Origin of the sequence: Kitasatospora phosalacinea (assembly GCF_000717185.1) — a bacterium.
Taxonomy (GTDB): domain Bacteria; phylum Actinomycetota; class Actinomycetes; order Streptomycetales; family Streptomycetaceae; genus Kitasatospora; species Kitasatospora phosalacinea_A.
Window position 1 is genome coordinate 1 of the sequence record NZ_JNYE01000007.1, and the last position, 107,790, is coordinate 107,790.

A 107,790-nucleotide genomic window follows, 5' to 3' on the forward strand; every position below is an offset into this window, starting at 1 on the left:
GCGGTCGCGAGGGAGTCCAGGTCAGGCATCACAACCGACCTTTGGACTCCCTCGCTTCATCTCATGCGTGCCAGCAAGCCCTTCGCATCAATCATCTAGGCGTCGGCGGTCTGGGCGGCCGCGGTCTAGGCGTCGGTGGGGGTCGGCCCGGTCCAGTCCAGGGTCGGCGGCAGCACGCCCTCCAGGGTGAGCAGCCAGCGCTTGGTCTCCACCCCGTGCCAGGCCCCGCCGAACCCGCCGAGGCCGTCCGCGGCCACCACCCGGTGGCAGGGCACCAGCAGCGGCAGCGGGTTCGCCCCCATCATCTGCCCCACCGTCCGGGCCGGTACCCCCGGCTCGGACGGGTCGGTGAACACCCCGCTGCGGGAGGCGAGTTCGCCGTAGGTGACGGTCCGGCCCCAGGCGACGGTCTCCCACAGGCAGCGCAGCACGGCGAGTTGGGGCCCGGTGGCCCGGGACCAGTCGATCGGCAGCCCCAACTCCCGCCGCGCACCGGCGAAGTACTCGCCGACCCGGCTCCGCACCGCCCCGGCCCGGCGCTCGTCGGTGCACTCCGGCACCGGCGTGTCGCAGAGGTAGCTGGCGGCGGCCACGCCCCGGTCCGTCACCCCGAACCGCATCGGGCCGCTCGGCAGCGGGGTCGGGACGGTCACCCAGGAGAGCTGCATGCGGCCACTCTAGGCGGGCGCGGGGCCGGGCCGGGGGCCGGGGGAACGGCGGGTTCCGTCCCGCCCGCCCGTCTGTCTGTCCGTCCGTCCGTCCGTCCGTCCGTATCTATCCGTCCGTCTGTCCGTCCGCCTAGAGGTGGTCGCGGAGGTAGCCCGCGAGGGTGCGCGACCAGGTGGCGAGTTCGGCCCGGTCGGGGGCCTCGCCGCTGCCCATCGCGGCGAGCTGCTCGGTGGAGAGGCGGCCGCTGGCGGCCATCGCGGAGAGGCCGGCCAGCAGGCCCGAGAGGCGTTCGGCGTCGTCGTGGCTGAGCATCACCAGGGTGTCGGTGTGGCCGAGGGTCATGGAACCGGGCATCGCGTCCTCCTCGATCGGTCCTCCGTCCACCGTACGACCGCCGGGGCGAGGTCGCGCGGGGGTGCTCCTCGCCCGTTCGGCCCACCCCGATGGCCGGGGCCCGGGCGGTCGTCGGACGGTCGGAGCAGGTGTGTCCGCCGGGTGACAGGGAGCGCAGATGCCAGCACAGGCCGCCGGTACGTCCCAGCCGCCCAGCCTGCGCGAGCTGCTGCGCAGCCCCGGCTACGGGCGGTTGCTGCTGGTGTCGGCACTGGTCGGGGTACCGGTCTCGCTGGCGGCGTTCGGCTTCGTCAGCCTGGAGCACGAACTGCAGCACTGGGTGTGGGAGACGCTGCCGCAGGAACTGGACTACGCGCGGGCACCGTGGTGGTGGCCGCTGCCCGCGCTGGCGCTGGCCGGTCTGCTGCTGGCGCCGATCGTGACCCGGCTGCCCGGGCGGGGCGGGCACATCCCCGTGCACGGGCTGGGCGGGCCGCCGACGCTGCCGGTGGAGGTGCCGTCGGTGGTGCTGGCGGCGCTGGCCGCGCTGCCGCTGGGCGCGGTGCTCGGCCCGGAGGCGCCGCTGATGGCGCTCGGCAGCGGGCTCGCGCTGCTGACGGTGAGCGCGGCGAAGCGGGCGTCCAGTCCGATGCTCGCGCCGATGCTCGGGGCGGCCGGGTCGACCGCGGCGATCGCCACGATCTTCGGCAGCCCGCTGGTCGCGGCGGTGATGATGATCGAGGCCGCGGGCCTGGGCGGGGCGCAGCTGACGCTGCTGCTGCTGCCGTGCCTGCTGTCCTCGGGGGTGGGCGCGCTGGTGTTCACCGGCTTCGGGCACTGGACCGGCCTGTCGATCGGCGCGCTGAGCCTGCCCTCGGTGCCGAAGGCCCAGCTGCCGGACGCCGGGGACTTCCTGTGGGGGATCCCGCTGGCGGTGGCGATCGCGCTGGTGATGGTGGCCGGGCAGACGGTGGGCCACCGCTTCGCCGCGTTCACGGCGCAGCGGACGGCCGTCCGCACGGTGCTGTGCGCGGTGCTGGTGGGCGCCTGCATCACCGGGTACGCGCTGGTGACCGGGCGCTCGCCGGAGGAGGCGGCGTTGTCGGGGCAGGCCACGCTGGGGGCGCTGGCCGCCGATCCGACCAGTTGGCCGGTGGGGGCGCTGCTGGCGCTGGTGCTGTTCAAGGGGCTGGGCTGGGGGGTGGCCCTCGGGTCGCTGCGCGGCGGCCCGATCTTCCCGGCGGTGCTGCTGGGCGCGGCGCTCGGGGTGGCGGCGGGCGGCCTGCCGGGGTTCGGCATCGCGGCGGGGCTGGCGGCGGGGATCGCGGCGAGCAGCGCGGCGGTCACCCGGCTGCCGGTGACCAGCACGGTGCTGGCGTCCGTGCTGCTGGGCGGCCAGGCCGCGAACTCGACGCCGCTGCTGATCGTCGCGGCGGTGGTGGCGTCGGTGACCGCGGCGCTGGTGCACCGGGTGGCCGAGCCGTCCCCGGCCGCGGCGGCGCCGGAGCCCGCGGGGGCGTGAGGACGTCCGGGCTGCCGCGACGGCGCCGGAGCCTGCGGGGGCGTGAGGACGCCCGGGCTGCCGCGACGCCGGAGCCCGCGGGGGCGTGAGGACGCCCGGGCTGCCGCGACGCCCGGCCCGGTCAGCGTCCGCAGGTGCGGCACGGCGGGCGGGTGGCGCGGCCGTACCCGAGGGCGGCGGCGCCGAGGCCCAGGCCCCACAGCCAGTAGGCGGGCATCGCGACCCACAGGAAGACAGCGGCAGGTCGCCCGGGTGCGGCACCGGATGGAGCGTCTCGCCGACCAGCTGGCCGATGCCGACGCCGAAGTACACCAGCAGCCCGGCGGAGATCGCCGCGGCCGGGCCCAGCAGCAGCCCGCGCGGCACCCGGCGGCCGCCCAGCAGCGGCACCCGGCGCGGGACGTCCCGCCCCCAGCGGTGCACCAGGGACAGCGGCAGCACGGTGCCGGCCAGCACGAACCCGGTCTCGAACACCGCGAGCGACACCGTTCCGGACGCCCCCAGCGGCCCCGGATCGCCGAACCCCAGCCCGTACTGGGCGAGGATCCGCACCCAGCACGCCCCGACCGCCCCGTACGCCGCCCCGCGGGCCCAGCCCGGCGTACGGGTGCGGGCGGCCGGGTCGTACGGGCCTCCGGTGCGGCCGCAGCGGGGGCAGTCGCCGCGCAGCCGCCGCCGGTGGTCAAGCGCGGCGAAGGCCAGCAGGACGGCGGTCGCCGCGCACCCGGCCCGGCTGAGGAAGCCGGCCGCCGACCGCGGCAGGTGCAGGCCGGGCAGCAGCCCGCCCACCACGTCCAGCAGCAGGAACGGGCAGCCCACCAGCAGCGCGGCAGCCACCGCCGCGGCCGCGGCGCACCACCCCGGCCGGTGACGACGGGCCCGCCCCAACCCGTACGCGAGCAGCGCGGCGGCCGCGCACAGCCCCACCGCCCCCCACCGCGGCACGACCAGCAGATCGGTGCCGAGCCGCCCGAACGACGGCGCACCGCCCAGCGCCCACCAGCCCTGCAGCGCCCCGCACCCGAGGGCGGCGGCGAGCGCGGCGGAGGCCGTGCGGGAGGTGCGGGGCGGCGCGGCGCGGTCGGTCATGGCGTCCACGCTAGGGAGCGGCGGGCGGGCGGGCGTCGGCCGCGCGGAGGACGGTTCGGCTCGACAGCAAGGTGATTGACGGGGCGTCAGGTCATCCGGCGGGAGGAGGACGGGGTCAGCTGCGCTCGATCACCACGTCGGGCGGGAGACGGTCGGCGTTGAGGAGTTCCGCCGTTTCCGGGACCGCGATCGTCAGCCCGGAGAAGCCCTCCAGGTGTTCCGCGTCGAGGTGCGTGCAGTACGGGAGGTGCAGGTACTGCACGTTCGGGAAGGCCGCGCGCACCCGCGCGAAGCCCGCCAGGGAGGGGTTCTCGATCGTCAGCCGTTCGACCGTCGGCAGTTCGGCCATCGGCTCCGAGGCGACGGGGAACCGCAGGCTGGCGAGCTTCGGGAGCTTGCGGAGCTCCGCCCAGTCGGCCCTTCCCAACCGGTTGCTCACCTGCACGTGGGAGAGGTCCGCCAGCCGCTCGATCCCCTCCAGCCCGATCAGGCCCGACACGCCCACACTGGTCACCGAGGCAGGGATCGGGAGGTCGCGGACCGACCACCCCGGCTCGTCGGCGACCGCCTCGAATTCGCGCAGACCGTGCAGCCCGCCCAGGAAGTCGAGCGGCAGGTCATGGCGCAGACCGATCCTCAGGCGCTCCAAGCGGACCGACCGGATCCCGGACAGGTCCCGCAGCGAAGGGCATTCGAAGAACCCGAACGACGACAGGGCGCGGCACTCCCCCAGGAACTCCAGGTCCTCGATCAGCCCGTTGCCGAGGAGGAATATCTCCCGGCGCCCGGACAGGCCCGGGATCTCCGCCAACTGGGCCGAGGTGTAGTCGCCCGAGACGTAGAGGTGATTGAGCGTCTCCACCGCGGGAGCCGCCCTCATCTGCTCCAGCGTGCTGACCATCAGTCCCACCGGGGCCTTGCAGTGGGCCAGGATCTCCCGGGAGTACTCCTCGGCGTCGACTCCCCGGACGACGTCCCCGTTGGTGAGCACCTCCCAGAGCTTCGTGCCCCGTGACTCCCGGAACCGCTTCAGGAGCGGCACCGCGGCATCCCCACCCACCCGCAGCACGGTGCGCGCCACGAATGCCTGCTCCGGGTCGCTCATCCCCTCCGGGCCCGGCAGCAGGTCGAGGACGAACCGGCCGCACGCCACCAACTCCTCGACCTGCCGGTCACTGCGCGGCGGCAGCAGCACCTCCACCCGCTCCGCGACCGCCTCGCGCACCGCCGGGTCCAGCTCCGTCGCGTACATCAGGCAGGCCGCCGCGAGCAGGTGCAGCCTGGTCCGGTGCTTGGCGGTGCGGTCGCCGCGGGTCACCAGCTTCCTGATGATCCGGGCCCGTTCCTCGGCCCTGGCGTGGCCGACGGCCATCCGCAGGACGTCCTCCCAGGTGCTGTCGGTGGACTGCCTGTCGAGCAGGCCGAAGTCGCGGGCCTCGACGGCGGCCTTGGCGCCCAGGTAGTCCTGGAAGGTGCGGTGGACGAAGTCGACGGTGTCCTCGGTGGGGCGGCGGAGGAGGCCGGTGCGGGCGAGGAGGTGGCGGAGGATCTGCGGGGCGGTGCCCTGGGCGGCGACCTGGGGCATGGCGGGGAGGGCGTCGGCGACGACCTGTTCGGCGTCCTCGCGGTCGACCTCGATGTAGGCGTTGCGGAGCATCCAGTGGGCGAGGCGCTGCAGCAGGGCGGTGCTCTGGGCCTCGGTGAGGCGGATGCCCTCGGGGCCGAGGATGTCGCGTTCCTCGTCGCGGCGGACCATCAGCATGGAGAGGGCGGCGGCGTAGAGGGACATCCGGTCGCCGGGGAGGTGGCCGTGGCGGTCGCGGTTGAGGGCGCAGACCAGGGCGCACAGCAGTGGGGTGGTGGCGAGTTGGGCCAGGTCGGGCTGGGCGCGGACGGCGTCCTTGAGCTGCTCCTCGAGGGTGGTGAGGGCCGTGACCTCCTCGGGTGCGGCGTCGGCCCTGGTCGCGTCGGCGCGGGCGGCGTCGTGCCAGCGGGTGACGAAGACGCCGACGTCGCGGGAGCTCATCGGGCGGACGGTGAGTTCGCGGAAGTCCTCTCCGGCGAGCCAGCCCTCGTCGACGGCGGTGGGGCGGGTGGTGGTGGCGTAGAAGGCGCGGGGGTAGGCGGCGAGCAGGTCGGTGAGCCAGCGCTTGGTGCCGGCGCGGGCGGCTTCGGCGACCTCGTCGATGCCGTCGAGCAGGACCATGGCGCGGCCCCGGGCCATCACGGTGTCGGCCCAGCCGGGGGGCTGGGCGGCGGCGAGGGGGCTGCCGAGGACGCCGAGGAACTGGTCGGGTCGGGGCAGCTCCCGGTGGCGGACCAGGGTGCGCAGCGGCAGCAGGAAGGGGACGCTGCCCGCGAGCGGGGCGAGTTCGGCGGGCAGCCGGTCCTCGGCGGTGGTGACGGCGAGCCACTGCAGCAGGGTGGTCTTCCCGCTGCCCGCACCGCCGCGGACCAGGACGCGTCGGCTGCCGGCGAGCGCCTGCTCGGCCCGTTGGACGCGGATCGCGGGGACGTCGAGGCGGCCGGTGCCGTCGTGGCGTCCGGTGGCGCCGTGCCAGCCGCCGGGGTGCTCGCGGTGGCCGGTCCCGGCGAGTTCGAGGCTGAGGTAGGCGGTGTCCAGCGGCCACTTGGAGCGTTCGGGGCGGCGCAGGTCGAGGCCGATGATGTCGAGGCGGCGGTGCCGTTCGGCCACGTAGGCGACGTACCTGCTCTCGAACTCCCGGTGCTCGGGCGGCACTTCGACCGGCCCGGCGGGGGCGCCCGGCCGGGCCGCCCGGCGGCGGAGGTCGAGCAGCGGCGGGGCGGGGGCGCGCAGCGTCCGGGCCAGGACGCGGACCGTGCGCTCGGACGGGAGCTTGTGCCCGTTGAGGGCCTGGCTGACGGTGGTCCGCCCCAACCCGGAGCGGACGGCCAGCGCCTCGACGCCGTCGATCCGCCGGTCCGCCATCAACTGCCGCAACCGGGAGGCGAGTTCTTCGCCAGCCGCCCGACCGTCCGGCTCTTCCGGCCCCTCTGCTCCCGCCACCGCCACCGCCACCGCTCCCGCCCGCGAACCCGATCCGTTCAGTTTCGTACGGCCGAACGCCGGTGAACGCGGAATCGGCCAGATTCGGCTCCGTCCAAGCACCACGGCCCCCGTGCCCGGAGGAGATCCCGCATGAACCCGACGTCCGTCCTGCTCGCCCTGCTGCTGCTCACGCTCCTGGCCGGGGTGGTCCTGCCCGCGGTCTGGTCCCGCCGCCCGGAGCGCCGCTCGGCGGCCCGCGGCGTGCTCCGGATGCTGCTGACCGCCCTGCGCCGGGACGGCGACCGCTGACCGGACCGACCGGCCCTCCCGCACGACGACCGAGGGCCGGGCCCCGGGGAGAACCCCGGGGCCCGGCCCTCGTCGCACGTCTTGCGGCCTTGCTCGCTGAGCCCCCTGTCGGGTTCGAACCGACGACCCCCGCTTTACAAGGATTGGCGTGCGGCACCAGTTCTGACCTGGACCTTGCTACTCCTGACTCTGAGATAGCTGTCGCCCCGCGAGAGCCCATGATTGTCCGCCGCGTACCGCCTGTTCTGGCATGCCTGTGGCACGGCCCGTGGCACAGATAGATCACCGAGCACGGCACTACCGATGCTGTCCGCCTGGCCTGGCGCAAGCTGGAGCGGCAGGGCAGCCGCCCCAGACAGCAAAGGGCGCTGAACTCAGCCTGCCACTGCTGTACTCGTCAGAAGTGCAAAGATCAACCCACCAACTGTACCTTCACCGATTCCGGCAGCTACAGAGCGAACAGATTCCCACCAGCCCCGATTGGGACCCTTCTTCATAGCGCTCATAGCGCCTCCCTTCACTCGCGCCCCATCGGACGCAACATCATGCAAGGGAAGACGGCAACAAAACGCGACGAACACAAGCAGCAACAGCCCCAGCAGTGCCGGGCTCAGTTCAGCGCCGCGCATAGTCTCCCACAGACGCAAGATCCCCTTGCCTACAGGCTGGTGGGGGCCTGAGCGGGTGGTCCCCTCCTCGATCGGGCAGCTTCGCCGCACCCGGGTTCTCCAGGGGCCGCCAAGGCTCACGTCCGTGACGCTTGCGCTTGGCCTTGGCGGCCCCTGGAGGTTCCGGGTACGCCCTTGGGTGTCCGGTCGGGGAGGGGGCCGTCCCGCGCCCCACACCGTTCACCACGACGAAGGTGCACCTTCGATCCCGGCAGCTTCCCCCTCCGAGGAGGGCCGGGGTTTGGGGCAGAGCCCCAAGGGCTTCACCGCGGACTCGCTACAGCCGCGCGCCCGGCGGAGCCGGGCCGGGAGCGGGGCGAAGACAGGAGCGTCCGGCCCGGCGGTGAGCCGGGGCGCGCGCGGCGAGCGGTAGCGAGCCGCCTTGAACCCGTAGAGAAGGTTTTTACTCACTCACGCCCGGGCGTCAGCTCGCTCCGCGAGATCGCGAAGCTCCGGCGTCGCCGACCGGCCTGCGACCAACAGCAGCTCACGAATCGTGGCTCGTGCCGTGACGTGGGTATGGATCAGGTCCGGCGACAGCTCCTCCGCCTGGAGCAAGGCGCTCAGGGCTTCACCGAGTTGCCGACGCTGCGTGTAGGCCCGGCCGAGGTCGAGAAGGAGCCGTGCCTGCCGCTCGGCCGACAACCCCGACGCGTCGATCCGCGTGCCAATGTCGAGCGCTTCGCCCGCGTCGCCGAGGTCGACCGCGATGGAGACAGTCTGAATCTCGACGTTGGTGGGGCCGAACTCCAGGTTGAAGTCGTTGCGGTCCTCGCCCAACCTGTGAGCGATCTTCCTAGCACGGTCGAGCTCTTGACGGGCCCGCGACCGGTCGCCGGAGCGCGCGTTGGACAGCGCCAGCACCAAGTGCAAGGAGCCCGTGACGGACAGAGCCTCGGGGGTCGGTTCGCCCTCCCTGAGGTGCTGTTCAAGCGCGTGGAGAGCAGTCGTGGCCGAGTGGTCCGCCTGGTCGTAGTGCTTCAACCGCACGAATGCCTGCGCGAGCCGGAAGACGCCCGCGAAGACCTCCAGGGGCTGGCCGGACTCTTCGGCGGCACGGATCGAACGGTCCGCGGCGATCCAGGCGGCATCGCCCTCGTCCTGGCGCACGAAGGCCGCAGACAAAGCCTGGTAGGTCCGGCTGAGCTGGCCCCACAACTGGGGACGCTGATTGGTCGGCGCCGTCCGGGCAGCGCGCTCGATCCTCGGCAGCAGCGAACCGAGAGCCTTGCTCAACTCGGCGAACTGGTTGCTGTGGGTCATCTCCCATACCCGGTCAACCGCGGCTTGTAGTTCCGCGACAGTCACAGGCGCCTCGGTGGGCTCCGCCGTCAGCAGCACCTCGGGCACCGGGTGACCCGAGATCAGCAGGCGGGCCTGGTCCAAGTCGTTCGACTCCTCCGTCGGCGGCACAGAAACAGTGGCGACAGGCGCCGGTGCATCCGGGCGGAGGACTTGGAGCGACACGCCTAGGCCGTCAGCGAGCATGCGGAGGACATCGAGCCGGTTCACCGGCTGAATGCCGCGCTCGACCTGCGAGAGCCAACTCGCCGTCCTGCCGATCTCGGCAGCAAGCTGCTTCTGCGTCAACCCGCGGGCCTCACGCAGCTCGGCCACCCGCACCCCGAAGGCGCGTCGCTCCTCGGGCGTCATGCCGACACCGGCCCCTTCCCTGCCGTGGCGGACAGGAACGTCACGTCTACGCCGGACAGGTACTGCTCGCGCTGGGCGAGGAAGTGCTTGGTGTGGGGCTGCTGCTCGTGCTGATCGAAGGCGTCACGGTCCGCGTAAAGCTCGTAGAACACGCGGACGTTCGGCTCGTCCGGGACCGCGTGGACGACATAGGCGAGCGTCCCGGGCTCCAGAGCCTTGATGCCCGCGAGCGTGTGCTCGACCAGCTCGTCGAAGGCCACCGCGGCTTCGTCGTCTCGAAGCTCGAAGCGGACCACCAGACCGAATCCGTTGATCACGTTCTCTCCTCCATCTGTGGGTGCTCCCACACTTCAGCGCCAGAGTTGTGGCACTTGCCACAAGGCTCGCAGAAGTTCTGCTACACAGCTACTCGCAGAACTTCTTGACTCACAGAAAAACTGCGTCTACCTTCATAGAGAAGCTGCTACTCGACGCACGGGCGTCGGAGCTGACTCAAGGAGTAGGCCCATGGCCACTTTCAAGATCGACCTCTCGACCGCGTTCGTGTTCGTGGTCATCCCCCCGGCGCTCAAGCTGGTGAGCAAGCAGACCGGCGAGGTGGCGATCGACCGGGAGACCGGCGCGCGGCTGCTGACGGTGGGGCTGACGATCGCCGACGATGGCGAGGCGAACCTCTACACCGTGACCGTGCCGGAGACCGGCGTCTCCGAGGGCCTGGCGGTCGGCATGCCGGTGGCGGTGACCGGGCTCAAGGCGCGGGACTGGGAGAACGAGTTCAACGGCCAGAAGCGGCACGGGATCTCGTTCCGCGCGATGGCGATCACGTCCCTCGCTCCGGCTCCCGCGAAGGTCTGAGCGCCGTGTCCGAGCTGCTGACGCTGGCCGAGGTGGGCGGCCCGCTGGCCGCTGTCACCGGCGGTGCGGCGTACGCGCGGGCCAAGGCCCCGGCCCTCTACTGGTCGGCGATCGGCCTGCCGGTCACCGCGGTCCGGTTCTCCGCCACCTACGGCAGCACGATGGACGCCTGCGGCCTGACGGTCCAGCCGTCCCGGCTCCGGGTGCTGATCACCCGGGCGACCACCCGGCGGGAGATCCGCCCCGTTCCGCCGAGGATCCGGCGGGTTCAGCCGACGTCGACGGGCCTGCGGGTCCGCCTGCGGCTGGCCCCCGGACAGGAACCGGCGGACGTGGTGGCTTCGGCGGAACGGCTGCGGCACGCCTGGGGCGTGCACGCCGTGCACGTCTCGGTGGTGAAGCCCGGTGTGGTCGAGCTACGGATGACCGGCTTCGACGTGCTCCGCAAGGTGCGGATGCCGCGTCGCCTGCCGACCGGTGAGCTGACGGTTCCGGTGGCCCTGCGGGAGGATGGCACGGCCTTCGTCCGGGACTACCGCGCGGTGCCGCACTGCCTGACCCTGGGTGCGACGCTGACCGGCAAGTCGGTGTACCAGCGCAACCTGGTCACCGAGCTCGCCCGGCTGAACGTGGCGCTCGTCGGGATCGACTGCAAGTTCGGTGTCGAGCTGGCCCCGTTCGCGCCCCGCCTGTCGGCTCTGGCCACGGACCCCGGGCAGGCTGGTGCCCTACTGGACAAGCTCGTTGCCGAGATGGAGGCGCGCTACGACCTGATCCGCAGCCACCAGGGGATTCCCGGGTCGGTGGCGGACGATGAGATCACGTCGGACATCTGGGGTCTGCCCCCACAGCTCCGGCCCGTCCCGCTGGTCCTCGTCGTGGACGAGATCGCCGAGCTGTTCCTCGTCGCCACCCGCAAGGACGAGGAACGGCGCGACCACTTGGTCACCCAGTTGATCCGGCTCGCCCAACTCGGCCGCGCTGCCGGGATGTTCGTGGAAGCCTGCGGCCAGCGCTTCGGCTCCGAGCTGGGCAAGGGTGCCACCATGCTGCGGGCCCAGCTCACCGGCCGCGTGGTGCACCGGGTCAACGACAAGGCCACGGCCGACATGGGACTCGGTGACGTCTCGCCCGAGGCTGCGCTCGCCGCTACGCAGATCGCTCCGGAGATGCCCGGTGTCGCGGTGGCTGGTGACTCCTCCGGCGGCTGGTCCCGCATCCGCACCCCGTACCTGTCCCTCGCGGACGCCGCCCGGGTCTGCCGGGAGACCGCCCACCTCACGCCCGAACTGCCCGCCCTGGCCGCGTTCCGCCCGTACGTCCCGCCGGTGAACATCCCGGCCGACGGGCCGTCGCTGGTCAAGCCCCGCTCCGTCACCGGCTGACCTCTGCACCCACGGTCGGCGCGACCGCACGCGCGCCACGTCCCTACCCCGCCATGCCCGATTCCGGAAGGACCGTCCCCATGGCTCCCAGGAAGACCAGCCCCACGAAGGCCGCCCAGGCCAACGACCGACTGCCCTGCCCGCGCTGCCAGGGCACCGGCTGGGTCACCGAGTCGGTCTATGCGGGTCGCACACGCCGCGAGGTCGGCGAGACGGACGCGATCTGCTCCCGCTGCCTGTCCACCGGGATCGACCCCACCCCGGACCGCTACTAGACCGCCGCGCCGGGTGGCCGACTGCTCCCCGTCCCGCCCGGCCGCGGCCCAACCCCCGGAAGGAGGACCTACCGATGCGACTGCCCCGCGTGGACGCCGTACTCGTCCAAGCCGCCATCGCTGGTGCCTTGTCCTTCGCCCACCTCCACGACCTCGCCCAGGCCGCCGGACAACACGGCTGGAAGGCGTGGGCCTACCCCATCTCGGTGGACCTGCTCCTGGTCGCCGCCTGGCACCGCATGCGCGTCCTGCGGTCCACCAGCTCCCCCGCCCCGGCCGCCTGGACGTGGTTCGCCATCGCCCTGGCTGCCTCGCTCGGGGCCAACGTCGCCACCGCCGGGCTGCTCGACCTCGGCCACGTCCCGGCCTGGCTCCGGATCCTCGTCGCCGGTTGGCCCGCCCTCGCCTTCTTCGGCGGCACCCTCCTCGCCCACGGCGCCACCGGCACCACGCAGTCGGCCGAGCCCGAGGTGGAGGAGGAACTCCCGCTCTACGAAGCCGAGATCGCGGCTCCACCCGCCGCGGTGCCCGCCCCGAAGCCGGAACCGGTCGAAGCACCGGAAGCGGTGCCCGCGCTCCCCGCCACCCCACTGCCGACTCAGGCCGTGCCCGTTCCGGCTGCCCTGGTCGAGCACGCCCGCAAGATCGCCGACGACCACCGCGCCCGCACCGGCACGCCGATCGACCCGGACACCCTCCGCGTCCGCCTCGGCATCCCGCCGCACTTCGCCGACGCCATCACCGCCCAACTCGCCTGACAGGAAGGGAGATCAGCGTGTCCCGCCCGATCCGTCCCCGCAACACGATCCGCATCGGCCCCGTCCAGGTCGCCACCTACTACGACGGCCGCGGCCGCGAGAAGCACACCGCCGCCTGCACCGCCCCGCGCTGCGGCTTCTCCGCCGACTACGACTCCCGCCCCGCCGCCGAGATCGCCGCCCGCACCCACCGCTGCACCGTCCGCTGACAGGAGACCCGCCTTGAACGTCACCCTGCCCCTGGTCGTCGTCCTCGGCGCCGGTGCGTGGACCGCCGTGAAGCTCCTCGGCATCCGCCTGTGGGTCGCCGCCCTCATCGCCCTCTTCGGCTTCTACCTCGCCGGGACCTTCCTGGCCCCGGTGATCGACGAGACCACCCGCTCCGGCGTCAACGCCGTCACCCAGAAGTGAACGGACGGTCCACCGTGCCCACCGCCGTCTTCACGCCCGGCCCGCTGGTCCTCACCCCGGACGCCTCCGGCCTGATCGCGGAGATAGAGGCGTACCTCGCCACCTTCCCCGCCCCGGCCCGGGTCCTCGCCCCGTACGTCTGCCCGCTCGGCAGCACCGTGCAGCCCTGGAACTTCGGCTTCCCGCTGCTCCGTCCGACGCTCCTCGACCGGATCGCCCACCGCCCGGCCCGGCCGACCCCGGTCTCCGTCGCCGATCACCTGCGGCTGGCCTCCCGCTACATCAACGCCTTCGGCTGGGTGCAGGGCGCCCTGTGGGACTCCACCGGCCGCGTCTGCCTCCTCGGCGCCCAGGCCGCCGTCCTCGCCCACGGTTACGGCACCCCGGACACCGTCCGCCGCGCCCGCAACCAGGTGATGGAGGTCCTGCACACCACCGGACGGCCCGTCGCCTCCCCGGACGCCTTCAACGACGCCCCCGGCACCCGCCAGGCCGACGTGCACCACCTGCTCGACCGGGCCTCCACCCGCGCCCTGTCCCTCGGCATCTGACCGGTCTCCGGGGTGGTTGCAAGCCTCCAAGCCATCCCACCGCCCCGGAGACCTCGACCCGCTCCGGAAGGACCGCCATGCACCTCGCCCCGCTCCTCGCCGCCGGTGTGCCCCTGCTCGGCTGGACCACCCACAGCACCGTCCTGACCCGCCGCCTCGCCACCGCCCGCCGCGACCCCCTCACCGGACTCCTGACCCGCGACGGCTTCACCACCCGCGCCGAACGCCTCATCCGCCGCCACCCCGAGCGCACCACCGTCCTGCTGATCGACCTGGACGACTTCAAGGCCGTCAACGACACCCACGGCCACGCCGCCGGAGACGCCGTCCTCACGGCTACGGCCAAGCGCCTGGCCACCTGGTGCGGCACCGACGGCATCGCCGCCCGCCTCGGCGGAGACGAGTTCGCCGCCGTCGTCCTCGACGCCGAACACCGCGTCCCCAACCTCCGCGACCTGCTCCACCACCCCGTCCCGTACGGCACCGAGCTGCTGGACGTCGGCGCATCCGTCGGCACCTCGCACCCGGCGACCCTCCTGCTCACCGAGGCCCTGTCGGCGGCCGACCGCCAGATGTACGCCGCCAAGCCCGGTGCCCGCACCGCGCGCCGCCGCTGACACAAGGCCGGTGCCCGGCACGGCAGCAAGCCTCCAAGCATCCCGCCGCGCCGGGCACCTCAACCCTCCCCGAACCGAAGTCCGCGAAGGAGAGCACCATCATGCCCCAGCACACCCGTCCGGCACGCCTGATCTGCCCGAACTGCGACGGCTTCGCCAGTGCCGCCATCGCCACCGGCATGCGCCTGACCGACGGCTCCCGCGCCACCGTCCCGGTGAACTGCCCGGCCTGCCACGGCACCGGCACCACCGCGGCTCCCGCCCGGCGCACCCTCACCACCACCCGGCGCTGACCGCCGTGGGCGCCCAGTTCGACTGGTCCGACAAGCGGCACTGGTCCCCGCGCGCCGAACCCTGCGGCATCTGCGACAAGCCGACCAACCTCCGCTCCGACCGCGGCAAGCCCGCTCACAAGGTCTGCGCGGAGACCTGGACCGACCAGCACGCGAAGCCCACCGACAAGTCCTGACCGCACGGCCCGGAGCCGATTCCCCCGGCTCCGGGCCCGCTGCACCGGAGGTGATCCACCTGCCCGCCCTCACGCCCCCGCCGATCGCCGACCTGGCCGCCTTAGCCTCCTTTGGCACCATGCCCGCCCTGATGCGGCAGCTCGCCGGGCTCGGTGGCTGCGGACGGCCCATCCGCCTCGACGGCCACCGCACCGAGGTCCACAGCGGCACCGGCGAGATCCTGCACCACCTCGACTCGGCCACCCTCGCCGCTGGCAACCTGCTCGTGCGCTGCAACAACCGCCGCACCACCCGCTGTCCCGCCTGCGCGGAGACCTACCGGCGCGACACCTACCACCTGATCACCGCCGGGCTCACCGGCGGCAAGGGAATCCCGGCCGCGGTCACCGCGCACCCGCGCGTCTTCGCCACCTTCACCGCCCCCGGCTTCGGCGCCGTCCACAACCGGCCCTCCACCGGCCGGTGCCGCTGTGGCGCCCAGCACCCGGACGATGCAGCCGAGTTGGGTACGCCGATCAACCCGGACACCTACGACTACCGGTCGGCTGTCCTCTGGAACGCGCACGCCGGGAAGCTCTGGGCCCGCTTCTCGATCTACCTGCGGCGCGAAGTCGCCAAGCGCGCGGGCCTGTCGCAGCGGGAGTTCCGCGAGTACGCCCGGATCTCCTTCGCCAAGGTCGCCGAGTACCAGAAGCGCGGCGCCGTCCACTTCCACGCCGTGATCCGGCTCGACGGCCCCGAGGGCGGCAGCACTCCGCCCCCGGCCTGGGCCACCCCGGACCTCCTGGCGGACGCCATCCGAGCCGCCGCCGGTGCCGCCGAGATCCCCGGCCCCGTCCTCGACGGCACGGCCCACACCTTCGCCTTCGGCAAGCAGCTCGACATCCGCACCATCAAGTCCGCCGACTTCGCCGCCGGTTCCGCGCTCACCGAACGCGCCGTCGCCGCCTACATCGCGAAGTACGCCACCAAGGGCGCCGAGAGTGCGACCGGCACCCTCGACCGGCCAGTGAAGTTCCTCGCCGAACTCGCGGGCCTGGACATCTCCGAGCACGCCCGCCGCCTGATCCGCACCTGCTGGACGCTCGGAGCCCGGCCCGAACTGGAGGGTCTCCGCCTCCGGGCCTGGGCGCACATGCTCGGCTTCCGCGGCCACTTCTCCACCAAGACCCGCCGCTACTCGACCACCCTCGGCGCCCTACGCGACGCCCGCGCCGCCTGGCGCCGTGCCCAGGCCACCGGCACCGAACTGCCTGCGTTCACGGGCACCGCGGCTCCGGCCGACGAGCCGACCGTCCTCGTCCTCGCCCACTGGACCTTCGCCGGTGTCGGACTCGCCCCCGGCGAACGCTGGCTCGCCGACGCCCTGACCCCCGCCCCCGGAACGGAAGGAGAACCCACCCATGGCTGAACAGCTCCTCACGGTCGAGAAGGTCGCCCGGCTCCTCGGGACCTGGGAGACCAGCGGCGAGCGGTTCCCCCGCCGCCTCATCGCCGAGCGCCGCATCGCGTTCGTCAAGATCGGCCGTCATGTCCGAATCCCCGAGTCCGCGGTCACCGCCTACATCGCCGCGCGCACCGTCCAGCCGATCACCGCGCGCCGCGCCGGGCAGAGGCGGGCTGCCTGATGGCCAACAGCAAGAACAACCGGCGCCGCTTCGGCTCGGTCCGCCGACTGCCCTCCGGCCGCTGGCAGATCCGGTACCCGGACCCGGTCACCGGGCAGCTCCGCCCCGGCGAGAAGACGTACGACACCAAGACCGACGCCGAGGTCGCGCTCAGTGTGCTCGAAGCGGCCATCGTGGAAGACCGCTGGACCGATCCGGATGCCGGGAAAGTCAAGTTCGGCGAGTTCGCGGACAAGTGGCTCAAGGAGCGCAAGCTCGAAGCCACCACCCGCGAACGCTACGAAGGGGTGCTCCGCCTGCACATCAAGCCTGCCCTCGGCGGCCGGTTCGTCTCGGAGATCACCCCGGCCCGCGTCCGATCCTGGCGAACCGGCCTGCTGGAGAGCGGAGTTGGTGAGCCGACCGTGGTCAAGGCGTACCAGATGCTCCGCGCCATCATGGCCACCGCGGTGGACGACGAGATGATCAAGCGGAACCCGTGCCGGATCAAGGGCGCCGACACCTACGACGTGCCGGAGCGGCCCACCCTCTCCGTCCCCGAGGTGTACGCCGTCGCCGACGCGATCCAGCCGCAGTGGCGCGCCCTCGTGCTGCTGACCGCGTTCACCACGCTGCGGCTCGGTGAGCTGGCCGCCCTCCGCCGACGGCACGTCGACCTGGACGAGCGGCTCCTCTGGGTCCGGCGCAACCAGGCCGAGCTGAGCGACGGCACCCTGATCGACAAGGCGCCCAAGAGCAAGGCCGGATACCGCCCGGTGGCCTTCCCCGCGGACATCGTCCCCGTCCTCGCGCACCACCTCGACCAGCACGCCGCCAAGGGCCCGGACGGGCACTTCTTCGTCGGTCCCCGCGGTGGACGACTCCGCCGCAGCAACTTCCGTGACGACTGGATCGCCGCCAAGTCCGCGGCCGGTATCTCCCCGGAGGCGCACTTCCACGACCTCCGGCACACCGGCAACAACCTCGCCGCCCGGAGCGGCGCGAGCACCCGCGAGCTGATGACGCGCATGGGCCACAGCACCACTCGGGCCGCGCTGATCTACCAGCACATGAACAGCGGGCGGGACCGGGAGATCGCCGACCGCATGGGCGAGGCGGTCCGCCGGGAACTCGGCGAGCAGGATCCTCCGGGGGCATCTGGCACGTCGGTGGCACGGCCGGACTGACCGCCCGCACACCCCGAACAACGACCAAGGGCCAGGCTGCCGGGAAAACCCCGGTGACCTGGCCCTCATCGCGTGTCTTGCGGCCTTGCTGGCGGAGCCCCCTGTCGGGTTCGAACCGACGACCCCCGCTTTACAAGAGCGGTGCTCTGGCCAGCTGAGCTAAGGAGGCGTGGTGACCGTCCGCGGGATCCACGGCGGTACCAGTGGGCAGTGTACCGGGCGGGGGCTCGGGGGTGCGGGTGGTTGTGGGGGTGATCGGGAGGGCTGCCGGAGGGGGTGTGACCGGATCGATGCGAACTCGGGGGCAGTGGAGGGCTGACAAAACGATGAACTGCCAGGTAGCGTCACGGGGAGCCGTACCCGACAGCAGTGGTCCAGACCGGTCGGGGGCGGTGGAAAACATCCGCCTTTACTCGGATCGTCCGGCACGTTCCTGCCGGTGAAGGAGAGAAGCACCATGGCTTCCGTGACGTACGACAAGGCCACCCGTGTGTACCCGGGTGCCGACAAGCCCTCCGTCGACCAGCTCGACCTGGAGATCGCGGACGGCGAGTTCCTCGTCCTGGTCGGCCCCTCCGGCTGTGGCAAGTCGACCTCGCTGCGCATGCTGGCCGGCCTGGAGGACGTGAACGAGGGCGCCATCCGCATCGGCGACCGCGACGTGACCCACCTGCCGCCGAAGGACCGGGACATCGCGATGGTGTTCCAGAACTACGCGCTGTACCCGCACATGACCGTCGCCGAGAACATGGGCTTCGCCCTGAAGATCGCCGGCGTGAACAAGGCCGAGATCCGCACCAAGGTCGAAGAGGCCGCGAAGATCCTCGACCTGTCCCAGTACCTGGACCGCAAGCCGAAGGCGCTCTCCGGCGGTCAGCGCCAGCGCGTCGCGATGGGCCGCGCGATCGTCCGCCAGCCGCAGGTCTTCCTCATGGACGAGCCGCTGTCGAACCTCGACGCCAAGCTCCGCGTCTCGACCCGCACCCAGATCGCCTCGCTGCAGCGCCGCCTGGGCATCACCACCGTCTACGTCACCCACGACCAGACCGAGGCCATGACCATGGGTGACCGCGTCGCGGTCCTCAAGGACGGTCTGCTCCAGCAGGTCGACGCCCCGCGCGCCATGTACGACCGCCCGGGCAACCTGTTCGTGGCCGGCTTCATCGGCTCCCCGGCGATGAACCTGATCGAGGTTCCGCTGGTCGACGGCGGCGTGAAGTTCGGCGGCTCGATCATCAACATCGCCCGCGAGGACCTGGCCAAGGCCGGCGACGCGAAGAACGTCGTGGTCGGCATCCGCCCCGAGCACTTCCAGGTCGTCCCGGCCGGTGGCCTCGAGGGCGTCGCGGTCACCGTCAACGTGGTCGAGGAGCTCGGCGCCGACGGCTTCGTGTACGGCACCACCCAGGTGTCCGGCGAGGACAAGGACATCGTGGTCCGCGTGCACAGCCGCGAGATCCCGCAGCGCGGCGAGACCATCCACGTCGTGCCGGTCGGCAACGAGCCGCACGTCTTCACCACCGAGAAGGACGGCGGCGTGCGCCTGAGCCGCTGACCCCGGCACCGGAGGGGCGCCGCACCTGACGGCGGCGCCCGTCCCACCGCTCTTCCACGGAACCCCCTGCCCACGGCGGTCGGCAGGGGGTTCCGGCGTTCTCCGGGTGCGTTCCGTCAACCCAGTGGAGGTACAAAACGGGACACCCGTCACCCGATGGGGTAACGTGGCGCGCCCGCTCCGCCACGCAGCGCTACTCTCCTGTGCGTGAAACAGCTCGTGCGCCGCATCGCCCAGACCGTTGCCCTCACCCTGCCGGTGATCCTGGTGACCACCGGCACGCTCGCCGTCACCCGCGTCCCGTGGGCCCCGCCGACGGGGCTCGACCAGCAGGTGGTCGCGGCCTCCAGCGGCGACGGCGCCATCGGTCGCACCTCCACCGTCCCCAGCACCGAGGGCATGGCCCCGCAGGACGCCCTCCGGGTGGACCTGATGGAGGAGTTGAAGAACCACAACCCGGGGACGGCGCTCGACCTGCTGGAGCGCACCATGCGCGAGAAGCCCTCGCTGACCCCGTACTGCAGCCAGCTGGCCGGTGAACTCGGCCGCGCCGCGGTGAAGAAGTACCAGGGCGACGTGCAGCGCGCCCGCTCCTTCGCCCGCCCGGTCTGCGACGGCTCGTTCGCCGCCGGCGTGGTCAACTGAGCACCTGCCGACCGCGCGTCCACCAGCTGAGCGCCCGCCGACCGAGCGCCCACCGGTCGGCCTCCCCCGGCCCACGGGCCCACTGACGCGCCGGACGAGGCCGTGAGGCCGTGAGGCCGTGAGGAGCCCCGGGCCCGCGGCGACGCGGCTCCCGGCGACGCGGCCCCCGCGGGCCCGTTCCCGAGCGGACGGGCCCGCTATCGTGGCGCGCATGACAGCAGACACCACCGGCACCGCCCCCGGCGCCACCGCCCCCGCCGTCACCCAGGCGGTGATCCTGGCGGGTGGTCAGGGCTCGCGGCTGCGGCCGTACACCGACGACCGGCCCAAGCCGCTGGTGGAGATCCCCGGCACCGGACGGCCGATCATCGGGCACCAGTTGGAGTGGCTGGCCGCCGAGGGCGTCACCGACGTGGTGATCTCCTGCGGGCACCTGGCCGAGGTGCTGCAGGAGTGGCTGGAGCAGGCCGACCTGCCGCTCCGGACCAGGACCGTGGTGGAGGCCGAACCGCTGGGCCGCGGCGGCGGGTTGAAGTACGCGGCGGCCGCCCTGCCCCGCCCCGGCGAGCCCTGGTACGCCACCAACGGCGACATCTGGACCAGGTTCAGCCTGCGCGAGATGGCCGCCTTCCACCACGAGCGGGCCGCCGTGGCGACCCTGGCGCTGGCCCGGCCGCGGATCCCGTGGGGCGCGGTGGAGACCGACCGGTTCGGCAACGTGCTGGACTTCATCGAGGCCCCGCCGTCCCCGTTCCTGATCAACGCGGGCCTGTACGTCTTCGCGCCGGGCTTCCACGAGCTGCTGCCCGAGGTCGGCGACCACGAGCGCACCACCTTCCCGCAGCTCGCCCGCGACCGCCGCCTGGCCGGGTACCAGCTGCCGCAGGGCTGCTACTGGCGGGCCATCGACACCGCCAAGGACCTCACCGAGGCCGCCAAGGAGCTTGCCGCGACCCGGAAGTAGCCGCGGCGCAGGGCCACCGGGCGAAAGGGCGCGGAAGGGCCCCAGGAACGCCGGAAAGGCCCCAGGAACGGCCGTAGGGCCCCTCCCCCGACGCGGGGAGGGGCCCTACCGGCTTCCGCGGCGGCCGTCAGGCGGTGCCCGCGGGCTGCTGCGGGCTCATGCCGAGCTCCAGCAGCGGCGGCCCGCTGCCCAGCAGCCCGCCGATCACGCCGTGCGAGGGCTGCGCGGTGCGCGGGGTGCCCGTGGGGGCGCCGCCGCTGCCGGTGCCGCCGGCCGAACCGCCGTTGGTGGCGCCGCCCGTGCCGGAGGTGCCGGAGCCGCCCCGCGTGGGGGGCGGGGTGCTGCTCGTCGAACTGCCCCCGTTCTGCTTCGACTTGGTGCCGCTGCGGCTGGGCGAGGGCGAGGGCGTCGAGGAGGCCGGGGCCTTGCTCGGGCCGCTGCTGGGGCTGGGCGAGGGCTTCGGCGAGGGCGCGGACGGCGACGGGCTGCTGCTGGGCCAGATCGGGGAGCCGTAGTCGGTGGGCGGCTTGGCGGGCGCCTTGGTGTCGCCGGTGCGGACCGCCGCGCCGAGCAGCGAGCCGGACAGCAGGGTCAGGCCGACCACGACCGCGGTGACCACGCCGCGGCGGCGCAGCATCCGCCGCCGGACGGCGCCGGACGCGGCGGGCCCGTGCCGCCGGAACGCCTCCAGGGCGATCCGGCCGTCCAGCGAGGCGAACGGGGCTCCGGCGATCAACAGCGGGCTCCAGGCCGCGAGGAAGATCAGGTCGGGGGTGTCGTAGACCGGCACCGCCTTCCAGCTCACGGTGAACAGCAGCGCCGCGGACAGCGCCATCGCGGTGCCCGCCGCGAGCCGCTGCCACAGGCCCAGGACGGACAGCACGCCGACCACGATCTCCAGGAAGGAGACCGCGAGCCCGGCGCCGACCGGGTGGGCCATCGCGAAGTCCAGCAGCGGCTGGGCGACCTTCCAGGGGTGCAGCGAGGACAGCCAGCGCATCATCGAGCCGCGCTCGCCGCCGTCGAAGTACACCGGGTCGCACAGCTTGCTGAACCCGGCGTACACCGACAGCGAGCCGAGCAGGACGCGCAGCGGCAGCAGCACCAGGCCGAGGTCGACCCGGCGGCCCGGGTACCAGGCGTGCTTGGAGCCCTCGCTGAGCGACGGCACCTCGGGCAGTTCGCCCTCGGGCTGCCAGCTGCGTCCGGCGCCGATCCGGACCGACTCGTCCAGCAGGTCGGGGACGCCGACGTGCGGGGTCTCGTCCGGGGCACCGGCCTGCCCGCCGGTCGGCCCGTACTGCCGCGGGACGGCCTGGAGCTGCTGGGTGTCGTCGTCGCCGTAGCCCTTGGCGGGGGCGGGCACGGTGGTCAGCCGGACGGCTTCCAGCAGCTGGGTCGCGGCGGTGTCGCCGGGCCCGGCCTGGCCGCTCCAGGCGGTGACCACCCGGGCCCGGCGGCGGGGTGCCGCGCCGGTGACCGAGGCGGCGGTGATCCCGGCCAGCGCGGGCACCGACGACGCGGGCACCACGACCTGCGGGGTGACCGTCGGGCGGACGCCGCTCTGCAGGCCGTACGGGTCACCGAAGGCGGCACCGGCCGGGGCGTCGATCATCGGGGCCACCGGGGCGGAGAGCCTGACCCGGAAGCTGGCCTGGGTGCTGCTGAGCCTCGACGGGTCGGACGGCACACGGACCGTGTTGAGGACCGGTCCGTCGTCTATCCCCGCGGGGCGCTGCCCGAGGCGCAGAGGTGTTCTGGTGTCCACACCCCTCTAACCGAGTGACGGGCCCCGAGGACACTCTCCCGGGTGGATTCCGGGAGAGGATTTGAAGTGATCATGGGAAAACCGATCGGGCCCGACCGGACCCGACCGGTTCCCCCACGAAAACGACCCGGTGCCGGGCCGTCAGCGCTTGGCGCGCAGCCGGGAGGCCTCGTACAGCACCACGCCGGCGGCCACACCGGCGTTCAGCGACTCGGTCTGGCCGGGCATCGGGATCCGCACCAGCAGGTCGCAGGTCTCCGACACCAGCCGGGACAGGCCCTTGCCCTCGGAGCCGGCCACGATCACCACGGGGCCGGTCAGCGCGTCCAGGTCGCCGATCTCGGCCTCGCCGTCGGCGGCCAGGCCGACGACCATCAGGCCGGCCTTCTGGTACGCCTCCAGCGCGCGGGTCAGGTTGGTGGCGCGCGCCACGGGCAGGCGCGCCGCCGCACCGGAGGAGGTCTTCCAGGCACCGGCGGTCATGCCGGCCGCCCGGCGCTCCGGGATCACCACGCCGTGCGCGCCGAACGCGGCGGCCGAACGGACGACCGCGCCGAGGTTGCGCGAGTCGGTGACGCCGTCCAGCGCGACGATCAGCGCGTCCTGCCCCGAATCGGCGGCACCCTCCAGCAGGTCGTCCGGGTGCGCGTACTCGTACGGCGGGACCTGCAGCACCAGGCCCTGGTGGTTGAGGCCGCCGGTCATCTGGTCCAGCTGCGGGCGCGGGGCCTCCATCAGCGGGACGCCGCGCTCGTTGGCCGCCTGGAAGGCGTCCCGGACGCGGTCGTCGGTGTCGATGAACTGCTGCACGTACAGCGCGGTCGCCGGGACGCCGCCCTGCAGCGCCTCGACCACCGAGTTGCGGCCCACCACCAGTTCGGCCGCGCCCGCGCCGCCGCGGCCGCTGCGCGAACCGGCGCCGGAGCGGCGCATGCCCGCGCGGGACTTGGCGTCGCGCTCGCGCTTGAGCGCGGCGTTGGCGGCGCGCTGCTTGGGGTGCCCCTTGCGGGCCTCGCCGGGCGGGGTCGGGCCCTTGCCCTGGAGCGCCTTCCGGCTGTGGCCGCCGGTACCGACACTCGCGCCCTTCTTCGATCCGGCGTTGCGTCGGTTCCTGCGCTGGCTGTTGCCGGCCATGGCTGTACTTCCTGTCTCTGCGTCTGCTTCGTGCGTCGGGGCCGCACCCCTACAAAGGTACGGCCCCTGCGCGCCCCGGGGGGCTACTGGTTGTTACGGGTTGATCGTCCAGCGCGGGCCGGACGGGGTGTCCTCGATCGCCAGCCCGGCCGCGCCGAGCTGGTCGCGGATCGCGTCGGCGGTCGCGAAGTCCTTGCGGGTGCGGGCGGCCTGGCGCTGGTCGAGGACCAGCCGGACCAGCGAGTCCACCACGCCGGTGAGCTCCTCGCCCTGGCCGCCGCCGTCGGCCCACTGCTCGTCCAGCGGGTCGAGGCCGAGCACGCCGAGCATCGCCCGGACCTCGGCGAGCCGGGCCGCGGTCGACTCCTTGTCGTCCGCGCCGAGCGCGCTGTTGCCCTGCCGGACGGCGGTGTGCACCACGGCGAGCGCCTGCGGGACGCCCAGGTCGTCGTCCATCGCCTCGGCGAAGGCCGGCGGCACCTCGGGCGCCGCGTCGACCGGGCCGCAGCGCTCCACGGCCCGCTCGATGAAGCCCTCGATCCGGGCGAACCCGGTCTCGGCCTCGCGCAGCGACTCCTCGCTGTACTCGATCATCGAGCGGTAGTGCGGCCCGGCCAGGTAGTAGCGCAGCACGATCGGGCGCCAGCGCTTGACCATCTCGGAGACCAGCACCGAGTTGCCCAGCGACTTGGACATCTTCTCGCCCGCCAGCGTCACCCAGGCGTTGTGCACCCAGAAGTTGGCGAACTCGTCGCCGTACGCCTTCGACTGGGCGATCTCGTTCTCGTGGTGCGGGAAGATCAGGTCGAGCCCGCCGCCGTGCACGTCGAAGGCGCGGCCGAGGTACTTGTGCGCCATCGCCGAGCACTCCAGGTGCCAGCCCGGACGGCCGCGGCCCCAGGGCGTCTCCCAGCTCGGCTCGCCGGGCTTGGCGGCCTTCCACATCGCGAAGTCGCGCGGGTCGCGCTTGCCGGTCTCGTTGTCGCCGGAGGGCTGCCGCAGGTTCTCCAGCTCCTGGTTGGAGAGCTCCAGGTAACCCGGGAAGGTGGTGACCGCGAAGTACACGTTCCCGTCGGCGGCGTACGCGTGGCCGCGCTCGATCAGGCCGCGCATCATCTCGATCATCTCGGGCACGTGGCCGGTGGCGCGCGGCTCGGCGCTCGGCGGCAGGCACCCGAGGACGGTGTAACCCTCGTTGAAGGCACGCTCGTTGGCGTACGCGATCTTCCACCACTCGGTGGACTGCTCGCGCCCCTTGGCGATCACCTTGTCGTCGATGTCGGTGACGTTGCGGACGAACGTGACGTCGTACCCGCGGTAGCGGAACCACCGCTGCATCACGTCGAAGTTCAGGCCGGAGCGGATGTGCCCGATGTGCGGCGGCGCCTGGACCGTGGCACCGCACAGGTAGATCGAGACACAGCCCGGCACCAGCGGGACGAAGTCGCGTACCTGGCGGGTCATGGTGTCGTACAGGCGAAGGCTCACAGCGACCAGGGTAGTGGGCGGCGGGGGGTGCCCCGCCACCTTCCGGCCCCTTTGGCGTGCCCTCGTTCAGCCGATGTTGCCGACGATCTTGCGCGGGCTGAGCCGGACCACCACCCGGACGTCGTCGGGCCCGTCGAAGCCGTAGTCCTCGCCCCGGTACTTGTGGGACAGCTCGTCGATCAGCTCCCGGCCGCCCTCGGTGGTCATCGCGACCTCGCCGCGCGCCTCGAAGTAGGTGTACGGGTCGTCCGCCGGGTTGACCAGCAGGCTGATCCGCGGGTCGCGGACCAGGTTGAGGTGCTTGCGGCGGCCCTGCACGGTGGAGAACAGGATGTCGTCCCCGTCCCGCTTCACCCAGACCACGGACGACTGCGGGCTGCCGTCGGGCTGCACCGTGGAGACCACGGCGTAGCTCTTCGCGTCCAGCAGTTCCTTCACCTTGTCGACGAGTTCGACGGCCATGTCTCCTCCTGTGTCCGGTTCCTGAGCGTTCGTCAGGATCTGGGCCAGGCTAGGCGGCGGGCCGTTCGTAGACCAGCGCCGTGGCGATCGCGGCGAGTCCCTCCGCGCGGCCGGTCAGGCCGAGGCCGTCGGTGGTGGTGCCGGAGACCGACACCGGGGCGCCGACCGCCGCCGACAGTGCGGCCTGGGCCTCGGCCCGGCGCTTGCCGACCTTCGGGCGGACGCCGATCACCTGGACGGCGACGTTGCCGATCTCGAAACCGGCCTCCCGGACCAGCCGGGCCGCCTCGGCCAGCAGCGCCACCCCGGCCGCGCCCGCCCACTCGGGGCGGGAGGTGCCGAAGTGCGCGCCCAGGTCGCCGATCCCGGCGGCGGAGAACAGCGCGTCGCAGGCGGCGTGCGCGGCCACGTCGGCGTCCGAGTGCCCGGCCAGGCCGGTCTCGCCGGGCCAGTCCAGACCGGCCACCCGCAGCGGGCGGCCCTCCTCGAAGGCGTGCACGTCGGTGCCGATGCCGACGCGGGGGAGGACCGGGCGGTCGTTCGGGCGGTCAGTAGCCATCGGTGGCCCTCCGGCGGGCGAGCACGGCCTCGGCGAGCACGAGGTCCAGCGGACGGGTCACCTTGAACGCCTCCTCGTGGCCGGGCACCACGACCACCCGGCCGCCGAAGCGCTCGATCAGCCCGGCGTCGTCGGTCACCTCGGCGCCCTCGGCGAGCGCCCGCTCGTGCGCGGCGACCAGGGCGGGCAGGTCGAAGCCCTGCGGGGTCTGCACGGCGCGCAGGGTGGAGCGGTCGGGCGTGTCCAGCACCGGCTCCGGGCCGGACGGCTGCGGTTCGACCCGCTTGACGGTGTCGGCCAGCGGCACCGCGGGCACCACCGCCGCCGCCCCGGCGCGGACGGCGGCGGCCACCGCGTCCACCACCTCGACCGGCACCAGCGGGCGGGCCGCGTCGTGCACCAGCACCACCCGGGTGCCCGCGGGGACGGCGGCCAGGCCCAGCCGCACCGACTCCTGCCGGCTGGCGCCGCCCGGCACCACCCGGACGTCCTTGCCGTCCAGGCCGTGGCTGTCCAGCAGCGAGACCACCCCGGCCACGCCGTCCGGCGGGGCGCACACCACCACCAGGCCGACCGCCCGGCTGCGGGCCAGCGCCCGGACGGCGTGCACCAGCAGCGGCACGCCGCCGAGTTCGCGCAGCGCCTTGGGGGCGCCGGGGCCGAGTCGCTCGCCGCGTCCGGCGGCCGGGACGACCGCTGCCGCGAGCTGTGCTGAGGCGTTCAGGTTTGGCTCCTCGGTAGTGATGGGTATGGCCCGTGCCGAGCGCGGATGACGCGAGCGGGCAGGCCCCCTTCCTGACTGCACGTTAGTGGAACCGCGCCCGACGCACCGCCGTGCCACCGACCCCTTCCGGGCATGGCGAAGCGCCCGAGGTGCCGTTGGGGGCACCACCGGGCGCTGCGTCACACCTGGTTCAACCCCGCTGCGGAGGTTGGGAGATCAGGCTGGGAGGTCAGGACGTGCAGCCGTCTCGACCGCTCAGGAGGCGAGGACCTCGTCGAGCAGCGTCTCGGCCTTGTCCTCGTTGGTGTTCTCGGCGAGCGCCAGTTCGCTCACCAGGATCTGCCGGGCCTTGGCCAGCATCCGCTTCTCGCCGGCGGACAGGCCGCGCTCGCGCTCGCGGCGCCACAGGTCGCGGACGACCTCTGCGACCTTGATCACATCGCCGGACGCGAGCTTCTCGAGGTTCGCCTTGTACCGGCGAGACCAGTTGGTGGGCTCTTCGGTGTACGGTGCCCGGAGCACCTCGAAGACGCGGTCCAGGCCTTCCTGGCCCACCACGTCGCGGACGCCGACGAACTCGGCGTTCTCCGCGGGAACGCGAAGCGTCAGATCTCCCTGCTGCACCTTCAGCACCAGGTAGGTCTTGTCCACACCTTTGATCTGGCGAGTTTCGATGGCCTCGATCAGCGCAGCCCCGTGATGGGGGTAGACCACCGTGTCGCCAACCTTGAACGTCATGTGACAGGACCCCTTCCGTGGCTTTCCAGAATAACACGCTTTTCGGCTGACTCGAAGGGCGTTTTCGCAGGTCAGGGCGGGTTCCAGGGCTTGACAACCACCCCCGTCGCATGCTGCGACCGGTGTTCGATCCGGGCTTCCCGCAGGTCGGAGGCGGTCTGACCGCGGCACGAAACCTCTGGTCACCGCCCCGAAACCATGATTGGATCTTGAGTTTTTGCCCCCGACGCGCCGGACGCCCCGGATCGTGATCGGACCGCGACACGGGGCCACCCCGTGAGAGGCGGATATGTGTGGTCGGTAGTCTGGCCCTCGACCACCGACCGTGATCCGTTTTCCGCTGGATCGTCCCCCATCAAGGAGAAGTCGCCGCCGTGAGCCGGAGCCTTCGACGCGGCGCTGCAGCCGCCCTCGTCCTCGCCGCGATCGTCCCGCTGGCCGCCTGTGCCGCGGGCAACGACGCGAGCACGCTGGAGATCAAGCCGGACAACGCGGCGACGGCGATCGGCACCGACGTCAAGCTCAACAACATCGTCGTGGTCACCCCCAAGGGCACCGCCGGCGAGTACTCCGGCGCGGCCGCCCTCACGGTGAACATCGCCAACACCGGCGGCGAGGCCGAGGTGCTGACCTCGGTGAAGATCGGCGACAGCGCCGCCGCGCTGACCGACGAGAGCGGCGCCGCCGTCCAGGGCATCACCCTCGCGCCCGGCCAGTCCGTGCTGCTCGGCGCCGAGGGCGGCCCGACCGCCTCGGTGCCCGGCTCGGAGCTGTCGGTCGGCGGCTACGCCAGGACCACCTTCACCTTCAAGAACGCCGGCGAGGTCTCCGCCGACGCCAACGTGCAGCCCGCCGAGGGCTACTACGAGGACTTCGGCCCGCAGGCCGCCGCCCCGTCCCCGTCCGCCTCGGCCCCGGTCTCCCCCGCCGCCTCCGCCTCGGCCGGTGCCAGCGGCTCGCCGTCGGCCGGCGCCACCGCGAGCGGCTCGGCGAGCGCCCCGGCCGTCCCGTCCGGTTCGGCCTCGGCCCAGCAGTAGTCCGCGGTCACGCAGGAGGGCCCCGCCGCGGCGGGGCCCTCCTGCTGTGCGCGCCGCCGGGCCTACGGCTCGAACTTGTAGCCCAGGCCGCGGACGGTGACCAGGTAGCGCGGGGCGCCCGGGTCGGGCTCGATCTTCGCCCGCAGGCGCTTGACGTGGACGTCCAGGGTCTTGGTGTCGCCGACGTAGTCCGCGCCCCAGACCCGGTCGATCAGCTGCATCCGGGTGAGCACCCGGCCCGCGTTGCGCAGCAGCATCTCCAGCAGGTCGAACTCCTTGAGCGGCAGGTCGACCTTGGCGCCGTCCACCGTCACCACGTGCCGGTCGACGTCCATCCGGACCGGCCCGGCCTCCAGCGCGCCCGGGGCGGCCGCGCCGTCGCCGCCGCCGTCCTCGCCGCGGCGGCGGAGCACCGCGCGGATCCGGGCGACCAGCTCGCGGGTGGAGTACGGCTTGGTGACGTAGTCGTCGGCCCCTATCTCCAGGCCGACCACCTTGTCGATCTCGCTGTCCTTGGCGGTGACCATGATCACCGGGACGTTGGAGCGGACCCGCAGCTGGCGGCAGACCTCCGTGCCGGGCAGGCCCGGCAGCATCAGGTCGAGCAGGACGAGGTCGGCTCCGTTGCGCTCGAACTGCTCCAGCGCGTCGGGCCCGGTGGCGGCGACCGCCACCTCGAAGCCCTCCTTGCGGAGCATGTACGACAGGGCGTCGCTGAACGACTCCTCGTCCTCGACCACCAGTACACGGGTCACGATCGGGCCTCCGGGGCAGGAAGTGTGGTTGCTGCGTGGGTTTCGGGTCCCCCGGCCGGTGCCTGCCCGGCGGGGAGCCGCAGAGTGAAGGTGGAGCCCTGGCCCTCGACGCTCCACACCGACACGGTGCCGCGGTGCGAGGCGGCGACGTGCTTGACGATGGACAGGCCGAGGCCGGTGCCGCCCGTCAGGCGGGAGCGGGCGGGGTCCACCCGGTAGAAGCGTTCGAAGATCCGCTCGCGGTCCTTCTCCGAGATGCCGATGCCCTGGTCGGTCACCGAGATCTCGATCAGCTCGCCGTCCGCCTCGCCCAGCGCCGCGGCGCTGGAGATCCGGCGGGTGGCGAGGGCGACCCTGGTGCGCGGCGGGCTGTAGTTCACCGCGTTCTCCACCAGGTTGCCGAGTGCGGCGGCCAGCTGGCCGCGGTTGCCGACCAGGTACAGGTCGGTGGTGCCGCCCGCCGCGATGACGATCTGCTTGGCCGCGGCGGTCTGCCGGCAGCGGTCGATCGCCTCGGCGATCAGCTCGTCCACCGCGACCGGCTCCGGGTCGACCTTGAGCTGGTCGTCCTGGACCCGGGAGAGGTCGATGATCTCCTGCACCAGGCTGGCCAGCCGGGTGGCCTCCACCTGCATCCGGCCGGCGAAGCGCTGCACCGCCTCCGGGTCGTCGGAGGCGTCCGCGACGGCCTCGGACAGCAGCGAGAGCGCGCCGACCGGGGTCTTCAGCTCGTGCGAGACGTTCGCCACGAAGTCGCGGCGGATCGCCTCGATCCGGCGGCGCTCGGTGCGGTCCTCGACCAGCACCAGCACCAGCCGGGAGCCCAGCGGGGCGACCCGGACCGAGACCGCCAGCGGCTCGGCGGTGCGGGCCGAGGTGCCGGGGCGGGTCAGCTCCAGCTCGATCTGCCGGATCTCGCCGTCCCGCCGGGTGGAGCGGGCCAGCGACAGCATCTGGTCCACGGCCACCTTGCCGCCGCGCACCAGGCCCATCGCGTAGGCCGCCGAGGAGGCCTTGACCACCTCGTCGCCCTCGCCGAGCACGATCGCGCAGGAGCGCAGCACCGAGAGCACGGTGTCCACGCCCGGGGGGAGGGCGGGCTCCTGGTCCAGCTCCGCCGGTCCGCCGGTCCCGCTCGTCCTGCTCGTCCTGCCGCTCCTGCCGCTCCTGTCGCGGGCCTGCTCGCGCTCGCTCCAGCGGAAGGCGATGGAGGCGGTGAGACCGACACCGAGCCCGGCGATGGCGCAGGCAGCGGCGGCGGCCACGTTCACGTCCATGCCAGCCAGCGTAAATGGTGTCCGGGCGCGCTCCGTAAGGGTGCGATCAAGGCATCGGCCTGGCGTTGCCGAGAATTCACCTCCACGATCCCGCCGGTTCACCGCAGCGGCCGTGGGAGGTCGCCCGAACGGCCCAGTCTGGGCCGGGCAAGCCCGTGCGGGCGGTGACGCGGCTACCATTCGCGCCACCAGCAGCGGCCGCCCGCACCCCCGCCCTCCGGCGGGCCGGTCCGGGGCGTCCGGTCGGCACCGCCACCGACACCGGTACTGGAGGAGAAGAGCGCATGCGCGACGCGTACCACGAGGAACTCGACTCGATCAGCGACAGCCTGGTCGAGATGGCACGCCTGGTCGGCTCGGCGATGGGCCGGGCCACCACCGCCCTGCTGGACGCGGACCTCGAACTGGCGGAGAGCGTGATCGCCGCCGACGAGAAGGTCAACGGACTGCACCACGACCTGGAGAACCGCGCCATCGACCTGCTGGCCCGCCAGCAGCCGGTCGCCACCGACCTGCGCATCGTGGTCACCTCGCTGCGGATGAGCGCCGACCTGGAGCGCTGCGGCGACCTGGCCCGGCACGTCGCCAAGGTCGCCCGGCTGCGCTACCCGGAGACCGCCGTCCCGAACGACCTGCACCCGATCGTGCTGGAGATGGGGCAGCTCGCCCAGCGCCTGGTCGCCAAGGCCGGCCTGGTGATCGCCACCAAGGACGTCGACAAGGCGCTGGAGCTGGAGGCGGACGACGACGCGATCGACGCCCTGCACCGCGAGCTATTCTCGCACCTGCTGGACGACCGCTGGCACCACGGCATCGAGACCGCGGTGGACGTCACCCTGGTCGGCCGCTACTACGAGCGCTTCGCCGACCACGCGGTCTCGGTCGCCAAGCGCGTGGTGTACCTGGTCACCGGCGAGCACGTGGACGACTTCGTGGCCACCGCGGAGCCGGCCGAGTAGGACCTCCCGCTTCCGGCGAGGGGGCGCACGGGGGCCGAACGGCCAGCCCCCGCGCGCCCGTTGACGTGCCGTCGGCCGCCGGGTTCACTCGAAGGGACGGGCGCTCCCTTCGGGCTGCCCGGCTCCGCCCGGACGAGGAGGCAGCGCGTTGAAGACGACCGGCACCCCGAACACTCCCCCGCCCGCCCCGACCGCCCCGGTCGCGGCCCGGCTGCTGCCGGTCCTCGCCGCGGGCTGCGGCTGCGGCCCGGGCTGCGGCTGCGGCTGCCAGTCCGGCTCGCCCTGCCAGTGCGGCGGCGCGACCGGCGGTTGCTGCGGCGGCCACTGAGGCCCCGCGCGCGAACGGCCGGACGGCCGGGCACCCCCTCTGGAAGGGTGCCCGGCCGTCCGGCCTTCCTCCTGGTGTCAGGAGAAGTTGACGTCCATGCACTGGTAGAACGCGTTGCCGGTGTCCGCGATGTCCCAGACCGCCAGGATCACCTGGTGGCCGGTCAGGTCGCCGGGCAGCGTCGCGGTGTGGCTGAGCGAGGCCGGGGGCAGCTTGCCGCCCATCGGCACGGTCAGCAGCGGGGTCAGGTTCAGGTTCGACCTGGTGATCTTGGTGGTGGCGTCGTAGCCCGGCTTGGTGATGAAGTACCGGAACGACGTGGTGGCGTGCCGCGCGCTGATGCTCCAGGTCAGCGTCAGCTGCTGCCCCGCCGTCACCTTGGTGGCCGGCCAGGCCCCGGAGCGCGGGTTGTCGAGCGGCGCCCAGCGGGCGTCGCCGCCGGCGCACAGCGTGCCGTCGGCGGGGCCCCGGCTCGGGAAGCCCTTGGGCCCCTCGACGCTCATCGGCTCCCACTGGATCTGCCCGCAGTTCTTCACCACGCCCGCCCCGCACAGTCCGGCGCGGCTGGGCGGCGTGGTGATGTACCCGTGCGAGCTGGCCGGGATGGCGGTGGCCAGGACCGCGGCGGCGGCGGCGATGCCGACCGCCAGGATGTTGCGCTTGCGCATGGTGCTCCTCCGTGGGGGTGGATGGAGTGCGCGAACACGGGCACGCGGAAGCGGTCGCGTGGGGGGCGACCAATATTGTCATGCCCGCGCCGACAGTGCCCCCACGCTAGGAGCCGCGCCTTCCCCCCGTCAATGGTCTGAACCATTCTCATCCCTGAACCAAGCTTTGCCACCCCCTGGTTGACGCCGCGTCAGGAAACGGAACAGCCCCCTGGGCCGGGGCGTCGTTGCGCCGGGCAGGGGGCTGAGAGGTGGGGCGAGGGCGAGCGGGTACTACTTCTTGCCCTGGGTTTGAACTGCCGACTTTTGCGCGCTGCTCACCCCGCTCTGACCAGGCGTCATGCCGTCACCCCCTGTCATCGTTGGCCATTCGTTGGCACCATCGGACGGCCCACAGACGGCCCGGCAGCACTATCGGGCGTGAAGGCTGTAAGCACTTCGTGGCAGTACAAGGACAACCGCTGGAGAGTGGGCAACAACGGCAGCAGCTGCGGGAGCGTGAAGTGAAGCCGAGCAAACCCGATGAAGCCGATTGTCTCCACAGAGCCCCACAGCTGCGCTCTGACCCGAGCCACCTCCGCTCCAACCGCAAGCCGGTGGTCCGCCCGGCTTAGGTCGATCACCTCAGCATCTGGATCGGGATCGCCCAGCCGCCCCGGGGCAAAGATGTGCTCGCCGTCGATTACCTCAATCCACGGCGGAAGCGTAAGTCGAGTAGGGATTGAACTAAATCCGCTTACCGCAGGGTCAATATCAACGATATTTCGATGCTTATCATGATTGGAAAGTTTTGCCAGCTGCTCAGCCTGGTGCACATACTCTCCAGGCCAGCTATCGGCACGCCCATTCACACCTTTACACGGTTGAAATTCATGCACCTGACCCCAGACCTGCGACCCCAGATAGTCCGGCTTCGTGCAGGACAAGCCGTTCGTCTTGCAGACGCGAAACTTCACACGCAAAGGGTCTCTTGGCGGGCCTTGTAGCTGGGCGAGCTGCCACATGAGGTGGTCCAGTGAGGTGCGGAGATTATTGATTACATCTCCGGCTCGCAGACTGAGCTCTTCGACAATCTCCTGAATATCAGGCACACGGGAGATTCGCACGACGTGAAATCCCGCGACAGGGTCGAAATGGGCAGCCAGGGGAGTAGACTCCGCAAGGCCCCTATCCTGCGCTTCCACATAAGCCGCTAGCGCTTCGAACTGCGCGCAGGCGTGTCGATACTTGGCCCATGCGGACCTCAGGTCTACCTCTACCATTGAACCCGCCCTGGCTACCCAATCTCAAGCAAGATGTTGAAGAATAGCGCCCACGCGAGCTGGCTGGCGAGCGTTTTATGAAAGTCGGCAGAACGCCACGGCCGCATCGTCTCCGGACTTGAACCGGGGCCAGCGTCGACCGTCCGGGTCAGTAGCTTCGACCTCCCGAACCGCAGAGATCAGCCCGCTGGCGTCGCGCTCCCAAAGGATGCCGAACACGTCTGCCCACGTCGCCACCTGGTAGTCGGTGACCAGCCGGGCGGCCCCGTCCGACATGACCGCCACCGCCTGGACGCCGGCCAGCGACACGGACCCGGTCAGAGCGTGTCCAGCAGCGTCGCCGCTTCCGGCGGCCACCCAGTAGCCCCCGGGGGCGTTCCGGGTGAGTCGCTGAGCCTCCACCATGCGGCGGACGCTCTCCGCATGCTCCGGTGTTCCGGTGGCGAAGCGCTGCGTCTCCGCCCGAAGCTCCGGGACGACGGTGTCCACCCGGAGGTCGGTCTTCACCGTGTACTCGTCGCCCCGCTCGAAGACGATCGGCGAGTCGGCGAGCACCAGGTAGTCCAGCGTCGCCGCACCAGCCCGGACGATCGAGACCGTTGCTGAGGGCGTGCCGGGGTTGGCCAAGTCACACTCAGGGTGGAGCCCGGCCACCTGGTCGAGGGCTCGGGCCAGCCCATCGGCCAGCGGCCGGCCGGAGTCGGCCAGCGCGCCGACCAAGTGGCCGCCAAGCTGGGCGACGTACCAGGGCACGCCGTGCCGACAGCCGGTGTCGAGCCCGGCGGTGCTCAGCCCGTCCAGGACGACGGCGAGCGACGTCGTGGCACCCACCCAGTCCTCGTTGGGATTCGGGCCGCCGGGGGCGGTAGCGATGGAGACGCGCATGTCAGCCCTCGTGTCGGTAGATCGGGGTGATACGGGTGCTCTCCAGGACGTCCAGCGTCTCCGGGTCGTACCGGCAGGAGATGAGCGTGGAGAAGCGCTTCGTCCGGACGTCGCGGTACAGCTCGCCCAGGTGGTTCTCCAGGTAGTGCACCACTCCGTTCGCGCCGATCGAGTGGATGCCCGCGATGTACAGGAAGGTGCCCTTGCCGTCGAGGCGGGGCAGCCTGGCCAGGTAGCCGACGTCCCCGGCCGTCCCGCCTTCGTCGAGCGGAGAGCGGTGCTCGGTCTCCGTACGCAGGTCCACCAGGTGCCAGGCCCGGTCCTTGCGGAAGCGCAGGTTGTCGTCACCTTCGAGCACCTGGGCGATGATCGGGGACAGCCTCGGCCCGCAGACCACCACCAGGTGTTCCCGGTTGAGGTTCACGATCCCGGACGGCGGAACTACCTCGTAGTCGGAGTCGAGCTTCAGACCCGCGAACAGCTTCCGCAGATGCTCGTAGTTCTTCAGGTCTTCCCTGGTCACGACCTCGCTGGGGTTCTGATCGGGAGACTTCCCCGCCTCATACTTCCCACCAAGGGCAACGGTCATCGGCCCCAAGCCGAAGAAGGCCCGCTCCGGCGCCGGGCCAGCCGACGCGAGCTGCCCAACACGCCCACGGCTCACGCCGAGCAGGGCGGCGATCTCGGTCTGCGACATGCCCGATGCGGACGCTTCCTCGATCGCCTCGCGCCGGACGCGAGACAGCTCCACCACCCGGTTCTGGTAGTCGGCCATCAGGGCGATCGCCGCCTTGGCCCGTTCGATCGGGACCGCCACGCCGGCCACTCGCTCAAGCTCCTCGTGCATCTTGATCCCTTCACCGCTTAGGGGGGCGAAGCAAGAGTATCGCAAGGGGGACTTGACGGGCAGTTGCCGCCTGCCTACCTTGGGTGCCAGAAGGAAGCGCAAGCCCCCCTAAGCACCAAGGGTGGGGCAAGTTAGTGCGCCTCTGAGCTGCGTAAATGTGATGGAGCGACGCCCAATCCGCCAAGAAAGACCGTCGCTCCAACCCCTCGAAGGGAGTTCCATCATGCACGGAACGCTGGTCACCGAGCCACTGACCATGGGGTCGATCCGTTCGCAGGTGAACGTGTTCGGCGAGCCGGAGGCCGAGGAGCAGGAGCCGCGTGTGGCGGTGCAGATGACCTTGCACCTGTCGTTCGCGGAGATCCTGGGCCGTCTGCTGTTCACCCCGGGTGCGCTGCTGATGCGCGAGGACCTGGAGAGCGGCAGCGAGGCGAAGATCGTGGAGTGCCTGTGGTTCGCCATGGCCCAGACCGGCCTGGACGCGGCGGAGGACTTCGCCCACCTGGCGCTGGACGTCTACGAGGGGCGTCGGCGCGGTGAGCTGCACGACTTCGCGGTGCGTCTGGGCGCGGCGGTGACGCGGATCTTCGGGGTGAGTGCCCCGGAGCCGCCGGCGTCGGCTGCGGTGTTCGTCCCGGCTCTGTCGCTGGTGCGCGGCGTGAAGGCGGTGGCGGTGTGAGTACGGCGACGCTGACGGCGGGCAATGCCCGTCTGCGGGCCGCGCTGGTGGCCTCCGGGCTGACGGTGGACGCGCTGGCCGAAGCGATCCGGATGGACCCGCGCACGGTGGAGCGGTGGATGAACGAGCCGGGCCGCATGCCCCACGCCCGGCACGCCATGGCGGCGGCGAAGCTGCTGCACGCCGACCCCTACGAGCTGTGGCCCACCCTGGGCTCCCGCCGCCGGGCGCAGGCCGAGCCCCAAGAGGAGGTGCTGTCCTGGTACCCGAACCGCAGCGCGGTCCCGGCCGCCCTGTGGAGCCAGCTCCTCGACAAGGCCGCCGACCGGATCGACATCACCGTCTCGTGCGGACTGTTCCTGGGGGACGTGGTGCCGGACCTGGTGGCCGTCCTGGCCCGCCGGGCCCGCGCCGGGGTGCGGGTGCGCCTGGCGCTGCCCGACCCGACCGGCGCCGCCACCCAGCACGAGGCCACGCGGCTGCTGCTGATCGAGGACCTGTTCGCCGTCCTTCAGGACGTGCCCGGGGTGCGGCTGTTCCGTCACCACGGGGTGGCCAACGACGTGATCCGCGCCGACGACGACCTGTTGGTGTCGCCGAAGGTGGACGGCGCCCCGGCCGCCGCCTGCCCCGTGCTTCACCTCCACCGGCTGGAGCGGGCCCCGTTCACCGGCACGTTCCTGCTGGGCCTGGACCACGTCTTCGCCACCGCCCTGCCCCGCGACCACCGCTGGACCCTCACCCCCGGCCACACCCGCCCCTGACCTGCTCACGGGCGCTCACCGGGCGCTCACCGAAGCCGGGTTGAAGCCCGCCGGGGTGCCGCTGAAACGGGGAGCGGTGGACCTGAAACCGGGCCCGCCGTCGCCGAAGCGGACACCCCCGGCACGGGCGCTCACGGCCCGCTCACCGAAGCGGCCCAAGCCGCCGCCGAAGCGCCGGGGGCCGTTCCTGAAACGCCGGGGGTTGCCGCCGAAGCGGGCGCGGCCGGACCTGAAACGGCCACCCTCCCGCCGGGATTCACGGGGCGCTCACGGCCCGCTCACCGGAGCGCGGTCGAAGCTCCGGGAGCCGTGGCCGAAGCTCCGGGGGCTGCCGCTGAAACGCACGCCGCCGGGCCTGAAACGGCCCCGAAGCCCCCACTCCTTAAGAGCGCTTCTCCGCCCCGCTCCGCACAAGCGGCTGGCCGGGGCAGAGCGGCCCGCCGACCCGACCGGCGGGGTGGGGAAGCGCTCTTAAGGAGGGGGCAGCCCGGCCCGGTGAGCACCCGTGAACACGCCCGACCAACCACCCGACCGATCCGACCACCGCACCCGATCCCGACGCCCGCACAGCCCCGACTCCGGCCCTGCTCCGCCGCCCGTCCGATCGGCCCGTGAGCGGGTGGTGAGCGGCCGTGAGCGCTCGTGAGGATCGGCCGATCGCGGCAGGTGGGACACCGACCGACCACCCGACCCCGGAGACGACATGCGACCACCGCAGGACCTCCTCCCGGCCCCCGACACCACCCGACCAACCCCCAGCGGTAACCCGTTCTACGACCCGACCGACACCGCCGACCGCCCCACCCGGCCCGGCCCCGTCCCCGACCCCGAGGTGTTCTGCGGCTGGGTCGGCGAGACCGTGCGCGCCCTCGACGCGACCACGGAGGCCGATCCGGTCGGCATCCTGGTCAACCTGCTCTCCGCCGGCGGGGCCGTGATCGGCCCGGGGCCGTTCCTGTGGATCGGCAACGACCGCCACCCCGCCCTGATCTGGGCGCTGACCGTCGGCGCCACGGCGGCGGGCAGGAAGGGTGCGGCGTCGAACACGGTGCGCCGCCTGTTCAAGGCCGCCGTCCCGGCGTTCGTCGCCGACAACACCCCCACCGGCCTCTCCTCCGGCGAGGGCCTGATCGAGGCCGTGCGCGACGGGGAGACCGATCCGAAGACCGGCAAGGAGACGGCGGGGGTGGTGGACAAGCGGCTGTGGGTGGTGGAGTCGGAGTACGGCATCACCATGGCCCGCGCCCGCCGCGAGGGCTCCTCGCTGGGCGGGGTGCTGCGGCAGGCGTGGAACGGCGAGGACCTCGGCGTGATGAACCGCGAGGCCCTGCGCGCCACCGCCCCCCACATCGCCCTCATCGGCCACATCAGCCCCCGGGAGCTGCGCGCCAAGATGCAGGACTCCGAGATGGCCGGAGGCACCTACAACCGCTTCCTGCCGGTGTTCGTGCACCGCAACCTCTTGCTGCCCGACGCCACCGGCGCGCCGGAGGCCCTGGTGAACAACCTCGCCGCCGCCTGGCGCACCGTCCTGGACGACGCCCGCCGCGTCGGCGAAGTCCAACTCACAGACCAGGCAGCGGAGTTGTGGCGTAGCGAGGTGTACCCGGCGCTGTCCGGCGAGGAGGACGGGGACGGCCCGCTGGCGGAGTTCACCGCCCGCGCCGCCCCGTACACCAAGCGCACCGCCATGGTCTACGCCCTCCTCGACCACCGCGACACCATCGGCGAAGACCACCTCCGGGCCGCGTGGGCGCTCATCCGCTACGCCCGCGCTAGCGCCGCCCACATCTTGGGGCCCGCCGCGAACACCACCGGCGATCCGGACCTGGACAAGCTCGCCAGGGCCGTGCGCGAGGCCGGGGCGGCCGGGCTGAGCGGGGACGAGGTGTACCGGCTGTTCAAGCGCCGCACCGCCCCCTGGCGGGCCGAACTGACCTCCCGGCTGTGCGAGTTGCCCGGCTACGCGGCCGCGCAGGTGCCCGGCGACGGACGCCACCGCACCGTCTACCTCTTCGCACCCCCGGGGTGAAAAGGGTGGAAAGGTTGGAAAGCCCCCTGACCTGCGAAAACACCGGGTGCCAGGGGTGGTGGAAAGGGGTGCCAAGCCCCCGGCCCCAGCAGGCCGACCCCCCTTTCCACCCCTTTCCACCCACCTTTCCACCAGACAAAACCCCAGGTCAGCACCCTTAACAACCTTTCCACCCTTTCCACCCCGCCCCGAACGGAGAACCCCGCCATGCCCACCGCCACCGCCACGAACCGCCCCGCCGGCCGACCCCGACCGTCCAGAACACCGGCCACGACCCCCCGCGCCCGCTCCCCACCACGCTTCGGCAAGACCCCCGGAATCCTCGCTAGAGCTAGCATCCGGCCCCGCTAGACCTAGCGACCCCGCTAGCGAGCCAAACCAGCCCTGAGCAGCTCTCTAGCGTCTAGCGTGGCCCGGCCCCGAACCCCGGGAAGCGGCCCACGGGCCCTTCCAGCACCCCCGGCGCCCGCCGCGCTAGAGCAGCCGCCGCTCCCCGAACAGCAAGAAGAGCACCCGGGGCGCGCCGTGCTCCTCTTGCCCTTCCAGACCCCTCCGCCTGTCACCTGTCACCCCACCTCTTAAGAGGGGGTGCCAAGGCCGCCCGGAGCCTGAACCCCCGCTGTGACCTGCGGATTACAGGTGACAGACAGGTGACAGGCGACAGGTGACAGACAGGCCGGATGACAGGCCCGCACCACCCCGCCCGGCACCCGAACCACCCCTGTCCTGTCGCCTGTCGCCACCCCCGCAAAGGGGCCCCGTCCGCCTGCCGCACAGCCCCCGTCCCCCTCCCGACCTGCGAACGACAGGCGACAAGACAGGCGACAGGACAGGCCGCGCGACAGGACAGGCGACAGGCAACACGACAGGCCCGCAGAAGAAGCCAACCCCCGCCTCGGGGGGAGCGGTTGGCCTCTTCACCACGGCCGACCGCCAGCCGTACCCAACCTCACCACCACAACCACCGTCCGGCCCCGGCCCGCACCAACCGCGACCACCATCACGGAAAGTCACCGCCAAGCGAAGCAGGGACCACACCGTCTGACGCGTCAGACACCTTCTGACGGCTGACACCCAAATCCCTAGGTAACGCGTGCGCGCGACCCCCGTCAGACGCGTCTGACGCCCCGTCTGACACCCCTCTCTGACGCCTCTGACGCCCCTCCGAAGCAGCTCTCTGACACCCCGCCGGAGGGCGTTCTGACGCCCCTGACGCCAGCACTCCCGTCACCCGCAGTAACCCGGGACGGTCCCCAATCCGCCAGACAGACGGCCGCCCCCAACATCACCTCGAAGGAGATCCGCCCCATGACCAGCCGTCAGCGGCCCAGTGCCGCGCGACCGCTCAGCCTGGCCCCGTCCCAGGCCGCACCACCCGCCCTGCCGCAGCGCTACCTCAGCCCGGAGGACGTCGCCGCCCTGTTCGGCGTACCGCTGGAGACCGTCTACCAGTGGCGCCGCAAGCGCACCGGCCCGCCCGGGTTCCGCGTCGGCCGGCACCTGCGCTACGACCCCAACGCGGTTGCCCAGTGGGTGGCCGACCAGACCGGAGAGGCGGCCTGACCATGGCTGGACACATTCAGGACCGCTGGTTCAAGACCGAGCCCGGCCCCGACGGCAAGCCGCGGCGGGTCAAGACCGACCGACACGGCACCGGCCTGCGCTACCGGGCCCGCTACACGGCCCCCGACGGGGACGAGAAGTCGAAGAGCTTCCCCGACCGCCAGAAGCGCCAGGCGGAGGAGTGGCTGGCCCGGATCGAGGCCGACATGTCCCGGGGCCAGTACCTCGACCCGGCGATGGCGAAGACCACCTTCCGGGAGTTCGCCGAGCACTGGCTGAGCACCCAGACCAGCGACCCCAACACGCAGGCGTCCATGCGGTCTCAGCTCCGGCTGCACGCCTTCCCCCGGATCGGGGCCCGGCCGCTCGCGTCGTTCCAGCCGGGGCACCTGCGGGAGTTTGTCGCCCAGTTGGAGACGGCCGCCATGTCCGGCTCGTACGCCCGGGTCATCTTCTCCAACGTCCGCGCCGTGCTGAGCGCGGCTGTCGATGACGGCTACCTGCTGCGGAACCCGTGCGCCGCGCAGACCGTCCGCCCGCCGGTGGTCGGCTCGAAGCGCGTCGTCCCGTGGGAACCGGATCGGGTCTTCGCCGTCCGGGCCGCCCTGCCGGCGCGGTACCGGAGCACCGTGGACGTGGGCGCCGGATGCGGGCTTCGGCAGGGCGAGATCCTCGGCCTGGCCGTGGACGCGCTCGACTTCGAGACCAGCACGCTGCACGTCACACAGCAGCTCAAACTCAGCCTGAGCAAGCCGGTGTTCGCGCCGCCGAAGGGCGGGACGCTGCGGAACGTGCCTCTGCCCCAGCCGGTGGCGGACGCACTCCGGGCGCACATGAAGCAGTTCCCGCCGGTCGAGATCACGCTCCCGTGGATGCGGACGGGCGGGCCGCCAGTCACCAAGCGGCTGATCTTCACCGGGGCGGCCGGACACATCGTCTGGCGCGGGGTGCTGAACGAGGACTACTGGAAGCCTGCCCTGGCCGCCGCCGGTGTCATCCCGACGCCCGAGAAGGGCCAGCCCTACGCCGCCGCCCGCGAGCACGGCATGCACGCCCTGCGGCACTTCTTCGCCTCGGTACTGCTGGACGCCGGGGAGAGCATCAAGGCCGTGAGCGAGTACCTGGGGCACTCGGACCCCGGCCTGACGCTGCGGGTGTACGCGCACCTGATGCCCGAGAGTCGGCACCGGGCCCGGAAGGCGATCGAGGGTGTGTTCAAGCCTCATGATCACGAGGGCTGACGGCCCACAGACGGCCCGGTGCTGACGACGGCCCCTCTCCCGCGCCTAACGCGCAGGTGAGGGGCCGTTATGTCTCAGGGGCTACTTCTTGCCCTGGTTCTTCACGGCCTCGATGGCGGCCGCGGCGGCCTCCGGGTCGAGGTAGCGGCCACCGGCGGCGACCGGCTTGAAGTCGGCGTCGAGCTCGTAGACGAGCGGGATGCCGGTGGGGATGTTGAGGCCCGCGATGGCCTCGTCCGAGACGCCGTCCAGGTGCTTGACCAGGGCGCGCAGGCTGTTGCCGTGGGCGGTGACCAGGACGGTGTTGCCCGCCGCCAGGTCCGGCACGATGGCGTCGTACCAGTACGGGAGCATCCGCTCGACGACGTCCTTGAGGCACTCGGTGTTCGGGCGCAGCTCGGACGGGATCTCGGCGTAGCGGGCGTCACCGGCCTGCGAGTACTCGGCGTCGTCGGCGAGGGCCGGCGGCGGGGTGTCGTAGGAGCGGCGCCAGAGCTGGAACTGCTCCTCGCCGAACTCGGCGAGGGTCTGGGCCTTGTCCTTGCCCTGGAGGGCGCCGTAGTGGCGCTCGTTCAGGCGCCAGCTGCGGCGGACCGGGATCCAGTGGCGGTCGGCCTTGTCGAGGGCGATCTGCGAGGTGCGGATGGCGCGGCGCAGCAGCGAGGTGTGCAGCACGTCCGGCAGCAGGCCCTCGGCGAGCAGGAGCTCGCCGCCGCGGGCGGCCTCCTTCTCGCCCTTCTCGTTGAGGTCGACGTCGACCCAACCGGTGAACAGGTTCTTCTGGTTCCACTGGCTCTCGCCGTGGCGGAGCAGGATCAAGCGATAGGTCGTGTCAGCCATGGGGCCAAGCCTAGTGGAGGGGTAAATCCGGTCGCTCGGGTGTCCACCTGCGATGTAACGTTCGCCCATCGGTTTCGACTCTTACCGTTCCACCCGTCCGCGGGCGGCCGCCCCACCCTGCCCGCGGCCGCTCCGGGCCGTACCGCCCGGGAGCCCCCATGCCCCTCCTCGCCCGCCTGGCCACCGAAGCACGCAGAGCGGGCGGCGGGCTCCCCCGCCAGTTCTGGTGGCTGTGGACGTCGACGCTGGTGAACCGCCTCGGCGGCTTCGTGGTGACCTTCCTGGCCATGTACCTCACCCACGAGCGCGGCTACTCGGCGGCGTACGCGGGCCTGGTGGCCTCGCTGTTCGGGCTGGGCTCGGCGGTGGCCGCGATCGGCGCCGGGGTGCTGACCGACCGGCTGGGGCGGCGGCCCACGCTGCTGGCGGCGCAGCTGTCCACGGCGCTGTTCACCGCGCTGCTCGGGTTCACCGACGGGCCGGTGGCGATCGCCGCGGCGGCCTTCCTGGTCGGCCTGGCGAGCAACGCGTCCCGCCCCGCGGTCAGCGCGATGATCGCCGACCTGGTGCCCGCCGCGGACCGGGTCCGGGCGTACGCGCTGAACTACTGGGCGATCAACATCGGCTTCGGCGCCTCCGCCGCGGTGGCCGGGCTGATCGCCCTGCACGGCTACCTGGCGCTGTTCCTGCTGGACGCGCTGACCACGCTGCTGTGCGCGGTGCTGGTGTTCGTGAAGGTCCCGGAGACGCAGCCGGAGGCCGCCCCCGCCACCGGGAAGGAGCCGCAGGTCGGGCTGGGCACGGTCTTCCGGGACGGGCCGTTCATGGCCGTGGTCGCGGTGAACCTGCTGCTGGCGCTGGTCGTCCAGCAGGGCTCCACCACGCTGCCGGTCGACATGGGCGCGCACGGCCTCTCGGCCGCCCGGTTCGGCCTGGTGATCAGCCTGAACGGGGTGCTGATCGTGCTGCTGCAGCTCCCGCTGACCCGGCTGATGGAGAACCGCGACCGCACCGCCCTGCTGGTGGTCGGCGCCCTGCTGACCGGCTGGGGCTTCGGCCTGACCGCGCTGGCCGGGTCCTCCGCCGCGCTGTACGCGCTGACGGTGGTGGTCTGGACGGTCGGCGAGATCGTCACCGCGCCCACCATGATGGCGCTGGTCGCCGAGCACTCCCCCGCCCGGGCCCGCGGCCGCTACCAGGGCGTCTACTCGCTCTCCTGGTCGCTGGCCTCGTTCGTCGGCCCGCTCGGCGGCGGCCTGCTGCTGCAGTACGCGGGCAGCTGGGCGCTGTGGGGCACCTGCGCGGCGGCGGGCACGCTGGCCGCGCTCGCCTTCGTCGCGCTCGGGCGCCGTCGGCCCCGGCCGCCGGTGGTGGACGGGGTGCCGGTGGCGGGCGGGGTGCCGGTGGAGGCGGCGGCCTGAGGCTGCGCTCCGGGCCGGGGCCCGAGGGGGGCTCAGGAGGCCGCGCCGCCCGCCTCGCTCTGCCGGAGCCGGACCCAGGAGTCGTGGTCGTCCTCCAGGATCGCCTGGTACTCCTCGATCAGCGGCGCCAGCCGGGACGGCTCCGGCACCGAGTCGCCGTACTCGGCCTTCAGCAGGCCGAGGCGGCGGCGCAGCGAGTTCAGCCGGTGCACGGTGTCGGAGCGCTGGATCCACAGCGTGCGGTAGCCGAAGAACGCCGCCCAGGCGGCCAGCACCGTCACCAGCGCGCCGGAGACCAGCGCGACGTCCGCCAGCCGGGTGGCCAGCGGCTCGCCGACCTTCAGGCCGAGCAGCACGGTGACCAGGGCGGACAGGCTGACGGTGGCCAGCTGCAGGGTCAGCGCCCGGCGCCGGTCCCAGTCGCGGCGCCGTCGGCGCTCCTTCAGCTCGGCCGCGAGTTCCGCCTCCAGCCAGGCCAACTTCCGTTGCGCGGTGGCGGATTCGGCGGATCCGGCGTGTTCGGTGTCCATGGTTTCCTCCCCGGCCGGGAGGATACCCGGATCAGGCTCCGGCGGGAGGGGTCTCGCTCGTCAGGTGCGCGAACGCGGCCAGGTTCCGGGTGGACTCGCCGCGCTTGGTCCGCCACTCCCACTCGCGGCGGATCGCGGTCGCGAACCCCAGCTCCAGCAGGGTGTCGAACGGCTCGTCGGCGTGCTCCAGCACGCTGCCCAGCAGCCGGTCCACCGCGTCCGGCGTCACCGCCTCCAGCGGCAGCCGCCCCACCAGGTAGACGTCGCCGAGCCGGTCCACCGCGTACGCCACCCCGAACATCCGGGTGTTGCGCTCCAGCAGCCAGCGGTGGAACGCCTCGTGGTTCTCGTCCGGCCTCCGGATCACGAACGCGTTCACCGACAGCGTGTGGTCGCCGATCCGCAGCGCGCAGGCGGTGGAGAGCTTCCGCGTCCCCGGCAGCGCGGCGACCAGCGTGTACGGGTCGGCCGCGGCCGGCTCCCAGGCGACACCGGCCTGGTCGAGCGCGGTGCGCAGGAGGGTGAGTGCGTCGTCCTTGGCAACCATGCCCCCACGCTAGCCTCCGGGCCGGCGGGCCCGCGTGCCCAGGGGGGCCGGGGGGAACGGCGGGACGCGCGATCAGGGCCTCGGGAAGGACGGCGGGATGCGCAATCAGGGGCTCGGGGAACGGCGGGTCCGAGCTGCTGACGGCCGGAGCCCGTCGATGCGTCCGTGCTGTTTCGGGCCGCCTGAACAGAACCCGAAGCCACCGCACGCACCGGCAGTGCACCGCCGGCAGCCCCGAGCCCGCCGTTCCCCGGGCCCCTGACGGGGCCCCCTCCGGGCGCGACCCGCCGTTCTTCAGGTACGGGCCGTGGACATCGCCCCCGTGTAGACCTCGGCGGTGGCACCGGCCGCGGTGAGCCAGCCGAAGGCGGCGGCGTGGCGGGCGGCTTCGGTGCCGCGGGCGGCGGGGAGGGCGGGGTCGGTGGCGTACGGGAGGAGGGCGCGGGCCCAGGCCTCGGGGTCGTGGCCGGGGACGAGGGTGCCGGTGCGGCCGTCCCGGACGGCGACGGGGAGGCCGCCGACGGCGGCGGCGACCACGGGGGTGCCGCAGGCCTGGGCCTCCAGGGCGACCAGGCCGAAGGACTCGCTGTGCGAGGGCATCACCAGGGCGGTGGCGGCGCGGTACCAGTCGGCGAGCTGCCGCTGGTCGACCGGCGGGTGGAAGCGGACCACGTCGCCGATGCCGAGCTGGGCGGCGAGCTTGTGCAGGCTCTCGGGGCGGGCCAGGCCGGTGCCGGAGGGGCCGCCGACGACCGGGACGACCAGGCGCTCGCGCAGGGCGGGGTGCCGGTCGAGCAGGCGGGCGACGGCCTTGAGCAGGACGTCGGGCGCCTTGAGCGGCTGTATTCGGCCGGCGAACAGCAGCACCGCGGCGTCCTGCGGGAGGCCGAGCCGGGCTCGGGCGGCGGCCCGGTCGCCGGGGCGGAACACCTCCAGGTTGACGCCGGGGTGGACGACGGCGAGCTGGTCGGGGCGGGCGGCGTAGTGGTGGGCCAGCTCGGCGGCCTCCTCCGCGGTGTTGGCGATCAGCCGGTCGGCGGCGCCGACCACCTGGGTCTCGCCGATCACCCGGGCGGCGGGCTCCGGGGTGTCCCCCTCGGCGAGGGCCGCGTTCTTGACCTTGGCCATGGTGTGCATGGTGTGCACCAGCGGGACGCCCCAGCGCTCGGCGGCCAGCCAGCCGACCTGGCCGGACAGCCAGTAGTGCGAGTGCACCAGGTCGTAGTAGCCGGGGCGGTGCCCGGCCTCGGTGCGCAGCACGCCGTGCGTGAAGGCGCACAGCTGGGCCGGCAGGTCCTCCTTGAAGAGGCCCTCGTACGGGCCCGCGGTGACGTGCCGGACGAGGACGCCGGGGGCGAGCTCGACGGCGGGGGCGTCGTCCGAGCTGACGGCGCGGGTGAAGACCTCGACCTCGATGTCCAGGTCGGCGAGGCGCTTGGCCAGCTCCACGATGTACACGTTCATGCCGCCGGCGTCGCCGGTGCCGGGCTGGTGCAGCGGCGAGGTGTGGACGCTCAGCATCGCGATCCGGCGCGGGCGGCGGGCGGCCGCGGCGGGCCCGGCGAACGCGCCGGGGGCCACCGGGGCGGCGGCCCACCGCGGCTCGCGGCGGGGCGTGCGGACGAGGGGCTGGGTCACCTGCGATGCCTCCCTGTGCGCCGGCCGTCTGCTCTTCTCGTGCCGCCGCCCGCGGCCGGCGGCAGCGGGCGGATGGACGTCAGCCAGGGCAACGGGGCAGCGCGTCGCCGTATTCCCGCCAGCGGATCCGGGTGCACCGTGCTCCGGAACCGCTGCGTACGCTTGGTGACCATGGCAGCGAGCGACACGCCGTCCTCCCGGGGCCGGTCGGGCCGACCGGTGGGGACGATCACCCGGGGCACCACCAACACCAACCGGCTGCGGCGGATGGACCGGTGGATCGCCCACGCCGCGGGCCGGACGCTGCGGGCCCCGGTGGCCCCGCCGGTGGCGGTGGACCTGGGGTACGGCGCGGCGCCGTGGACGGCGGTGGAGCTGTCGGCGCGGCTGCGGGCGGTGCGGGCGGACGTCCGGGTGGTGGGGATCGAGATCGACCCGGCCCGGGTCGCGGCGGCGCTGCCGATGGCCGAGCCGCCGCTGCTGGAGTTCCGCCGCGGCGGGTTCGAGGTGCCGCTGGACGGCGGGGCGCGGCCCCGGCTGATCCGGGCGGCGAACGTGCTGCGGCAGTACGACGAGGAGCAGGTCGCCGGGGTGTGGGCCCGGCTGTGCGGGCGGCTGGCGCCGGACGGGCTGCTGGTGGAGGGCACCTGCGACGAGGTGGGCCGACGGCACGTCTGGGTGGCGCTCGGCCCGGAGGGGCCGCGGACGGTGACCTTCGCGGCCCGGCTGGCCGGTCTGGAGCGGCCGTCCGAGCTGGCGGAGCGGCTGCCGAAGGCGCTGATCCACCACAACGTGCCGGGGCGGCCGGTGCACTCCTTCCTGCGCGACTTCGACCGGGCCTGGGCGGCGGCCGCGCCGCTGGGCGCGTTCGGGGCCCGGCAGCGCTGGGTGGCGGCCTGCGCGGCGCTGGCGGCGGACTGGCCGCTGCGGGACGGGCCGGTGCGGTGGCGGCAGGGCGAGTTGACGGTGGCGTGGGCCGCGCTGGCGCCGCGCTGAGCCGCCCCCACCCTGTCCGATCATCCGTTCGACAGTTCACTCGAACGAGTTATCGATTTCCTCTGGCGTGTTGACGCCCCGTCAGGCCACCATGGAGCCGTCCGGGTGGTTGTCGGCGCGCCCCCCGGCACCCGTCAACCCGTCCGCCCCTCGACCTCGTCCCGCACCCGCTCGAACGCCGCGTACGCGTCGGTGCCGAACAGCACGAACCGCACCTCGTCCAGGTCCGGGGCCTCCGCGGCCGCGGTCTCCCCCGCCGTGGTCTCCAGGGCGATCCGGGCCGCGTCCTCCAGCGGCCAACCGAAGATCCCGGCAGAGATCGCCGGGAAGGCCACCGTCCGGGCGCCCAGCCCGACCGCGACCCGAAGGGACTCCCGATAGCAGGAAGCCAGTAGCTCCGCGCGCCGCGGACGGTCCTCCGCCCGGTACACCGGACCGACGGTGTGCACCACCCAACGGGCGGGCAGCCGCCCCGCCGTGGTCGCCACGGCCCGGCCGGTGGGCAGGCCCTTGCCGTAGTGCGAGGCGCGCAGCCTGCGGCACTCGGCCAGGATCTCCGGTCCGCCCCTGCGGTGGATCGCCCCGTCCACCCCGCCGCCGCCCAGCAGGGAGCTGTTGGCGGCGTTCACCACCGCGTCCACCTGCTGTTCCGTGATGTCACCCTGTACCAGCGTGATCTGCGTCACCGCTGCCCTCCTCCGGTCAATTCCGGCCCACCGACGGCGGAAACCTGCGGAAACCCTAGGCAAAGCCGCCACCAGGCGCGTGGCAATAACCACATCGGCGCCGCCCAGTCGAAGAAATCCTCGGAGATCACGTTATGGTCGCGGGAAGCCCCCCGATGCCCGGCGCCGTCCGGGCACTGCGGACGGACACCAGCCGTTGGTCCGTCGGGGAAAGGAAGGACCGACCGATGCCCGCTACGGGAGACGGGCGGGCACCCGACGCGACCACGAGCGCCGGTACCGCCGAACGCAGCCGCAGCCGCCGCGCCCACGGCGCCCCGCGCCCCGACCGGGCGGCGGGCCCGGCACCGATACCGCATCCGCGCAGCACCCCCGGCCCCACCGAACCGGCCCGCCCCACCGCGGGGTTCCGGGTGCTGGTGGTCGAGGCGGACGGGCCCGGGCACACCCTGTTCGACTCGCTGGCCGCCGAGCTGGGCCAGCACGCCGAACTGCACCGGGTGGACGGCATCCGGGAGGCCCTGGCCGCACTGCCGCCGCCGCCCGGCAGCGGCCGCCGCGGGCAGCGCGCCCCCGACTTCCAGTGCGTCCTGCTCGACCTCGGCGCGCCCGCCGAGCCCTCCGCGGATCCGTCCGACGGGCTGGAGGGCCTGCGCGAGCTGCTGCTGCGCGCCCCGCACACCGCCGTGGTGGTGCTGACCGACGCCGCCGGGGCCGAACTCGGTGCCGCCGCGGTCGCCGCGGGCGCCCAGGACTTCCTCCTCCGGCAGGACACCGGCGGCCCGCTGCTGGCCCGCGCCCTGCGCTACGCGGTGGAGCGCAAGCGCGCCGACGAGTCGCAGCGCCGCCTGGTCGAGGCCGAGATCCGCGGCCAGGAGAACGCCCGCCTCCAGCGCCACCTGCTGCCCACCCCGCTGCTGGACGGCGCCGGCCTGGCCTTCACCCGCCGCTACCGCCCCGGCCGCCGCCGCGCCCTGCTCGGCGGCGACTTCTACGACGCCGTCCGCACCAAGGACGGCCGGGTGCACGTGGTGATCGGCGACGTCTGCGGCCACGGCCCGGACGAGGCCGCGCTCGGCGTCGCACTGCGGATAGCGTGGCGGACGCTGGTGTTCGCCGGGCTGACCGGCCAGCACCTGCTCACCACCCTCCAGCACGTGCTGGAGCACGAGCGCCGCAGCGACGAGATCTTCGCGACCCTGTGCATGGTCGTGCTGGACGCCCCGACCGGCGGCGACGGCCCCGAGGGCGCCGAGCTGTACCTCGCCGGGCACCCCGCGCCGCTGCTGCTGGCCCCCGACGGCCCGCCGGTGCTGCTCCCGCTCGACCAGGCCGGCCCGGCACTCGGCCTGCTGCCCTGCGACGCGACGCACTCGGTCTGGCCCGCCCTGCGGGTCGAGCTCTCCCCCGGCTGGCGGCTGCTGATGTACACCGACGGCCTGGTCGAGGGCAAGGTCGGGGCGGGCTCGCCGCGGCTGGGCCAGGAGGGCCTGATCGAGCTGATCGCCGACCACCAGGCCGCCGGGCTGACCCGCGGCCGCCTGGTCGACTCGGCGATCGCCGAGGTCGAGGAGCTGAACGGCGGGGCGCTCACCGACGACGTCGCGGTGCTGCTGCTGGAGCGCAACCCCGCCCCGGTGATCATGGGCTGAGCTGCCCGCCGGCCGGCCAGCTGACCGGCTCGCTGACCGGCTCGCTGACCGGCTCGCTGACCGGCTCGCTGACCGGCTCCGGAGTGACAGGAAGGGCGGCCCCCGCGCGGGGGCCGCCCTTCCTGTCACTCCGTCACCGACGGTGTCACCAGGGGCCGTACGGGCCCTGGTTGCTGCGCCCGCCGCGGCCGCGGCCGTCGGTGAGCAGCTTGATCGCGGGGCGGACGTCCACCACGTAGACGATCGCGGCGACCAGGCCGACCAGCGTCATCAGGCCGGTGATCGGGTTGGCTCCGAAGAGCAGGTCCCAGCCCAGCGACAGGCTCAGGACGATCACCCAGAAGCCCTTGGTCTTCTTGTCCGCCGCCCGGTACGCGTCCTCCCGGCGGAACACGGCGTCGCCGAGCGCGAACACCTTGAAGCAGATGATCGCGGTGGCGATCCACCAGAACGGGTTCAGGAGGGCAACGTTCAGGATCACCTTGAGCTCCTCACTCTTTCCTCCATCCTGGCACGGCTGACACCCCAGTCAACGGCCCGCGTCGGCGCGGCGTTCCGGCCGCTCGCGTTCCGCCCCGCTCCGCCTCACTCCGCCTTCGGCGCGGCGCTCTTCCGGGGCCGGGGAGCCTTCTTGGCGGCGGGCTTCGACGCGGCGGCGGGCTCCTCGTCCACCACGACCTCGGCGACCACGACCTCCTCGACCGGCGCCTCGTCCTCGGCGGCGGCCCCGTCCTCGGCCTGCGGGGCGGCACCGGCGGCGTCGACCACGGTGCGGCCGCGGACGGCCAGCTCGTCGTAGACCTCCTTGGCCTTCACCGCGAACTCCAGTGCCCGGCCGACCTGCTGCATCGCGAACTCCTGCGCCTTGGCCTGGAGTTCCTTCACGTCGGTGGGCAGCGCGGTGACCGCCTCGGTGACCTTGGCCTGCGCGTCGGCCAGCGCGGCGCCCGCGTCCTGCAGGGCGGCGGCGGCCTTCTCCTGGGTGCCCTTGCGGTCCGCGGCGAGCGCCTCCAGCTGGGCGGGCACCTCGCGGAGCTTCTCGTAGGCGAGGTCGCCCGCGCCGGCCAGGGCGTACAGCGGGGTCGGGTCGGTGAGGGTCTTCTTGAACTCGTCGCTGATCGGCATGTCGGGTCCTCCCGGTCGGGGGCGCCGCGCGGTCGGGTCGCGCGGGGCTCGGTCTCGCAGGTCCGGTCGTCCGGGCCTGGTCGTTCTGCTCGTCCTACTCGTCCTGCTCGCCCTGCTCGTTCCGGGCCTGGCCGCCCGCCGGGCGGGCGGGCTGGTTCTCCTTCAGGAACGCCTCGTAGACCGACAGCAGGGCCTGCTTCTGCCGCTCGTTGATCAGCGGGTCGGCCAGGATCGCGGCCCGCAGGCCGGGCCCCTCGCCGTCCCGCTCCTCCAGGATCCCGGCCTGCACGTACAGCGTCTCCGCCGAGATCCGCAGCGCCTTGGCGATCTGCTGGAGGATCTCCGCGCTGGGTTTGCGCAGCCCGCGCTCGATCTGGCTCAGGTACGGGTTGGACACCCCGGCGGCGTCGGCCAGCTGCCGCAGCGAGTACTGCGCGCTCCGCCGCTGCTCCCGGATGTACTCGCCGAGCGAGCCCACGTTCAGTGACGCCATACGGGAAGTCTGCCCCGCCCTGCTTGCAATTGCAAGCAGACTGCTAGCGCCCGCAAACGGGCGCTAGCAGGGCTCGGGCGTGCCGGTGGCGGTGAGGTGCGGGCCGAGGGTGAGGCGGCCGGGGGTGAGGGCGGGGACGGCGGTGCGGTGGAAGGCGTCCAGGCCGAAGCGCAGCGAGACCGGGGAGTGCAGGTCGTGGGCGCGCAGGACCCAGGGCGCCTCGGGGGCGTCGGCGGGGGGCTGGGCAAACTCGCACTCGACGTAGGTGTGGCGGCTCTCCGGGTCGTGGCGGTTCGAGAGCCGGCAGCGGACGCGGTGCAGCCGGGAGGGCAGGGCGTGCACGGCGGGAGGGGGCGGATCAGCGGCGGGGAGGAACTCGGCGGGGAGGTCCACCCGGGCGGCGACGGGGGCGACGAAGTCCGGGCCGCCGCGGCGGCACCAGTCGGCGACCAGCGCGCGGAAGGCGGCGTTCCGGGCGGAGCGGCGGCGGATCGCGCCCGCGGCCAGGATCTGCTGCCCGGCCCCGGACAGCGCGGTGGTGATGGCGGTCAGCGGGGCGCGGGCGTCCGCCCAGCGGGCGGTCAGCATGGCCCGGTGGAGGACCTGCCCCGCCCGGTGGGCGTGGAAGGCGGACCTGAACACGGGCAGCTCCCGCTCCGGGGCGCGGCGGCGTTCCGGCGCCTCCGGGTGCGCGGCGGCGAGCCGGCTGCCGCACGGCGACGCCCGCAGGTTGAAGTCGTCGACGGTCAGTTCGAGGGAGCGGCAGCGCAGGGCGACGGCCGAGCCGATCCGGAGCGTCACCCCGTCGGGGTCGGTGCGCAGGGTCAGGCCGGTGGCGTCCGCGGTGGTGTCGACGTCCAGTTCGACCGGGTCCTCCAGGCTGATCCAGAGGTTCGCGTAGCCGTCCTCACCCCCGGCGTACCGGCACGGCACCTCGGCGTCGAACCAGCAGTCCAGCCGTTCGGACCCGCGCCGTTGGACGCGCAGGGAGCGCAGCACGGCGGACGCCAGGTCGTAGTCGGCGGCGAGTTCGTCGACGCGCTCGGGCGTCCGCGGGGTGAGGTCGGCGCTCAGGACGTCGGAGCCGAACCGGTGCCAGCGGTCCGGGACGGGTTCGGGTCCGGGCGGGAGCAGGAGGCGCTCGACCGGGACGCCCGCGGCGGCGGTCCGCTCCACCACCCAGGCCCGCCGCTGGTTGCCGAGGTCGGCCAGCCAGCGCAGCGCCCAGCGGGCCTGGAGCTCGCGCATCCAGCGGAAGCGGGCGGTGGCGGCCCTGAACAGGGCGTAGGTGTTGTTGTCCCACACGTCCGCCAGCCGGTAGACCTCGTCGCGGTCGAACTCGCGCGCGTCCGCGGCCAGTTCGGCGATCCGGTCGATCGAGGCGTCCAGCAGGGCGGCGAACGCGAGCAGGGTGCGCGGGTGCCGGGGGCGGAGGGGCATGGGGGTGATTGTGCCCGGCGACGGGGGTGGTTGCCATACGGAGAAAGTAGGGTGAAGGGAGACGAACCGGCGTCGCTTCGAAGGGAGTTGACGCGAGTTGACGGGGGTTCACGGATGCCCCGGCGGCGCGGGGCGCGAGCGGGAGGGGCTGGGCGGGATGGCGGAGCGGCGGATCGGTGCGGTGCTGTGCGACCTGGACGGGGTGCTGCGGATCTGGTCGGACCTGGCGGACGTCGACCTGGAGCGCGGGCTGCCGCCGGGGACGGTCGGCGGGGCGGCGTTCCGGGCGGAGCGGTTGCTGCCCGCGGTGACCGGGCTGGTCAGTGACGAGGAGTGGCGGGCGGCGGTCGCGGCGGACCTGGCGACGGCGTGCGGGTCGGCGGAGGCGGCGCGGGAGGCGGTGGCGGCCTGGGGGCGGCAGCCGGTCCGGACGGACGTGGAGGTGCTGGCCCTGGTTTCCGAGGTGCGGCGGGGCGGCGTCCCGGTGGTGCTGGTGACGAACGGGACGACCCGGCTGGAGGCCGACCTCGCCGCGCACGGGCTGGACGCCGCGGTGGACGCCGTCCTCAACACCGCCCGGTTCGGGCACGCCAAGCCCGACCCCCGGGTGTACCTCGCGGCCGCCGAACTGGCCGGGGTCCCGGTGGAGCGCTGCCTGTTCGTCGACGACTCGGCCGGGAACGTCGCCGCCGCGACGGCGCTCGGCATGCACGGCCACCACCACCGCGGGGCGGACGGGCTGCGCGCGGCGCTCGGCGGCTACGGCCTGCTCTGACCACCCCGCGGAACGCCCTGACCGCCCCGCGGAACGGCCTGCCGGGCCCGGGTCCGGCGTGCCACCATCCGGGCCATGACGATCTTCCACGGGTACGACGGAACGGCCCTCCACTACGAGCAACTCGGCGACGGCGCACCCCTGGTGGCGGTCCCCGGCGGCCCCGGCATGGACGCCCGCTACCTCGGCGACCTCGGCGGGCTGGACGCCCGGCGGCGGCTGGTCCGGTTCGACCCGCGGGGCTGCGGCCGCTCGGCGGCGCCCGCCGACCGGGCGAGCTGCGCGTTCGCCGCCCAGGCCGCGGACGTGGAGGCCCTCCGGGAGCACCTCGGCGCGGACCGCATCGACCTGCTCGGCCACTCCGCGGGCGCCCTCACCGCGCAGCGCTACGCCGCCGGGTTCCCGCACCGCGTACGGTCGCTGGTGCTGGTCACCCCGGTCGGCCGGGCCGCCCGGGAGCCCGACCCGGCGGAACTCGCCGCGCTCCGGGCCGCGCGCGCGGCCGAGCCCTGGTACCCGGACGCGGCGGAGGCGGACGCCCTGCTGGCCGCCGGTGCGGGCGATCCGGCGGTGCTGGTGCGGCGGATCACGCCGTTCTTCTGGGGCACCTGGAACGAGCGGGCCCGCGCGGCGGCGTTCGACCCGGAGCAGGTACCGGCCGCGCCCTGGATGCGGGAGGCGTTCTACGCGGGCGCGGGCACGGACGGCGCGGGCACGGCCGGGGCCGGCCCCGAGCCGGTGGCGGCGCCGGTGCTGGTGGTCGCCGGGGAGCGGGACGGGATGATCGGCACCGCCCCGGCGCGGCTGGTCGCGGCCCTGCACCCGGACGCCCGGCTCGCCGTCCTGCCGGGGGTGGGGCACCGGCCCTGGGTGGAGGACCCGGCGGGGTTCGCCGCGCTGGTGGGAGGGTTCCTGGAGGGCGTCTGACCGTCAGGGGCCCGGGGAACGGCGGGCTCGGGGCTGCTCACGGTGCACTGCCGTTGCGCGCCACGGCTTCGGGTTCCGTTCGTACGGCCCGAAGCAGCACGGACGCTCCGGTGGGCTCCGGGCGCCAGCAGCTCGGACCCGCCGTTCCCCGGGCCCCCGACGGGGCCACGCGATGGGGCCCTATGCGGTGAGGTGCCGGTAGAGCGGGGCGAGGAGTTCCGCGAGGTCGGGGGCGAGGTCGGGGAGGTCGGGGTCGGGCGGATCGGGCGGGTCGGTGGGTGCGGGGCGGAGGGTGAACTCGCCCTGCCAGAAGGTGTCGAGGCACTGGTCGATCGGCTGGTCCACGGTGTCAGCTCCCGGTCGCGTCGGCGGAGAGGGTGAGGAGTTCGCGGAGCTGCTCGGTGGGGAGCTCGGTCAGCCAGTGCTCGCCGGTGCCGATCACAGCATCCGCCAACTCCCTTTTGGTGTCGATGAGTTCGGCGATGCGTTCTTCGACGGTGCCGGTGCACACCAGTTTGCGGACCTGGACGTCGCGCTGCTGGCCGATGCGGTGGGCGCGGTCGGTGGCCTGGTCCTCGGTGGCGGGGTTCCACCAGCGGTCGAGGTGGACGACCTGGTTGGCGGCGGTGAGGTTGAGCCCGGTGCCGCCCGCCTTCAGGGAGAGCAGGAACACGCCCGGCCCGTCCGGGGTCTGGAAGCGGTCGACGAGTTCCTGGCGGCGCGGTGCGGCGAGGCCGCCGTGCAGGTGGAGGACGGGGCTGCCGAGGCGGCGGCGCAGGTGGGACTGGAGCCGGGCGCCGAACTCGGCGTACTGGGTGAAGACGAGGGCCCGGTCGCCCTCGGCCAGGGCCTCCCCCAGCAGGGCGACCAGGCGTTCGACCTTGCCGGAGCGGCCGCCCAACGGGGATTGGTCGCGCAGGAGTTGGGCGGGGTGGTTGCAGACCTGCTTGAGCCGGCCGAGGGCGGCCAGCACGGCGCCCTTGCGTTCGACGCCGCGGAGGCCGCCGAGCCGGCCGAGCAGGTCGGCGACGACGGCCTGGTAGAGCCCGGCCTGCTCGGGGGTGAGGTTGCAGCGGACGGTGAACTCCTGCTTGGCGGGCAGCTGTTGGCCGATCTCGGGGTCGCTCTTGAGGCGGCGCAGCAGGAAGGGCGCGGTGAGCCGCTGGAGGGCGGCGGCGACGTCCCGGTTGCCGGACTGCTCGATCGGGACGGCGTAGTGCTCGCGGAAGGACTCGGGGGTGCCGAACAGGCCGGGGTTGGCGAAGTCGAGGACGGTGTGGAGTTCGGCGAGGCGGTTCTCGACGGGGGTGCCGGTGAGGGCGATCCGGGGGCCGGAGCGCAGCGAGCGCAGGGCGCGGGACTGGCGGGCGGCGCGGTTCTTGGCGTGCTGGGCCTCGTCGGCGACGACCCGCCGCCAGTGGACGGCGCGCAGCGCGGCGGCGTCCCGCTGGAGGACGCCGTAGGTGGTGATCACCAGGTCGGCGGCGGGGTCGGGGGCGGTGCGGTCGGGGCCGTGGTGGAGCTGGACGCGCAGCCGGGGGGCGAAGCGGGCGGCCTCGCGCCGCCAGTTGCCGACGAGCGAGGTGGGGCAGACCAGCAGGACGGGGCCGCGGGCGCCGCGGGCGTGTTCGAGGGCGAGCAGGGCGAGGGTCTGGACGGTCTTGCCGAGGCCCATGTCGTCGGCGAGGACGGCGCCGAGGCCGAGCCGTCCGAGGGCGTCCAGCCAGGCCAACCCCCTTTCCTGGTACGGGCGCAGGGCGCCGGTGAAGCCGGGCGGGGGCGGGGTGCGGCGGGCGCCGGGGAGGCGGCCGAGGCGCCCGGCCAGCAGGTCGCCGAGCGGGCCGTCGGCGTGCACGGCGGTGACCGGGAGGCCGTCGACGACGGCGCCGTCGGTGGCGGCGAGGCGGAGCAGGGCGGCGGCGTCGAGCTGCGGGTCGTCGCGGTGGGCGGCGAGGAAGCGCAGGGCGGCGGCGAGTTGTCCGGCGTCCACCTCGATCCACCGGCCGCGGAACCGGACCAGGCCCGCCTGGGCGGCCGCGAGTTCGTCCAACTCCTGCTGGGTGAGCGGGTGTTCGCCGACGGCGAGCTGCCAGCGGAAGTCGAGCAGGGCGTCCCGGTCGGCCTGGGCGGCGCGCCGGACGGAGCCGGGGGCGGTGGTGCGCGCGGTGGCGGCGAGGCCGAGCCGGGGGCGGCGCTGCCACCAGGCGGGCAGCAGGACGCCGTGCCCGGCGGCGGCGAGCGCGGGGGCGGTGTCGCGCAGGAAGGCGAGCGCTCCGGCCCGGTCGAGGTCGAGCCCGGTGGGGCGGGTGCGGTGCAGGGCGGCCCGCAGGCCGGGCAGCAGGCGGGCGGCGCGGTCGAGTTCGGCGAGGTACGCCGCGATCGGGTCGTCGACCGCCCGGGCCAGCGCGGCGGACCCCGGCCCGGCGGACCAGAGTTCGGCGGCGGGCAGCAGCAGCGAGGGCCGGTCGACCGGGCCGAGCAGCACGTCCAGGCGCCAGTTCTCGTCCAGGACGGTGGCGTCCGGGTCGTCGTCGGCGGTGCCGAGCGGTTCGGCGAGGCGGAAGGCCAGCCGGACCCGCCCGAGCGGTTCGGTGCCGGCCGCCGCAGCGGCGAGGCGGCCGGCCTCGGCCGGTTCGGGCGGGGCGGGCAGCCGGGCGTCCGGACCGCGCAGGGCGGCGAGCCAGGCCGGGCCGTCGCCGGGCGCCGCCGGGGCGTCCTCCCCCAGCGCGACCCGGGTCTCGTGGTCGGTGAGGGCCTCCAGCACGGTGTCGAGCAGGGCGCTGCCGGTGGGCTCGTGCCCGTCCTCGGCGCGGGCGACCGGCGGGCACCCGGCCGCCAGCGCGAGGGCCTCCCGGTGGCTGGCCGGGTCGTGCGCGGGCCGCCAGCGCGCCGCCCACCCGCCGGGCTCCGCGACCAGCGCGGGCAGCACCCGCCCCCGCCCGGCCAGCCGCCAGGCCAGGTCGTGCACGCCCGTCAGCCAGCGCAGCGACGCCCCGTACGCGAGCTCCGCCGCCCGGCCGCCGGGCAGTTCGACGGTGGTGCCGGGCCAGTACGGGTCGAACAGCTCGCCGAGCAGCTGCGCGGCCTCCGGCAGGTCGAACAGCAGGGCCGGGACGCGCCACGGGCGCAGCTCCGGGCCCCGGGCGGTGGAGCCGACCGGCAGGTCCGGCGAGGGCGTGGGCCGCCCGCCGAGGGTCGGCAGCCGCAGGGTCAGCCACCGCTCGTCGCCGCGCTCGGCCAGCCAGGCCGCCCCCGGGCCGACCGCCCGCAGCAGGCCCGCGACCTCGGCGGCCGGGCAGGCGTACGGGTGCCGCGGGCCCTCCCCCGCCCGCCGCGCGAACGCCCCGCCGTCCTCCGCCCACACCCCGAGCCGCCCGTCGACCCGCCACTGGGCGTGCAGGACGTACATCGGGGACCTCCGGTGGGCGGGCACAGGGACCTTCCAGCGTAGATCGGCCCACCGACACGTTCGCGGGCCCCCGGTTCCGCACCGTCCCGCCCGCCGGTTCAGCTCAGGTGGAACACCGGCCCGCGCGGGGTGAAGGGCAGGGTCGCGCCGCGCGGGACGAGGTAGGCGTGTTCGCGGCGCGGGACGCGCAGGGTGTCGCAGTCGGTGTCGGTGATGATCAGCAGGGGCGCGGCGGCGGGGAAGTCGGGGGCGCGGGCCAGGAGGTCGACGCCGGGCTGCAGGACGGTGCCGCCGCGGCCGCGGACCCGGACCCGGCCGGCGAGTTCGGCGACCGGCAGGTAGCCCGCGTCGTGCGGGGCGGCGTCGCAGAAGACGACCCGGGCGGCGGGGACGTCGCGGGCGGCGGCGTAGGAGGCGATCGCGCCGAGGGCCTTGCCGAGCAGGGTGCGGTCCATCGATCCGGAGGTGTCGAGCAGGACGCCGAAGGTGCAGCGCGGTGTCTCCTCGTACGGGTGGTGGCGTCCGGCGCGCGGGATGTCGGGGCTGGCGGACTGGCGGCGGGAGGGGCGGGCGTAGGAGCGCAGCGGTTCGGGGCGGGGGACGTGCTCGTCGAACCAGCGGGCGAGCCGGGCGTCCCAGGGCAGGGGCGGCTGGGAGAGGGCGCGGATCTCCTCGACGAGCCCGGCGGGCAGCAGGCCGCGGTCGCGGGTGTGCAGGTCGAAGCCCTGTTGCAGGCCGCGCCGGTAGAAGTCGTCGAGGTCGACGTAGCCGCGGGCGCCGGCGCGGGGCAGCGGTTCGCCGAGGATGTCGCCGAGGCCCTTGCCGCGCAGGGTGGCCAGGCGGCGCAGGCGGCGCTGGTCGCGGGCGATCCGGTCGTAGACCTCTTCGGCGGACAGGCCCTTCAGCTCGGGGTCGTGGAGCAGTCCTTCGGGCATCTCGCCGACGTCCATCTCCAGCAGCCAGCCGTTGACGACGTAGTCGGCTGCGACGTTGAAGAGGTACGGGTCGCGGCCGCCGGCCCGGTCGCCGTGGCGGAGGGCGGCGTGCAGCATCTCGTGGGCCAGGACGAAGCGCCACTCCTCGTCGGTGTGGTGGCGCAGCGGGTTGAGGTAGACCTCGCCCGCCTCGGCGTTGACGGCGGCGATCGTGATGCCGTGGGCGCGGGCGAGTTCGGCGTCGGCGACGAGGGTGAGTCCGGCGGCGAGGCCGCCGAGCAGGGGGTAGTGGGCGACGAACCAGCCGAGGGCGCGTTCCCAGGGGCGCTGCGGGAGGCGGGCGCCGTCGTGGGTCTCGCGGCGGCCGCCCGCGACGTCCATGGCGGCGGAGACGGTGCGGGTGAGGGCGTGGGCGAAGGCGAGCGTCCGGTCCTCCGGGTCCTCGTGGGCGGTCCAGGGGGCGAGGTGCTGGTCGGGCCGGTCGCCGCCGGTGCCGCAGGCCCGGTACGCGGGCGGGACGCCGTCGCGGCGCCAGCGGGCGGCGAGTTCCTCCTCGTCGCCGCCGGGCCAGCTGCCGGGCAGGTCGTCGGGGGCGCGGCCGATCGGGAAGGTGTGGAGGAAGCGGTTGACGACGGCGCAGCGGGCGGCGAGGTCGGCGGCGTCGGGCTGGGCGCGGGGGCCGCGGGCGGCGGGGAGGTGGCCGAAGCCGAGGTGGAGCAGGGCGTGGGCGAGCGCCCAGGCCCACTCCCCGGGTTCGGCGCGGCGGCGCCGGTTGTGGTGCAGGGTGCCGTGCGAGTCGGCGGTGACCCAGCCGGTGGCGGGGTGCAGCGGGCAGTGCTCCTCGTCCAGGGCGCACAGCCCGGCGGGGACGGCGTGGAGCGCGGGGTTGCCGTGGACCGTGGCCAGTCCGGCGGCGAACGCGGCCTTGACCGGGTCGGCCTTCTCGGGCTCGGCGGCGGCTTTCGCGGCGGTGCGGCGGCCGCTCACCGGCGGGCCTCGACCAGGCGGGGCAGGTCGCGGGCGGCCTCGATCAGGAACCAGGACGGCAGCACGGGGTTGCCGTCGGGGCCGTCGGCGATCACGGTCTGGGCGACCTCGACGGAGATCTCGGCGAGCTGCACCAGCAGCGACTTGGAGCGGTACGCGTGCTGGCGGACGGACGGCGAGGCGTGCTCCTTGCGGGCGGGCAGTTCCTTGACCAGGCGGCCGCGGAAGGAGTCGGCGAGGTAGTAGAGCAGGTCGCGGTCCTCGACGCGGCGCGGCCAGGAGGCGTCGCCCTTGAGGATCGCCTCCAGCCCGTACGCGTTGCGGACGATCTTGACGTAGCCGCAGAAGGCGACGGCGTGGGCGGGGGTGAGCAGGCCGTGGGCGAGCACCTGGAGGGTGTCCTCGCCGAGGTCCGGGCCGAAGGAGTGCAGCGCGTCGGAGAGCATGTGCCAGGCGCGCGGGGTGGAGAACGGCTCCTCGGTCTTCGGCGGGGCGGACCACAGGTGGTCGGGCCGGTCGGTGAGGTGGTCGAGGATCCACGGGTGGACGCCGTGCCCGGCGGCCCAGCCGAGCCAGTCGTCGGAGCTGGCCCGCAGGTGGACGTGGACCAGGCGGTTGAGCAGCGCGGACGGCATCGGGCGGGCGAGCGCGCCGTCGGTGGCGCGGTTGCCCGCGCCGATCACGATCGAGCCGGGCGGCAGTTCGTAGTTCCCGATCCGGCGGTCGAGGATCAGCGAGTAGAAGGCCTTCTGGACGTCGGGGGTGGCGGCGTTCAGCTCGTCCAGGAACAGGCAGTAGGGCTGGTCGCGGGCGATGGTCTCGGGCGGGCAGAACCGGGAGCGGCCCTCGGGGGTGAGCTGCGGGACGCCGATCAGGTCCTCGGGGGCGAGCTGGGTGCCGAGCAGCGAGACGCACTCCAGGCCGATCGACTCGGCGAACTGGTTGACCAGCGAGGACTTGCCGATGCCGGGCGCGCCCCAGAGGAACACCGGCCGCACGGTGGCGAGGCCGAGCAGCAACTCGGGGACCTGGGACGGCGACACGGTGACGGCAGACTGCACAGCTCTCCCAAGGAGGGTGGGTTTTCGGGGGGTCCGGCGGCCAGTGTGGACGGCGCGGCGGGCGGGCGCACCCGGTTTTCCGGGCCGCGGCGGCTGTCCACAGGCTGGGGACAACACTGTGCGCGGCGCCCGCCGGAGACACGTCGGACAACTTTCAACTTCTTGGTTGAAACTTGAACCAGATCGGCGTACGGTGAACCACGTGAACAAGTTGAAGCCTCAACAAACGGCTTCGACCCCCGTCCCGAGGAGAGAAGCCATGGGCATCTTCAACCGCAGCAAGAACACCGCCGCCGCCACCGCCCCGGCCGCCACCGCCGCCCAGGGCCCGGACCTGGCCCACCTGACCGGCGACTACACCATCGACGCCGCCCACTCCAGGATCGGCTTCGCGGTCCGGCACGCGATGGTCACCAACGTCCGCGGCGAGTTCGCCGAGTACGAGGGCAAGCTGTACCTGGACGGCAGCAACCCGGCCGCGTCCACCGCCGAACTGGTGATCAAGGTCGCCTCGATCAGCACCGGCCAGGCCCAGCGCGACGAGCACCTGCGCACCGGCGACTTCTTCGACGCCGCCGCGCACCCGGAGATCACCTTCAGGTCGACCTCCGCCGAGCGGGTCGACGGCGACACCTACCGCCTGCACGGCGACCTGACCATCAAGGGCACCACCCGCCCGGTCGCCCTCGACCTGGAGTTCACCGGCGCGGCCACCGACGTGTACGGCGCCGACCGGGTCGGCTTCGAGGGCGGCACCAGCGTCGACCGCACCGCCTGGGGCCTGACCTACAACGCCGCGCTGGAGACCGGCGGCGTGCTGATCGGGGAGAAGGTCAAGCTGACGCTGGACGTCTCCGCCGTGCGAGCCTCCTGAACCCGCCTGCCCGGGCCGTCAGCGCGGCCTCCCCGGTACCGCCCCCGCCGTCCCCCTCGGCGGGGGCGCCGCCGTTCCCGGGGTCCTCAGCCGACGAGCAGCGCCGCGTCCTCGGGCGGCAGCCAACTGCCCGGCGGGCGGGTCAACCAGCCCTCGGCGACGGCGAGTTCGGCCGCACGGGCGCGCAGCGCGGCCAGCCCCGGGTGGCGGACGTCCGGGCGGTGCACCAGGCCGACCAGGCTGAGCGGCACCGGGTCGACCAGCGGACGGACCACCGCGCCGGGGAAGTCGTGCGCCCCGACGGCGGTCAGCACCGGGCTGCCGTGCCGGGCCAGGTAGCGGGCGAACTCGGCGCCGCCGACCGGCGGGGTGCGGGCGGGCGCGGCCGTCAGGCCGTGCGCGGCGAGCAGCCGCAGGCCGAGGTCGGTCCACTCGGCGGTGGCGGGCTGCCCGGCGAACACGTCCACGGGGTGCCCGGCGAGCGCGGCCAGCGGCACGGCGGGCCGGGCGGCCAGCGGGTGGTCCAGCGGCAGGAAGACCGCCAGCGGCTCCAGCCGGACGGGCAGGTGCACCAGCCGCTCCCGGTCGGCGGCGGGCAGCCCGGCGTACCGGCCGAACGAGGCGTCCAGCCGGTGGGCGGCCAACTCCCTTGCGGCGGCGGTCAGTCCGCCGCAGTAGCGGGCCAGCAGCTCGGCCTCCGGGCAGTGCCGGCGGGCCGCGGCGAGCACCCGTTCGGCGGCGGAGTCCGGCCCCCAGCCCTGGCTGTTCAGGTCGACCAGCAGCGCCCTGGTCCCGCCCAGTGCGGTGATCTCGGCCTGCAGCTCCAGCAGTTGGCGCGCCTTGGGGAGCAGCGCGGCGCCCGCCTCGGTCAACTCCACGCTGCGGGTGGAGCGGTGCAGCAGCACGCAGCCCAACTCCCTTTCCAGCGCCCGGACGTCGCGGCTGACCGCCTGCTGGGCCAGGTGCAGGCGCTCGGCGGCGCGGCCGAAGTGCAGGGTCTCGGCGACGGCGGCGAAGCTGCGCAGCAGGCGGGGGTGGAGGTCGCGGGGCACGCCCGGCAGATTAACAACAGGAAGCGGTGAATGCGGCGGAGCAGGTGTTGGACGCCCCGCTCCCCCGCCCCCGAGGCTGGAGGCCCGCCCACCACCCCCTTGGAGCCCCTCCTTGTCGCTGCCGCTCGCCCGCTACCGCCCCGTGTTCGCCGCCCCCGGCACGCTGGCCTTCACGCTCTCCGGACTGCTCGGCCGGCTCGCCCTGGCGATGAACGGCGTCTCGGTCGTGGTGCTGGTCGCCGACCGGCGGGGCTCGTACGCGCTGGCCGGGGCGGTCTCCGCGGTCGGCGTGCTGGCGGGCGCGGTGCTGCTGCCGCTGCTCGGGCGGCTGGTCGACCGCCGCGGGCAGGCCCGGGTCGCGGTGCCCGCGGTGCTGGCCTCCGCGCTGCCGACGGCGGGACTGCTGCTGTGCGTGCGCTCCGGCGCCCCCGCCTGGACGCTCTTCCTGTGCTGGGCGCTGTCCGGCAGCAGCCCCGACCTGGGCGGCATGGCCCGGGCCCGCTGGGCGCACCTGCACCGCGCGGACCCGGCCGTGCTGCACCGGGCCAACGCGCTGGAGCAGTCGCTGGACGAGCTGTGCTTCATGGCCGGTCCGGTGCTCGGCATGGTCCTGTGCACCGCCGTCGCCCCCGAGGCCGGGCTGCTCGCCGCCTGGGCGCTGGGCACCGCGGGCACCCTGCTGTTCGCCGCCCAGCGCGCCACCGAACCGCCCCCGGCCGCCCGACGGCCCTCCCGCGCGAAGGGGTTGCTCCGTACGCCGGGCCTGCCGCCGCTGCTCGCGGTGTTCCTGGCCGCCGGGGTGCTGTTCGGCTCGCTGGAGGTGACCACGCTCGCGTACACCGACGCGCTCGGCCGGCAGTCGGCCGGGGGCGGGCTGCTGGCCCTGGTCGCGGCCGGGTCCTGCGCCTCGGGGCTGGTGTTCGGCGCCATCCGGCCGCGCCGCCCGGTGGCGGTGCGGCTGGCGCTGGGCACCGGCGCGATGGCCGTCCTGATGCTGCTGCCGCCGGTGGCGGGCCTGGCCGGGGCGGGCGTCCCGGTGCTGGGTGCGGCACTGCTGGCGGCCGGGTCGGGCACCGCGCCGACCATGGTCAGCGGCATGACGCTCGCCCAACACCTGCTGCCCGCACACCGGTTGAACGAAGGGATGGCACTGGCGGTCTCGGCGATCCTGGTCGGCATCTCGACCGGGGCGACCCTCGGCGGCACCCTCGCCCAGCACACCGCACCCGGCACCGGCTACCTGCTGCCGTCCGGCGCCGCCGTGCTGGCCCTGCTGGCGGCCACCCGCCTTGCCGGAAAGGCAAATTGACGGAGCACCAGCGATGGCCGTCCGCACCCTCGGGCGGCGGCACCGCCCGGCCGGGCCCCGCCGGTTCGAGCACCGCACTCCTCCTTGCCGCCCGAGGAAATGGACGCGGGGTCAGCGCCAGCCGTACGCGTACTCGGGCAGCCGCGTCCCGTCCGGGAAGTGCGCGGTGCCGCGGCCCAGGCGGCGGGCGCCGTGCCGCTCGTAGAAGGCGATCGCGCGCCGGTTGGCGGCCAGCACGTCGAGCCGGACGGGCGCCTGCGGGAAGCGGGCCAGTGCGGCGTGCAGCAGGTGGGTGCCGATGCCGCGGCCGGTGCGGTCGGGGCGGACGTGCAACTGCTCCAGCCGGACTTCGCCGCCGTCCGGCACCAGGTGGGCGAAGCCGAGCGCGGGGCCGCCCGGGCCGTCCTCGGCGAGCAGCAGGACGGGCGCGTCGGCGGGCGTCCCGTAGTCGGCGTCCAGCCGGAGCGTCCAGAGCAGTTCCTGGTCGGCGGCCTCTGCGTCCAGCACCCACCGCGGCACCAGCCCGGCGCACGCGCTGCGGCGGCCCGCGGTGTGCAGCCGGGCGACGGCGGCGGCGTCCGCGGCGCCGCCCTCGCGCAGGGCGGGCGGGGGCGACAGGGGCAGCAGGGGCGGCAGGACGGGCGGGGGCAGCGGGGACGACGGGGTGCGGTCGGCGGCGGGCATCCGGCCAGCCTTCCACACCTGCCCCGCCCGGTCGCGCCAGGCTTTCCGCGCCGGGCTTTCCGTGCCGCGGGGGTTGAGCGTGCCCGAACCGTGCCCTAGAGTCGTCCCCACAGGTTTCTGAACATGTTCGAAACCTTGCCGCTGACCGCCGGGGGGAAGCCGTCCGCCCGGCCGGAACGCCGGACGGACCGGTCGGCGCGCCCGCACGACCGACCCGGTGCCGGGGGGCACCGGGCACGCCCCCGGCTTCCGATTCGCCCTCCCGGTCCGGAGTTGTCCCGGTCCGGGCTAGGCTCGGGCCCGTAGGCGACCGTGACGGAAGCGAATCAGGCGGGGCGAGGTGTCAGGGAACGGCCAGGAGCAGGCTCAGCAGCGCCCGGTGGGGTCCGGCGGCGCGGAGGGCGCGAGCGACAGCGGCGGGCAGGCCACCGGCCTGCCCGCGTCCGGCGAACTGGCGGGCGGGCGGGCCCAGCCGAAGACCGACAAGAGCGAGGCCACCCGCGCCCTGATCCTGGAGACCGCGATGCGGCTGTTCCAGGAGCGCGGCTACGAGAAGACCACCATGCGGGCGATCGCCACCGAGGCGGGCGTCTCGGTCGGCAGCGCGTACTACTACTTCTCGGCGAAGGAGTTCCTGATCCAGGGCTTCTACGACCGGATGACCTACGACCACGCCGCCGACGCCCAGGCCCGGATGGCGCACACCCGCGACTTCGCGCAGCGCCTCCAGATCGCGATCGACTCCTGGATCGACACCGCCGCGCCGTACCACGAGTTCTCCGCCCAGTTCTTCCGCACCGCCGCCGACCCGACCAGCTCGCTCAGCCCGTTCTCCAACGAGTCCCACCCCGCCCGCGCCACCGCCGTCGAGCTCTTCCGCGAGGTGCTGCAGGGCTCCGACCTCGCCCCCAAGCTGGACGCCGAGCTGGTCGAGCTGCTGCCCGACGTGCTCTGGCTGCACCTGATGGTCGTCGTCCTCTACTGGGTCTTCGACCGCACCCCCGACACCGAGCGCACCCGCGAGTTCGTCCGCCGCTCCACCCCCCTGGTGGCCCGGCTGATCAACCTCTCCCGCTACCGGGTCTTCCGCCCCCTGGTGCGCGACGCAAAGGGCCTGATCCAGGACTTCGTCCTGCCCAGCATCGGCAAGTCCATCGTCAAGTGACGCCCCGCCGGGCGGCCGACCGCGCCGTCCGGCGCTCCGGCCGGGGGAACGAGCCGGGTGCCGCACTCACCCCGACCCGCCGCAACGGTCGCCGCGGGGGCCCGCCCGGGCCGGGGCGGCACGAGGACCGGCCGGGCGACGGGGCGGGGCCCCGTGCGGACGGCGATCCGGGTGGCGGGGCCGTGGACCAGCGGCAGCCTGGGCATGATCGTGCGACGCAGCGCGTGCAGGGAGAGCGGATGCCGGAACCGGGAGCACACCGGGAGGGTGTTCGGCGGTCGGGCGGGCAGCGGCGGTGGCGGCGTGGCCTGGGCGCGGGCGGCACCCGCCCGATGACGACCGTGACGGCCGTGACGACCGTGACGGCGACGGCTGCCGTGGCTGCCATCGCTGCCGGAGAGGCACCGGGCGAGCCCGAGGACGACGAGGAGTGCGGAGACGGCCACGCAGGGTGTCACCCAGGCGCTAGGCTGGAACATGTCGGAGCCCCTTGAGCTTGCAGGGTTCGGGAGTCGCTCCGACGCCGCCCCGGGGGTGTTCCTGCACCCACCGGGGCACTTCTTCCACTGCCGCGGGCGACTCGAATGACCCGAACGCTATGCAGGGGCAAGGGACCTGTCGACCCGTCAGATTCGAACGGGAACGACCGCCCTGAACTCGCGTTCACCCCTCCGGGTGGTCACGGCCGCCCGCATCGGCCCAGCTCACCTGCCGTACGCAAGAGTTGCGCCCGTTCTGCGCCAACTCCGCGCCATCGCAAGGAAGTTCGACGCTCGCAAGGGTGAATTCCGACCTCCTCCGGTTGACGTCCGGCCCCTGGGCGCGTGCTCCCGGTCAGAAGCTGTCCAGGTTCCAGGGGGCGCGGGCGGTGCGCAGCAGGGTGTCGGCGCGGGCGGCCGCGCCCGGGGTCAGCTCGGTGAGCAGGGCGGCGTCGGCGAGAACCGCTGCGCTGCCGCCGCCGAGGTAGAGCGAGCCGAGCCGGGAGACGTCGAGCGCCAGGTCGGCGGGGCCGTCGGTGCGGACGATCCGGCCGGTGCCGTCGGCGGCGGCCTCCAGGGCCCAGCGCCCGGCCGTCCAGCCTTCGCGGTCGGTGACGTCCAGCACCAGGCGGCCGGGGGCCTCGTAGCGGCGGGCGGCGAACGCGGCGGGCAGGTCGAGCAGCCGCAGCCAGGTGAAGTCGGCGGTCTCCTCGTGCGGCTTGACCCCGCGCGGGTCGTTGAGCAGCAGCGGCAGCGGGTCGCCGACCCCGAGGTGGGGGGCGACGACGTGGCGCACCCAGTCGACGGAGAAGGCGAACGTCCAGAGCGCGTTGGCGGTCTTCCGGTCGAGCGCGATGAAGTCCCGGACGGTCAGCGGGCAGTCCGGGTAGGCACCGTCCCACTTGTCGTCGACGGTGTAGTTGATCATGCCGGTGAGGGTGCCGTCGGCGGTGCGGTGGAAGGCGGTGAAGCCCTCCCTCCGGTCGAAGCCGGGCAGGTCGACCTCGCCGGCCCGCAGCCGCCACCAGGGCTCGGGGCGGCCGATCGCGCCGGGCTGGGTGGGGCGCCAGCGCTCGTGCAGTTCGGGGCCGTGCTTGCGGAACTCCTCCGGGGTGGCGAAGTCGATCCGGTGGCCCTCGTGCACGGGCAGCCCGGCCCGGACGCCGCCGGAACGCAGCACGTCCACCCGCCAGCCGGCCAGCGGGACGGCCGAGCCGAAGCCGAAGCGGCCGTAGATGTTGTGCTCGGCGGCGATCAGGATCGCAGCGGCCGCACCGCGCTCGCGGGCCGCGGCCAGGTCGTGCCGCATCATGCCGCTGAGCAGGCCGCGCCGCCGGTGGGTGGCGTTGACGGTGACGCCGGTGATCGCGTCGACCGGCAGCTGCGCCCCGCCGGGCAAGGTCAGTTCGGTGTCGAAGCTGCGGAAGGTCGCCACGCAGCGCGCCCGCCCGCCCGCCGCCGGACCGCCGTGGTCGAAGGCCCCCAGCATCCGCCCCGGCTCGTACAGCAGCTCCCGCCACTCCGTCGCCGGGGCGACGTGCGGGCGCATGAACCCGAGCGCGATCGCCCGGTCCCAGTCGGCCAGTTCCTCGTGGGTGATCGGCCGGATCTCGATGCCCTGGTCGGGGCCCTGCTGTGCGTCGTTGCCCATCGGGCCACCGTACGACGACCCCCGAACCCCGGCACCCGGTTTTCCGCCGGGCCCACCGCGGCCGGTTCCTCCGCGGCCGGGCGCGCTACGGCCGGGCGTAGAAGTCCGGGCGTCCCATGATCCAGAGGCTGGCCTGCTTGATGGCCGTGCCGGGGCGGGGGGCCTCGATCATCTGGTCGTCGCCGAGGTAGATGGCGACGTGGTAGATGTCCGCGGCGCGGCCGGTCTTGGTCCAGAACACCAGGTCGCCGGGGCGGAGTTGGGCGTAGCTGACCGGGGTGGACTCGGCGTACTGGTCGGCCGCGAAGTGGGTGAGCCGCTTGCCGCCGAGGCGCCAGGCCATCATGGTCAGGCCGGAGCAGTCGTAGCCCTGCGGGCCCTCGCCGCCCCAGATGTAGGGCAGGCCGATGACGGAGCGGGCGAAGGCGAGGGCGGCCGCGGAGCCGCCCGCCGACCAGGCGCTCTCGCGCTGCGGGGCGGGGCGGTGGCGGGCGGCGTCGGCGGCCGCGGCCTCGGCGGCGGCGGCCGCTTCGGCCTCGGCCTGGGCGCGCCGGGCGGCCTCCTCGGCCTCGCGGGCGGCGATGGCGTCGAGCGCCTCCTGGCGCTGGCGTTCGAGCTCGACGGTGGTGTTGCGGGCGGCGGCGAGTTCGGCGAGCAGGGTCTCCCGGCGGGCGGCGGCCTCGGTGACCCGGGCCTGCTGGTCGGCGACGCGCTGCTGGGCACGCTCCTTGGCGGTGCGGACCGTACCGGCGGCGGTGCGGGCGGCGGCCTCGGCGCTGCGGGCCTCGTCGGCGGCGCGGGCGGCGGCCTGCGCGGTGGCGGTGGCGTCGTCGAGGATCTGCCTGGTCCGGGCGCCCGCGGTGCCGATGGCGGCGGCCCGCTCGGAGAGCGAGGCAGTGCCCCGCGCGTCCAGCAGGGCGTTGATGGCCGAGAGTTGGGGCGAGGCGCCCTGCCGGTAGATCTCGGCGAGCAGCCCGGCGGCCCGGTCGGCGGCTTCGGCGCGGGCGGTCTCGGCGGCGGCCGAGCGCCCGGCGGCGGCCCGGGCGGCCTGCTCGGCGCGGGCGAGCCGGACGAGTGCGCCGTTGTACGCCTCGACGGCCTGTTCGGCGCTCTGCCCGGCCCGGTCGAGTTCGCCCCGGGCGGCGGCCAGCAGGGCTTCGAGGGCGGTGGCGTCGGCGGCCTTGGCGTCGGCTTCGGCGTGGGCGCGGGCGACGTCCTCCGCGGTGGGGAACCCGGGTTCCGGGTCGTCGGCGGGCCGGGCGGCGGGGGCCGCCGCGAACGCCCCGGTGGCGAACGCCCCGGCGGCGGGGGCCGCCGCGGGAGCCGGGGCCGCGGGGGCGTTCGCGGCGGGCAGCAGGGCGAGCAGGGAGGCGGTGGCGAGGAGGAGGGTGGGGAGGAGCCTGCGCGGCATGACGGGTCCTCTCTCGGCGGTGGGCAGGGGTTCTGACGATCAGCCAGATATCCCATGACGTGACAATCCGGTCACGCACCGCAAGATTCTCAGACCTGCTGGTGGCTCAGCGCCATCGCCATGCGGCCGCGCGGGTGAGATATCGGATTGTCTGAACGGGCATATGCGCCGCCCGGACGGGACGTCCACGAACCCTACCGGCCCGCCTCCGCACCGCCCCCGCTTTCAACGGGCCTTCAACCACCCTTCAACGGATCTTCAACGCCCCTCAACGCCGCCCCGTCAGCGCCCCGTCAACGCCTCGCCAACGCCTCGTCAACGCCTCGTCAACGCCTCGCCAACGCCTCGTCAACGCCTCGTCAACGCCTCGTCAGCGCCGCCCCGAGGGCCGCCCCGGCCCGGTCGCGGTGGTCCGCGGCCGCCCGGCCCGCACGGTGCGGCGGCGGCGCTGCGCCCGGGCCCGCCGGGCCGGGTCCCCGCCCGCCCCGTCCGCGTCCCCGGCGCCGCCGGGGCCGTACCCGCCGGGGCCGCCGCCCGGCCCGTACCCGCCGTACGGCCCGTACCCGCCCGCGGTGGCCGCCGCGCCCCGCCCCGGGCGGCGGCGGTGGGCGAGGGCCCGGGCGGCCATCCGTTCGGCGACCGCCTGGGCCTTCGGGTGCCCGGCCGGGACCTTGTCGGGCGCCCCGGCGATCAGGTCGAACAGCCAGGTGCGGGCCCGGTCCGTCCGCGCGTGCAGCCGCCGTTCGCGCCGGTTCGCGCGCGCCATGCGCCGGGGGCGCCGGGTGTAGCGCCAGCGCGCCCAGGGGCTGGCGGGGCGGGCCAGCCGGATCGCGCCGATCCAGGACAGGCCGGGCACCATGATGCCGAGCAGGCCCGTCCAGACCTTGCCCTTGAGCAGCGCGACCAGGCAGACCAGCGCGTTGACCCCGATCACCGCGACCAGCCCCCAGCGGGTGTCCTGGCCGGGGACGACGCCGAGCGGCACGTAGCCGGTGAGCAGCAGGGCGGTGAGCAGGATGCCGAGGATGACCGCGTCCACCGACTTGCGGCCCTGCTCGCTCCAGTACACGTCGTCCAGGTGCAGGATCAGCGCGAACTCGTCCAGCACCAGCCCGCAGCCGATGCCGAAGGACAGGCCGAACCAGTCGATCCAGGGGTGGCCGCCGTCGGTGGCGAAGGTGCCGATGCCGCCGAGCAGCAGGAAGCCGAGGCCGAACACCATGTGGTGGATGTGCAGGCCGCCGGGGGTGATGTTGCCGGGCCACCAGCGGACCTGGGCGCGGATCATCCGGGTGCTGAACCGGATGAACGCGAAGGAGGTGATGAACCCGACCAGCAGCAGGAACAGCGGCTGCTTGTGGGCGTCCACGATGTGGTGGCGGTAACCGTCCAGCAGTGCACTGATCATCGGGTGGTGCCTCTATCCGACAGGAGGTTCGCTCAGAAGCCGCGGGTGCGCTTCGCCGCCCGGCGCGGGATCAGCGCGTGCGGGGTGTCGCGGTCGCTGGCGCCGGGGTTCTTCAGGAACAGCCGGGCCACCTCGCCGCCGAGGTTCACGCCGATCGCCAGCGCCAGCGCCAGCGCGACCGCCCGGGAGGCCGAGACCAGCCCGGACGCGGCGTGGCCCTGCGCGAAGGCCAGCATGCCGAGGTACAGCGCCGAACCGGGCATCAGCGGCCCGATCGCCGCGGTCACGTACGGCAGCGCGGAGGCCGCCCGGTAGCGGGCCAGCAGCTGCCCGAACAGGCCGACCAGGCCCGCCGCGATGCCGGTCGCGACGATCGGCGAGACGCCCGCGTTGTGGGTGAGCACGCCGTACGTGGACCAGCCGGTCGCCGCGTTCACCACCACCATCGGCAGCGAGCGCCGGTCGGTCTGCAGCAGCATCGCGAAGGCCAGCGCCAGCACCATCGCGGCGACCAGCTGGACGGGCGGGTCGATCCTGCCGCCCAGGCTCTCGTCCGGCCGCAGCCTGGCGTTGTAGTTGACACCGACGTACAGCACCAGCATCACGCCGATGACGATGCCCGCGATCAGGTACATCACCTCCAGCAGCCGGGCCGCGGCGGTGATGTAGAAACCGGTCAGGCCGTCCTGGACGGCGGCGACCATGGCCCGGCCGGGCAGCAGCGCGAACAGCCCACCGGTGATCACCACCGAGCCGCGCAGGTGCAGTTCGTTGAAGGACAGCAGGATGCCGCAGAGCGCGGCGGGCATCGCGGCGATCACGAACTGGTAGAACTCGGGCAGCCCGCGGCGGGCGATCGCCGAGGCCAGCCGGTCGCCCACCACGGCGGTGGTGAACGCGGAGACGAACACCAGCCAGGCCGTGGAGTCGATCCGCCCGCCGACCAGGAAGGACGCCGCCCCGGCCAGCAGCCCGGTGGCCACCGACATCAGCCACACCGGGTACGGGTGCCGGTTGCGGCGGATCCCGGCGAGCCGCCGGTACGCGTCGTTGACGGTGACCTGCTCGGCGGTGATGTCGGCGACCAGCTCGTACACGGCGGCCAGCCGGGTGTAGTCGGAGGTGCGGCGGCGCACCACCCGGTCCGCGGTGACCGGCGGGTCGATCAGCGAGGGCTGGTGCGAGATCGAGATCAGCGTGAAGGTGACCTGCGGCTCGCAGTGGTCGAGCCGGTACGCGTGGGCGATGCCGAGCATCGCGGCCTCCACGTCCTCGGCGGCCTCGCCGCTGGCGAGCAGCAGTTCGCCGATCCGCAGCGACAGGTCGAGGACCCGCGGCACGTTGCGCTGGGCCTGCGCCCCGGCGGCGGGGTGCAGTTCGCGGGCGGTGCGCTCGAACGCCGGGCGCTCGGACATCGGCGTCCGCAGCAGGGTGCGCATCCGGTCCGGCCAGGGGGCGTCGCCGGGGGCGCCCTTGTGCAGCTCGGCCAGGTCGATGCCGTGGGGCGGGGTGTAGCCCGCCGCGTTCCACTCCTCGGGCGTCAGGGTGTCCTGGAACAGCGGGCCCCGGCGGGTCCGGGCGGACTCCGCGGCCTCCGGCACCGGCTGGTGGCCGAGCAGGCCCTCGGTCTGCACCGGGTGCGGGGCGTGCGGCACGCTGACGGTCCGTTCGATCGGCGGCGCGTCCGGCCCGAGCAGCCCCTCGGTGGGCGGCGCTTCCTGCGCCGGCACGCCCTCCGGCTCCCGATCCGACACGGTGCTCCTCCGCCTCCCCGGCCGCCCGCCCGGTCGGGGCGGCCTCCTGGCCTCCACCTTGCCCGATCAGCGGCGGAGGTGCGAACAACCGCTCGCGCGGGCCCGGCCGTCCCCCGGGCAGCGGGGCGCGGAACGGGACATAATGACCGTCCATGAGCGAGCAGCGGGCGACGGCCGGGAGCGGACAGGGCAGCGGCGGCGAGAGCGTCACCACGGTGGTCGTCGCGGGCCTGTGCAACCTCGGCATCGCCCTCGCCAAGGCCGTCGCGGGCGCGGTCAGCGGCTCCAGCGCGATGCTCTCCGAGGCCGCGCACTCCTTCGCCGACACCGTCACCGAGGTGCTGCTCTTCCTCTCCCTCAAGCGCAGCACCCGCCCCGCCGACGGCAAGCACCCGCTCGGCTACGGCCGCGAACGCTACCTGTGGGCGCTGCTCGCCTCCTTCGCGACCTTCGTCGGCGGCGCGGTGTTCTCCGTGCACGACGGCATCCACACCCTGCGGTACGGCGAGGAGCTGGGCAGCCCGACCCTCTCGTACCTGATCCTCGCCGTCGCCTTCGTCCTGGAGTCCGTCTCGCTGGCCCGGACGGTCCGTCAGCTGCGCGGCGAGACCCGGCGGCTGCGCGTCGGCGGCTACCGCTACCTGCGCCACACCTCCGACACCGCCGTGAAGGCCGTCTTCCTGGAGGACTCCGCCGCCCTGATCGGCCTGCTGCTGGCCTTCGGCGGCCTGCTCGGCGCCCAGCTCACCGGCGACGCCCTCTGGGACGGCCTGGCCTCCGTCCTGATCGGCGCCCTGCTCGCCTGGGTCGCCTACGTGCTGGCCCGCGACAACGCCTCGCTGCTGATCGGCCGCTCCCTCCCCGAGCGCGACGAGCGCACCATCACCGAGGCGCTCACCGCCCAGCCCGGGGTGGCCCGCGTCCTCGACCTGGTCACCAGCGTCCACGGCCCGGACGACGTGCTGGTCGCCGCCAAGGTCGACTTCGCCGACCTGGCCACCGCCGCCGAGGTCGAGACCGCCTGCGACCGGGCCGAACGCGCCGTCCGCCGGGCCGTCCCCGCCGTCACCCGGGTCTACCTCGACCCCACCCCGCCCCGGCCCTGACCGGCCGTGCCACGATCACCCCCGGAGATCGGGAGCGCGGGGGTGAACTACACGGCCGGAGCGCCGGACGGGACGCGCCTGCTGCCGGGCGAGCGGGTGCTGTGGCAGGGGCGGCAGCGGTGGCGGGGCCTGCGCGCGTGGGCGGCGGAGCACGCGGCGCTGCTGTGGTGCACCGTGCCCGGCCTCGCCGGGTTCGCCCTCCTCGCCTCCCTCGACGACCGGCCCGGCGGGGGCTGGCACCACCGGGCCGTCCACGCCCTGCTGCTCGCGCTGCTCGCCCCGATCGCCTTGGGCGTCCTCGCCGCGGCCGCCGCCGGACCGGACCGCTACCTGCTGACCGACCGCCGGCTGGTGGTCCGCTCCGACCGCGGACGCACCGAGACCAGCTACCCGCTGGGCCCGGACGGCCGCGGGGGTGGGCTCTTCCACCTCCCCGGCCACCGCACGGTGCTGGTCGGAACGCTGGACCCGGAACACCGCCCCGGCCCCTCCGTCCTGCCGCCGCTGCCCGGCCCGGCCGTGCGCGGCCCGGACACCGCGGAGGCCCTGGACCTGCTGGCGCGTGCCGCCCGGGGCCGCCGGGGACTGCCCTGGACGGCGCTCCCGGCGCCGCCCGACCCGCCCGCCGCCCTGCCGGACGCGCTCGCCCGCGCGGTGCGGCTGCTCCCCGGCGAACGCGTGCACTGGACGGGGCGGCCGGTCCGCCCGCCGCTCTGGCTCAGCCGGTACGAGGCCGCCGTCTCCGGCGTCCCCGCCGTGCTCGGTGCGGCCGTGCTGGCTCCACGGGCTTCGTCCTCGAACGCGCCCTGCTGCCCTTCCTGCTGCCGCTGCTCGCCCTGCCCGTCCTCGAAGCCGTCCGGCTGCTGCGCCGCCGCCGGATCCGCGCCTCCCACTACCTGCTGACCGACCGCCGGCTGCTGGTGCTGCTGCCCGACGACCCGCCGGTCGAGCTCCCGCTGGGACCGCTCGTCGCCGTCCAACGCCACGGCCGCGCCCTGCAGTTGACGCTCCACACCGCGCCGCCCGCGCCCCGGCGCCTCGACCCCCGCCGACGCTGGGGCGCCGCTCCGGCCACCCCCGCCGACCCGCCGACCCTGATCGCCCTCCCCGACCCGGACGCGGTCCACCGCCTGCTCGTCGCCCTCGTCACCGACCGGCGCAACCGCTCGCCCCGCCCGCTCGGCCGCGCCGCGCTCCTTCCGGGCCGCACCCGGGAGGACGGCCGGCTGAAGCGCCGGGCGGGGCGGGGCCGCCGCCCGGCGAGCGGCTGGGCCCGGGGTCAGAGCTCGTAGTCGTCGACGATCTTCTGGTGGCGGGCGGTGTCGGCGCCCGCCGCCTCGGCCAGGGCGGGCCAGGCGAGCGGGTGGGCGAGGTGGGCGGTGAGGGTGGTGAGCAGGGCGTCGGCCCCGGCGGCGGTGCCGGTGGGCGGGACGCCGAGGGCGGCGTAGATGCCGGGGAGGCCGTCCTCGCCGCCGGCGGGGTCGGCGGTCCGGTAGCCGTCGCCGCTGTAGACCCAGACGGCGTGCCCGGCGTCCCGGAGGGCGTCGCGCAGGGCGTACCACTGCTCGGGTTCGGGGCGGGCGCCGTCGATCCAGTAGGTGGTGTAGCCGGCCGGGTCGAGCAGGGTGAGGAGCTCGAAGACCGGCCGCCAGTCCTCGGCCTCCGCGGAGCCGGGCTCGGGGCGGTCGTTGAGGACGGCCGGGGAGAACACCACGACGTCGCCGTGGTTGAGGTCGACGTCCTCGCCGAGCACCGGGAGCACCCGCGCGGTGGCCGGGCCGGTGCGCAGGGCGGGCAGGTCGGTGGTGGAGCCGTTGGTGCGGGGGACGCGCAGCCCGATCAGCTGCCACTCCTCCTCGACCGGACCGCTGTCGGTGTCGAACTCGATGCCGAGCCGGGCCCCGGCGGCGCGGACCGCCGCCCAGTCGCGGTTGGCGGTGGCGGCGGTGACCAGGTGCCACAGGTCGGGTTCCTGGACGGTGCGGTGCGCGTCCTCCTCGCCCGCCCCCTCCGGGTCGACGGCGTGTTCCAGCAGGTCCTGGTACAGCCGCTGGGCCTCGGCGTGCTCGCCGCGCCGGGTGGCGGCGGCCGCGGCCAGGCGGCGGGTGTTGAGCGCGTCGGGCGAGTGGGCGAGGACGGCGGCGCACTGCTCGCCGACCTCCGCCCAGCGGCCCTGGGCGGCGGCCCAGCGGGCCCGCAGCCAGTGCGCGTCGGACGGGTCCTCGGGGCTGGCCGCGGCGAGCCGGGCGGCCAGCCGCTCGACGCCCTCGCCGTCCTCGGCGTCGATCAGCAACTGGCCGAGCATGCCGGTGAGGTACTCGTGGCCCGGGTCCAACTCCAGCTGGGACCAGGCGAGTTCGGTGACGGCCCGGGTGTGGCCGAGGGCGCCGAGGGCACCGGCCAGGTTGACCACCAGGACGGTGTCGGGCGCCCCGCCGAGGGCCAGCGCGGCGGCCAGCAGTTCGGCACCGGTCTCCGGATCGGGGCGGTGCTCGGCCAGCCACTGCGGCAAGTCCTCTGCGGACACCGGGAGTTCGGGCCGGGGCAGGGCCTCGGCGGCGGCCCGCAGCGCGGCCACCTGCTCGGCGACGCCCTCGGTGCGGCGGAGCTGTCCGAGCTTGCGCTCGCCGGTGCGGGCCAGCGTGAGGGCGACCTCGCGGGCGCCGCGGGCCAGGGCCAGCCGACCGGCCCGCAGCACCAGGTCGAGGCACGGGCGGTGCGCGCCCGAGGCGTCCAACTCGCCCGCCCAGGAAGCGAGTCGGGCGCCGAGTGCGGCATCGTTGTCGAACTCCCCGGCGGCAGCCAGCAGTTCGACGGCGGATGACCAGCGGTGCCGGATGTCGGGGTACCGGTCGGCCTCCTCGGCGTCCGGCAGCAGCTCCCGGGCGTGGTCGGCGCGGCCCAGCGCGGCGAACTGCAGGGCGCGGCCGGACGCGAGCTTGCGCCGGTCGTCGTCGTCCAGCCGGTTCCCGGCGGCGACGTAGGCGCGCTCGGCGGTGTCGTAGGCGTCCAGCGCGTCCTGGTGGCGGCCGAGCCGGTGCAGGGCGGAGGCGCGGCTGTGCGCGAAGGACAGCGAGGTGCGCTCGCCCGCCGCCCGGATCCGGGTCTCGGCCCGGTCCAGGTGGGTGAGGGCGTCGGCGGGACGGCCGTCGTCCTCCAGGGTGTCGGCGTACTCGCGGGAGAGGCAGTCGAAGCAGGCCCGGGCCGGTTCGACCCGCTGCAGCGCCTCCTCCAGCACGGCGAGCCGCTCCGGGACGTAGCCGGGGCCGTCGATGTTGGCGTGGCAGATGGTGAAGTCCTGGACGGCGCACACCGACTGCGGGCAGGACGCGGTCTCCTCGCGGTGCGCGAACTCCAGCAGCGACACCGCCTCGGACATCGCGGCCTCGCCCTGGTACCGCTTGTTCAGCAGGTTCTGCAGCCGCCAGTGCCGCAGGAACACCTCCACCCAGGGCAGGCCCAGGGCGCGCGCCGAGGCCAGCGCCTCCGGGAACATCGCGTCCAGCTGCTCGTTGCGGCCCTCGACGGCGTGCCCGGCGATCTCGGCGAGCGCGTCGGCCAGCCGGTGCTGACCGGACTCGGCGAGCTGGCGGTGGGTGTCGTGCACCCAGGACCAGATGTCGGTGGTCATCGTTCCTCGTCCCCCTGCGGAAGGTCGGCGGCTGCGGTCGCTGCGGAGATGGTGTCGGGCACCGCCGACAGGCCGTCGGCGGGGAGCGGCGCGGTGAGCGCGGCCACGGCGGTGGAGATCCCGGACAGCGCCGCCCCCAGGTCGCCGCCCGCGGAGCCGGAGGCCGCCGCCATGATGACCTTCAGCGAGCGCAGCAGGGCCGCCGCGGTGGCCGCCCCGGTGCGCCCGTCCCGGTACGCGGCCAGCAGGTCGCGGACGGCCGGCGAGGCCAGGTTCAGGTACAGCCGGGCCTTGACCGCGCCGTCGGTGCGCGCGGTGAACGCCCGCGCCAACTGCAGGGCCGCGGACGGGATCCGGGCGTCCGCCCGGTCGTCCTCGATCCGCGCCTTCAGCTCGGCCTCGCGGTCCGGCACCAGCACCAGCGGCAGCCCGGGCGGGTCGAACCTGGCGGGCACCAGCTGCTCGCCGTCCTCGGCCAGCGCGGCCGCCAGCCAGGCCTGCTGCTCGGCGGGCAGCGGCACGTCCGGGGCCCGGAACAGCTCCTTGTTGCCGCTCTCGCTGCCCAGTTCGACGATCCGGCAGTCGCGCAGCTGCGCGTAGCGGCGCAGGAACGGCAGCACCGCGTACCGGTCGCCGCGGGCGATCGGCACCTGCATCGCCCGGTACAGCATCTCCTCGAAGCCGCCGCCGCTGCCCAGCGCCACGTGCACCGCGCCGGAGCCCGCGGCCCGCAGTGCGCCCGCGGTCAGCTCGCCCTGCGAGGTCGGCACCGGGACGTCGTCGGCGAGCAGCGTGAACAGCCGGTCGTCGCAGAGCGCCGCGCCCAGCAGGTCCTGCCCGTGCCGGGCCAGGATCCGCCGCCAGGCCGCCGGGTGCAGCCGGGCCGTCTCGTACAGGCCGTCCACGATCGCGTCGGCCAGCGCCTGCTGGAGCGCCCGGTAGTGCTCGTCGCGCTGCAGGTCCTCCCGGCTGGCGGTGGGGGTGAGCCGGGTCGACTCGACCACGCCGCCGATGAAGCCGGCCCAACTGGGCAGCAGGTCACGGGCGTCGTCGGCGAGCAGCATGCCGCGCAGGTACACCGCGAGGTCCCGGTTGTCGCTCGACCCGTACGTCCCGCCGTCCTGCACCCACAGCAGCCCGACCGCGTCGGTGCGGTCCTCGACGGGCGCCACCGGGAAGGCGGTCAGCGGCTCGAAGCTGCGGGCGAAGGAGGAGGCGAAGCGCATCCGGTGCTGGTGCACCGGGCCCGGCAGGTCCTGCCGCCAGGGCACCGCCACGTCGTTGACCGGCTGCTCGTCCGCGCCGACGTACACCGGGATCGGCAGCAGCACGCAGTACCGCGCCAGCACCTCGCGCAGCGCGAACTCGTCCGCCAGGTGCGCGTGTTCGGCCTTCAGCCGCAGCCGCACCACCGTCCCCGGGCCGGGCCGCGCCGGGGCCGGCTCCACGCTGTACTGCTCGCCGCCCCGGCTGCGGTAGGTGTGCGCGCTCAGCGGCTCGCGGTGCGAGGCGGTGGTCACGGTCACCTCCTCGGCCACCGAGAACGCGGAGAGGAAGCCCAGCCCGAACGCCCCGATCAGGTCCTGGTTGCCGGTGAGGTCGCGCAGCATCCGGGTGTAGCCGGTGCCGACGGTCGCCAGGTACGCGTGGATCTCCGGCTCGGTCAGGCCCGCCCCGTTGTCCTCGATCGCCACCGTCCGCGCCGCCGGGTCCCCGGTGACCCGGATCAGCGGCCGGTACGCCCCCTCCGGGTCCTCCAGCTTCCGCCGGGTGTGCGAGTCGTGGGCGTTCTGCACGAGTTCGCGCAGCGCCACCAGCGGGGTGGAGTACAGGTGCGTGGCGAGCACTCCCACCAGGCCGCCGAGATCGACCTCCGTGGTGCGGAGATTCGCCGAGTTCTCGGCCGCGGGGAATTCGGCGCCGCTTCCGTCGGACCCGGAAGCCGGGGGAAGACCATCAGACATAAGGCCCCAGTGTGCCAGTACGACAATCGGGCGACCACTGTTTTCCGATTTCCCGTTCCTGTCGATCCTCGGTCAAGCGGGCGTTGACGCACAGGGACTCCGAGCGCCCCGCCCGGAACGGCGAAATCCCTTGTCAGAACGGCGTTCCGGCGGCCTCGGCCGACTCCTGCGCTATTCCGCGGGAGTGACACCTTCGAGCGAACCCGCGTGCCCCGACTGGAACCCGAACGGCCCAGTGGGCAATGCTGATGACGCGACGTCAGGAACCGGCGCGAACGGGGCGGCCACCCCGCCGCGTCACATTCGCACCAGTTAGCAGGGAGACCACCGTGTCCCGTATTCGCGCAGTCGCCGTCGTCACCGCCCTCGGGGCCTTCCTCCTCGCCGGCGTCGGCACCGCCGCCGCCGACAACGGCGCCGGTGCCGACCACTCCTCCGACAGCAGCGTGGTCAGCAACATCGGCTCCGACAACATCGTCGGCTCCGTCCACGGCAACGCCAACGGCACCCAGCAGACCGCGACCGGCTCCGGCGCCGCCAACCAGAACAACACCCTCGGCGTCACCGGCAACTCCGGCGGCGTCGGCGCCCTGCAGTCCAACGCGAACCTGGCGCACACCGTGTACTACCCCTTCGTCCTCTACTAGGAGCCCCCGCCGGGAGGCGCACCGACCGGAGCGCGCCCCGCCAGGGGCGCGGGGAACTGCGCGGGCCTCGCCGCACCCGCCGCAAGATCGCGAGGAACGGGCAACCCACCGCCCACCTGGCGGTCTTGCTGCCGTTCACCCCCCCCCCGCCGTTCACCCCCCGCCGCCGAGCGCCGCGGCCGCGTAAGCCGCCACCGCCGAAGGCCCCCGCGCTCCGCTGCGGGCGGTGTCGATCGCGACGGCGACCATCGCGTGGACGCGCACCCGGGTCTCCGCCGACGGTTCGCCCGGCGTCGAAGCGTGCGCGCACCAGGCGCGGAGGAACTCGCGGCGGAAGTCGACCGCGGCGCGGCGCCCGCCCGGGGCGAGGCGCTCGGTCTCGGAGAGCATCACGCCGAGGTAGTCGCGCTCCCGCCAGGCGAATTCGGCGAAGGCCGCCACCGGTGCGGGGCCCGCCGCGAGGGCGGGCAGGACCTCGTGGCGCAGTCGTTCCCGGCCGCGGTCGAGGACGGCGGCGAGCAGTGCGGACTTCGTCCCGAAGTGCTTGTAGACGCTGGGCCCGGCGATGCCGACGGCCGCGCCGAGCTGCTCCATCGAGACGTTGTCGAAGCCGCGCCGGTGGAACAGCCGGGTCGCCGCCGCGATCAGCGCGTCCCGGCGCCCCGCCCCCGTCGGCACCGCCCCCGTCGGCACCGGCCCCTCCGGCACCGGCCGCACGGGCGCTGTCGGCTCGTCGAACTCCCGTACGGCCAGCAGGCGTTCGCGCATGCCGCCGAGCAGTTCCAGGTACCGCCGCCGGGGCAGGACCACGCCGTGGTGGCTCAGGCTGCCGTAGGCGGAGAGCACCGCCCACCGGGCCGACTCGCCCTGCCCGCCCGCGGACTGCCGGACGGCTGCCCGCAACTGCCGTCGCAGCACGGCCCGTTGCCCGGGCGGGAGCAGTCGCGCGTCGCGCTGCCAGAGCGTCCCGAACTCCCGTCGTTCCAGGGCGACTTCGGCGAGTTCGGCGGCCCCGCCGGAGGCCGTCGCCGCGCAGACCGCGTGCAGGCCGGACTCGACGGCGCGCAGCAGGAGTTCGGGCTTGCTGCGGAAGTGCCGGTAGAGCGCGGGGGCGGTGATGCCGACCTCGGCGGCGATCTCGGCCATCGAGACCCGGTGGTAGCCGTCGCGGTGGAAGCGGGCGGCCGCGACGGCGAGGATCCGGGCCCGCCGCCCGGGCGGCCTGCGCACCACCGCCGGACGCCGCTCCACCACCGCCCTCCCCTCCCCCGGACGCCCTTCCCGGCCGCCCCTCCCGCACCTCGCGACCAGGCTAGCAACGGTTCACTTAACCCCCGCCGAGGCCCGTCGCCACCCGTCGACGGGCCTGCCGCCCGCCCTGGACACCGGAAGCTACCGGCGATTAACTTGACTGCGCGATCAGCTGCAGCCGAAGGGAGCGCACCGTGCGCCGCACCGTGTACAACGAGGACCACGAGGCGTTCCGGGAGACCATCCGGGACTTCATCGCCAACGAGGTCGTCCCGGTCTACGAGAGCTGGGAGGAGGCCGGCCACCCGCCGCGCGACTTCTACCGCAAGCTCGGCGAGCTCGGCGTGTTCGGCATCGAGGTCCCGGAGGAGTACGGCGGCGCGGGCGAGACCGGCTTCAAGTACCAGGCGGTGATCTACGAGGAGACCGCCCGCGCGGGCGTCACCTTCGGCTCCTCGGGCGTGCACACCGGCCTGGTGCTGCCGTACCTGATGGAGTACGCCAACGAGGAGCAGAAGCAGCGCTGGCTGCCGGGCTTCGTCTCGGGCGAGGTCATGACGGCGATCGCGATGACCGAGCCGGGCGCGGGCTCCGACCTGGCGGGCATCGCCACCACGGCGAAGCTCTCCGCGGACGGCACCCACTACGTCCTCAACGGCGCGAAGACCTTCATCACCGGCGGCGTGCTGGCCGACCTGGTGCTGGTGGTCTGCCGCACCGCCCCGTACGACCCGGCGGACCGCCGCGCGGGCCTGTCCATCCTGTGCGTGGACACCGCGTCCGAGGGCTACTCGGTCGGCCGCAAGCTGCAGAAGATCGGCCTGCGCACCTCGGACACCGCGGAGCTGTCCTTCAGCGACGTCAGGGTGCCGGTGGAGAACCTGCTCGGCGAGGAGGGTAAGGCGTTCTCCTACCTGACCCACAACCTGGTGCAGGAACGCCTGGCGATCGCGGTCGGCGCGTACGCCTCGGCGGCCGCGGCGGTGCAGTTCGCGGTGAAGTACGTCAAGGACCGCAAGGTGTTCGGCAAGGCCGTCGCCGAGTTCCAGAACACCAAGTTCTCGCTGGCCGACTGCCAGGCCCAGGTGCTCGCCCAGCAGGCGATGGTCGACCAGGCGCTGGAGCTCTACCAGAACGGCGAGCTGACGGTGGCGGACGCCGCCGCGGCCAAGCTGTTCTGCACCGAGTCGGCCTCCGAGGTGATCGACAGGTGCCTGCAGCTGCACGGCGGCTACGGCTACATCCTGGAGTACCCGATCGCCCGCCTCTACACCGACAACCGGGTGTTCCGGATCTACGGCGGCACCAGCGAGGTCATGCGGACGATCATCGCCAAGTCGCTCGGCCTGTAGCCCCGCGCGGCCACCGTCCACGGCCGCCGGGCTTAGCCACTGGACGCGGTCGCCGGGCGTAGCCACCGGGCGTAGAGCCGCCGGACGCGGACGTGGCGGAGGCGGGCACCCCCACCGGGTGCCCGCCTCCGTGCCGTCCCGCCGTTCCTCCGCTCAGTTGACGCTGGTGCGCCACGCCTCCAGTCCGGCCGCCGAGGCGGCCCTCGCCTGGTGCAGGGTGCGCTGCGCCAGTTCGCTGGGCGGGGTCTCCAGGGACTGGATCCAGCCCCGGCCCGCGTTCGCCAGGGCGGCGCAGACCAGCGCCGTACCGGTCAGTCCGACGACGGCGCCGAGCCCGGTAAGGGCTGCGCCGGCAGTGAGCATGCCGCGGTTCACCTGGAAACCGCCGAAGGTGATTTTCTGATTGGTCGCCATAGGGCCACCTTCGGGCGGCGGCGGCCGACCCGCACGCCGAGCGGCCCACTCCTTAACCCCTGCGCGTGATCCAGCGCGCGACACGCGCGGGGCGCGGCCTAGGGTCGGCCGCGGGCCCGGTCGGCGGGTCCGGTGGTGCGGGGGCCCGACGGAGGAGAACGCGATGACCGAGCAGCCGACCCGGATCGACCTGAACGCCCTGGCCGAGGAGCACGCCGCCAAGGCCGCCGCCAGCCCGCACGGCCGCAGCGCCCACCTGCTGCTGCACGACGGCGTCCTGCGGCAGACCGTGATCGCCCTGCGGGCGGGGGCGGTGCTGGACGAGCACAACGCCCCGGTCGCCGCCAGCCTGCAGGTGCTGCGCGGCCGGGTCGCGCTGACCGTCGAGGGCCGCCGCCAGGAGGCGGGGCCGGGCGAGCTGCACTCCGTCCCGCAGGAGCGGCACGGCCTGCTCGCCCACACCGACGCGGTGGTGCTGCTCACGGCCGTCACCACCTGACGCCCGCGCCGCACCGCACCCCGGCGCGCGGTCCCCGTTCAGCCCTTCGCGCCGCCCGAAGCCCTGCCCGAAGCGCCGACCGAAGCTCCGCCCGCCGCACCGCCCGCCGCACCGACCGCCGCACCGCTCGAAGCGCCGACCGGCACGCCGCCCAGCACGTCGCCGCAGACCAGGGACAGCCCGCGCAGGTACTCCTCGCCGCTGGGCGCCAGTTCGGGTTTGATCAGCCACTGGGCGGCCTGCCCCAGCAGCAGCGACTGGTAGAAGACGCCGCGGGCCAGGTCCTCCGGGGTGTCCTCCTCCTCGGCCTTGCCGTGGAACAGCGCGGCCAGGCCGAGCCGGCCCGCCTTCTGCGCCTCGGCCAGCCGCTCGGCCAGCCCCGGCAGGCTGTCGAGCTGCCCGAGGATCTCGAACTGCACCGTCCACAGCCCCCGGCGCTCGGCGAAGCTGTCGCGCACCGCGTCCCAGGCCCGGACGAAGCGCTCCTGCGGGTCGTCGACCTCCGCGGCGGCGGCCAGCGCCTCGCCGATCGTGTCGCCCCAGCTGCCCATCGCCTCCACCAGGGCCTCCACCAGCAGGGCGTCCTTGGAGCCGTAGTGGTAGCCGATCGCGGCCAGGCTGACGCCCGCGCCCGAGGCGATGTCCCGGGCCGTGGTGCGCCCGTAGCCCTTCTCCTGCAGGCAGCGGGAGGCACTGGCCAGAAGGTCTTCGCGGTTTCCCATGCACCCGATCGTATCGCGTCCAAGACGAATGTCTTGGTCAAACGTCTGGAACGAATGACTTAGACGCTTGTACTAGACAGATGTGCAAGACGCTCGTACAGTCATCGTCATGACCACCGACCACGGGCCCGTGGGCCGCCGGGCCTGGCTCGGCCTCGCCCTCCTCCTGCTGCCGACCCTCGTCCTCGCCATGGACATGGGCGTGCTCTTCTTCGCCGTCCCCTTCATCGCCACCGACCTCCACCCCAGCGGCACCCAGCAGCTGTGGATCATGGACATGTACACGTTCCTGCTGGCCGGGATGCTGATCCCGATGGGCGCCCTGGGCGACCGGATCGGCCGGCGCAAGCTGCTGATCGCGGGCACCGCCGCCTTCGCGGGCGCCTCGCTGGTCGCCGCCTGGGCGGACGGGGCGAACCAGCTCATCGCCGCCCGCGCCCTGCTGGGCCTCGCGGGGGCGGTCTTCGGGCCCTCCACGCTGGCCCTGATCCGCAACATGTTCCCCGACCCCAAGCAGCGGCAGGGCGCGATCGGCGCCTGGAGCGGCGTGATGATGGCGGGCGCCACCCTCGGCCCGGTGCTCGGCGGCGTGCTGCTCAACCACTTCTGGTGGGGATCGGTCTTCCTGATCGCGATCCCGGTGATGCTGCTGGTGATGGTCGCCGCGCCGTTCCTGCTCCCCGAGTACCGCGCCCCGCAGGAGGGCCGCTTCGACCTGCTCGGCGCCGCGCTCTCGATCGCCACCGTGCTGCCGGTCGTCTACGGCATCAAGGACCTCGCGGTGGACGGCTGGAACCTGCAGCCCGCCCTGGTGCTCGCCGCCGGGATCGCGGTCGGCGTCGCCCTGGTGCACCGGCTGCGGACCGCCGCGAACCCGCTGATCGACATCACCCTGTTCCGGATCCGCACCTACACCGGCGCGATCACCGTCAACACCATCGCGATGTTCGCGATGATGGGCTTCACCCTCTTCACCTCCCAGTACCTGCAGCTGGTCAAGGGCTACAGCCCGCTGTCCGCCTCGCTCTGGTCCCTGCTGCCGAGCATCGGCGTCGGCGCGGCCGTCGGCGGCTTCGGCGCCCTGGCCGGCAAGGTGCGCCCGGCGGTCCTGCTGGTCGCCGGGTTCCTGGCCAGCGCCGCCGGGTTCGTCGCGATGGCCTTCGTCGACCCGGGCTCCTCGCTCGCCCTCCCGCTGGTCGCCGCCGGTGTGATCGCCGCCGGTTCGGTCGGCACCGTCAGCATCACCGGCGAGATGGTGCTCTCCGCCGCCCCCGCCGAGCGGGCCGGCGCGGCCGGCGCCACCTCCGAGACCGCCCAGGAGCTCGGCAGCTCGCTCGGCATCGCCGTCCTCGGCGCGGCCGGTGCGGCGGTCTACCGGTCGCAGATGGACGACTCCGCCCCCGAGGCGGCCCGCGACACCCTCGGCGGGGCCGTCACCACCGCCGCCCACCTGTCCGGCGACGCCGCGGACCAGCTGCTGACCGGCGCCCGCAACGCCTTCGCCGACGGGATGCACGTCGCCGCGGTGGTCGGCGTGGTGGTCATGCTGGGCGCCGCCCTGGCCGCCCACCTGCTGATGCGCCACCTGCCCGCGTCGAGCGCCCCGGCCCCGGAGCCGGAGCCGGAGCAGCCCGAGGGCGCGCTCGTCGCGTAGGCCGGGAGCGGCGGGAAGGAAGGGCGGGGAACCCGCGGGGGCACGACCCCCGCGGGTTCCGCGCTTCCGCCCTGCGGGCCGCCCGCTCGCGGCCTAGGGTCGCCCTATGGCGGAGGAGGAGGACGAGGAGCCGCAGGAGCTGGACTTCCGGTTCACGCTGGCGAACGAGCGGACGTTCCTGGCCTGGATCAGGACCGCGCTGGCGCTGCTCGCCGGGGCGGTGGGCCTGGACCAGCTGACGCCGGACCTGGCGCCGGTGCCGGTCCGGGTGACGCTCTCGGTGCTGCTGGCCGCGGGCGGAGCGGGCCTGGGGGTGGCCGCGTACCACCGGTGGGTGCGGGTGGAGCGGGCGATGCGGGCGGGCGGGCCGCTGCCCGCGACCCGGATCATGCTGGTGCTGACGGTGTGCACGGCGGTCGCGGCGGCGGTGTTCTCGGTGCTGATCGTCGGCTGGTCGCGGTGACCGCCGCCCCCCGCGACCCGGGCCTGCAGCCGGAGCGGACGCTGCTGGCGTGGAGCCGCACCGCGCTGGTGCTGGCCGCCGACGCGCTGCTGGTCCTGCGCACCGGCTACGTCCACCAGCTGCCCGGACTGGCCGTGCTGGGCGGGGTGTTGGCGGTGGCGGCGGTCGGGCTGTACGTGCACGGGGTGCGGCGGCGCAGTGCGGTGGAACACAGTCCGCACGTCACGGCGAGCCGGTGGTGGATGCGCGGGCTGACCCTCGCGGTGGTGCTGGCGGCGGGCGGGTCGGCCTGGTCGGTGCTGGTGAACCGGGGCGGATGAGCCCCGGGGCGGCCCGCCGGACCGCCCCGCCGGGCCCTCGGGTGGTACAGACCACATGACTCGGATCACCTGTTTTTCGACGGCTGTTTGCCGACGGGTGTATACGTTCGCCGACAAGGCCAGGCATACTGGCCGAGTCGGGCGTTCCGCCCGATTCCCAGTCACAGCGAGAACTTCCACGAAAGGACCGGTGGTCAGGGATGTTCCGTAACGGTCTTGAGCCCTGGCACATCGCCATCATGGTGGTGGTGCTGGTCCTGCTGTTCGGCTCGAAGAAGCTGCCCGAGATGGCCCGCGGCCTCGGCAAGTCGATGCGCATCCTGAAGGCGGAGACCAAGGCCCTGCGCGAGGACGACGCGCCCGCGGAGGCCCAGAACGGCACCGCCGCCTCGCAGGCCGAGCAGCCGCGCCAGGCCGTCGAGCCGATCGTCGTCACCAAGGTCTCCGAGCCCACGAAGTCGACCACGGCCTGACGCCCCGTCGGCCCCGGCCGACGCCGTCCGCCGTACCGGAGCCCCCGGCCCGTCGCCCTGACGGACCGGGGGCTCCGGCGTGTCGGCACGCCCGAGTGGCTGACCGTTTTGTTCTGTTATCTCCTGGTATCCAGCTGACGGCGGATCACCAGGGAGGCACGGATGGCGGCGGACCCGTCGGAGGATCGCGAGCTCGCGGAGCTGCGCGAGCGGATCGCCGTCCTGGAGCAGCAGAAGGCCCCCCGGCGCGAGCACCACCGGGTGCGGTCCTTCTTCGCGGTGCTGCTGATCGTGCTGGCCGCGGTGCTGACCCCGCTCGGGGTGGTCGCCGCCTGGAGCAAGTCGCAGGTCACCGACACCGACCGGTTCGTGTCCACGATGGCGCCGCTGGCCTCCGACCCGGCGGTGCAGAACGCGCTCACCGACCGGGTCACCGCCGCGGTGATGGAGCAGCTGCCGATCACCGCGCTGCTGAACGAGGTCGCCCCCGCCGACCGTCCGCTGCTGGACGCCGCCCTGGGCAAGGTCGGACCGGCGCTGACCAGCGGGCTGACCGGCTTCGTCCACGACCAGGTGCTGCGCTTCGTCCGGTCCGACGCGTTCGCCACCGTCTGGACCGGCGTGCTGCGCAACGCGCACGCCGCGTTCGACAAGGTGCTGACCGGGCAGGGCGGCGGGGCGGTGCAGATCAAGGACGACACCGTCAGCCTGGACCTGGGGCCGGTGGTCGCCGCGGTCAAGGAGCGGCTGGTGGCCAACGGCCTGGGGCTGGCCTCGAAGATCCCCGAGGTGCACACCGACTACACGCTGGTGCAGTCGGACGCCGTGCAGAAGGCGCAGACCGGGCTGCGGCTGCTCGACCTGGCCGGGTTCTGGGTGCCGGTGCTGGCGCTGCTGTGCGCGGTCGGCGGCGTCCTGCTGGCGGTGCACCACCGCCGGGCCGCCGTCGGGGCGGCGCTCGGGATGGCCGCCGCGGCGGGCCTGCTGGGCATCGGGCTGAGCGTGTTCCGGGCGATCTACCTGGACAAGTTGCCCGCGGGCGTCGACCAGGCCGCCGCGATGGCGGTGTACGACACCCTGGTGCGCTACCTGCGGGCCGCGGTCCGGATGCTGCTGGCGCTGGGCGTGGTGGTCGCGCTGGCGGCCTGGCTGTCCGGCTCGGGCCGCCGGGCCGGCTGGGTGCGGCACCTGTGGCAGGAGGGGCTGGGCGCGGTGCGGCGGGCCGCCGAGGGCATCGGCATGCGGCTGGGCCCGGTCGGCCCGTTCGTCCACCGCTGGAAGGCCTGGCTGGGCTGGGGCGCGGTCGTGGTCGCCGCCGTGGTGCTGCTGACCTGGAGCTACCCGACCGGCGCGGTGGTGCTGTGGATCGCGGTGGTGCTGCTGGCCGTCCTGGCCGTGCTGGAGTTCCTCGACACCCCCGCCGACGCCCCCGCCGCCCCGCCCCCCGCCGGGCCGCCCGCGGGCGGGGATCCCGCGGACGGGAAGGCTGCACCGGCGTGAGGGAGCTCGTCCGGATGTACGTCGGCATGCTGGCCGGGCCGGTGCTGCTGCTGGTGGTCTACTTCGCGGTGCCGCTCGGCGGGTTCGGGCCGCACCACCCGGGGATCAGCTGGACGACGTTCGGCGTGCTGCTGGCCGTGCTCGGCGCCGGGGTGCTGCGCGAGGTGCGGATGCAGGTGCTGGGGCAGTCCCGGCACCCGGTGCCGCGGATCCTGATCCTGCTGTGCGGCGCGCTGGTGGTGTTCTCCACCGCCTACCTGGCGATGTCCAAGGACCCGGGCGAGCTGGACGGGCTGGTCACCAAGGTCGACGCGCTGTACTTCACGGTGATCACCATGGCGACCGTCGGCTACGGCGACATCCACCCGGCCGGGCAGGCCGCCCGGATCGTGGTGATGCTCCAACTCCTGTACACCGTGGTGTTCCTGACCACCGGCGTGACGGCGCTGACCCGGCAGGTGAAGACCAGGGCGGTGCAGCGGGCCCGCCACCGCGGGCAGCGGGACGACTAGTCGTCCTGCTGGGCGGCCTGGGTGTGGACCAGGGCGGTGAGGGCGGTGAGCCGGGTCTGCCAGCCGAGCAGGAGCGGGGCGTCCACGGCCTTGTGGCGCTGGAGGTCGCGGACCAGCTTCTGGGCGTCCTTGAGGGAGTCCTCGGCGTCCGCGGGCTGCTTGTCGTTGACCTCCTGGGTGGCCCGGGCCAGCAGGGTGGTCAGGTCGTCCTGCTTGTCCCGGTCGCGCTTGAAGTCGGCCTGCGCCACCTCGGCGCGCAGTTGGGCGAGCTGGGTGACCACGGGGCCGCCCCTGGGGGTGGCGGAGGGCTTGGGCGAGGCGCTGGGCTTCGCGCCGGCGGACGGGGACGGGGGCGGGGAGGGCGTCGGGGAGGGGGCCGCGGTGCCGGTGGCGGCGGTCGGGGCGGGGGTGGGCGCGGCCTCGGGGGTGCCGCCGCCGCTGAGCGAGAACGCGGCGATGCCCGCCAGGACGGCGATCACGGCCGCGCCGATGCCCCCGTACACCAGCGGGTTGCGGGTGTGCGACGGCCCGGGCTCCTCGTCCTCGTAGCGGGCCGAGCGCAGCAGCGGGGCCTGCACCGGCGGCAGCACCGAGGTCCGCTGCGGTTCGGCCCACGGCTGCTGCGGCTGGTGCGGCGCGGTCCACGGCTGGTGCGGCGGGGCCGGGGCCGGGAAGGCGGCGGCCGGGAAGGCGGCGGCCGGGAAGGCGGCGGCGGGGACGGGCGGCAGCACCTGGGTGGCCGCGCCGAGCAGTTGGGCGGTGCGGTCGGCGGGGGCGGCCGGGACGGCGGCGAGCAGTTCGGCGGCCGCGGACTGCGCGTCGGCGGGGCGCTGGTCCGGGTGCTTGGCGAGCAGCCGCATGAGCGCGGCGTCCAGCGCGGGCGGCACGTCGGGGCGGTGGACGGACACCGGGACGGGGTACTCGGTGACGTGCTTGAAGGTCACCGCGACGGGGGTGTCGGCGGTGAACGGCGGCGCACCGGCCAGCATCTCGTACAGCACGCAGCCGACCGCGTACAGGTCGGCGCGGCCGTCGACCTGCCCGGCGGTGGCCTGTTCCGGGGAGAGGTAGGCGGCGGTGCCCAGCACCGAGGCGGTCTGGGTGAGCTGCTGCCCGGCGGAGGAGCCGGCCCGGGCGATGCCGAAGTCGACGACCTTCACCCCGCCGTCCTGGGTGATCATGACGTTGCCGGGCTTGATGTCGCGGTGCACCAGGCCCTGGGCGTGGGCGGCGGCCAGCGCGTCCAGCACGGCGGCGGCGGTGCCGACCGCGCGCTCCACCGGCAGCACGCCCTGCTCGGCGATCACCCGGCCCAGGGTGGCGCCGTGCACCAGCTCCATCACCAGGTACGGGGAGCCCTGGTCGACGCCGGAGTCGAAGACCGTGACGATCCGCGGGTGCGCCAGCAGCGCGGCCGACCTGGCCTCGCGGGCGAACCGCTCGGCGAACCGCGGGTCGTCGGCCAGGCCGCCGTTGAGCACCTTGACCGCGACCGGGCGGCCCAGCTGGTGGTCCAGGGCGCGGTACACGGTGGCCATGCCGCCCACGCCGAGGATCTCGCCGAGTTCGTAGCGCCCGTTCAGCGCGCGTCCGATCATCGGATGCTCCTCTCAACTCCGGGCGGGCACCCGTGAACCATAGCGGGCGCCGTCAACCGGGGTTCACGGACGCTGGACGAGCAGCAGCGCGGCCAGCGCCGCGAGGGCCGCCGCCAGCAGGGTGCGGGACACGCCCCGCGGGCCGCGGGCGGACCGGCGGGCCGCGCGGCGGACGGACCGGCGGACGGACCGGCGGGCGGCGCGCTCGGCGGCGGGCGAGGTGCGGGGGAAGGTCATCGCGTCAACTCCGGTTCGCCGGGGCCTGGAGGGAGCCGTAGCGCTGCATCCGCTGCCAGCGCAGCCGGTTGCCGGCCAGCGCGGTCCACACCGACTGGATCACCACCAGGTACATCAGCTGGCGGTAGACGACCTGCTGGAGCGGCAGCGTCCACAGCGGGCCCAGCCGCTCGCCGTCCAGCCGGAACGCGTAGCAGGCCGACAGCACCTGCAGCACCAGGAAGCCCAGCCAGACCGCGGCGATCCGCACCGGGTCGAGGAACAGCAGGCCGTAGACCGCGAACACGTCCACGGCCGGGGCCAGCAGCGGCAGCAGCACCTGGAACATCAGCAGGTACAGCAGCCCCCGGCGGCCCAGCTTGCCCGCCTGGCCGCGCTGGGCGAGCGAGCGGCGGTGCTTCCACATCGCCTGAAGGGTGCCGTAGCACCAGCGGTAGCGCTGGCGCCACAGGGCGGAGAGCGAGGCCGGGGCCTCCGTCCAGGCGATCGCCCGCTCCTCGTAGACCACCCGCCAGCCGGCCCGGCACAGCGCCATCGTCAGGTCGGTGTCCTCGGCCAGGGTCTCCTCGGCGACGCCGCCGAGCCGCAGCAGCGCCGAGCGGCGGAACGCGCCGACCGCGCCGGGCACGGTGGGCATGCACTGGGCGAGGTCGAAGAAGCGGCGGTCCAGGTTGAAGCCGACCACGTACTCGATGTGCTGCCAGCGGCCGAGCAGCCCGCCCCGGTTGATCACCTTGGCGTTGCCCGACACCGCGCCGACCCGGCGGTCCGCGAACGGCTGCACCAGCAGCCGGACGGCGTCCGGCTCGAACACGGTGTCCCCGTCGACCATCACCACCAGCTCGCAACTGGCGTGCCGCAGACCGTTGTTGAGCGCCGCGGGCTTGCCCGCGTTGGCCTGTCGGAGCACCCGGACGCCGGGCAGGCCGAGCGACTCCACCAGCTCCGCGGTGCCGTCCGTGGAGCCGTCGTCGACCACGATCACCTCCACCGGGTGGTCGGAGGCCAGCAGCGAGCGCACCGCCGCCTCGATGCCCGCGCGCTCGTTGTACGCGGGCACGATCACGGTGACCGGCTCGGTGACCGGCGGCCCCCAGCCGCGGCGGCGCAGGCGCCGGTGCCGCGCGGCGGCGAACAGCAGCACCGCCGCGCGCAGCACGCTGACCGCGCCCGCCGCCCAGAGCAGCCAGCCGAGCACCGCCACCGCACCGTCGCCGCCGGCCAGGGCGAGCAGCAGCGCCCGGCCCTGCCAGTGCTCGGCGGTGCTCGCCGGGTGCGCGGCGTCCGCGATCGACGCGGTCTCGGAGACCGTCCCGACCCGGACGCCCGCCTGCTTCAGCTTCGGCAGCAGCTCGGCCAGCGCCGCCACGGTCTGCGAACGGTCGCCGCCCGCGTCGTGCATCAGCACGACCTGCCCGGCCGGGCCCTGCGGGGTGGCGCCCGCGACGATCCGCTCGACGCCCGGGCGCCGCCAGTCCTCGCTGTCCAGCGTGGTCAGCACCGTCAGGTAGCCGGACTGCCCGGCCTGCCGGACGGCCTGCCAGTCGGCGTCGGTGAGCGCGTCGTTGGTCGAGGAGTACGGGGGCCGCAGCAGCGCGGTGGTGGTGCCGGTCGCACCGGCCACCGCGAGCTGCGCCTCGCGCAGTTCGAGCGAGCGGCGCCACGGCGCGGCCTGCCCGAGGTCGGCGTGGGTGAAGGTGTGGATGCCGAGCTGGTGGCCCTCGGCGAGGATCCGGCGGGCCAGCTCGGGGTGGTCGGCGACCTGGGTGCCGACCACGAAGAAGGTCGCGTGCACCCCCTGCTGCTTCAGCACGTCCAGGACCTTCGGCGTCCAGACCGGGTCGGGGCCGTCGTCGAAGGTCAGCGCGACGGTGCCCGGGGCGGGCCGGGCGGTGCGCGGCGTCGCGGCGGACGCGTCGATCACCGGCCCGCCGTGCGCGGCCTCCGGGGGGACGGCGTACGCGGGCCCGGCGGCGCGGGCACCGCCGTCGGGCGCCGACCCGTACAGGTGGCGGGTGTAGCCCTGCAGCAGCAGCGCCGCGGCCAGGGTCACCACCAGGGCGGTCAGCAGCAGCCAGTGGGTGCGGGGCGCGGACTGCCGCACCACGCCCCGGCGGCCCCGGCGGCCGCGCTGGGCGGGGCCGCCGCGGCGGGGGGAGGTCCGGGGGAAGGTCATCGGGGGCTCGCTAGGGGTTCTTGGCGGGTTTGCGGCTGTTGCCCGGCACCGCGGTGCTCCGGCCGTGCGAGGCCGCGGCGCCGGGCGTCGCGGCCGCGGTCGTCGGCGCCGCGGTGCTCCGGGGCGCCGAACTCGCCGCGGCCGGTGCGACGGGGGCCTGGGCCGGGCGGGTCGTGGGGGCGCCGGTGCCGCCGGGCCCGGACGTGGGCCGGCCGTCCGCGACCGGGTCGGTGCCCGGGTCGGGCGCCCCGGTGGGCACCGGGACGCTCGGTCCGGCCGGGGCGGCCGGCTTCGGGACGAACGGCGCGTCGAAGGACGGGCCGCCGAGCGCACTGCTCGCCACCAGGGCCAGGTACCCGGCCGCCGGGACGGCCAGCAGCCACCCGATCCGGCGCGAGCGGCGCTGGCGCCGGCCGCTGGCGTCGACGAACACCGGGGCGGTCGGGTCGGCGGGCCGCGCTGCGAGCGGGGTTTCGGTCACCGGGGCTCCAGGGCGTTCGAACGGTACGGCCGGGCTGGGCTGGGCTGGGCTCCGGACGGACGGCGGACCCGGGGGAGTTCGGTCGTCCGTCCGGAGCGGGTTCCCCGACCGGCGGCGGACCCGGGGGAGTCGTCGGCCGGTCGGAGCTGTCCCGGACGGACGCGGGCCCGGGGGAGCCCGCCGCCCGTCCGGAGTCGGTCCGGGCGGACGACGGGTACAGGGGCCCGTCGGCCGCCCGGAGGCGGTGCCCGGTCGGACGGGGGCCCGGGGGAGCCCGCGGTCCGACCGGAGTTCGGTGTCAGTCCTGGCCGTTCCCCCCGACGGACGGGCGGTCGGTCTCGGTGCGCCCCGTCCGGCCGGACGAGGAGGTGGCCGACGGCGACGGCGACGCGGACCTGCTCGGGACGGCCGTGGCCCTCCCGCGGTCGCCCCCGCCCGGCTGCTCCCAGCCGTGCGCGGACAGCAGCGTGCAGTAGGCGGGCACCTTCTCCGGCGCACCAGCCGCCCGCAGCAGCTCGGCCAGCGCCGGATCGGCGGCCGCGTCCTTCGGCCTGCTGCCGCCCGCGACCCGGCCGGCGAAGCCCTCGCAGAGCTGCTCCAGCTCCGGCAGGTCGGCAGGGCCCGCGGAGGGCCGGGCGGAGGGCCGGGCCGGGACGCCGGAGCGGCTCGCCCCCGCGGTCGGCCGGCCGGTGCGCCCGGCGTCGGGGCTCGCGGACGGGCTCTCCGGCTCCCCGGTCGACGGGGCGGGTGCGGCGCTGGCGGCCGACGGGGCCGGGGCGGGACCGCCCAGCACCTCCGGCAGCCGACCGGTGGAGGCCGCGACCGCGACGCCGCCCACGGCGGTCACGCCCAGCGCGACGGCCACGGCCTTCGCGCTGAGGGCCCGCGCGAGCGCGCTGTCCGCCATCTTTCGTCTCCGGTGCTGCTGGGGGGCCGGCTGGCGACGAGCCTGCCGGAACGCGGCCAGGGCCCCCTCCTCACCGGGCAGCGGGCCGTCGCCGGCCGCCTCGCTCGTCGCAGCGGCGGCGAGCAGGGCGGCGAGCTCCGGCCGTCCTGGCGCGGACGGCTGCCCGGTGGAGGGGTCCTGACCGGCCTCCGGGTCGACCGTGACACCGCCGAGCAGGTGCTCGGCGGCGGCGCGATCGATCCGGCGGGATCGGTTGGTGCTCATCTCATGTCCTTCAGCGTCGGCACCTGCGCCGGTGTCACACCCTGCGCGGAAATTTTTTCCCCGGCCGTCCTCCAGGCCCCCTGGCGGGGCACCCCGGCGGCCGCTCCCCCGCTCTGCTCCAGCACCTTGGCCAGCCGCTTGAGCCCCCGGTGGGCGGCCATCCGGACGCTGCCGGAGCGCTTGCCGAGCACCTTCGCGGCGCTCTCCGCGTCCAGCCCGAGCACCACCCGCAGCAGCACCGCCTCGGCCTGGTCCGGCGGCAGCGAGGCGATCAGCGCGAGCGCGTCGGAGGTCGCGACGGTGGCCATCGCCTGGCCCGCGGTGTCCTCGGCGGCGGCCAGCTCGGCCAGGTACTCCACCGGCAGGTCGGCGACCGGGCGGCGGCGCACCCGGCGCAGGTGGTCCATGGCCCGGTTGCGGGCGACCGTCGCGGCCCAGCCGCGGAACCCGTCCGCGTCGCCGCGGAAGGTCGGCAGGTCGCGGGCGATCTGCAGCCAGGCCTCGGAGGCGATGTCCTCGGCGTCCTCGGCCCGGCCGCCGACCAGCACCCGCAGGTAGCGCAGCAGCCCCGGCTGGACGGCCCGGAACAGGACCCGGAACGCCTCCTCGTCGCCCTCCTGGGCGGCGCGGACGGCCGTCGCGAGGTCGGCCCGCCGGGTGGACGGCCCGGCGGGCGGGCGGTCCGGTGCCTTCGGAGGATCGAGCCGGTGCCCGGCATCCGCCCCGTGGTGTTCAGCTCTGTGCACCCGCCACATCATGCGCCATCCGGGGGAACGCTCCCACCTCCGGGGCGGCGCCCGGCCGACGGCGGGCCGGTGGTGGCCCGACGGCGGGCCGGTGGTGGCCCGGCGGCGGGCCGGTGGTGGCCCGGGGCGGACGCGTTGCGGACGCAGTGCGACGCGACGGCCCGTCAGCCGCACGCGTCGTCGACTGCGCGCGTCCGCCACTGCTCCCGTCCGGCCGGGACGAGGGGCCCGCGGCGGGCCGACCTTCGTCCCGTCCGCTGCTGTCCTTCGCCCGCGGTTCGCCCCCGCCCTTCCGCCATACCGTGCAAATACGGGGCAATCCGCCTCATTTTCGCCGTTGACCGAGGAGGCCGGAGCCGGCATGCGCACCGCCCAGGAGCTGTACACGACCGGGATCCGCGACCACTTCGCTCCCGCCCTGCGCGCGCTCGGCTTCCAGGGCTGGCGGCACTCCTTCTCACTGCCGGACCGCGACCGCTGGGCGGTGCTCGGCGTGCAGACGGCGCCCGGCGACGGGCTGGTCCGCTACACCGTCAACCTCTCCGTCACCGACAAGGCCTCCTGGGACCGGCGGAGCATCCGTCCCGACGCCAACTCCCCCACCGGCCTGGAACGTTGGCGCTCCCCGATCGGCGAACTGCTGCCGGTCGGCGGCGAGGTCTGGTGGGAGGTCGCGCCCGGGCCGCGCTGGCTGATCGCCGTCGAGGACTCGGTCTCCGCCGTCCGCGGCTACGCCCTGCCCGAACTGCGCCGCCGGCTGCGCGCCGAGGAACGCGAGCACTACCTCGGCCAGGCCGAGCTCGACGGCGTCAACGGCGCCCTCGCCGCGGCCGCCGTCGCCCGCATCCAGCGCGCCGAACTCACCGACAGAACCCTGGAGTTGCACGGCGCCTGGAGCCGCCACGACCCGGCCGCGCACGCCGTCCTGGCCGGCGCCGCCCGCGGCTTCCTCTCCGTCCGGGACGCCCGGTTCCGCACCGTCCGGGTGCTCGACACCCTCGGCCGGACGCTCTGGGAGTTCCGCCCCGCCGACGACGGGAACCGTCCCGAAGCGGACTGAGTCCCTGTCAGTGGCGGTGGTGCGCGCGTGCACCACCGGTACGCAAGGAACGCAAGGAATGCACGGGGCGCGTGGGGCGCCGCGTGGGGCGCACGGACAGCGGGGGGCTGGCATGACGGGGACCACGGCGATACCGCACGAGGAACGCCGGATCGACTGGGACGGCTGCCTGAACGTCCGCGACCTCGGCCTGCTCCCCACCCTGGACGGCCGGCGCACCCGCACCGGCGCGCTGGTCCGCGCCGACAACCTCGACCGGCTCACCGCCGAGGGCCAGAACTCCCTGCTCGCGTACGGCGTGCGCACCGTCGTCGACCTGCGCGACGCCGCCGAGTACCGGCCGCTGCTGCCCGCCCCCGACGGCATCGACCTGGTCCGCGTCCCGCTCGACGCCCTGGCCGGGCCCGACTGGTGGGCCCGGTTCGGCGCCCTGGACGGCACCCCGCTGTCCTTCCGCCCCTACCTCGACCACTGCCGTCCCGCCGTCGCCGCACTGGTCGCCGCCGTCGCCCGGGCCCGCCCCGGCGCCGTCGTCGTGCACTGCGGCGCGGGCCGCGACCGCACCGGCCTGGCCGCCCTCGTCCTGCTCGCCCTCGCCGGGGCCACCCCCGCCGCGATCGCCGAGGACTACCTGCTCTCCGCCGAGAACCTCCGCCCGATCTGGAGCATCCTCGACCGCCCCGAGGAGGAGGCCGGCATCGCCCGCGTCCTCGCCGACGCGGGCACCACCCCCGCGCAGGCCCTGCACGAGGTCCTCGCCGAGTTCGACGCCGAACAGTGGCTGCCCGCCGAGGACGTCGCCGCCGTCCGGGCCCGCCTGCTCGGCTGACCCTCTGCCCCTCCGGTCCTCCCGGAGGCCTCGAACGCCCCCGGACGGCCCCGGCGCCCCGGCCCGATAATCGCTCGCCGGGCCGTCCGGGCCCGGACGATACTGCGCGGCATGACGGACTTCTCCCTGTTCGACACCCGCGGTTACCCCACCGTCGACGTCCGCACCGGCTACGCCGGGTGGGTCGACAGCTACGAGGACACGGTCCAGGACGCGATGGACGTCGACGTCCTGGCCCAACTCGCCGTCCCGCGCTGGGCCGAGGCCGGGCTCGCCGTCGACCTCGGCTGCGGCACCGGCCGCACCGGCGCCTGGCTGCGCGCCCGCGGCGTCACCGCCGTCGACGGCATCGACCTCACCCCCGAAATGCTCGCCCGTGCGAAGGCCCGCGGCGCCCACCGCCTCCTCCTGGAGGGCGACCTCGCCGCCACCGGCCTCCCCGGCGGCGAGTACGACCTCGCCGCCTGCTCCCTCGTCGACGAGCACCTCGCCGACCTCGGCCCGCTCTACCGCGAGGCCCACCGCCTGGTCCGCCCCGGCGGCCTGTTCACCCTGGTCGGCCTCCACCCCGCCTTCATCATGGCCGCGGGCATGCCCACCCACTACGACGGCCCCGACGGCCCGATCGCCATCACCACCCACGTCCACCTCGTCAGCGACCACCTCACCGCGGGCCTCGCCGCGGGCTGGCAGCTCGCCGAGATGCGGGAGGAGGTCGTCGGCGACCGGTGGACGGCCCTCAAGCCCAAGTGGGAGCGCCACCGAGGCCAGCCGGTCTCGGCGGCGTACGTCTGGCGCAAGGCGTAGGAAAAGGACCCGGACGCGGGGGACGGACCGGCCGAGCGGCCGCGCCGTTCCCCGCGCCCTTGTCCTCCCCGGCCTCAGAAGCCGGAGTTGGGCGCGGTCACCAGCCGGGCGCGCCCGTCCGCCCGCGCCGCGAGGCCCGCTTCGAGGCGGAGGGCGCGGGCGGGCCCGAGGAGGGCGAGCGCTTCGGGGACGGGGGCCCAGCGGTGGGCGTCGAGTTCGCCCGCCGGGAGGGTGACGGGGGTGTCGGCGGGGAACGTGCCGAGGTCGAAGAGGAAGTGGCAGGCGGGGTGGTCGAGTTCGCCGCTGGGGTTGGTCCAGGCGACGGCCAGGAGTTCGCCGGCCTCGCGGTGCAGGCCGGTCTCCTCGTGCAGTTCGCGGGTCGCGCACTGCCGCGGGTTCTCGCCGAGGTCGACGGTGCCGCCGACGAACTGCCAGGCGTCGCGGTACCCGGCCTTGACGATCAGGACGCGGCCGTCGGGGTCGGTGATCAGGCAGCCCGCGGCGGCGTACACGCGGTGCAGGGAGGCGAGCCATTCCTCGCGGGAGGCGAATTCGGGGGCGTCGGCCATGGCACTCCTTCGGCGGGGGCGGGAGCTTGCGGCCCCACTCTCCCACCCCCGCCGGGCCGGCCCCAGACGGCCCTCGGTGCGCGGGCCGACGGCCCTCAGTGCGCGGAGTGCCGTTCCGCCCCGCGGTGCCGGTGCCCCGGCAGCTCGGTGTGGGTGGCGGGCCCGGCGGTGGGGCCCGCCGTCTCCGGCGTCCGGCGGCCGCCGTGGCTGAACACCGCGTCGCCGTGGTGCGGGCCGCTGCGGGTGTCGGGGGCGGTACCGGTGCCGGTGGGCAGTTGCGGGGCGAGGGCCACCGGTTCGGCCATCATGCCGCGCTCCGCGAGCAGTTCCTCGGTGCCCCGACGGAGCATGGCCGTCCGGTCGGTCGAGCGCTCGGTCATCGCCGATCTCCCTTCGTCGGGCCTACACCAGACCGATATTCCCGTTATCCGCCGATATATTCCGGGGCGTCCGGTCCCCCTTGCCCGAACGGCCCGGCCGCGGTCGTACCGGTGTGGGACCATGCCGCGTGGCCACGGTGATACAAGCCGACGAATCCCGGGAGTCCCGGACGACCCCGCCCCCGCGCCGGACCAGGACCCGGCGGGTGGACCGCGTCCGGCACCCCGCCGCGCTGATCCGGACGGCCGTCGGGACGTGCTGGATCCTGCTGGTGCTGCTGCTGGCCGGCTACGCCCGCTCCTCCGCGCTCGGCCTGGACAGCGACGTGGCCCGCGGCGTCGAGCTGATGCCCTGGCCGCCCGCCAAGCTCACCGCCGCGCTGTGCGGCGCCGCGCTGCTCACCGTGCCGCTCGGCTTCGCCGTCGACCGGGTGCTGCGCGAGGGCGGCCGCCGGGTCGCCGACGGCGTCCTGGCCGCCGTCCTCGCGTACGGGCTCTCGCTCGGCCTGGACCTGCTCGCGGGCAGCCTCACCGCGCTCACCCACCCGCTGCCCGCCGGCCTCGGCCGCACCGACCCGGTGTACGGGCACCTCGCGCCGGTGCTGGCCTTCATGACCGCCGTCGGCACCGACGGGCGGCGCCGCTGGCGCACCGCCCTGGCCGTCACGCTCGGCCTGTCCGCCCTGTCCGGGCTGGTCACCGGGTACGCCACGCCGCTGTCGCTGGTGCTGGCGCTGCTGCTCGGCTGGACGGCCGCGCACGCCGCCCGGTACGCCGTCGGCGAGCCCGTCGGCTCCCCCACCGAGGAGCAGATCGCCGCCGCCCTGGCCGGCACCGGCGTCCGCCCGGCCGCGGTGCTCGCCCTCGGCCCCAGCCGCTACCTGGTCACCCAGCGCGACGGCCGCCCCGAGCTGGACGTCCACCTGCTCGACCGGTACGCGCAGGCCAGCGGACTGCTCGGCCACCTGTGGCTGGCGCTGCGGCTGCGCACCGCGCCCCGCCCGCTCGGCCTGCGCCCGCTGCGCGCCGGGCTGGAGCACCAGACCCTGCTCGGCCACGCCGCGTCCGCCGCCGGGGCCCGCACCCGCACCCCCGTCGCGGTGGTCGAACTCGGCCCGGACTGCGCCCTGGTCGCCTACCGGCGGATCGACGCCCGGCCGTTCGCCGAACTCTTCGACGAGGCCCCCGACCAGGACGGCGAGGACACCGCCGACACCGCAGGCCCCGCCGACACCGCAGGCCCCACCGGCACCACCGGCCCCACCGACGCCGAACTGCGCGACGCCTGGCAGCAGTTGGCGCTGCTGCAGCGCCGCCGGATCGCGCACCGCTCGCTGTCCCCCAGCACCGTGCTGCTGGACGCCGAGGGCCAGGTCCACCTGGTCGGGCTGGCCCGCGGCGAGATCGCCGCGAGCGACCTGCTGCTGCGCCTGGACGTCGCCGGGCTGCTCGTCGTCCTCGCCCTGCACGCCGGGTCCCGGCGGGCGGTGCGCGCCGCGATCGAGGTCCTCGGGCCCGGGCCGGTCGGCGCCGCGCTGCCGCTGCTGCAGCCGATCGCCCTGGCCCGCCGCACCCGGGACGCCCTCGCCCGGCACAAGGACCTGGCCGCCGACCTGCGCGCCGAGGTGCAGCGCCGGATGCCGCAGGCCACCGCCGTGCCCGTCCGGCTGGAGCGGCTGCGCCCGCGCACCCTGCTCACCATCGTCGCCTGCGTCGCGGTCGGGTACGTGCTGCTGCGGCTCCCCAACCCGGTCGCGGTGGTCTCCGGCGCCGACCCGCTCTGGCTGGCCGGCGCCGCGCTGTGGGCCGCGGTCAGCTACCCGGTGGCGAGCTTCGCGTTCAGCGGCTTCGTCCCCGAGAAGCTGTCCTTCCGCTCCACCCTGGCCGTCCAGACCGCCGGGTCCTTCGTCAAGGTGGTCGCGCCCGGCGGCGTCGGCGGGCTCGCCCTGAACACCCGCTACCTGCAGTGCGCGGGCATCCCCACCGCGCAGGCGATGTCCAGCATCGGCGTCAGCCAGCTGTTCGGCCTGCTGCTGCACATGCTGCAGCTCGCCGTGTTCAGCGCCCTGGTCGGCGCGGACGCCGCCGCGGCGGGCGGCGAGGGCTCCGCGCTGCCCAGCGGCTGGGTGCTCTGGCTGGCCGGCGCGGTCACCGCGGTCGTCGCGGTGTCGGTCGCCGCGGTGCCCTCGCTGCGGCGGCGCGCCCAGACCCTGCTGCGGCCGCTGCGCGCCGAGGTGCTGCCCCGGCTGCTCGACCTGGCCCAGCGGCCCGGACGGCTCGCCACCGGCGTGGCCGGACAGCTGCTGGTGTCGATGTGCTTCGTGGTGTGCCTGTACTGCTGCACCCGCGCGGTCGGCCAGCACCCGGACTTCGACGCCGTCGCGGTGACCTTCCTGGCCGGCAACGCGGCGGGCAACGTGCTCCCCACCCCCGGCGGCCTGGGCGGCGTCGAGGTGCTGATGCCCAACCTGCTGGCGGTCACCGGGCACCTCGACGGCCCCAGCGCGCAGGCCTCCGTGCTGCTGTTCCGGCTGCTCACCTTCATCCTGCCGGTGCTGCCGGGCTGGGCCGCCTTCGCCTGGCTCAAGCGACGCGAACAGATCTGACCCGGCGGGCGGCCGGGGACGGGCTACTCCCGGTAGTCCTCGTCCTCCAGCCCGACCTCCCGGACCTGCTCCACCGCGTCGCCCTCGTCCGCGGGCTCGGCGCCGCGCTCGCGCCGCTGCCGCAACACCTCCAGGTCGTCCACCTCCGGCTCGGCCGCCGCCCGCTCCTCGTCGGCGGCCTCCAGCACGGTCGGGGACTGCTCGTCGTCGTCCTCGGGAAACTCCGGGTTCTCCGCATTGGCACGCATACCGCCAGTATCCGGCCGATCCGGCGGGAACCCGAGCCTTTCCGGCGGCGGGTCTCGCATCCGGGCCCGGGCGGGCCAGGCCTCGGCGGGGCCCGGCCGGACGCGGGCGGCTCAGGCCTTCGCGGGGGCCCGGCGGTTGGCGGACGGCACGACCAGGGGGGTGCCGGTCTCGGGGTCGGGGACGACCCGGCAGGGCAGCCGGAAGACCTCCTCGACGAGCTCGGCGGTGACCACCTCCTCGGGCGGCCCGGCGGCGACCAGCTTCCCGTCGCGCAGGGCGACCAGGTGGGTGGCGTAGCGGGCGGCCTGGTTGAGGTCGTGCAGGACGGCGACCAGGGTGCGGCCCTGCTCCTCGTGCAGGCGGGCGCACAGGTCGAGCACCTCGATCTGGTGCGCGATGTCCAGGTAGGTGGTGGGCTCGTCGAGCAGCAGCAGCGGGGTCTGCTGGGCCAGCGCCATGGCGATCCAGACGCGCTGGCGCTGGCCGCCGGAGAGCTCGTCCACCGGCCGGTCGGCGAGCTCCGCGACGCCGGTGTCGGCCATCGCCTCGGCGACCACCCGCTCGTCCTCGGTCGACCACTGGCGCAGCACGCCCTGGTGCGGGTAGCGGCCGCGGGAGACCAGTTCGGCGACGGTGATGCCGTCCGGGGCGATCGACGACTGCGGGAGCAGGCCCAGGGTGCGGGCGACCTGCTTGGCGGGCAGCGTGGCGATCGACCGCCCGTCCAGCAGCACCTGCCCGGCGACCGGCTTGAGCGTGCGGGACAGCGCGCGCAGCAGGGTGGACTTGCCGCAGGCGTTCGGGCCGACCACCACGGTGAAGGAGTGGTCGGGGATGTCCACGGTGAGGCCCTCGGCGATGGTGCGCTTGTCGTAGGCGAGGGTCAGGTCGCGGCCGGCCAGGCGCGGCTCGGGCTGGGCCATCGGGGGCTCCGTTCGGGACGACGGGACGGGCGGGGACGGGTGCTCGGACGGGTCCTGCACCGGGACGGGCAGGGACGGGTGCTGCACCGGGACGTGCGGGGACGGGTGCTCGGACGGCTCGTTCACAGGCGGCCGGCCCGGCGCTGGGTGGCGAGCAGCCAGACCAGGTAGCCGCCGCCGAGGACGCCGGTGACCACGCCGACCGGCAACTGGCGGTCGCCGAACAGGTGCTGGGCGGCGAAGTCCGCGGTGACCAGCAGCGCGGCGCCGGTGCACATCGACGCGGCCAGGTTCGGGCCCGGCGAGCGGGTGATCCGGCGGGCCAGCTGGGGGGCGGTCAGGGCCAGGAAGTTGACCGGACCGGCGGCCGCCGCGGCCAGCGAGGCGAGCAGCACGGCCGCGCCCAGCAGCACCATCCGCAGCCGCTCGGGGCGCACGCCCAGGCCGCTCGCCGCGTCGTCGCCCAGCTCCAGGACGCGCAGCGCGGGCCCGCAGCCGAGCAGCACCAGCGGGACGAGCACGGCCAGCGCGAGCACCAGCGGGCGGGCCTGCTCCCAGCCGCGGCCGTCCAGGCTGCCGGTCAGCCAGAGCACCGCGCGGGCGGCGTCCATCAGCTGGGTGCGGGTCAGCAGGTAGCCGTTGACGCCGGTGAGGATCGCGGCCGTCCCGATGCCGACCAGCACCAGCCGGGCGCCCTGCACGCCGCCGCGCCAGGCCAGCGCGTAGATCAGCGCGCCGGTGACCAGCCCGCCCGCGACCGCGCCGCCCGCCAGCACGGCGCTCGACCCGCCCGCGACCACCACGAGCAGCGCGCCGGTGGCCGCTCCCTGGGTGAAGCCGAGGATGTCCGGGCTGCCCAGCGGGTTGCGCACCAGCGTCTGGAACAGCGCCCCGGCGAGCGCCAGCGCCGCACCGACCAGCAGCGCGGTGACGACCCGGGGCAGCCGCAACTGGTTGACCACGAAGTCCTCGGCGGGGCCGCCGTCGCCGAGCAGCGCCCGCACCACCTCGCCGGGCGCGATCGGGTAGTCGCCGCGCCCGAGCGCCAGCACCGCGACCACCGCCGCAACCACCAGCGCCGCCACGCACACGGCCAGCCCCCGCGGCCGGTACCGCACCGAGAACCGGGCAACCCGCAACGTCCTCACGCCCGCACCTCCCCGCCACCCGTCACGACCACTGCACTCGTCACAACCACCGTGCCCGTCACCACCACCGCGTCCGCCCACCGGTCGGCCGCGGGCCGCGTCCCCGGCACCGTCCCGCCCGCCGCAGGCGTCCGGGACGCCCCCGCGCAGGTCGCGGGCCGCGGGGTTCGTGTCGTCGTCCTCATGCGCGGGCCTTCCCCCGTCGTGCGAAGTACAGGAAGAACGGGCCGCCGAGGACGGCCGTGACGATGCCGACCTGCAGCTCGCCGGGGCGGCCCAGGACGCGGCCGAGGACGTCGGCGCCGAGCAGCAGGACGGGGGCCAGGACGGCGCAGTACGGCAGCAGCCAGCGCAGGTCGGGGCCGGTGAGGGCGCGGACCAGGTGCGGGACCATCAGGCCGACGAAGACGATCGGGCCGCACGCGGCGGTGGCCGCCCCGCACAGCAGGGTGACGGCGGCGATCGCGGCCGCGCGGACCGCGGCCGGCCTGGCCCCCAGTGCCCGGGCCGCGTCGTCGCCGAGCGCGAGCGCGTTGAGCGGGCGGGCCAGGCCGAGCGCGAGCAGGGCGCCGACGGCGACGAACGGCAGGATGCCGAGCACGGTGGAGGTCTGGGCGCTGGCCAGCGAACCGACCGTCCAGAAGCGCATCTTGTCGAGCGAGGCGGTGTCCAGCAGCATCACGGCGCTGACGTACGAGTACAGGGTGGCGTTGAGCGCGGCCCCGGCCAGGGCGAGCCGGGCGGGGGTCGCGCCGCGTCCGCCGCCGACGGCGTACACCAGGACGGAGACCAGGGCCGCACCGGCCAGCGCCCACCAGACGTAGCCGGTGAAGGAGGTGACGCCGAGCAGGGCGGCGGCGGTGGCGACGGCCGCGGAGGCGCCCGCGTTGATGCCGAGCAGGCCGGGGTCGGCGAGCGGGTTGCGGGTGAGGGCCTGCATGACGCCGCCCGCCAGGCCGAGCGCGGTGCCCGCGAGCAGTCCGAGCAGGGTGCGGGGCAGGCGCATCTGGTGGACGACGGTGTAGCCGGGGGCGTCCGGGTCGAGGAGTCCGTGCCAGACCTCGGCGGGGCTCAACTGCCTGGCGCCGAGGCCGAGGCTGAGCACCAGGACGGCGAACAGCACGAGCAGCCCGGCGGCCAGGCCGAGCGCGCGGGGCGAGCCGCGGCGGGCGGTGGCGGCGCCGGGTGTCGGGAGGGAGCCGGTGGTGCTCAAGGGTGCTCCGGGTGGGTCGGGGGACGGGTCGGCGGGCCCCGGGGGGCTCTCCGTACCGCAACTTAGGTTAGGTTAACCTGCGTACGCCCGGCGGCCACCGCCGGGTACCGCACCTCGGCACCCCCACCGACGTGCAGCTCCCCCCTGCCCCGAAGCGCCCGAACCGAGGTACCGCCATGTCGTCTTCCCCCCGCCTGACCCGCCGCGGCCTGCTCGCCGCGGGCGGAGCCACCGCCCTCGGCGCGGTGCTCGCCGCCTGCGGATCCTCCGGCGACAAGGCGACCGGTGGCTCCGGCTCCGGCTCCGGGGACGCGGCGGGCGGCGGCCCCTGGACCTTCACCGACGACCGCCCGCAGACCGTCACCGCCAAGACCACGCCCACCCGGGTGGTCGCCTTCACCGGCGCCGCCGCCGCGCTCGCCGACTTCGGCCTGGACAAGCAGCTGGTCGGCGTCTTCGGCGAGACCAAGGCGGCCGACGGCAAGGCCGACCCGCAGGCCGGCAGCCTCGACGTGGACAAGATCGAGATCATCGGCAACGCCTGGGGCGAGTTCTCGATCGAGAAGTACGCGGCGCTGCGCCCCGAACTGCTGGTGACACACATGTACGACCCGGGCGCGTACTGGTACGTGCCGGACGAGTCCAAGGACAAGATCCTCCAGCTCGCCCCGCAGGCGCTGGTCTCCACCGGCCGGGTGACCATCACCCAGCCGATCGAGCACTACGCCAAGCTCGCCGAGTCGCTCGGCGCGGACCTCAAGGCGCAGCCGGTCGTCGACGCCAAGGCCCGCTTCGAGAAGGCCTCCGAGGAACTGCGGCAGGCCGTCAAGGCCGCGGGCGGCGTCAAGGTGATGGCCTGCTCCGGCAGCGCCGACCTGTTCTACGTCTCCAACCCGAAGATCTCCTGCGACCTGATCTACTTCGCCGAGCTGGGCGTCGAGTTCATCCAGCCGGAGAAGACCGACGGCGGCGACTACTACGAGGGCCTGAGCTGGGAGAACGCGGGCAAGTACCCGGCCGACCTGCTGCTGCTCGACCAGCGCTCCACCGCCCTCCAGCCCAAGGACCTGACCGCCAAGCCCGCCTGGGGCCAGCTGCCCGCCGTCAAGGCCGAGCAGATCACCCCCTGGGACGCGGTGCCGCGCTTCTCGTACGCCGGGTTCGCCCCGCTGATCGAGCGGCTGACCGCCGCGATCCAGAAGTCCCGCAAGCTGAGCTGAAGGACCGTCCGATGAGCGACCTCGCCCAGGAGTACGACTTCTTCCCCGCCCACGTGGTGCGTACCCGCCGCCTCGGCCCGACCCTGCTGCGGGTCACCTTCGGCGGCGAGGCGCTGCGCGCGTTCGCGAGCGGCGGGCGCGACCAGTCCTTCTCGCTGTTCCTGCCGCAGCCCGGGCAGGACGAGCCGAACCTGCCGTACGCGGAGGGCGAGGGCTGGTTCGCGGCCTGGCGGGCGATCCCGGCGGACGAACGGGCCGTGATGCGCTCCTACACGATCCGCGCGCAGCGGGGCGGGGGCGGAAGCGGTGCCGAACCGCCCGAGGTGGACGTCGACTTCGCGCTGCACGGGGTCGGGGCGGACGCCGGACCGGCCACCACCTGGGCCTCGACGGCCGGGCCCGGCGCGCGGGTGGTGCTGCTCGGACCGGCCGTCGCCGACAACCGCTCGGTCTCCTTCCGACCGCCCGCGGACGCCGACTTCGTCCTGCTGCTCGCCGACGAGACGGCGCTGCCCGCGGTCGGCGGCATCCTGGAGTGGCTGCCGGCCGGCACCCGAGTCCTGGCCTGGATCGAGGTGCCGGACGCCGCCGACGTCCAGGACCTGCCCGCCCCCGACGGCGTCGACCTCACCTGGCTGGTCCGCGCCCCCGGCGCCCCCTCCGGCCTGCTGCCCGCCCTGCGGGCCGCCGAACTGCCCGACGGCGCCCCGTACGCGTGGATCGCCGGGGAGTCCGGCACCGTCAAGGAACTGCGCCGACACCTGGTGCGCGAACGCGGCGTCGACCGGCGGGCGGTGGCCTTCTCCGGCTACTGGCGACGCGGCGCCTCCGAGGACCGGCTGCGCGAGGAGGCGTACGCCGACCCGTCCTGACCCCGTTCCCCCTCTTCCTCCCCTCCCCTCCCCCCTCCTCCCCTC

107 protein-coding genes and 1 tRNA gene are annotated in these 107,790 nt (G+C 74.5%); 53 read left to right on the top strand and 55 right to left on the bottom strand.

Going from position 1 to position 107,790, the window contains the following annotated elements; genetic code table 11:
- Positions 1–125 precede the first annotated feature (125 nt).
- Both OO57_RS04650 and OO57_RS04655 read right to left on the bottom strand, forming a co-directional pair.
- Positions 126–668 (bottom strand): methylated-DNA--[protein]-cysteine S-methyltransferase, encoded by a 543-nt coding sequence (locus OO57_RS04650; RefSeq protein WP_033250968.1) that lies wholly within the window; start codon positions 666–668, stop codon positions 126–128.
- A gap of 130 nt (positions 669–798) precedes the next feature.
- A complete protein-coding gene (locus OO57_RS04655; protein ID WP_158715018.1) occupies positions 799–1,023 on the bottom strand; it encodes a hypothetical protein in 225 nt (74 codons plus the stop codon).
- A gap of 157 nt (positions 1,024–1,180) precedes the next feature.
- On the opposite strand from OO57_RS04655, the gene OO57_RS43540 reads away from it, so the two are divergent.
- The gene (locus OO57_RS43540; protein WP_033250970.1) at positions 1,181–2,524 is read left to right on the top strand and encodes a chloride channel protein; all 1,344 of its coding nucleotides are present in this window, start codon (positions 1,181–1,183) and stop codon (positions 2,522–2,524) included.
- Positions 2,525–2,816: 292 nt separating this feature from the next.
- Positions 2,817–3,395, top strand: coding sequence for a hypothetical protein (locus OO57_RS04665; protein ID WP_033250971.1), 579 nt, complete (start codon positions 2,817–2,819; stop codon positions 3,393–3,395).
- Positions 3,396–3,728: 333 nt separating this feature from the next.
- Here the strand turns inward: OO57_RS04665 and OO57_RS04670 are convergent, their stop codons facing one another.
- The gene (locus OO57_RS04670; protein WP_158715019.1) at positions 3,729–6,575 is read right to left on the bottom strand and encodes an NACHT domain-containing protein; all 2,847 of its coding nucleotides are present in this window, start codon (positions 6,573–6,575) and stop codon (positions 3,729–3,731) included.
- Positions 6,576–6,773: 198 nt separating this feature from the next.
- Here OO57_RS04670 and OO57_RS44550 point away from each other — a divergent pair, with 198 nt between their 5' ends.
- Complete coding sequence (locus tag OO57_RS44550; RefSeq protein WP_199811195.1) at positions 6,774–6,932, top strand: hypothetical protein; 159 nt, start codon at positions 6,774–6,776, stop codon at positions 6,930–6,932.
- A 1,079-nt stretch (positions 6,933–8,011) separates the two neighbouring features.
- Here the strand turns inward: OO57_RS44550 and OO57_RS04675 are convergent.
- Together OO57_RS04675 and OO57_RS04680 are read right to left on the bottom strand one after the other, a co-directional pair.
- Positions 8,012–9,253, bottom strand: coding sequence for a helix-turn-helix domain-containing protein (locus OO57_RS04675; RefSeq protein ID WP_033250972.1), 1,242 nt, complete (start codon positions 9,251–9,253; stop codon positions 8,012–8,014).
- Positions 9,250–9,570 (bottom strand): putative quinol monooxygenase, encoded by a 321-nt coding sequence (locus tag OO57_RS04680; protein ID WP_051776574.1) that lies wholly within the window; start codon positions 9,568–9,570, stop codon positions 9,250–9,252. Before OO57_RS04680 ends, OO57_RS04675 begins: the two co-directional genes overlap by 4 nt.
- Before the next feature lie 190 nt (positions 9,571–9,760).
- Between OO57_RS04680 and OO57_RS04685 the strand changes: the two genes are divergently transcribed.
- From OO57_RS04685 to OO57_RS04745, 13 genes are all read left to right on the top strand, one after another.
- Positions 9,761–10,108 carry a hypothetical protein gene (locus OO57_RS04685; RefSeq protein ID WP_033250973.1) on the top strand — a complete coding sequence of 116 codons (348 nt, stop codon included), beginning with the start codon at positions 9,761–9,763 and terminating at the stop codon, positions 10,106–10,108.
- 5 nt (positions 10,109–10,113) lie between these two features.
- The gene (locus OO57_RS04690; protein ID WP_033250974.1) at positions 10,114–11,493 is read left to right on the top strand and encodes an FtsK/SpoIIIE domain-containing protein; all 1,380 of its coding nucleotides are present in this window, start codon (positions 10,114–10,116) and stop codon (positions 11,491–11,493) included.
- 80 nt (positions 11,494–11,573) lie between these two features.
- On the top strand, positions 11,574–11,768 hold the full coding sequence (locus tag OO57_RS04695; RefSeq protein WP_033250975.1) for a hypothetical protein: 195 nt from the start codon (positions 11,574–11,576) through the stop codon (positions 11,766–11,768).
- A 74-nt stretch (positions 11,769–11,842) separates the two neighbouring features.
- Positions 11,843–12,526 carry a DUF2637 domain-containing protein gene (locus tag OO57_RS04700; RefSeq protein WP_033250976.1) on the top strand — a complete coding sequence of 228 codons (684 nt, stop codon included), beginning with the start codon at positions 11,843–11,845 and terminating at the stop codon, positions 12,524–12,526.
- A 17-nt stretch (positions 12,527–12,543) separates the two neighbouring features.
- Positions 12,544–12,735, top strand: coding sequence for a mobile element transfer protein (locus tag OO57_RS04705; RefSeq protein ID WP_033250977.1), 192 nt, complete (start codon positions 12,544–12,546; stop codon positions 12,733–12,735).
- 13 nt (positions 12,736–12,748) lie between these two features.
- Positions 12,749–12,937: a hypothetical protein gene (locus OO57_RS04710; RefSeq protein ID WP_033250978.1), complete on the top strand. Its 189-nt coding sequence runs from the start codon at positions 12,749–12,751 to the stop codon at positions 12,935–12,937.
- 14 nt (positions 12,938–12,951) lie between these two features.
- Positions 12,952–13,488, top strand: a complete 537-nt coding sequence (locus tag OO57_RS04715) for a DUF6197 family protein (protein ID WP_033250979.1) — start codon at positions 12,952–12,954, stop codon at positions 13,486–13,488.
- Between the two features lie 77 nt (positions 13,489–13,565).
- On the top strand, positions 13,566–14,105 hold the full coding sequence (locus OO57_RS04720; protein WP_033250980.1) for a GGDEF domain-containing protein: 540 nt from the start codon (positions 13,566–13,568) through the stop codon (positions 14,103–14,105).
- A 101-nt stretch (positions 14,106–14,206) separates the two neighbouring features.
- Complete coding sequence (locus tag OO57_RS04725) at positions 14,207–14,398, top strand: hypothetical protein (protein WP_033250981.1); 192 nt, start codon at positions 14,207–14,209, stop codon at positions 14,396–14,398.
- Positions 14,399–14,403: 5 nt separating this feature from the next.
- Positions 14,404–14,574, top strand: coding sequence for a hypothetical protein (locus OO57_RS44555; RefSeq protein WP_199811196.1), 171 nt, complete (start codon positions 14,404–14,406; stop codon positions 14,572–14,574).
- A 119-nt stretch (positions 14,575–14,693) separates the two neighbouring features.
- The gene (locus OO57_RS04735; protein WP_033251043.1) at positions 14,694–15,986 is read left to right on the top strand and encodes a replication initiator; all 1,293 of its coding nucleotides are present in this window, start codon (positions 14,694–14,696) and stop codon (positions 15,984–15,986) included.
- A complete protein-coding gene (locus tag OO57_RS04740; protein ID WP_033250982.1) occupies positions 15,979–16,203 on the top strand; it encodes an excisionase family DNA-binding protein in 225 nt (74 codons plus the stop codon). The genes OO57_RS04735 and OO57_RS04740 overlap by 8 nt, the downstream gene beginning before the upstream one ends.
- Positions 16,203–17,369 (top strand): tyrosine-type recombinase/integrase, encoded by a 1,167-nt coding sequence (locus OO57_RS04745; RefSeq protein WP_033250983.1) that lies wholly within the window; start codon positions 16,203–16,205, stop codon positions 17,367–17,369. Before OO57_RS04740 ends, OO57_RS04745 begins: the two co-directional genes overlap by 1 nt.
- A 95-nt stretch (positions 17,370–17,464) precedes the next feature.
- On the opposite strand, the gene OO57_RS04750 is transcribed toward OO57_RS04745, so the two are convergent.
- A tRNA-Thr gene (locus OO57_RS04750) sits at positions 17,465–17,538 on the bottom strand.
- 288 nt (positions 17,539–17,826) lie between these two features.
- Between OO57_RS04750 and OO57_RS04755 the strand changes: the two genes are divergently transcribed.
- The 3 genes from OO57_RS04755 (at position 17,827) to OO57_RS04765 (ending at position 20,533) form a co-directional block, all read left to right on the top strand.
- Entirely contained in the window at positions 17,827–18,924 is a 1,098-nt protein-coding gene (locus tag OO57_RS04755) for an ABC transporter ATP-binding protein (protein ID WP_033250984.1), read from the top strand.
- 207 nt (positions 18,925–19,131) lie between these two features.
- The gene (locus OO57_RS04760) at positions 19,132–19,569 is read left to right on the top strand and encodes a hypothetical protein (RefSeq protein WP_033250985.1); all 438 of its coding nucleotides are present in this window, start codon (positions 19,132–19,134) and stop codon (positions 19,567–19,569) included.
- Between the two features lie 211 nt (positions 19,570–19,780).
- Positions 19,781–20,533: a nucleotidyltransferase family protein gene (locus tag OO57_RS04765; RefSeq protein ID WP_051776576.1), complete on the top strand. Its 753-nt coding sequence runs from the start codon at positions 19,781–19,783 to the stop codon at positions 20,531–20,533.
- Between the two features lie 127 nt (positions 20,534–20,660).
- Here the strand turns inward: OO57_RS04765 and OO57_RS04770 are convergent, their stop codons facing one another.
- The 7 genes from OO57_RS04770 to OO57_RS04800 form a co-directional block, all read right to left on the bottom strand.
- The gene (locus OO57_RS04770; RefSeq protein ID WP_051776578.1) at positions 20,661–22,223 is read right to left on the bottom strand and encodes a DoxX family membrane protein; all 1,563 of its coding nucleotides are present in this window, start codon (positions 22,221–22,223) and stop codon (positions 20,661–20,663) included.
- 219 nt (positions 22,224–22,442) lie between these two features.
- A complete protein-coding gene (gene rlmB, locus OO57_RS04775; RefSeq protein WP_033250986.1) occupies positions 22,443–23,435 on the bottom strand; it encodes a 23S rRNA (guanosine(2251)-2'-O)-methyltransferase RlmB in 993 nt (330 codons plus the stop codon).
- 93 nt (positions 23,436–23,528) lie between these two features.
- Positions 23,529–24,923, bottom strand: a complete 1,395-nt coding sequence (cysS, locus tag OO57_RS04780; RefSeq protein WP_033250987.1) for a cysteine--tRNA ligase — start codon at positions 24,921–24,923, stop codon at positions 23,529–23,531.
- Positions 24,924–24,989: 66 nt separating this feature from the next.
- The gene (locus OO57_RS04785) at positions 24,990–25,385 is read right to left on the bottom strand and encodes a PPOX class F420-dependent oxidoreductase (RefSeq protein WP_033250988.1); all 396 of its coding nucleotides are present in this window, start codon (positions 25,383–25,385) and stop codon (positions 24,990–24,992) included.
- A 49-nt stretch (positions 25,386–25,434) separates the two neighbouring features.
- Positions 25,435–25,944: a 2-C-methyl-D-erythritol 2,4-cyclodiphosphate synthase gene (gene ispF, locus OO57_RS04790; RefSeq protein ID WP_033250989.1), complete on the bottom strand. Its 510-nt coding sequence runs from the start codon at positions 25,942–25,944 to the stop codon at positions 25,435–25,437.
- Positions 25,934–26,689, bottom strand: a complete 756-nt coding sequence (gene ispD / locus OO57_RS04795) for a 2-C-methyl-D-erythritol 4-phosphate cytidylyltransferase (RefSeq protein WP_081973458.1) — start codon at positions 26,687–26,689, stop codon at positions 25,934–25,936. The genes ispF and ispD overlap by 11 nt, the downstream gene beginning before the upstream one ends.
- A 234-nt stretch (positions 26,690–26,923) precedes the next feature.
- Entirely contained in the window at positions 26,924–27,406 is a 483-nt protein-coding gene (locus OO57_RS04800) for a CarD family transcriptional regulator (RefSeq protein ID WP_014136563.1), read from the bottom strand.
- 374 nt (positions 27,407–27,780) lie between these two features.
- Between OO57_RS04800 and OO57_RS04805 the strand changes: the two genes are divergently transcribed.
- Entirely contained in the window at positions 27,781–28,443 is a 663-nt protein-coding gene (locus OO57_RS04805) for a hypothetical protein (RefSeq protein ID WP_033250990.1), read from the top strand.
- A 62-nt stretch (positions 28,444–28,505) separates the two neighbouring features.
- On the opposite strand, the gene OO57_RS04810 is transcribed toward OO57_RS04805, so the two are convergent.
- A complete protein-coding gene (locus OO57_RS04810; protein WP_033250991.1) occupies positions 28,506–29,198 on the bottom strand; it encodes a response regulator transcription factor in 693 nt (230 codons plus the stop codon).
- A complete protein-coding gene (locus OO57_RS04815) occupies positions 29,195–30,475 on the bottom strand; it encodes a sensor histidine kinase (protein WP_033250992.1) in 1,281 nt (426 codons plus the stop codon). The genes OO57_RS04810 and OO57_RS04815 overlap by 4 nt, the downstream gene beginning before the upstream one ends.
- 284 nt (positions 30,476–30,759) lie before the next feature.
- Between OO57_RS04815 and phoU the strand changes: the two genes are divergently transcribed.
- Positions 30,760–31,434, top strand: a complete 675-nt coding sequence (gene phoU, locus OO57_RS04820; RefSeq protein ID WP_033250993.1) for a phosphate signaling complex protein PhoU — start codon at positions 30,760–30,762, stop codon at positions 31,432–31,434.
- 148 nt (positions 31,435–31,582) lie between these two features.
- Positions 31,583–31,762 (top strand): hypothetical protein, encoded by a 180-nt coding sequence (locus tag OO57_RS04825; protein ID WP_033250994.1) that lies wholly within the window; start codon positions 31,583–31,585, stop codon positions 31,760–31,762.
- A gap of 77 nt (positions 31,763–31,839) precedes the next feature.
- On the opposite strand, the gene OO57_RS04830 is transcribed toward OO57_RS04825, so the two are convergent.
- The 4 genes from OO57_RS04830 to OO57_RS04840 form a co-directional block, all read right to left on the bottom strand.
- Positions 31,840–32,430: a lytic polysaccharide monooxygenase auxiliary activity family 9 protein gene (locus OO57_RS04830; protein ID WP_033250995.1), complete on the bottom strand. Its 591-nt coding sequence runs from the start codon at positions 32,428–32,430 to the stop codon at positions 31,840–31,842.
- 356 nt (positions 32,431–32,786) lie between these two features.
- A complete protein-coding gene (locus tag OO57_RS43545) occupies positions 32,787–33,536 on the bottom strand; it encodes a hypothetical protein (protein WP_158715020.1) in 750 nt (249 codons plus the stop codon).
- A gap of 231 nt (positions 33,537–33,767) precedes the next feature.
- Positions 33,768–34,577 (bottom strand): protein phosphatase 2C domain-containing protein, encoded by an 810-nt coding sequence (locus OO57_RS04835; RefSeq protein WP_033250996.1) that lies wholly within the window; start codon positions 34,575–34,577, stop codon positions 33,768–33,770.
- A 1-nt stretch (position 34,578) separates the two neighbouring features.
- On the bottom strand, positions 34,579–35,424 hold the full coding sequence (locus OO57_RS04840; RefSeq protein WP_033250997.1) for a sigma-70 region 4 domain-containing protein: 846 nt from the start codon (positions 35,422–35,424) through the stop codon (positions 34,579–34,581).
- A 223-nt stretch (positions 35,425–35,647) separates the two neighbouring features.
- On the opposite strand from OO57_RS04840, the gene OO57_RS04845 reads away from it, so the two are divergent.
- The 5 genes from OO57_RS04845 to OO57_RS04865 all read left to right on the top strand — a co-directional run bounded on the left by OO57_RS04845 (position 35,648) and on the right by OO57_RS04865 (position 41,703).
- Positions 35,648–36,103, top strand: coding sequence for a hypothetical protein (locus tag OO57_RS04845; RefSeq protein ID WP_033250998.1), 456 nt, complete (start codon positions 35,648–35,650; stop codon positions 36,101–36,103).
- On the top strand, positions 36,100–36,867 hold the full coding sequence (locus tag OO57_RS04850) for a helix-turn-helix domain-containing protein (protein ID WP_051776580.1): 768 nt from the start codon (positions 36,100–36,102) through the stop codon (positions 36,865–36,867). Before OO57_RS04845 ends, OO57_RS04850 begins: the two co-directional genes overlap by 4 nt.
- A 703-nt stretch (positions 36,868–37,570) precedes the next feature.
- On the top strand, positions 37,571–38,899 hold the full coding sequence (locus OO57_RS04855; RefSeq protein WP_051776581.1) for a DUF3987 domain-containing protein: 1,329 nt from the start codon (positions 37,571–37,573) through the stop codon (positions 38,897–38,899).
- Between the two features lie 1,308 nt (positions 38,900–40,207).
- Positions 40,208–40,462, top strand: a complete 255-nt coding sequence (locus OO57_RS04860; protein ID WP_081973451.1) for a helix-turn-helix domain-containing protein — start codon at positions 40,208–40,210, stop codon at positions 40,460–40,462.
- A 2-nt stretch (positions 40,463–40,464) separates the two neighbouring features.
- Positions 40,465–41,703: a tyrosine-type recombinase/integrase gene (locus OO57_RS04865; RefSeq protein ID WP_033250999.1), complete on the top strand. Its 1,239-nt coding sequence runs from the start codon at positions 40,465–40,467 to the stop codon at positions 41,701–41,703.
- 81 nt (positions 41,704–41,784) lie between these two features.
- On the opposite strand, the gene OO57_RS04870 is transcribed toward OO57_RS04865, so the two are convergent.
- Positions 41,785–42,543, bottom strand: a complete 759-nt coding sequence (locus OO57_RS04870) for a phosphoglyceromutase (protein WP_033251000.1) — start codon at positions 42,541–42,543, stop codon at positions 41,785–41,787.
- Between the two features lie 158 nt (positions 42,544–42,701).
- Here OO57_RS04870 and OO57_RS04875 point away from each other — a divergent pair, with 158 nt between their 5' ends.
- Entirely contained in the window at positions 42,702–43,964 is a 1,263-nt protein-coding gene (locus OO57_RS04875) for an MDR family MFS transporter (RefSeq protein WP_033251001.1), read from the top strand.
- Between the two features lie 32 nt (positions 43,965–43,996).
- Here OO57_RS04875 and OO57_RS39120 read toward each other — a convergent pair whose 3' ends face one another.
- The 3 genes from OO57_RS39120 to mshA all read right to left on the bottom strand — a co-directional run bounded on the left by OO57_RS39120 (position 43,997) and on the right by mshA (position 46,622).
- Complete coding sequence (locus OO57_RS39120) at positions 43,997–44,494, bottom strand: SLATT domain-containing protein (RefSeq protein WP_051776583.1); 498 nt, start codon at positions 44,492–44,494, stop codon at positions 43,997–43,999.
- Positions 44,495–44,525: 31 nt separating this feature from the next.
- Positions 44,526–45,041, bottom strand: a complete 516-nt coding sequence (locus tag OO57_RS04885) for a YbjN domain-containing protein (protein WP_033251002.1) — start codon at positions 45,039–45,041, stop codon at positions 44,526–44,528.
- Between the two features lie 294 nt (positions 45,042–45,335).
- On the bottom strand, positions 45,336–46,622 hold the full coding sequence (mshA, locus tag OO57_RS04890) for a D-inositol-3-phosphate glycosyltransferase (RefSeq protein ID WP_051776609.1): 1,287 nt from the start codon (positions 46,620–46,622) through the stop codon (positions 45,336–45,338).
- Positions 46,623–46,850: 228 nt separating this feature from the next.
- Here mshA and OO57_RS04895 point away from each other — a divergent pair, with 228 nt between their 5' ends.
- Positions 46,851–47,675 carry a methylase gene (locus OO57_RS04895; RefSeq protein ID WP_033251051.1) on the top strand — a complete coding sequence of 275 codons (825 nt, stop codon included), beginning with the start codon at positions 46,851–46,853 and terminating at the stop codon, positions 47,673–47,675.
- 134 nt (positions 47,676–47,809) lie between these two features.
- On the opposite strand, the gene OO57_RS04900 is transcribed toward OO57_RS04895, so the two are convergent.
- On the bottom strand, positions 47,810–48,361 hold the full coding sequence (locus OO57_RS04900) for an O-acetyl-ADP-ribose deacetylase (RefSeq protein ID WP_033251004.1): 552 nt from the start codon (positions 48,359–48,361) through the stop codon (positions 47,810–47,812).
- A 227-nt stretch (positions 48,362–48,588) separates the two neighbouring features.
- Between OO57_RS04900 and OO57_RS04905 the strand changes: the two genes are divergently transcribed.
- Positions 48,589–50,013, top strand: a complete 1,425-nt coding sequence (locus tag OO57_RS04905; RefSeq protein WP_033251005.1) for a PP2C family protein-serine/threonine phosphatase — start codon at positions 48,589–48,591, stop codon at positions 50,011–50,013.
- Positions 50,014–50,158: 145 nt separating this feature from the next.
- Here the strand turns inward: OO57_RS04905 and OO57_RS04910 are convergent, their stop codons facing one another.
- From OO57_RS04910 to OO57_RS04925, 4 genes are all read right to left on the bottom strand, one after another.
- Complete coding sequence (locus OO57_RS04910) at positions 50,159–50,494, bottom strand: DUF2516 family protein (RefSeq protein ID WP_199811197.1); 336 nt, start codon at positions 50,492–50,494, stop codon at positions 50,159–50,161.
- 104 nt (positions 50,495–50,598) lie between these two features.
- The gene (locus OO57_RS43550) at positions 50,599–51,138 is read right to left on the bottom strand and encodes a hypothetical protein (protein ID WP_033251006.1); all 540 of its coding nucleotides are present in this window, start codon (positions 51,136–51,138) and stop codon (positions 50,599–50,601) included.
- Between the two features lie 94 nt (positions 51,139–51,232).
- Positions 51,233–51,631 (bottom strand): helix-turn-helix domain-containing protein, encoded by a 399-nt coding sequence (locus OO57_RS04920; RefSeq protein ID WP_051776585.1) that lies wholly within the window; start codon positions 51,629–51,631, stop codon positions 51,233–51,235.
- Between the two features lie 63 nt (positions 51,632–51,694).
- Entirely contained in the window at positions 51,695–53,071 is a 1,377-nt protein-coding gene (locus OO57_RS04925) for a hypothetical protein (protein WP_051776587.1), read from the bottom strand.
- 97 nt (positions 53,072–53,168) lie between these two features.
- On the opposite strand from OO57_RS04925, the gene OO57_RS46665 reads away from it, so the two are divergent.
- Both OO57_RS46665 and OO57_RS04935 read left to right on the top strand, forming a co-directional pair.
- On the top strand, positions 53,169–53,846 hold the full coding sequence (locus tag OO57_RS46665; protein WP_267884947.1) for an HAD-IA family hydrolase: 678 nt from the start codon (positions 53,169–53,171) through the stop codon (positions 53,844–53,846).
- A gap of 75 nt (positions 53,847–53,921) precedes the next feature.
- Entirely contained in the window at positions 53,922–54,773 is an 852-nt protein-coding gene (locus tag OO57_RS04935; RefSeq protein WP_033251008.1) for an alpha/beta fold hydrolase, read from the top strand.
- A 180-nt stretch (positions 54,774–54,953) separates the two neighbouring features.
- On the opposite strand, the gene OO57_RS43555 is transcribed toward OO57_RS04935, so the two are convergent.
- The 4 genes from OO57_RS43555 to OO57_RS04950 all read right to left on the bottom strand — a co-directional run bounded on the left by OO57_RS43555 (position 54,954) and on the right by OO57_RS04950 (position 61,165).
- Positions 54,954–55,118 carry a hypothetical protein gene (locus tag OO57_RS43555; protein WP_158715021.1) on the bottom strand — a complete coding sequence of 55 codons (165 nt, stop codon included), beginning with the start codon at positions 55,116–55,118 and terminating at the stop codon, positions 54,954–54,956.
- Positions 55,119–55,122: 4 nt separating this feature from the next.
- Positions 55,123–58,182: a DEAD/DEAH box helicase gene (locus OO57_RS04940; RefSeq protein WP_033251009.1), complete on the bottom strand. Its 3,060-nt coding sequence runs from the start codon at positions 58,180–58,182 to the stop codon at positions 55,123–55,125.
- A gap of 98 nt (positions 58,183–58,280) precedes the next feature.
- Complete coding sequence (locus OO57_RS04945) at positions 58,281–60,104, bottom strand: DUF2201 family putative metallopeptidase (RefSeq protein ID WP_033251010.1); 1,824 nt, start codon at positions 60,102–60,104, stop codon at positions 58,281–58,283.
- The gene (locus OO57_RS04950; RefSeq protein WP_033251011.1) at positions 60,101–61,165 is read right to left on the bottom strand and encodes an ATP-binding protein; all 1,065 of its coding nucleotides are present in this window, start codon (positions 61,163–61,165) and stop codon (positions 60,101–60,103) included. Before OO57_RS04950 ends, OO57_RS04945 begins: the two co-directional genes overlap by 4 nt.
- A 259-nt stretch (positions 61,166–61,424) precedes the next feature.
- Between OO57_RS04950 and OO57_RS04955 the strand changes: the two genes are divergently transcribed.
- Complete coding sequence (locus tag OO57_RS04955) at positions 61,425–62,039, top strand: YceI family protein (RefSeq protein WP_033251012.1); 615 nt, start codon at positions 61,425–61,427, stop codon at positions 62,037–62,039.
- Positions 62,040–62,125: 86 nt separating this feature from the next.
- On the opposite strand, the gene OO57_RS04960 is transcribed toward OO57_RS04955, so the two are convergent.
- Positions 62,126–63,091: a LysR family transcriptional regulator gene (locus tag OO57_RS04960; RefSeq protein WP_033251013.1), complete on the bottom strand. Its 966-nt coding sequence runs from the start codon at positions 63,089–63,091 to the stop codon at positions 62,126–62,128.
- A 112-nt stretch (positions 63,092–63,203) separates the two neighbouring features.
- On the opposite strand from OO57_RS04960, the gene OO57_RS04965 reads away from it, so the two are divergent.
- Positions 63,204–64,400: an MFS transporter gene (locus OO57_RS04965; protein ID WP_051776589.1), complete on the top strand. Its 1,197-nt coding sequence runs from the start codon at positions 63,204–63,206 to the stop codon at positions 64,398–64,400.
- Positions 64,401–64,511: 111 nt separating this feature from the next.
- Here the strand turns inward: OO57_RS04965 and OO57_RS04970 are convergent, their stop codons facing one another.
- Entirely contained in the window at positions 64,512–65,084 is a 573-nt protein-coding gene (locus tag OO57_RS04970) for a GNAT family N-acetyltransferase (protein ID WP_051776591.1), read from the bottom strand.
- A 340-nt stretch (positions 65,085–65,424) separates the two neighbouring features.
- Between OO57_RS04970 and OO57_RS04975 the strand changes: the two genes are divergently transcribed.
- Entirely contained in the window at positions 65,425–66,249 is an 825-nt protein-coding gene (locus OO57_RS04975; RefSeq protein ID WP_234337222.1) for a TetR/AcrR family transcriptional regulator, read from the top strand.
- 834 nt (positions 66,250–67,083) lie between these two features.
- Here the strand turns inward: OO57_RS04975 and OO57_RS04980 are convergent.
- The 4 genes from OO57_RS04980 to OO57_RS04995 all read right to left on the bottom strand — a co-directional run bounded on the left by OO57_RS04980 (position 67,084) and on the right by OO57_RS04995 (position 72,952).
- Positions 67,084–68,379 (bottom strand): GNAT family N-acetyltransferase, encoded by a 1,296-nt coding sequence (locus tag OO57_RS04980; RefSeq protein WP_051776594.1) that lies wholly within the window; start codon positions 68,377–68,379, stop codon positions 67,084–67,086.
- Positions 68,380–68,464: 85 nt separating this feature from the next.
- Positions 68,465–69,790 (bottom strand): C40 family peptidase, encoded by a 1,326-nt coding sequence (locus tag OO57_RS39125; protein ID WP_051776596.1) that lies wholly within the window; start codon positions 69,788–69,790, stop codon positions 68,465–68,467.
- Between the two features lie 370 nt (positions 69,791–70,160).
- The gene (locus OO57_RS04990; RefSeq protein WP_051776598.1) at positions 70,161–71,198 is read right to left on the bottom strand and encodes a hypothetical protein; all 1,038 of its coding nucleotides are present in this window, start codon (positions 71,196–71,198) and stop codon (positions 70,161–70,163) included.
- 32 nt (positions 71,199–71,230) lie between these two features.
- Complete coding sequence (locus tag OO57_RS04995) at positions 71,231–72,952, bottom strand: threonine/serine ThrE exporter family protein (protein ID WP_033251014.1); 1,722 nt, start codon at positions 72,950–72,952, stop codon at positions 71,231–71,233.
- Positions 72,953–73,104: 152 nt separating this feature from the next.
- Here OO57_RS04995 and OO57_RS05000 point away from each other — a divergent pair, with 152 nt between their 5' ends.
- From OO57_RS05000 to OO57_RS05010, 3 genes are read left to right on the top strand one after another with little or no spacing between them, the layout of a single operon-like run.
- Entirely contained in the window at positions 73,105–74,058 is a 954-nt protein-coding gene (locus OO57_RS05000) for a cation diffusion facilitator family transporter (RefSeq protein ID WP_033251015.1), read from the top strand.
- 42 nt (positions 74,059–74,100) lie between these two features.
- Positions 74,101–74,961 (top strand): hypothetical protein, encoded by an 861-nt coding sequence (locus OO57_RS05005; RefSeq protein ID WP_033251016.1) that lies wholly within the window; start codon positions 74,101–74,103, stop codon positions 74,959–74,961.
- 17 nt (positions 74,962–74,978) lie between these two features.
- Positions 74,979–75,350, top strand: a complete 372-nt coding sequence (locus OO57_RS05010) for a hypothetical protein (protein WP_033251017.1) — start codon at positions 74,979–74,981, stop codon at positions 75,348–75,350.
- On the opposite strand, the gene OO57_RS05015 is transcribed toward OO57_RS05010, so the two are convergent.
- Complete coding sequence (locus OO57_RS05015) at positions 75,338–77,689, bottom strand: tetratricopeptide repeat protein (protein ID WP_033251018.1); 2,352 nt, start codon at positions 77,687–77,689, stop codon at positions 75,338–75,340. The genes OO57_RS05010 and OO57_RS05015 overlap by 13 nt on opposite strands.
- Positions 77,686–79,536: an ATP-binding protein gene (locus OO57_RS05020; RefSeq protein ID WP_234337223.1), complete on the bottom strand. Its 1,851-nt coding sequence runs from the start codon at positions 79,534–79,536 to the stop codon at positions 77,686–77,688. Before OO57_RS05020 ends, OO57_RS05015 begins: the two co-directional genes overlap by 4 nt.
- 446 nt (positions 79,537–79,982) lie before the next feature.
- Here OO57_RS05020 and OO57_RS05025 point away from each other — a divergent pair, with 446 nt between their 5' ends.
- Positions 79,983–80,300, top strand: a complete 318-nt coding sequence (locus OO57_RS05025; RefSeq protein ID WP_033251019.1) for a hypothetical protein — start codon at positions 79,983–79,985, stop codon at positions 80,298–80,300.
- Positions 80,301–80,453: 153 nt separating this feature from the next.
- Here the strand turns inward: OO57_RS05025 and OO57_RS05030 are convergent, their stop codons facing one another.
- On the bottom strand, positions 80,454–81,551 hold the full coding sequence (locus OO57_RS05030) for a TetR/AcrR family transcriptional regulator (RefSeq protein ID WP_158715022.1): 1,098 nt from the start codon (positions 81,549–81,551) through the stop codon (positions 80,454–80,456).
- Positions 81,552–81,745: 194 nt separating this feature from the next.
- Here OO57_RS05030 and OO57_RS05035 point away from each other — a divergent pair, with 194 nt between their 5' ends.
- Positions 81,746–82,903, top strand: a complete 1,158-nt coding sequence (locus OO57_RS05035; protein ID WP_033251020.1) for an acyl-CoA dehydrogenase family protein — start codon at positions 81,746–81,748, stop codon at positions 82,901–82,903.
- 153 nt (positions 82,904–83,056) lie between these two features.
- Here the strand turns inward: OO57_RS05035 and OO57_RS05040 are convergent, their stop codons facing one another.
- Positions 83,057–83,317: a hypothetical protein gene (locus tag OO57_RS05040; RefSeq protein WP_033251021.1), complete on the bottom strand. Its 261-nt coding sequence runs from the start codon at positions 83,315–83,317 to the stop codon at positions 83,057–83,059.
- Between the two features lie 163 nt (positions 83,318–83,480).
- Between OO57_RS05040 and OO57_RS05045 the strand changes: the two genes are divergently transcribed.
- The gene (locus tag OO57_RS05045; protein WP_033251022.1) at positions 83,481–83,816 is read left to right on the top strand and encodes a cupin; all 336 of its coding nucleotides are present in this window, start codon (positions 83,481–83,483) and stop codon (positions 83,814–83,816) included.
- A gap of 38 nt (positions 83,817–83,854) precedes the next feature.
- On the opposite strand, the gene OO57_RS05050 is transcribed toward OO57_RS05045, so the two are convergent.
- Positions 83,855–84,538 (bottom strand): TetR/AcrR family transcriptional regulator, encoded by a 684-nt coding sequence (locus tag OO57_RS05050; RefSeq protein WP_063737492.1) that lies wholly within the window; start codon positions 84,536–84,538, stop codon positions 83,855–83,857.
- A gap of 109 nt (positions 84,539–84,647) precedes the next feature.
- On the opposite strand from OO57_RS05050, the gene OO57_RS05055 reads away from it, so the two are divergent.
- From OO57_RS05055 to OO57_RS05080, 6 genes are all read left to right on the top strand, one after another.
- A complete protein-coding gene (locus tag OO57_RS05055) occupies positions 84,648–86,192 on the top strand; it encodes an MFS transporter (protein ID WP_033251023.1) in 1,545 nt (514 codons plus the stop codon).
- Between the two features lie 106 nt (positions 86,193–86,298).
- Entirely contained in the window at positions 86,299–86,655 is a 357-nt protein-coding gene (locus OO57_RS05060) for a YidH family protein (RefSeq protein WP_033251024.1), read from the top strand.
- Positions 86,652–86,975, top strand: a complete 324-nt coding sequence (locus tag OO57_RS05065; RefSeq protein WP_033251025.1) for a DUF202 domain-containing protein — start codon at positions 86,652–86,654, stop codon at positions 86,973–86,975. The genes OO57_RS05060 and OO57_RS05065 overlap by 4 nt, the downstream gene beginning before the upstream one ends.
- 200 nt (positions 86,976–87,175) lie before the next feature.
- Positions 87,176–87,448 (top strand): Sec-independent protein translocase subunit TatA, encoded by a 273-nt coding sequence (gene tatA, locus OO57_RS05070; protein ID WP_033251026.1) that lies wholly within the window; start codon positions 87,176–87,178, stop codon positions 87,446–87,448.
- Between the two features lie 162 nt (positions 87,449–87,610).
- On the top strand, positions 87,611–88,948 hold the full coding sequence (locus tag OO57_RS05075) for a hypothetical protein (RefSeq protein WP_081973455.1): 1,338 nt from the start codon (positions 87,611–87,613) through the stop codon (positions 88,946–88,948).
- Positions 88,945–89,460, top strand: coding sequence for a potassium channel family protein (locus OO57_RS05080; protein ID WP_158715023.1), 516 nt, complete (start codon positions 88,945–88,947; stop codon positions 89,458–89,460). Before OO57_RS05075 ends, OO57_RS05080 begins: the two co-directional genes overlap by 4 nt.
- On the opposite strand, the gene OO57_RS05085 is transcribed toward OO57_RS05080, so the two are convergent.
- From OO57_RS05085 to OO57_RS05105, 6 genes are all read right to left on the bottom strand, one after another.
- Positions 89,457–91,058: a protein kinase domain-containing protein gene (locus OO57_RS05085; protein ID WP_051776605.1), complete on the bottom strand. Its 1,602-nt coding sequence runs from the start codon at positions 91,056–91,058 to the stop codon at positions 89,457–89,459. The two genes, OO57_RS05080 and OO57_RS05085, sit on opposite strands and share 4 nt — an antisense overlap.
- A 63-nt stretch (positions 91,059–91,121) precedes the next feature.
- Complete coding sequence (locus tag OO57_RS43560; protein WP_158715024.1) at positions 91,122–91,295, bottom strand: hypothetical protein; 174 nt, start codon at positions 91,293–91,295, stop codon at positions 91,122–91,124.
- 4 nt (positions 91,296–91,299) lie between these two features.
- A complete protein-coding gene (locus OO57_RS05090) occupies positions 91,300–93,471 on the bottom strand; it encodes a bifunctional polysaccharide deacetylase/glycosyltransferase family 2 protein (RefSeq protein ID WP_081973456.1) in 2,172 nt (723 codons plus the stop codon).
- A 10-nt stretch (positions 93,472–93,481) separates the two neighbouring features.
- Positions 93,482–93,952: a hypothetical protein gene (locus OO57_RS46670; protein ID WP_051776607.1), complete on the bottom strand. Its 471-nt coding sequence runs from the start codon at positions 93,950–93,952 to the stop codon at positions 93,482–93,484.
- Positions 93,953–94,250: 298 nt separating this feature from the next.
- On the bottom strand, positions 94,251–95,123 hold the full coding sequence (locus tag OO57_RS05100; RefSeq protein WP_033251027.1) for a hypothetical protein: 873 nt from the start codon (positions 95,121–95,123) through the stop codon (positions 94,251–94,253).
- Positions 95,120–95,878 (bottom strand): RNA polymerase sigma factor, encoded by a 759-nt coding sequence (locus tag OO57_RS05105; protein ID WP_234337225.1) that lies wholly within the window; start codon positions 95,876–95,878, stop codon positions 95,120–95,122. Before OO57_RS05105 ends, OO57_RS05100 begins: the two co-directional genes overlap by 4 nt.
- A 352-nt stretch (positions 95,879–96,230) precedes the next feature.
- Here OO57_RS05105 and OO57_RS05110 point away from each other — a divergent pair, with 352 nt between their 5' ends.
- The 3 genes from OO57_RS05110 to OO57_RS05120 all read left to right on the top strand — a co-directional run bounded on the left by OO57_RS05110 (position 96,231) and on the right by OO57_RS05120 (position 98,565).
- Positions 96,231–96,929, top strand: coding sequence for a DUF4304 domain-containing protein (locus OO57_RS05110; RefSeq protein WP_033251029.1), 699 nt, complete (start codon positions 96,231–96,233; stop codon positions 96,927–96,929).
- Between the two features lie 112 nt (positions 96,930–97,041).
- Positions 97,042–97,758, top strand: a complete 717-nt coding sequence (locus tag OO57_RS05115) for a tyrosine-protein phosphatase (protein ID WP_033251030.1) — start codon at positions 97,042–97,044, stop codon at positions 97,756–97,758.
- 111 nt (positions 97,759–97,869) lie between these two features.
- Complete coding sequence (locus OO57_RS05120) at positions 97,870–98,565, top strand: class I SAM-dependent DNA methyltransferase (RefSeq protein ID WP_033251031.1); 696 nt, start codon at positions 97,870–97,872, stop codon at positions 98,563–98,565.
- 74 nt (positions 98,566–98,639) lie between these two features.
- On the opposite strand, the gene OO57_RS05125 is transcribed toward OO57_RS05120, so the two are convergent.
- Together OO57_RS05125 and OO57_RS05130 are read right to left on the bottom strand one after the other, a co-directional pair.
- A complete protein-coding gene (locus OO57_RS05125) occupies positions 98,640–99,134 on the bottom strand; it encodes an NUDIX domain-containing protein (RefSeq protein WP_033251032.1) in 495 nt (164 codons plus the stop codon).
- 95 nt (positions 99,135–99,229) lie between these two features.
- Complete coding sequence (locus OO57_RS05130; protein ID WP_033251033.1) at positions 99,230–99,514, bottom strand: hypothetical protein; 285 nt, start codon at positions 99,512–99,514, stop codon at positions 99,230–99,232.
- A gap of 206 nt (positions 99,515–99,720) precedes the next feature.
- Between OO57_RS05130 and OO57_RS05135 the strand changes: the two genes are divergently transcribed.
- Positions 99,721–102,120, top strand: a complete 2,400-nt coding sequence (locus tag OO57_RS05135; RefSeq protein ID WP_033251034.1) for a lysylphosphatidylglycerol synthase transmembrane domain-containing protein — start codon at positions 99,721–99,723, stop codon at positions 102,118–102,120.
- Between the two features lie 23 nt (positions 102,121–102,143).
- On the opposite strand, the gene OO57_RS05140 is transcribed toward OO57_RS05135, so the two are convergent.
- The 4 genes from OO57_RS05140 to OO57_RS05155 form a co-directional block, all read right to left on the bottom strand.
- A complete protein-coding gene (locus OO57_RS05140) occupies positions 102,144–102,368 on the bottom strand; it encodes a hypothetical protein (RefSeq protein ID WP_033251035.1) in 225 nt (74 codons plus the stop codon).
- A 111-nt stretch (positions 102,369–102,479) separates the two neighbouring features.
- Positions 102,480–103,292 carry an ABC transporter ATP-binding protein gene (locus OO57_RS05145; protein ID WP_033251069.1) on the bottom strand — a complete coding sequence of 271 codons (813 nt, stop codon included), beginning with the start codon at positions 103,290–103,292 and terminating at the stop codon, positions 102,480–102,482.
- A 122-nt stretch (positions 103,293–103,414) separates the two neighbouring features.
- On the bottom strand, positions 103,415–104,440 hold the full coding sequence (locus OO57_RS05150) for a FecCD family ABC transporter permease (RefSeq protein WP_033251036.1): 1,026 nt from the start codon (positions 104,438–104,440) through the stop codon (positions 103,415–103,417).
- A 181-nt stretch (positions 104,441–104,621) separates the two neighbouring features.
- On the bottom strand, positions 104,622–105,653 hold the full coding sequence (locus tag OO57_RS05155; RefSeq protein WP_033251037.1) for a FecCD family ABC transporter permease: 1,032 nt from the start codon (positions 105,651–105,653) through the stop codon (positions 104,622–104,624).
- A 176-nt stretch (positions 105,654–105,829) separates the two neighbouring features.
- Between OO57_RS05155 and OO57_RS05160 the strand changes: the two genes are divergently transcribed.
- Positions 105,830–106,873: an ABC transporter substrate-binding protein gene (locus OO57_RS05160; RefSeq protein WP_033251038.1), complete on the top strand. Its 1,044-nt coding sequence runs from the start codon at positions 105,830–105,832 to the stop codon at positions 106,871–106,873.
- Between the two features lie 11 nt (positions 106,874–106,884).
- Positions 106,885–107,745, top strand: a complete 861-nt coding sequence (locus OO57_RS05165; RefSeq protein WP_033251039.1) for a siderophore-interacting protein — start codon at positions 106,885–106,887, stop codon at positions 107,743–107,745.
- The last annotated feature ends 45 nt before the right edge of the window (positions 107,746–107,790 follow it).

Bases quoted from the DNA above. Each gene is read 5' to 3' on its own strand.
- OO57_RS04650 (WP_033250968.1), bottom strand. From the start codon at position 668: ATGCAGCTCTCCTGGGTGACCGTCCCGACCCCGCTGCCGAGCGGCCCG.
- OO57_RS04655 (WP_158715018.1), bottom strand. From the start codon at position 1,023: ATGCCCGGTTCCATGACCCTCGGCCACACCGACACCCTGGTGATGCTC.
- OO57_RS43540 (WP_033250970.1), top strand. From the start codon at position 1,181: ATGCCAGCACAGGCCGCCGGTACGTCCCAGCCGCCCAGCCTGCGCGAG.
- OO57_RS04665 (WP_033250971.1), top strand. From the start codon at position 2,817: ATGCCGACGCCGAAGTACACCAGCAGCCCGGCGGAGATCGCCGCGGCC.
- OO57_RS44550 (WP_199811195.1), top strand. From the start codon at position 6,774: ATGAACCCGACGTCCGTCCTGCTCGCCCTGCTGCTGCTCACGCTCCTG.
- OO57_RS04675 (WP_033250972.1), bottom strand. From the start codon at position 9,253: ATGACGCCCGAGGAGCGACGCGCCTTCGGGGTGCGGGTGGCCGAGCTG.
- OO57_RS04685 (WP_033250973.1), top strand. From the start codon at position 9,761: ATGGCCACTTTCAAGATCGACCTCTCGACCGCGTTCGTGTTCGTGGTC.
- OO57_RS04695 (WP_033250975.1), top strand. From the start codon at position 11,574: ATGGCTCCCAGGAAGACCAGCCCCACGAAGGCCGCCCAGGCCAACGAC.
- OO57_RS04700 (WP_033250976.1), top strand. From the start codon at position 11,843: ATGCGACTGCCCCGCGTGGACGCCGTACTCGTCCAAGCCGCCATCGCT.
- OO57_RS04720 (WP_033250980.1), top strand. From the start codon at position 13,566: ATGCACCTCGCCCCGCTCCTCGCCGCCGGTGTGCCCCTGCTCGGCTGG.
- OO57_RS04725 (WP_033250981.1), top strand. From the start codon at position 14,207: ATGCCCCAGCACACCCGTCCGGCACGCCTGATCTGCCCGAACTGCGAC.
- OO57_RS04735 (WP_033251043.1), top strand. From the start codon at position 14,694: ATGCCCGCCCTGATGCGGCAGCTCGCCGGGCTCGGTGGCTGCGGACGG.
- OO57_RS04740 (WP_033250982.1), top strand. From the start codon at position 15,979: ATGGCTGAACAGCTCCTCACGGTCGAGAAGGTCGCCCGGCTCCTCGGG.
- OO57_RS04745 (WP_033250983.1), top strand. From the start codon at position 16,203: ATGGCCAACAGCAAGAACAACCGGCGCCGCTTCGGCTCGGTCCGCCGA.
- OO57_RS04755 (WP_033250984.1), top strand. From the start codon at position 17,827: ATGGCTTCCGTGACGTACGACAAGGCCACCCGTGTGTACCCGGGTGCC.
- OO57_RS04765 (WP_051776576.1), top strand. From the start codon at position 19,781: ATGACAGCAGACACCACCGGCACCGCCCCCGGCGCCACCGCCCCCGCC.
- rlmB (WP_033250986.1), bottom strand. From the start codon at position 23,435: ATGGCCGGCAACAGCCAGCGCAGGAACCGACGCAACGCCGGATCGAAG.
- OO57_RS04785 (WP_033250988.1), bottom strand. From the start codon at position 25,385: ATGGCCGTCGAACTCGTCGACAAGGTGAAGGAACTGCTGGACGCGAAG.
- ispF (WP_033250989.1), bottom strand. From the start codon at position 25,944: ATGGCTACTGACCGCCCGAACGACCGCCCGGTCCTCCCCCGCGTCGGC.
- OO57_RS04800 (WP_014136563.1), bottom strand. From the start codon at position 27,406: ATGACGTTCAAGGTTGGCGACACGGTGGTCTACCCCCATCACGGGGCT.
- OO57_RS04815 (WP_033250992.1), bottom strand. From the start codon at position 30,475: ATGGACGTGAACGTGGCCGCCGCCGCTGCCTGCGCCATCGCCGGGCTC.
- phoU (WP_033250993.1), top strand. From the start codon at position 30,760: ATGCGCGACGCGTACCACGAGGAACTCGACTCGATCAGCGACAGCCTG.
- OO57_RS04830 (WP_033250995.1), bottom strand. From the start codon at position 32,430: ATGCGCAAGCGCAACATCCTGGCGGTCGGCATCGCCGCCGCCGCCGCG.
- OO57_RS04835 (WP_033250996.1), bottom strand. From the start codon at position 34,577: ATGCGCGTCTCCATCGCTACCGCCCCCGGCGGCCCGAATCCCAACGAG.
- OO57_RS04840 (WP_033250997.1), bottom strand. From the start codon at position 35,424: ATGCACGAGGAGCTTGAGCGAGTGGCCGGCGTGGCGGTCCCGATCGAA.
- OO57_RS04845 (WP_033250998.1), top strand. From the start codon at position 35,648: ATGCACGGAACGCTGGTCACCGAGCCACTGACCATGGGGTCGATCCGT.
- OO57_RS04855 (WP_051776581.1), top strand. From the start codon at position 37,571: ATGCGACCACCGCAGGACCTCCTCCCGGCCCCCGACACCACCCGACCA.
- OO57_RS04860 (WP_081973451.1), top strand. From the start codon at position 40,208: ATGACCAGCCGTCAGCGGCCCAGTGCCGCGCGACCGCTCAGCCTGGCC.
- OO57_RS04865 (WP_033250999.1), top strand. From the start codon at position 40,465: ATGGCTGGACACATTCAGGACCGCTGGTTCAAGACCGAGCCCGGCCCC.
- OO57_RS04870 (WP_033251000.1), bottom strand. From the start codon at position 42,543: ATGGCTGACACGACCTATCGCTTGATCCTGCTCCGCCACGGCGAGAGC.
- OO57_RS04875 (WP_033251001.1), top strand. From the start codon at position 42,702: ATGCCCCTCCTCGCCCGCCTGGCCACCGAAGCACGCAGAGCGGGCGGC.
- OO57_RS39120 (WP_051776583.1), bottom strand. From the start codon at position 44,494: ATGGACACCGAACACGCCGGATCCGCCGAATCCGCCACCGCGCAACGG.
- OO57_RS04885 (WP_033251002.1), bottom strand. From the start codon at position 45,041: ATGGTTGCCAAGGACGACGCACTCACCCTCCTGCGCACCGCGCTCGAC.
- OO57_RS04895 (WP_033251051.1), top strand. From the start codon at position 46,851: ATGGCAGCGAGCGACACGCCGTCCTCCCGGGGCCGGTCGGGCCGACCG.
- OO57_RS04905 (WP_033251005.1), top strand. From the start codon at position 48,589: ATGCCCGCTACGGGAGACGGGCGGGCACCCGACGCGACCACGAGCGCC.
- OO57_RS43550 (WP_033251006.1), bottom strand. From the start codon at position 51,138: ATGCCGATCAGCGACGAGTTCAAGAAGACCCTCACCGACCCGACCCCG.
- OO57_RS04920 (WP_051776585.1), bottom strand. From the start codon at position 51,631: ATGGCGTCACTGAACGTGGGCTCGCTCGGCGAGTACATCCGGGAGCAG.
- OO57_RS04925 (WP_051776587.1), bottom strand. From the start codon at position 53,071: ATGCCCCTCCGCCCCCGGCACCCGCGCACCCTGCTCGCGTTCGCCGCC.
- OO57_RS04935 (WP_033251008.1), top strand. From the start codon at position 53,922: ATGACGATCTTCCACGGGTACGACGGAACGGCCCTCCACTACGAGCAA.
- OO57_RS04940 (WP_033251009.1), bottom strand. From the start codon at position 58,182: ATGTACGTCCTGCACGCCCAGTGGCGGGTCGACGGGCGGCTCGGGGTG.
- OO57_RS04955 (WP_033251012.1), top strand. From the start codon at position 61,425: ATGGGCATCTTCAACCGCAGCAAGAACACCGCCGCCGCCACCGCCCCG.
- OO57_RS04970 (WP_051776591.1), bottom strand. From the start codon at position 65,084: ATGCCCGCCGCCGACCGCACCCCGTCGTCCCCGCTGCCCCCGCCCGTC.
- OO57_RS04980 (WP_051776594.1), bottom strand. From the start codon at position 68,379: ATGGGCAACGACGCACAGCAGGGCCCCGACCAGGGCATCGAGATCCGG.
- OO57_RS39125 (WP_051776596.1), bottom strand. From the start codon at position 69,790: ATGCCGCGCAGGCTCCTCCCCACCCTCCTCCTCGCCACCGCCTCCCTG.
- OO57_RS04990 (WP_051776598.1), bottom strand. From the start codon at position 71,198: ATGATCAGTGCACTGCTGGACGGTTACCGCCACCACATCGTGGACGCC.
- OO57_RS05000 (WP_033251015.1), top strand. From the start codon at position 73,105: ATGAGCGAGCAGCGGGCGACGGCCGGGAGCGGACAGGGCAGCGGCGGC.
- OO57_RS05015 (WP_033251018.1), bottom strand. From the start codon at position 77,689: ATGACCACCGACATCTGGTCCTGGGTGCACGACACCCACCGCCAGCTC.
- OO57_RS05040 (WP_033251021.1), bottom strand. From the start codon at position 83,317: ATGGCGACCAATCAGAAAATCACCTTCGGCGGTTTCCAGGTGAACCGC.
- OO57_RS05045 (WP_033251022.1), top strand. From the start codon at position 83,481: ATGACCGAGCAGCCGACCCGGATCGACCTGAACGCCCTGGCCGAGGAG.
- OO57_RS05050 (WP_063737492.1), bottom strand. From the start codon at position 84,538: ATGGGAAACCGCGAAGACCTTCTGGCCAGTGCCTCCCGCTGCCTGCAG.
- OO57_RS05055 (WP_033251023.1), top strand. From the start codon at position 84,648: ATGACCACCGACCACGGGCCCGTGGGCCGCCGGGCCTGGCTCGGCCTC.
- OO57_RS05060 (WP_033251024.1), top strand. From the start codon at position 86,299: ATGGCGGAGGAGGAGGACGAGGAGCCGCAGGAGCTGGACTTCCGGTTC.
- tatA (WP_033251026.1), top strand. From the start codon at position 87,176: ATGTTCCGTAACGGTCTTGAGCCCTGGCACATCGCCATCATGGTGGTG.
- OO57_RS05075 (WP_081973455.1), top strand. From the start codon at position 87,611: ATGGCGGCGGACCCGTCGGAGGATCGCGAGCTCGCGGAGCTGCGCGAG.
- OO57_RS05085 (WP_051776605.1), bottom strand. From the start codon at position 91,058: ATGATCGGACGCGCGCTGAACGGGCGCTACGAACTCGGCGAGATCCTC.
- OO57_RS43560 (WP_158715024.1), bottom strand. From the start codon at position 91,295: ATGACCTTCCCCCGCACCTCGCCCGCCGCCGAGCGCGCCGCCCGCCGG.
- OO57_RS05090 (WP_081973456.1), bottom strand. From the start codon at position 93,471: ATGACCTTCCCCCGGACCTCCCCCCGCCGCGGCGGCCCCGCCCAGCGC.
- OO57_RS05100 (WP_033251027.1), bottom strand. From the start codon at position 95,123: ATGAGCACCAACCGATCCCGCCGGATCGATCGCGCCGCCGCCGAGCAC.
- OO57_RS05105 (WP_234337225.1), bottom strand. From the start codon at position 95,878: ATGTGGCGGGTGCACAGAGCTGAACACCACGGGGCGGATGCCGGGCAC.
- OO57_RS05110 (WP_033251029.1), top strand. From the start codon at position 96,231: ATGCGCACCGCCCAGGAGCTGTACACGACCGGGATCCGCGACCACTTC.
- OO57_RS05115 (WP_033251030.1), top strand. From the start codon at position 97,042: ATGACGGGGACCACGGCGATACCGCACGAGGAACGCCGGATCGACTGG.
- OO57_RS05120 (WP_033251031.1), top strand. From the start codon at position 97,870: ATGACGGACTTCTCCCTGTTCGACACCCGCGGTTACCCCACCGTCGAC.
- OO57_RS05125 (WP_033251032.1), bottom strand. From the start codon at position 99,134: ATGGCCGACGCCCCCGAATTCGCCTCCCGCGAGGAATGGCTCGCCTCC.
- OO57_RS05130 (WP_033251033.1), bottom strand. From the start codon at position 99,514: ATGACCGAGCGCTCGACCGACCGGACGGCCATGCTCCGTCGGGGCACC.
- OO57_RS05140 (WP_033251035.1), bottom strand. From the start codon at position 102,368: ATGCGTGCCAATGCGGAGAACCCGGAGTTTCCCGAGGACGACGACGAG.
- OO57_RS05145 (WP_033251069.1), bottom strand. From the start codon at position 103,292: ATGGCCCAGCCCGAGCCGCGCCTGGCCGGCCGCGACCTGACCCTCGCC.
- OO57_RS05160 (WP_033251038.1), top strand. From the start codon at position 105,830: ATGTCGTCTTCCCCCCGCCTGACCCGCCGCGGCCTGCTCGCCGCGGGC.
- OO57_RS05165 (WP_033251039.1), top strand. From the start codon at position 106,885: ATGAGCGACCTCGCCCAGGAGTACGACTTCTTCCCCGCCCACGTGGTG.